General features: G+C 50.8%; 86 protein-coding genes and 7 tRNA genes (1 of these 93 running past the window's edge). 58 read left to right on the top strand and 35 right to left on the bottom strand.

All coding sequences use genetic code 11. The features are described 5' to 3' along the window. The 8 genes from BQ5453_RS01870 to BQ5453_RS01835 all read left to right on the top strand — a co-directional run. Positions 1–459, top strand: the 3' portion of a protein-coding gene (locus tag BQ5453_RS01870; RefSeq protein WP_071121893.1) for a L,D-transpeptidase. The gene continues 408 nt to the left of window position 1, outside the view; the window shows 459 of its 867 coding nt (coding positions 409–867); its start codon lies off the left edge, out of view; it ends in the stop codon at positions 457–459. Positions 460–976: 517 nt separating this feature from the next. Further along, positions 977–1,492: a C40 family peptidase gene (locus BQ5453_RS01865; RefSeq protein ID WP_071121909.1), complete on the top strand. Its 516-nt coding sequence runs from the start codon at positions 977–979 to the stop codon at positions 1,490–1,492. A gap of 126 nt (positions 1,493–1,618) precedes the next feature. After that, entirely contained in the window at positions 1,619–2,509 is an 891-nt protein-coding gene (locus BQ5453_RS01860; RefSeq protein ID WP_071121892.1) for a mechanosensitive ion channel family protein, read from the top strand. Positions 2,510–2,764: 255 nt separating this feature from the next. After that, positions 2,765–2,956 (top strand): 30S ribosomal protein S21, encoded by a 192-nt coding sequence (gene rpsU, locus BQ5453_RS01855; protein WP_022101190.1) that lies wholly within the window; start codon positions 2,765–2,767, stop codon positions 2,954–2,956. A 275-nt stretch (positions 2,957–3,231) separates the two neighbouring features. Continuing rightward, the gene (locus BQ5453_RS01850; RefSeq protein ID WP_071121891.1) at positions 3,232–4,119 is read left to right on the top strand and encodes a tyrosine-type recombinase/integrase; all 888 of its coding nucleotides are present in this window, start codon (positions 3,232–3,234) and stop codon (positions 4,117–4,119) included. Positions 4,120–4,138: 19 nt separating this feature from the next. Next, positions 4,139–4,435: a ribosome hibernation-promoting factor, HPF/YfiA family gene (gene hpf, locus BQ5453_RS01845; RefSeq protein WP_022101192.1), complete on the top strand. Its 297-nt coding sequence runs from the start codon at positions 4,139–4,141 to the stop codon at positions 4,433–4,435. A gap of 436 nt (positions 4,436–4,871) precedes the next feature. Further along, positions 4,872–4,945, top strand: a tRNA-Asp gene (locus BQ5453_RS01840). A gap of 38 nt (positions 4,946–4,983) precedes the next feature. Beyond that, positions 4,984–5,057 (top strand) — tRNA-Asp (locus BQ5453_RS01835). A gap of 218 nt (positions 5,058–5,275) precedes the next feature. On the opposite strand, the gene BQ5453_RS01830 is transcribed toward BQ5453_RS01835, so the two are convergent. Continuing rightward, positions 5,276–6,001 (bottom strand): class I SAM-dependent methyltransferase, encoded by a 726-nt coding sequence (locus tag BQ5453_RS01830; protein WP_071121890.1) that lies wholly within the window; start codon positions 5,999–6,001, stop codon positions 5,276–5,278. 251 nt (positions 6,002–6,252) lie between these two features. On the opposite strand from BQ5453_RS01830, the gene BQ5453_RS01825 reads away from it, so the two are divergent. After that, a complete protein-coding gene (locus BQ5453_RS01825; protein ID WP_071121889.1) occupies positions 6,253–9,051 on the top strand; it encodes a TonB-dependent receptor in 2,799 nt (932 codons plus the stop codon). A 437-nt stretch (positions 9,052–9,488) separates the two neighbouring features. Further along, positions 9,489–11,015, top strand: a complete 1,527-nt coding sequence (locus tag BQ5453_RS01820) for a hypothetical protein (RefSeq protein WP_071121888.1) — start codon at positions 9,489–9,491, stop codon at positions 11,013–11,015. An 820-nt stretch (positions 11,016–11,835) separates the two neighbouring features. Here BQ5453_RS01820 and BQ5453_RS01810 read toward each other — a convergent pair. Both BQ5453_RS01810 and BQ5453_RS01805 read right to left on the bottom strand, forming a co-directional pair. Then, positions 11,836–16,263, bottom strand: coding sequence for a glycoside hydrolase family 2 TIM barrel-domain containing protein (locus tag BQ5453_RS01810; RefSeq protein ID WP_071121886.1), 4,428 nt, complete (start codon positions 16,261–16,263; stop codon positions 11,836–11,838). A gap of 292 nt (positions 16,264–16,555) precedes the next feature. Then, on the bottom strand, positions 16,556–17,695 hold the full coding sequence (locus BQ5453_RS01805; protein ID WP_071121885.1) for an OmpA family protein: 1,140 nt from the start codon (positions 17,693–17,695) through the stop codon (positions 16,556–16,558). Positions 17,696–18,027: 332 nt separating this feature from the next. Here BQ5453_RS01805 and BQ5453_RS01800 point away from each other — a divergent pair, with 332 nt between their 5' ends. From BQ5453_RS01800 to BQ5453_RS14270, 24 genes are all read left to right on the top strand, one after another. After that, the gene (locus BQ5453_RS01800; protein WP_022101855.1) at positions 18,028–18,360 is read left to right on the top strand and encodes a DUF3467 domain-containing protein; all 333 of its coding nucleotides are present in this window, start codon (positions 18,028–18,030) and stop codon (positions 18,358–18,360) included. 215 nt (positions 18,361–18,575) lie between these two features. Next, on the top strand, positions 18,576–19,943 hold the full coding sequence (locus BQ5453_RS01795; RefSeq protein WP_071121884.1) for a hypothetical protein: 1,368 nt from the start codon (positions 18,576–18,578) through the stop codon (positions 19,941–19,943). Between the two features lie 171 nt (positions 19,944–20,114). Further along, complete coding sequence (locus tag BQ5453_RS14360; protein WP_071121883.1) at positions 20,115–22,196, top strand: TonB-dependent receptor plug domain-containing protein; 2,082 nt, start codon at positions 20,115–20,117, stop codon at positions 22,194–22,196. Positions 22,197–22,200: 4 nt separating this feature from the next. Continuing rightward, positions 22,201–23,076, top strand: a complete 876-nt coding sequence (locus BQ5453_RS01785; RefSeq protein WP_071121882.1) for a DUF4249 family protein — start codon at positions 22,201–22,203, stop codon at positions 23,074–23,076. A gap of 427 nt (positions 23,077–23,503) precedes the next feature. After that, positions 23,504–23,725, top strand: coding sequence for a hypothetical protein (locus BQ5453_RS14005; RefSeq protein ID WP_143033258.1), 222 nt, complete (start codon positions 23,504–23,506; stop codon positions 23,723–23,725). Between the two features lie 246 nt (positions 23,726–23,971). Then, positions 23,972–24,097, top strand: a complete 126-nt coding sequence (locus tag BQ5453_RS14655) for a hypothetical protein (protein ID WP_262503118.1) — start codon at positions 23,972–23,974, stop codon at positions 24,095–24,097. Between the two features lie 12 nt (positions 24,098–24,109). Next, entirely contained in the window at positions 24,110–24,511 is a 402-nt protein-coding gene (locus BQ5453_RS01780; RefSeq protein ID WP_071121881.1) for a hypothetical protein, read from the top strand. Positions 24,512–24,517: 6 nt separating this feature from the next. Beyond that, on the top strand, positions 24,518–24,667 hold the full coding sequence (locus BQ5453_RS14275; RefSeq protein WP_154668728.1) for a hypothetical protein: 150 nt from the start codon (positions 24,518–24,520) through the stop codon (positions 24,665–24,667). A gap of 36 nt (positions 24,668–24,703) precedes the next feature. Next, a tRNA-Tyr gene (locus BQ5453_RS01775) sits at positions 24,704–24,786 on the top strand. A gap of 17 nt (positions 24,787–24,803) precedes the next feature. Then, positions 24,804–24,876: transfer RNA gene (locus BQ5453_RS01770), tRNA-Gly, on the top strand. 14 nt (positions 24,877–24,890) lie between these two features. After that, positions 24,891–24,962, top strand: a tRNA-Thr gene (locus tag BQ5453_RS01765). Positions 24,963–25,032: 70 nt separating this feature from the next. Further along, positions 25,033–26,220: an elongation factor Tu gene (gene tuf, locus BQ5453_RS01760; RefSeq protein WP_022101594.1), complete on the top strand. Its 1,188-nt coding sequence runs from the start codon at positions 25,033–25,035 to the stop codon at positions 26,218–26,220. 69 nt (positions 26,221–26,289) lie between these two features. Then, positions 26,290–26,362 (top strand) — tRNA-Trp (locus tag BQ5453_RS01755). A 15-nt stretch (positions 26,363–26,377) separates the two neighbouring features. Further along, the gene (secE, locus tag BQ5453_RS13670) at positions 26,378–26,572 is read left to right on the top strand and encodes a preprotein translocase subunit SecE (protein WP_022101595.1); all 195 of its coding nucleotides are present in this window, start codon (positions 26,378–26,380) and stop codon (positions 26,570–26,572) included. Positions 26,573–26,578: 6 nt separating this feature from the next. Further along, positions 26,579–27,118 carry a transcription termination/antitermination protein NusG gene (nusG, locus tag BQ5453_RS01750; protein WP_022101596.1) on the top strand — a complete coding sequence of 180 codons (540 nt, stop codon included), beginning with the start codon at positions 26,579–26,581 and terminating at the stop codon, positions 27,116–27,118. Between the two features lie 69 nt (positions 27,119–27,187). Beyond that, complete coding sequence (rplK, locus tag BQ5453_RS01745; RefSeq protein WP_022101597.1) at positions 27,188–27,628, top strand: 50S ribosomal protein L11; 441 nt, start codon at positions 27,188–27,190, stop codon at positions 27,626–27,628. Positions 27,629–27,648: 20 nt separating this feature from the next. Next, the gene (gene rplA / locus BQ5453_RS01740) at positions 27,649–28,347 is read left to right on the top strand and encodes a 50S ribosomal protein L1 (protein WP_071121880.1); all 699 of its coding nucleotides are present in this window, start codon (positions 27,649–27,651) and stop codon (positions 28,345–28,347) included. Between the two features lie 14 nt (positions 28,348–28,361). Further along, positions 28,362–28,880, top strand: coding sequence for a 50S ribosomal protein L10 (rplJ, locus tag BQ5453_RS01735; RefSeq protein ID WP_022101599.1), 519 nt, complete (start codon positions 28,362–28,364; stop codon positions 28,878–28,880). A gap of 76 nt (positions 28,881–28,956) precedes the next feature. Then, positions 28,957–29,331, top strand: coding sequence for a 50S ribosomal protein L7/L12 (gene rplL, locus BQ5453_RS01730; RefSeq protein ID WP_022101600.1), 375 nt, complete (start codon positions 28,957–28,959; stop codon positions 29,329–29,331). 253 nt (positions 29,332–29,584) lie between these two features. After that, a complete protein-coding gene (gene rpoB, locus BQ5453_RS01725; RefSeq protein ID WP_071121879.1) occupies positions 29,585–33,397 on the top strand; it encodes a DNA-directed RNA polymerase subunit beta in 3,813 nt (1,270 codons plus the stop codon). A 164-nt stretch (positions 33,398–33,561) separates the two neighbouring features. Beyond that, the gene (gene rpoC, locus BQ5453_RS01720; RefSeq protein WP_071121878.1) at positions 33,562–37,839 is read left to right on the top strand and encodes a DNA-directed RNA polymerase subunit beta'; all 4,278 of its coding nucleotides are present in this window, start codon (positions 33,562–33,564) and stop codon (positions 37,837–37,839) included. A gap of 181 nt (positions 37,840–38,020) precedes the next feature. After that, complete coding sequence (locus tag BQ5453_RS01715) at positions 38,021–38,953, top strand: PD-(D/E)XK nuclease family transposase (protein WP_071121877.1); 933 nt, start codon at positions 38,021–38,023, stop codon at positions 38,951–38,953. Further along, complete coding sequence (locus BQ5453_RS01710; protein ID WP_071121876.1) at positions 38,950–39,435, top strand: GNAT family N-acetyltransferase; 486 nt, start codon at positions 38,950–38,952, stop codon at positions 39,433–39,435. The genes BQ5453_RS01715 and BQ5453_RS01710 overlap by 4 nt, the downstream gene beginning before the upstream one ends. 181 nt (positions 39,436–39,616) lie before the next feature. Continuing rightward, positions 39,617–39,793, top strand: a complete 177-nt coding sequence (locus tag BQ5453_RS14270) for a hypothetical protein (RefSeq protein WP_154668727.1) — start codon at positions 39,617–39,619, stop codon at positions 39,791–39,793. A gap of 206 nt (positions 39,794–39,999) precedes the next feature. Here BQ5453_RS14270 and BQ5453_RS01705 read toward each other — a convergent pair whose 3' ends face one another. The 5 genes from BQ5453_RS01705 to BQ5453_RS01685 form a co-directional block, all read right to left on the bottom strand. Then, on the bottom strand, positions 40,000–40,248 hold the full coding sequence (locus BQ5453_RS01705) for a DUF6078 family protein (RefSeq protein ID WP_022101606.1): 249 nt from the start codon (positions 40,246–40,248) through the stop codon (positions 40,000–40,002). 158 nt (positions 40,249–40,406) lie between these two features. Then, positions 40,407–41,663, bottom strand: a complete 1,257-nt coding sequence (locus BQ5453_RS01700) for a hypothetical protein (RefSeq protein WP_071121875.1) — start codon at positions 41,661–41,663, stop codon at positions 40,407–40,409. A gap of 86 nt (positions 41,664–41,749) precedes the next feature. Beyond that, positions 41,750–43,099 (bottom strand): MATE family efflux transporter, encoded by a 1,350-nt coding sequence (locus tag BQ5453_RS01695; RefSeq protein ID WP_071121908.1) that lies wholly within the window; start codon positions 43,097–43,099, stop codon positions 41,750–41,752. Between the two features lie 289 nt (positions 43,100–43,388). After that, positions 43,389–44,174 (bottom strand): EFR1 family ferrodoxin, encoded by a 786-nt coding sequence (locus tag BQ5453_RS01690; RefSeq protein ID WP_083361089.1) that lies wholly within the window; start codon positions 44,172–44,174, stop codon positions 43,389–43,391. A 2-nt stretch (positions 44,175–44,176) separates the two neighbouring features. Beyond that, complete coding sequence (locus BQ5453_RS01685) at positions 44,177–45,811, bottom strand: ABC-F family ATP-binding cassette domain-containing protein (RefSeq protein WP_071121874.1); 1,635 nt, start codon at positions 45,809–45,811, stop codon at positions 44,177–44,179. Between the two features lie 375 nt (positions 45,812–46,186). Between BQ5453_RS01685 and recJ the strand changes: the two genes are divergently transcribed. From recJ to BQ5453_RS01670, 3 genes are all read left to right on the top strand, one after another. Continuing rightward, positions 46,187–47,905, top strand: a complete 1,719-nt coding sequence (gene recJ, locus BQ5453_RS01680) for a single-stranded-DNA-specific exonuclease RecJ (protein WP_071121873.1) — start codon at positions 46,187–46,189, stop codon at positions 47,903–47,905. A 51-nt stretch (positions 47,906–47,956) separates the two neighbouring features. After that, a complete protein-coding gene (locus BQ5453_RS01675; RefSeq protein WP_083361088.1) occupies positions 47,957–49,915 on the top strand; it encodes a RecQ family ATP-dependent DNA helicase in 1,959 nt (652 codons plus the stop codon). Positions 49,916–50,057: 142 nt separating this feature from the next. Then, entirely contained in the window at positions 50,058–50,957 is a 900-nt protein-coding gene (locus BQ5453_RS01670) for a diaminopimelate dehydrogenase (protein ID WP_022101614.1), read from the top strand. 317 nt (positions 50,958–51,274) lie between these two features. Here the strand turns inward: BQ5453_RS01670 and BQ5453_RS01665 are convergent, their stop codons facing one another. The 4 genes from BQ5453_RS01665 to BQ5453_RS01650 form a co-directional block, all read right to left on the bottom strand. Then, a complete protein-coding gene (locus tag BQ5453_RS01665; protein WP_074027632.1) occupies positions 51,275–52,318 on the bottom strand; it encodes a transposase in 1,044 nt (347 codons plus the stop codon). Positions 52,319–52,352: 34 nt separating this feature from the next. Then, a complete protein-coding gene (locus tag BQ5453_RS01660) occupies positions 52,353–52,730 on the bottom strand; it encodes an ISAon1 family transposase N-terminal region protein (protein ID WP_143033257.1) in 378 nt (125 codons plus the stop codon). A 168-nt stretch (positions 52,731–52,898) separates the two neighbouring features. Beyond that, on the bottom strand, positions 52,899–53,942 hold the full coding sequence (locus tag BQ5453_RS01655; RefSeq protein WP_074027632.1) for a transposase: 1,044 nt from the start codon (positions 53,940–53,942) through the stop codon (positions 52,899–52,901). Positions 53,943–53,976: 34 nt separating this feature from the next. Then, positions 53,977–54,354, bottom strand: a complete 378-nt coding sequence (locus BQ5453_RS01650; protein WP_143033257.1) for an ISAon1 family transposase N-terminal region protein — start codon at positions 54,352–54,354, stop codon at positions 53,977–53,979. Between the two features lie 419 nt (positions 54,355–54,773). On the opposite strand from BQ5453_RS01650, the gene BQ5453_RS14000 reads away from it, so the two are divergent. Together BQ5453_RS14000 and BQ5453_RS01645 are read left to right on the top strand one after the other, a co-directional pair. Next, positions 54,774–55,055 carry a hypothetical protein gene (locus BQ5453_RS14000; RefSeq protein ID WP_143033256.1) on the top strand — a complete coding sequence of 94 codons (282 nt, stop codon included), beginning with the start codon at positions 54,774–54,776 and terminating at the stop codon, positions 55,053–55,055. Between the two features lie 216 nt (positions 55,056–55,271). Then, positions 55,272–55,697 (top strand): hypothetical protein, encoded by a 426-nt coding sequence (locus tag BQ5453_RS01645; protein ID WP_071121870.1) that lies wholly within the window; start codon positions 55,272–55,274, stop codon positions 55,695–55,697. A 91-nt stretch (positions 55,698–55,788) separates the two neighbouring features. Here BQ5453_RS01645 and BQ5453_RS01640 read toward each other — a convergent pair whose 3' ends face one another. The 4 genes from BQ5453_RS01640 to BQ5453_RS01625 form a co-directional block, all read right to left on the bottom strand. Next, positions 55,789–59,310: a beta-N-acetylhexosaminidase gene (locus BQ5453_RS01640; RefSeq protein WP_071121869.1), complete on the bottom strand. Its 3,522-nt coding sequence runs from the start codon at positions 59,308–59,310 to the stop codon at positions 55,789–55,791. 392 nt (positions 59,311–59,702) lie between these two features. Then, a complete protein-coding gene (locus tag BQ5453_RS01635) occupies positions 59,703–61,916 on the bottom strand; it encodes a fasciclin domain-containing protein (protein ID WP_071121868.1) in 2,214 nt (737 codons plus the stop codon). A 352-nt stretch (positions 61,917–62,268) separates the two neighbouring features. Further along, positions 62,269–63,186 carry a Ppx/GppA phosphatase family protein gene (locus BQ5453_RS01630; RefSeq protein ID WP_071121905.1) on the bottom strand — a complete coding sequence of 306 codons (918 nt, stop codon included), beginning with the start codon at positions 63,184–63,186 and terminating at the stop codon, positions 62,269–62,271. A 159-nt stretch (positions 63,187–63,345) separates the two neighbouring features. Next, the gene (locus BQ5453_RS01625) at positions 63,346–65,424 is read right to left on the bottom strand and encodes an RNA degradosome polyphosphate kinase (RefSeq protein ID WP_071121904.1); all 2,079 of its coding nucleotides are present in this window, start codon (positions 65,422–65,424) and stop codon (positions 63,346–63,348) included. Between the two features lie 592 nt (positions 65,425–66,016). Between BQ5453_RS01625 and BQ5453_RS01620 the strand changes: the two genes are divergently transcribed. Next, positions 66,017–67,201, top strand: coding sequence for an AAA family ATPase (locus BQ5453_RS01620; protein WP_071121867.1), 1,185 nt, complete (start codon positions 66,017–66,019; stop codon positions 67,199–67,201). Between the two features lie 323 nt (positions 67,202–67,524). After that, positions 67,525–71,085 carry a pyruvate:ferredoxin (flavodoxin) oxidoreductase gene (gene nifJ / locus BQ5453_RS01615; protein ID WP_143033255.1) on the top strand — a complete coding sequence of 1,187 codons (3,561 nt, stop codon included), beginning with the start codon at positions 67,525–67,527 and terminating at the stop codon, positions 71,083–71,085. A 370-nt stretch (positions 71,086–71,455) separates the two neighbouring features. On the opposite strand, the gene BQ5453_RS01605 is transcribed toward nifJ, so the two are convergent. Beyond that, positions 71,456–71,887 (bottom strand): Fur family transcriptional regulator, encoded by a 432-nt coding sequence (locus BQ5453_RS01605; protein ID WP_022103043.1) that lies wholly within the window; start codon positions 71,885–71,887, stop codon positions 71,456–71,458. A 130-nt stretch (positions 71,888–72,017) separates the two neighbouring features. After that, a tRNA-Pro gene (locus tag BQ5453_RS01600) sits at positions 72,018–72,092 on the bottom strand. Positions 72,093–72,220: 128 nt separating this feature from the next. Between BQ5453_RS01600 and BQ5453_RS01595 the strand changes: the two genes are divergently transcribed. From BQ5453_RS01595 to BQ5453_RS01570, 6 genes are all read left to right on the top strand, one after another. Continuing rightward, positions 72,221–73,165, top strand: coding sequence for a DMT family transporter (locus tag BQ5453_RS01595; protein WP_071121903.1), 945 nt, complete (start codon positions 72,221–72,223; stop codon positions 73,163–73,165). A gap of 258 nt (positions 73,166–73,423) precedes the next feature. Then, entirely contained in the window at positions 73,424–74,017 is a 594-nt protein-coding gene (gene cysC / locus BQ5453_RS01590; RefSeq protein ID WP_071121864.1) for an adenylyl-sulfate kinase, read from the top strand. 209 nt (positions 74,018–74,226) lie between these two features. Beyond that, positions 74,227–74,640 (top strand): tRNA (adenosine(37)-N6)-threonylcarbamoyltransferase complex ATPase subunit type 1 TsaE, encoded by a 414-nt coding sequence (gene tsaE, locus BQ5453_RS01585; RefSeq protein ID WP_071121863.1) that lies wholly within the window; start codon positions 74,227–74,229, stop codon positions 74,638–74,640. A gap of 36 nt (positions 74,641–74,676) precedes the next feature. After that, on the top strand, positions 74,677–76,848 hold the full coding sequence (locus tag BQ5453_RS01580; RefSeq protein WP_083361087.1) for a family 20 glycosylhydrolase: 2,172 nt from the start codon (positions 74,677–74,679) through the stop codon (positions 76,846–76,848). Positions 76,849–77,188: 340 nt separating this feature from the next. Then, positions 77,189–77,839 (top strand): hypothetical protein, encoded by a 651-nt coding sequence (locus tag BQ5453_RS01575; RefSeq protein ID WP_143033254.1) that lies wholly within the window; start codon positions 77,189–77,191, stop codon positions 77,837–77,839. Positions 77,840–77,941: 102 nt separating this feature from the next. Then, positions 77,942–78,691 (top strand): hypothetical protein, encoded by a 750-nt coding sequence (locus BQ5453_RS01570; RefSeq protein WP_071121861.1) that lies wholly within the window; start codon positions 77,942–77,944, stop codon positions 78,689–78,691. A 356-nt stretch (positions 78,692–79,047) separates the two neighbouring features. Here BQ5453_RS01570 and dxs read toward each other — a convergent pair whose 3' ends face one another. Further along, positions 79,048–80,955, bottom strand: coding sequence for a 1-deoxy-D-xylulose-5-phosphate synthase (gene dxs / locus BQ5453_RS01565; protein WP_071121901.1), 1,908 nt, complete (start codon positions 80,953–80,955; stop codon positions 79,048–79,050). Between the two features lie 438 nt (positions 80,956–81,393). Between dxs and uvrA the strand changes: the two genes are divergently transcribed. Beyond that, complete coding sequence (gene uvrA / locus BQ5453_RS01560; protein ID WP_071121900.1) at positions 81,394–84,312, top strand: excinuclease ABC subunit UvrA; 2,919 nt, start codon at positions 81,394–81,396, stop codon at positions 84,310–84,312. 980 nt (positions 84,313–85,292) lie between these two features. Then, positions 85,293–86,663: a VapE domain-containing protein gene (locus tag BQ5453_RS01555; protein ID WP_161942388.1), complete on the top strand. Its 1,371-nt coding sequence runs from the start codon at positions 85,293–85,295 to the stop codon at positions 86,661–86,663. A 365-nt stretch (positions 86,664–87,028) separates the two neighbouring features. Here the strand turns inward: BQ5453_RS01555 and BQ5453_RS01550 are convergent, their stop codons facing one another. From BQ5453_RS01550 to BQ5453_RS01515, 8 genes are all read right to left on the bottom strand, one after another. Beyond that, positions 87,029–87,592 (bottom strand): hypothetical protein, encoded by a 564-nt coding sequence (locus tag BQ5453_RS01550; protein ID WP_071121859.1) that lies wholly within the window; start codon positions 87,590–87,592, stop codon positions 87,029–87,031. Positions 87,593–87,743: 151 nt separating this feature from the next. Further along, positions 87,744–88,049 (bottom strand): 30S ribosomal protein S10, encoded by a 306-nt coding sequence (gene rpsJ, locus BQ5453_RS01545; protein WP_022101258.1) that lies wholly within the window; start codon positions 88,047–88,049, stop codon positions 87,744–87,746. A 111-nt stretch (positions 88,050–88,160) separates the two neighbouring features. Beyond that, positions 88,161–90,281 (bottom strand): elongation factor G, encoded by a 2,121-nt coding sequence (gene fusA, locus BQ5453_RS01540; RefSeq protein ID WP_071121858.1) that lies wholly within the window; start codon positions 90,279–90,281, stop codon positions 88,161–88,163. Between the two features lie 24 nt (positions 90,282–90,305). Then, a complete protein-coding gene (gene rpsG, locus BQ5453_RS01535) occupies positions 90,306–90,782 on the bottom strand; it encodes a 30S ribosomal protein S7 (RefSeq protein ID WP_022101247.1) in 477 nt (158 codons plus the stop codon). A 296-nt stretch (positions 90,783–91,078) separates the two neighbouring features. Beyond that, complete coding sequence (gene rpsL / locus BQ5453_RS01530) at positions 91,079–91,462, bottom strand: 30S ribosomal protein S12 (protein ID WP_022101246.1); 384 nt, start codon at positions 91,460–91,462, stop codon at positions 91,079–91,081. A gap of 246 nt (positions 91,463–91,708) precedes the next feature. Next, positions 91,709–94,330 carry a mechanosensitive ion channel family protein gene (locus tag BQ5453_RS01525; protein WP_235860007.1) on the bottom strand — a complete coding sequence of 874 codons (2,622 nt, stop codon included), beginning with the start codon at positions 94,328–94,330 and terminating at the stop codon, positions 91,709–91,711. A 154-nt stretch (positions 94,331–94,484) separates the two neighbouring features. Continuing rightward, positions 94,485–95,987, bottom strand: a complete 1,503-nt coding sequence (locus BQ5453_RS01520) for a TolB family protein (RefSeq protein ID WP_071121898.1) — start codon at positions 95,985–95,987, stop codon at positions 94,485–94,487. A gap of 32 nt (positions 95,988–96,019) precedes the next feature. Continuing rightward, entirely contained in the window at positions 96,020–97,618 is a 1,599-nt protein-coding gene (locus BQ5453_RS01515; RefSeq protein ID WP_143033253.1) for a DUF6057 family protein, read from the bottom strand. Between the two features lie 91 nt (positions 97,619–97,709). Here BQ5453_RS01515 and ffh point away from each other — a divergent pair, with 91 nt between their 5' ends. The 8 genes from ffh (at position 97,710) to BQ5453_RS01475 (ending at position 105,714) form a co-directional block, all read left to right on the top strand. After that, entirely contained in the window at positions 97,710–99,059 is a 1,350-nt protein-coding gene (ffh, locus tag BQ5453_RS01510) for a signal recognition particle protein (protein ID WP_071121856.1), read from the top strand. A 224-nt stretch (positions 99,060–99,283) separates the two neighbouring features. After that, positions 99,284–100,159 (top strand): bifunctional methylenetetrahydrofolate dehydrogenase/methenyltetrahydrofolate cyclohydrolase FolD, encoded by an 876-nt coding sequence (gene folD, locus BQ5453_RS01505; RefSeq protein ID WP_071121855.1) that lies wholly within the window; start codon positions 99,284–99,286, stop codon positions 100,157–100,159. Positions 100,160–100,523: 364 nt separating this feature from the next. After that, positions 100,524–101,279: a 4-hydroxy-tetrahydrodipicolinate reductase gene (gene dapB, locus BQ5453_RS01500; RefSeq protein WP_071121854.1), complete on the top strand. Its 756-nt coding sequence runs from the start codon at positions 100,524–100,526 to the stop codon at positions 101,277–101,279. Positions 101,280–101,353: 74 nt separating this feature from the next. After that, positions 101,354–102,829: a S26 family signal peptidase gene (locus BQ5453_RS01495; protein ID WP_071121897.1), complete on the top strand. Its 1,476-nt coding sequence runs from the start codon at positions 101,354–101,356 to the stop codon at positions 102,827–102,829. Positions 102,830–102,859: 30 nt separating this feature from the next. Further along, a complete protein-coding gene (locus tag BQ5453_RS01490; RefSeq protein WP_071121853.1) occupies positions 102,860–103,510 on the top strand; it encodes a hypothetical protein in 651 nt (216 codons plus the stop codon). A 307-nt stretch (positions 103,511–103,817) separates the two neighbouring features. Beyond that, positions 103,818–104,444: a WbqC family protein gene (locus BQ5453_RS01485; RefSeq protein ID WP_235860006.1), complete on the top strand. Its 627-nt coding sequence runs from the start codon at positions 103,818–103,820 to the stop codon at positions 104,442–104,444. Position 104,445: 1 nt separating this feature from the next. Further along, positions 104,446–104,991: a TatD family hydrolase gene (locus tag BQ5453_RS01480; protein ID WP_235860005.1), complete on the top strand. Its 546-nt coding sequence runs from the start codon at positions 104,446–104,448 to the stop codon at positions 104,989–104,991. Between the two features lie 186 nt (positions 104,992–105,177). Further along, positions 105,178–105,714 (top strand): hypothetical protein, encoded by a 537-nt coding sequence (locus BQ5453_RS01475; protein ID WP_143033252.1) that lies wholly within the window; start codon positions 105,178–105,180, stop codon positions 105,712–105,714. Positions 105,715–105,957: 243 nt separating this feature from the next. Here BQ5453_RS01475 and BQ5453_RS01470 read toward each other — a convergent pair whose 3' ends face one another. Together BQ5453_RS01470 and BQ5453_RS01465 are read right to left on the bottom strand one after the other, a co-directional pair. Next, a complete protein-coding gene (locus BQ5453_RS01470; protein ID WP_071121850.1) occupies positions 105,958–106,371 on the bottom strand; it encodes a DUF2442 domain-containing protein in 414 nt (137 codons plus the stop codon). 19 nt (positions 106,372–106,390) lie between these two features. Next, on the bottom strand, positions 106,391–106,624 hold the full coding sequence (locus BQ5453_RS01465) for a DUF4160 domain-containing protein (protein ID WP_071121849.1): 234 nt from the start codon (positions 106,622–106,624) through the stop codon (positions 106,391–106,393). Positions 106,625–107,206: 582 nt separating this feature from the next. Between BQ5453_RS01465 and BQ5453_RS13995 the strand changes: the two genes are divergently transcribed. After that, a complete protein-coding gene (locus BQ5453_RS13995) occupies positions 107,207–107,389 on the top strand; it encodes a hypothetical protein (RefSeq protein ID WP_143033251.1) in 183 nt (60 codons plus the stop codon). Between the two features lie 602 nt (positions 107,390–107,991). Here the strand turns inward: BQ5453_RS13995 and BQ5453_RS01460 are convergent. The 6 genes from BQ5453_RS01460 to BQ5453_RS01435 all read right to left on the bottom strand — a co-directional run bounded on the left by BQ5453_RS01460 (position 107,992) and on the right by BQ5453_RS01435 (position 115,072). Further along, the gene (locus BQ5453_RS01460; protein WP_206340447.1) at positions 107,992–108,900 is read right to left on the bottom strand and encodes an MUN family extended-spectrum class A beta-lactamase MUN-1; all 909 of its coding nucleotides are present in this window, start codon (positions 108,898–108,900) and stop codon (positions 107,992–107,994) included. 312 nt (positions 108,901–109,212) lie between these two features. Continuing rightward, positions 109,213–110,517, bottom strand: a complete 1,305-nt coding sequence (gene mobV, locus BQ5453_RS01455; RefSeq protein WP_048927168.1) for a MobV family relaxase — start codon at positions 110,515–110,517, stop codon at positions 109,213–109,215. 216 nt (positions 110,518–110,733) lie between these two features. Beyond that, a complete protein-coding gene (locus BQ5453_RS01450) occupies positions 110,734–111,711 on the bottom strand; it encodes a toprim domain-containing protein (RefSeq protein WP_048927169.1) in 978 nt (325 codons plus the stop codon). A 274-nt stretch (positions 111,712–111,985) separates the two neighbouring features. Further along, positions 111,986–113,227, bottom strand: coding sequence for a primase-helicase family protein (locus tag BQ5453_RS01445; RefSeq protein ID WP_071121848.1), 1,242 nt, complete (start codon positions 113,225–113,227; stop codon positions 111,986–111,988). Positions 113,228–113,427: 200 nt separating this feature from the next. After that, positions 113,428–113,817 carry a virulence RhuM family protein gene (locus tag BQ5453_RS01440; RefSeq protein ID WP_048927171.1) on the bottom strand — a complete coding sequence of 130 codons (390 nt, stop codon included), beginning with the start codon at positions 113,815–113,817 and terminating at the stop codon, positions 113,428–113,430. Positions 113,818–113,839: 22 nt separating this feature from the next. Beyond that, the gene (locus tag BQ5453_RS01435; RefSeq protein ID WP_071121847.1) at positions 113,840–115,072 is read right to left on the bottom strand and encodes a site-specific integrase; all 1,233 of its coding nucleotides are present in this window, start codon (positions 115,070–115,072) and stop codon (positions 113,840–113,842) included. Positions 115,073–115,343 lie beyond the last annotated feature (271 nt).

The raw sequence follows: 115,343 nt of genomic DNA, 5'->3' as shown, positions 1-115,343 counted from the left end.
CATCGCACTCGCGACGGGCGAGCGGTCAAGGGGTGCTACGGGCCGCACTTTCTGCGGTTGGCCACGGGACGCCTTGGAGGCATAGGCATACATGGCACCAATTCGCCTCGAAGCATTGGCAAGCGTGCGTCAGAGGGCTGCATACGTGTGAACAGTGCCAATATTATTACCTTGTTTAATGAATACGCCTATTCGGGCATGCCAGTCGAGGTGTCGGCCGAAGGTGCACCATTGCCCGCGTTCAAGGGACTTGCAGCCCCCAAAAAGGACGAGGACGAGTCTGTAAGAAACGAACCAGTTAAGCACGAAAAAGACTCGCTGCACCGAAAAGAAGCGTCACACAGTGGTGCGGCAGACAACACGGAACGCCATCATGAGCACCATAAGTCTGCCGATGAAAACAAGCACAAGCAAGAAGAAATGCAACGCGAGGCCGAGGCAGAATCCTTTTTTGAATAGACAAAGGGGTGGTCCTAAAAATTCTGTTTTAGAGTTCTGTTATTCTGAAATGTGATTTGCACGCTCTCGGAAGTGTATTTTTGAAAGGTTGTGAGGGAGTATAGCCCGCTATGCTCCCTCACAACCTTTCAAAAATACACTTCCGATAGCGCACAAATCCCTATTTCAGAATTATTATAACCACCCCAAAATGCCTTATTGTGCGCTTTGGCTTGTCGCACACATTAAATATATCTGTGCGAAATAGGGGTTGGCATGCTTATTGTATTCGCAAAAGTTCTTAAAACACTTGCATTTTGCTCCGAAATGTAGTAACTTTGCGAATGTTGATTTTGAAGAGCATTATTGCTGCTCGCTTGCCGTCGCGCAATCAGGGGAGATTGCATGGCATGGGCGGTGGTTCTTCAAAATGTGATGTAGAACCCATTAAACCATTAAGATAGTGCACATAAAGAAATATGCTGCGTGTGTGGCTATGGGCGTCATGTCATTTTTTACGGCAAATGCCCAGGACATTATGCCTGAAGCACTCCCGACACGTCCCACCGCAGAGAAAATCGTGAAAGAAGTAGCACCCGTAGGTGCAGTGCAGCAAGTTGCTGCTGAAGTAAAAGAGGCCTCAGTGCCTTATAATGCCAACTTTGGCGAAAGTGTAGTACAAACAGCTTTGCAATACCTTGGCGCAAGTTATCGCTCAGGCATGTCAGGCCCCTATGCTTTCGACTGCTCAGGCTTTACCAGCTATGTTTACCGCAAACAGAATGTGTCGATCTTGCGCTCTTCGCGCTCGCAGTACACACAAGGCACCCCCATCGCCCGAATTTCTGACCTTAAGAAGGGCGATCTCGTGTTCTTTGGCGGTCGTGGCAATTCCCGTTCGGTAGGCCATGTGGGCATTGTAATGGACGTTGATCCCTCGGGCAACAACTTCTCGTTTGTTCATGCTGCGAGCGGTGGTGTCAAGGTGTCAGACTCCAGCGAGGCATACTACAGCCGCCGCTACATTGGTGCACGTCGCATTGTCGAAAACTAACGACAGAACAATCCATCGTACATTAGATACGAATATGAGGCAGATGCAGATGCTGCCCAACGCAGTTGCCGTTCCTTGCATAAGGGTGGCAACTGCGTTGTTTTTATAACCTCCCATAACTCTGATATGAATAGATTGATATTATTGCAATCGCTGCCCGGTGTTGTCAACCAGGCCGTAAACGAGGTGAGCATATCGCGAATAGACATGCTACTCGACAAGTTGTTAGCCCTTTCGCTCACAGCCGGCAAGCGCATATTAGTGGCAGCCCTCATTTACATAGCAGGCCGTTTTATCATCAAGATCATCAACCGCGTTGTGTCAGCCATGCTCAGTCGCCGCCATGTAGATGTGGGCGTACAGAGTTTTCTGCGCAGTTTGGTGCACATATTGCTCACCATATTGCTCGTTATCAGCGTAATCAGTGCCTTGGGCATCAACACCACGTCATTTGCAGCCCTGCTGGCATCAGCCGGTGTAGCAGTAGGCATGGCCCTGTCGGGTAACCTGCAAAATTTTGCGGGCGGTTTGGTCATACTGTTGTTCAAGCCCTATCGCGTGGGCGACCTCATCGAGGCACAAGGCACCCTTGGCCATGTGCGTGAGATACAGATATTTCACACCATACTCACCACCTACGACAACAAGGTAGTGTACATACCCAACGGCTCGCTCAGCACCTCGGTAGTGGTCAACCACTCGCGTGAGGACACCCGCCGTGTGCAGTGGCTCATAGGCGTTGATTATGGGCAGGACATAGACGCTGTGCGCCAAAAGGTGCTCGCACTCTTTGCCTCCGACCCGCGCATACTTCAGTCGCCCGATGCCCACAAGCCTTTTGTGGGAGTAGAAGCCCTGGCCGACAGCAGCGTTAACCTCGTGGTGCGCGTATGGGTCAATACCGACGACTATTGGCCCGTGTTTTACCAGGGGCAGCAGCAGCTTTACGACATGTTCAACCGCGAGGGCATCAACATACCCTATCCGCAGCAGGTTGTGCATGTGGCAAAAACTTGAAAAGTCGAAGCCCGTGCGCCGCTTTATCCAAATGCTTTGTACAACAATCACTGCGAAAGCGTTCTGCAAAGGCTTCGTAAATTCACATTGTTGCAGAAAATCAACACAAAAGTTTGTGCGTAATAAAATAAATGCGTAATTTTGCACCTCGCATAGAGTATGCAAAAACGCGTTGTTCAGCGCGCACAAAAGTATGGCTCTTGCACCAAAAATCACGCAATAAAGTAATAACAAAATAAAATCTAAACTCACAAAATGATCGTAGTACAGGTTAAAGAGGGCGAAAACATTGAACGCGCCCTGAAGAAGTTCAAGAGAAAGTTCGAAAGGACCGGTGTTGTAAAGGAACTCCGTGCCCGTCAGCAGTTTGACAAGCCCAGCGTATTGAAGCGTTTGGCCAAGGAGCACGCTGTTTACGTACAGCAGCTTCACCGCGACGAGGACTAATACAACAATATTAGCTCCTTGTAATCGCAACGCTTTTGAGACACAGTGCGGCCCACCATGTAGCCGCCGTCTTAGCACAAGATAATACATAAATGTTCGTATAGACCGCTGCACTGCCACACGCTGTGCAGCGGTTTTGCATTTACAACCCCAAGCCCGTTGCGGTGCGTGGCAGCCGTTTTATCCGATAGAGTAATGCGGTTGTAACAAATTTCAGTGCGAAAATTTGGCGCATTCAAAAAAAGTTGCGATATTCGCTTTCGTAAAGAGAGACAATGATGAACGAGATAGATGATTTCATAAACTATCTGTTAGCCGACAAGGGTTACTCCAAGCTGACAGCCAAAGAGTACCGCAGCGCTTTGCAGTCGTTACAAATCTTCTATCGTTCGCTCGACAACCAACTCACCTGGTACACGCTCGATGCCGATGTCGTCAGACAATGGATGGCACGTGAGATGGCGCGTGGTGAGAATGCCCGCACCATATCAAAGCAACTGAGCGGTGTGCGCAGCTTCTACAAGTATATGCGCAGAGTAGGGCGTATGGACCACAGTCCGGTGACAGCGGTTAAATCGCCCAAGATACACCCAAAGTTGCCTTCCTTCCTGCGTAACAGTGAGGTTAACCAGTTGTTCGACGACATTGACTACCCCAGCGGCTACGAGGGCATGCGCGACCGCACTATACTCCTCACCTTCTACCACACAGGCATCCGCCTTGCCGAGCTTATCGGCCTTGATGTGGAGAACATCGACCTGAACCAACGTGAGTTGAAAGTGACGGGCAAGCGCAACAAGCAGCGCATAGTGCCATTCTCCGCAGAGCTGGCCAACGCGTTCAGAGCCTATTTGCCAGTACGCCAGGCGTATGTCAGCACCGATGCAGGCGCCCTGTTTTTCAACCGCCGCAAGTTGCGCATCGACCGCCGCAGGGTGGGGCTCATAGTCAAGCATTATCTGTCTTTAGTTACCACACAACGCAAAAAAAGCCCGCACGTGCTGCGTCACACCTTTGCTTCGGCCATGCTCAATAATGGCGCCGACCTTGAGGCCATCAAGGAGTTGCTCGGCCACGAAAGCGTAGCCACAACCGAGGTGTACACGCATACCACGTTTGCCGACCTTAAAAAACAATACAAACTTGCCCACCCCAGGGCGTAAACTAACAAAGGAGGTTACTATGGAACTCAAAATTCAAGCAATTCACTTCGACGCTACTGAGAAACTCAATGCCTTTATCGCTAAAAAGGCTGCAAAACTCGAAAAAACGTGTGACAATATAATCAAAGCAGAGTTTATACTGAAGGTTGTTAAACCTGAAACAGCCAAGAACAAGGAAACCGCACTCAACGTGTCACTTCCCGGCACCGACCTTCATGCAGAAAAGGTGTGCGACACCTTTGAGGAAGGCGTAGACCTCTGCGTTGACACATTGCTTCGCCAGATTGACAAGTACAAGGAACGTCAAGGCAAATAAGCGCATAGAATAATAATAGCAAATACAAACAGGTAAAACTGATAGCGGCCCGGCACATTACGTGTGCCGGGCCTTTTTTCGTATCAAGTCCCCTTCCATTCCCACCGTGACAAGCAGTCGCGGCCATATACATTTTGCCAGGCAGTAGTCCTCACTGCCAAGCGTGTTATCGGCCAAAGTTTGCCGATGATGAGGCGCCCGCAAGCGTGTTTTGCCCAGTCCGTGCCACTTCACGCCTGTGCGCAAAGCCTGCGATTTGCCGAAGCGTGCCCTCCGTTTGAGCGTATTTCAAGGCCATTTACAGCGCAGTCGGAGCGTTCAGACGGGTAAAAAGCACGCAATATATGCGATTTTTAGTCGAAAAGTTTGTGGGAAATGAAAATAATAGTACCTTTGCACTCGCAAAAACGAAAAACCTTACAGAGTTTTGCTTACTGGTGTGTTAGTTCAGCTGGTTAGAATACATGCCTGTCACGCATGGGGTCACGGGTTCGAGTCCCGTACACACCGCTCAGTCAGCAGCGCTCAAAGGTATATTTTGCATAACTGGTGTGTTAGTTCAGCTGGTTAGAATACATGCCTGTCACGCATGGGGTCACGGGTTCGAGTCCCGTACACACCGCAAACGCTTCCGAAAGTTCAATGCTTTCGGAAGCGTTTTGCGTTATACGTCATTTATATTTTAGCAATCTGTCAAAGCATACATGCTTTGGTAGATTGCAGACTGCTAAAACTCAAACATACGAATAGACTCAAGCACCAAACGTCCCCCATTCGAGGTAGTGTTTGGTGCTTGAGTCCGTTCGTATGTTTACGTTTTGCCAGACGGCAAAAGTCCTTTTATAAAGCCTTCAGTTCGGCAAGGTAGTCGTAGTGCTCGCCATCAGTCACCTTGCGTGCCACAAGGCCGCATTGCTGGGCCGTGTGCTGCAGCGTGTCAAAGTCCACGTAAAGCCAGTCAAAAGGCCGACCCTTGCATTGCTTGTAAACCATCTGATAGTCCACCTCGCCATAATACCCCTCTGCCGCGTCCCAGTCAAAGTTTCCATCTTCGTCCTCAAACACATAGCGCAAGTCCGACGAGTCGGCCAGCACTCGTCCGCCCGCGGCCAGCAGCGCCTTGCAGCGGTTGAGCAGCGAGGGCAGACGGTGGAGTGTGCCAGCAATGCCAAGCCCGTTCATCAGCAGTACGATGGTGTCAAACCGCATGCCGTCCAGTTCCTGTCCAAAAAAGTCGGCGCAGCGTGCGTCCCTCACGCCGCGCAAAGTGCGTGCACGTGTCGAGAGTGGCGAAATGTCGATAGAGCACACCTCGAGCCCCCTGTCCTGCAGCGCCAGCGAGTGGCAGCCAGCACCGGCCCCCACGTCAAGCACATGGTCGCGGCACAGGTTGAGTGCCATACGTTCAAGCGGAGGCATTTGCAGTTCGGTGCGAAACAAAGTAGCCACGGGTATCTCGTCATCGTCAAACATCGATGACAACACCCGCAGCGTGCCGGCATGTCCGGTCGAGGCATAGTCCCAAATGGCTTGCCCCATGGGGTCGAGGGTGGGGGATAGGAGCATGATGATAAGTAGGTATTCAGAATTATTTGATGCAAGCAGCAGGTGACATATTCACATTGAACACCGTGCCTGGTAAAACGCCTTTGATTGAAAAGCACAAACCGTGCGGTATGCAGTTGGCACGGCGGTGCAAAGTTAGTTAATTAACTGCGAAGCCACTGCCCAAATCTTCACATTATCGAAATACACAAGTCACATCAACGAAATATGCCATTCAGAACTTTGCAACCGGTAAATAATATTGCAAAGAAATGAAACAAAAAACAATCGTGTTGGTGCTCATGGTGCTGCTTTGCACCCTGGCCAACACTGCGCGCGCCGGCATCGATGCCACACTCAAAGGGCGCGTGATTGATGCCCGTACGGGCGAGGCCCTTGTAGGAGCCACACTGCAAATAGTGCAGGCCGGCCAAACCGCCGTCAGCAATGAAAATGGCGAGTTCGTGTTCCGCACACTCGGCCAGCGCAGCTACACCCTTGTAGCCACCTACCTTGGCTATCACCGAGTGAGCATGACCATCAACCCCGCACGCGCAGACACAGCCCTGGTGGTGCGCATGAGCGAACTCGAGAGCAGCCTTGGCACGGCCACTGTTACAGCCACCGTAAAGCGCAACACCGAGGCGTCGCAGGTGGCCGCCCAACGCAACAGTTTGGTGGTGCAAAGCGGCATATCGGCCCAGCAGATAGCCAAATCGCAGGACAAGGACGCCTCCGAGGTCATACGCCGTGTGTCAGGCATTTCCATCATCGACCAAAAGTTTGTCATGGTGCGCGGTCTCTCGCAGCGCTACAACAATGTGTGGATAAATGGTGCCGCCGTGCCGTCGAGCGAGGCCGACTCGCGCGCCTTCTCCTTTGACATCATCCCCTCGTCGCAGGTTGACAACATGCAGATAATCAAGTCGCCCGCCCCTCAATATCCCGCCGACTTTACCGGAGGCTTTATCATGATAGACACCAAGGAGGTGCCGCACAAAAATTCGGCCAGCATTTCGGTGGGAGCCTCTGTCAACGACCAGACCCACTTTCAGCGCTTCATGGCAGCCGAAGGGGGGAAAACCGACTGGCTTGGGTTCGACAATTTCCGCCGTTTGCAGGGCGGTGTGCATGCCCCCTTGCAGCAAACGCCCGGCGGCAGTGGCATCAGCCTGACCGACAACCACTTTAACAACAACTGGCAGCTGCACACCCGCCACCCCTGGGCCGACCTGTCGCTCTCTGCCAATGTCAACCGCTCAAAGGAATTTGACAACGGCGCCGTGTTCGCCCTGCTTGGTGCCATCAACTACAGCAACAATTACAAAACGTACAGCCCCATGCGCAACGCCTTTTTTGGCGCGTACGACCTCACCCACGACCAAAGCGTATATTTGCGCAACACCACCGACCGCCAATATGCCCACAATGCCCGCCTTGGAGCCATGCTCAACCTGACCTTTGTGCCGGGCAAGGGAGCGGGGCGCTATGAGTGGAAAAACATATTCAACCAGCTCGGCACCGACCGCTACACCTCACGCACCGGCTTTAATGCGCAGAGCAATCAAGTGGACGAGGCCGAATATTACTACTCGAGCCGCACCACCTACAACACCCAGCTGACGGGCAAATATGCCTGGGAAGTGTCAAAGTTCGACTGGAGCGCGGGCTATGCCTATGCCAACCGCCTGCTGCCTGATCGCCGTCGTTATGCACTCGACAACTCAGTCGACATCGACCGCATAGGACTGTCAACCGGCAATGACATCAACCGCGAGTTCACCCGCCTCGATGAGCACATAGCCTCGGCCGCCGTCAACTACCGCTACACCTTTGACAAACCTCAGCACGTAAAGCCCGAACTCCTGGCCGGGGGCTATGCTGAGTACCGCACACGCCAGTACAACACCCGCAGCTTCATCTACCAGTGGCACCCGTCGGGCAACACCCTGCCTGCTGGCTTCCAGTATCTCGACCTGCCCACGCAGCTGCTCACAACAGCCAACTATGGCGACCAGGGGCTCTACCTCATTGATGACACCAAAATGCGCAACGACTATCAAGGCCACCATCTCGTCACCTCAGCCTACGCCGCCGTCAATCTGCCCGCAGGAGCCTTCGACGTGCTGGCCGGCGTGCGCTTTGAACACTCGCGCATGGAACTCGTAAGCAACACCCGCGACTACGAAAAGAGCACCATGAGCCGCTACTACAACAACAACGACTTCTTCCCCTCTGTCAACGCCACTTGGCATCTGGCCGATGCCCACCAGCTGCGTGCGTCGTATGGCCGCTCGGTCAACCGTCCTGAGTTTCGCGAGGTCAGCCCCTCGGTGTTCTACGACTTCGATCTCTCCTCATCAGTACAGGGCAACACTGCTCTCAAGTCGTGTTACATCGACAATGTCGACCTGCGTTATGAGTGGTACCCCGCCAAGGGCGACCAAGTGAGCCTTGCCGCCTTCTACAAGCACTTTGACAGTCCGATAGAGTGGACCTACACCGTTACGGGTGGTACCGACCAAGTGTACTCGTATGTAAATGCCAAGAGCGCCACAAGCTATGGCCTTGAGCTTGACATACGCAAGAACCTTGCCTTCATGCACCTGCCCGACTTCACCCTCGTGTTCAATGGTTCGCTCATCAGGAGCCGTGTACACTTTCCGGCGGGCAGCCGCCAAAAGAGCCGCCCCATGCAGGGCCAGTCGCCCTATCTTGTCAACCTTGGGCTGTTTTACAGCCACAACGCCTGGGGCGCCTCGTTGCAGTACAACCGCATAGGCAAGCGCTTGATAGGTGTGGGCCGCAGCCTTGGCTCCACGGGCGACCAAACGGTCAACATACCCGACTCTTACGAAATGCCGCGCAATGTGCTCGACCTGTCACTCTCGCGCACCTTGGGCCATTTCGAGTTCAAACTCGGCTTGAAGGACATCATAGGCCAGAAGGTGGTGTTCAAGCAACTCAGCGACGTAACCCTTGCCAACGGCAGTCAGCGCTATGTGCAGGAGGTGACGCGCAGCTACCGCCCGGGCCGCAATTTCAGTTTGAATGTCACATACAAGTTCTGACGTCTGTCTAACGCATAGTTTTAGAATATAGTCATGCCTCCCAAAGCGGTTCGCCGCAGTTTGGGAGGCATGAAACGTTTTACGCTCGTGCTGCGTGCAGGTGGGGCATTTACGGCATAGGCACCGGCATTTTACGGTATAGGGAGAGCGGAAAACGTGTATAGGGGGAGCGGATTTTCTGTTGCTCCGATCGAAAATCCGCCCTCCCGTAACAGAAATGAGTGTGTGGCATGGTATGCGCCTTGCTCCGGCAGAGTTTGTTTGTCAGAAAGAGGTAAAATCTGAAAATCAGAGGGCCAACCCGAAATTCGCTAATTCCGCCAACGCGCTGGTTTATCACAAATGTAACTGCCAGGCAACGCTCTTGTAACCTTGTGTGCCGACCTTTGCAACGTGATTAAAAGACAAACCATTTCTTTTTACACATTAAAAGTTTTATGTGCAAACACACATTATCAGTTTTGGCCCTTATGATGGGCATTGCCGCTACAACGACTTTCACGGCGTGCAGCGATGACAACACTCCCGAAAAATCTACCCCCAGCTACAACTGGAGCGAGGACGGCGGACTCAAGGCTTGCGACAATCTGCTGTTTGAAAACGGCACGCAGATTGGCAATGGCGACAACGAGTTTGTGTTCAAAGGCAAGCAAACGCTCAAAAAGGGCACTTATCTGCTCAAGGGTTGGGTGTACGTGGCAGCTGGCTCAGAACTTACCATTGAGCCTGGTACCATTATCAAGGGCGACAAGCAAACCATGGCTGCTCTCATTGTAGAGCGTGGCGGCAAACTCATTGCTCAGGGCACCGAAACGGCACCTATTGTGTTTACATCTGAAGAGGCCAAAGGCCAGCGCCGTCCTGGCGACTGGGGTGGCTTGATACTCTGTGGCAAAGCTCCGCACAATGCCGGCGAGGCGCAAATCGAGGGTGGCCCGCGCACCAAGCATGGTGGCAACGATGCCCACGACAACTCGGGCGTGCTGAGCTATGTGCGTGTAGAATTTGCTGGCTATCCGTTTGAAAAGGATAAGGAAATCAATGGCGTGACATTAGGCTCAGTGGGCGATGGCACGAAGATTGACCACGTGCAGGTATCTTACTCTAACGACGACTCCTTCGAGTGGTTTGGCGGTACTGTCAACTGTAAGAATTTGATAGCTTATCGTGGTTGGGACGACGATTTTGATACAGACAACGGCTTCTCTGGCCATGTGCAGTACGGCCTGTCAGTGCGCGACTCGCGCATAGCCGACGGCAGCCAGAGCAACGGTTTTGAGAGCGACAACGACGCCAGTGGTTCAACCGCATCACCTTACACCTCGGCCGTGTTCAGCAACATGACCTTTGTGGGTCCGAAGGCTACGGACGCCAACTTTGCCAATACCAGCAGCTACATCAATGCCGGCGACCTCTTCCCCAGCAATGGCTCGGCCCTTGGTTTGTTCCAGTCGGCCATGCAGATACGTCGCGGCTCGCGTCTTAACTGCATTAACTCTGTGGCCATGGGCTGGCCCATCGGCGTCATAATCGATGGCGAAAAGGGTGACACGCAGCAGCAGGCCCGCAATGGTGGTTTCAAATTGCAGAATGTGTGGTTTGCCGATATGACCATCACGGGTTCTGATGCCAACAAACTGTACAAGGACAATCTCGTAACGGGTTACGACGCCAACAAAAAGCCTATTGTGGACGAGAGCAAACCTTCATTCTCAAGCACATGGTTCTTGCAGCAAACGGGCAACCGTGCCGATGCCACCACCGACAGCTGGCTGTTGCAACCTTTGGCAGGCTTGACCGGATTGAACATTCTGCCAACTGCTGCATCGCCTTTGATGACTGCCGGCTCATTTAACGGCATTACCTCAACGTGGTTTGACAAAGTGAACTTTATCGGTGCCTTTGGTGCTGACAACTGGACGGCCGGTTGGACCAACTTCGACCCTGAGAATACGGATTATTGATAAGTAAAACAGCCGTTTGGTGCCTTGCATGGTGCACATTATATTGTCAGGAGGATATGTAGTTGAATAGTCAGGCATTTTAATGTGTACGCTTGTACGGCATGAAGTAATGGGGAACACGTCACCGCTTTCATGCACCAGCTCCTTATAACACGGCTTAACAACAGCCCTTGGCCATGCACCAGGGTTATATATAATTAAGGCAGGCAATTACCTACGTGGGTAATTGCCTGCCTTAGTTATGCGTTATGGTTTTAGCTAACGCTTATGATGTGCCTATTGGGCTTATGCCCTTTCGGGTAGGGCGTATTCATAATAGACTTGATAGAGAGACCGTTATGGGGGACTTTAAGTTGTTTGAAACGCTAACACTAAACGCTAACACCACACGCAAGCACCAAACGCTACCTCTAATGGGGGCGACGCGTCTCGCGTCGGGAAAAATGCAATGTTCATACACGAAATAAAGGCTCGTAGACACTGCCAATTACACTACTGTTTGTGAGCCTTTGCCTTGATCCCGACGCGGGACGCGTCGCCCCCATTAGAGGTAGCGTTTAGTGTTAGCGTTTGGTATTAGCGTTTAGTGCTTTCGTTTAGAGGTAGCGTTTTGTGTTTGGTATTAGCGTTTAGTGCTTGCGTTTAGTGCTTGCGTTTGGTATTAGCGTTTGGTGTTAGCGTATGGTGCTTGGGGCTATTGCAGAATGGCGTAATTAAAAAACGCACCCCACTCGTCCGCAGTGGGACGGGTGGGATGCGTTGGATATGTAAGGCTCAGAGTTGAGCCTGATGGTTCAGAGTTTGCAGGCAGCCAGGCTGCTTACTGCGCCACGTGGAACAACTTGTGTACGCGGTGGCCGTTGGGGGCGTCAATCTGCAGCAGGTATGAGCCAGTGGGCTGGCCAGCAATGCTTAGGCTGAGCTGTGTGGCAGGTGCTGAGGCCTTGACGGTGCCGAGGCTGATGCCGCCTATGTTGTAGAGGGTGGCAGTGGTGCCGGCCTCGATGCTGCCGCTGATGCTGACGGTTTGAGCATTGTGGCTTACCTTCAGTGCATCGGTGCTTTGAACTGCAGGGCTGATGGCCGTGATAGAAGCATCAGCAGTGGTGAAACGCAGTATGCAGCTCTGTGTGCCTCTGGTGGGCGCACAATATTTGCTGAGCACGTCGGGACCGCAGCTGCCAGAACCAACACCACGCTGTGCACAGTCGAAGTGGGCGTAGATGGTGCGGTTGGCGGGTTCGTCGTCGATGGTGAGTTCCCAGTTGTGGCTCTTGGCCTTGAGTTCCTGGTCTGTCCAGTAGAGGGTAGAGAAGGCCACGTTGCCCTCGGTCTCAACATAAATGGTGTTGCCCTTGTCGTCGGCCAGTGCCAGCTTACGCAAATCCATGCGGTTGCCCATTGACTGCGGACGCAGATAGTACTCGTTCATGTCCCACACGGTGGTGGTGTACTGTCCGAGGTACGAACCTGTGCAGCGGTCGTTGTAGTTTTCGAGCGGACCGCGGGCGTAGTAAGTCACATTGCCAAATTCGCCAGAGAAGGGTATCTGTACACCAAGACGGCGAATGGCGCGTTCAAGAGCGGTAGAGGGCTGTGTAGGCTCATATTGTGTGTTGAGGTCAACTGTACCATCGGCATAGATGGTGTATGTGTAGGTAAAGTTGGCCAGTGTGCCCTTGGCGCTTACAGTGGCTGTAGCGCTCATGCCATCGTTAGCAATGGCAAAGGCAGCGGAGCGTGATGTGACGCAGTTGCCCTGAGTGTATACTGGGTCGCTACCATAGGGCGCGTCATTCTCAATCCAACGGTAATTTTCGTAGTCGGGGAACTTGGCGTCTTTCTTAACCTTGATGCCGTTCTGTATCCATTCGGCCACATTGCCGTTGTTGTTGTAGAAGGTCATTGTCACCTTGTCATTGCTGATGGTGGTGCTGCCGTTCTTGCTGGCAAGTGTGAGCTTGCTGGCACCCGTAGTGCTGACTGCGGGCAGCGCGGCACGTTCGGCCAAGGTGAATTGTGCAGAGGCGATGGCGTAGCCGGCGTCGGCATAGTCAGTAGCGGCATCGCGTGTTACCTCAATGTTGAGCAGAACCTCCTTGCCTTGTGCCTTGGCTTCAGCCAAGTCGTAGTTGACAGGTACGGCCACCTCGAGTGATTTGGCAGGTGCAATGGTGGGCAGAGTGGTTGAACCCTTGGCCACTTGTTTGCCATCAACCAATATCTGAGCGTTAAGGGTATAACCGCTGCCGAGTGTGGTAAAGTCATAGCAGTTGTTAAGTGCTACAGAGTTGTTGCCGGCATTGTAAGTGAACTTGATGTACTGGTACACCTTTTTCAGTTCGTCGAGCTTGGCGCTCCATGCGCGGTCGGCACCGATAATACCATTGTTTACGAAATTGCCTTGGTGGGGTGCGTCGGGCCAGTCGTAGCCTGTGCGGTACTTGTTGAAACCATTTTGGGTGAGGTTGCCTGCCTTGATGTCGTCGGCTGAGACGATAGCCTGGTCAACCCAGTCCCAAACGCAGCCACCGATACCGTATTTGCTTGATTCAATCACGTTCCAGTACTCCTGGAGGTTGCCCAAAGAGTTGCCCATGGCGTGGTCGTACTCGCACATGAAGTAGGGCTGTGCAGCCCAGTTGCTGTTAGCTTCGCTTTTGATGGGTTTTGATGCGCCTTCGATAGAAGGGTACATCTGGCTCCAGAGTTCTGTTACGTCGTTCTTGCCGGCGTTAGTGGCACCTTCGTAATGAATGATGCGGTTGTCGAGTCGCTTCATGAGTTTGAACTCAGCCACATGGTTGCTGCCGTAGCCGCTCTCGTTGCCGAGGCTCCAGAAGATGACAGAGGGGAAGTTGCGGTCGCGCAATACCATGCGGCCCGCGCGGTCGAGGTAGGCAGCTTTCCAGCTGTCGTCAGCCGAAATGCCAGTTGATGTGCCACTGTTGTAGCCTGTGCCGTGGTCGCTCCAGTTCTTGTGACACTCGATGTCGGCCTCGTCCATGACGTAGATGCCATAGTAGTCGAACATGGCGTTCATTTTGGCCTGACGGGGGTAGTGGCTGGTGCGTACGGTGTTGACATTGGCCTGCTTCATCAAGGTGATGTCCTTAATCATAGTGGGCACGTCGATGCTGCGGCCGCGGGTGGGGTGGGTGTCTTGGGTGTTGACACCCTTGAAGTATACTTGCTGACCGTTGATGTAGACGCGGTGGTCGTTGTCGGGAATTTCGATGTGGCGGAAGCCGTACTTGGTGGCAAAGGCTTCTTCTTCGGTGCCATCAGCATTGAGCTGTGCCAACTCTACGGTGTAGAGGTTGGGGGTTTCGGCCGACCAAAGTTGCAGGTCGGTAAGGCCGTCGAGGGTAACATTTTTTACCATGGTGCTGTCGCCATTGGCTGTGAAGGCAAAGTCGACACTCTTTTCGGCTATTTGTGTGCCTGCCGGATTGATAAGGCGCACGCGTACCTGCTTGTTGGTGGCTTCACGCTCCTTGTTGGTCATGGTCAGCTCCACATTCATGCTGCCGCTCTTGTAGTTGCTGCCAGCATCGAGTGTGCTGGTGATGTAGTGGTCGCGCAGGTAGGTCTTGGGCGTGGCAAAGAGGTAAACATCGCGGTGAATGCCGCTCATGTGCCAGCAGTCTTGGCCTTCGAGGTATGAGCCGTCGGTGAAACGGAACACCTGTACGCTGAGGTTGTTGTCGCCCTCATGTACGTATGAGGTGATGTCAAATTCGGCATCGTTGTTAGAGCCTTGGGTGTAGCCAACCTTTTGGCCGTTAACCCATACGTAGGCTCCGCTGTAGATACCATCGAAGTGGAGGAAGATGCGCTTGTTGTTCCAACCCTCAGGCAGGGTGAAATTGCGACGGAGTGAACTTACAGAGTTGTAGAGGTTGCCCTTCATTTCGATGTAAGGCGGGTTGTCGAAGAATGGATATTCAACGTTAACGTACCAGGGGTCGCCGTAGCCCTTCATTTCAACGCATGAGGGCACTTCGATATTGTCCCATGCCGACACGTCTACGCTGTTGCCATAGAAGTCGGTTTCGCCCGGTCGGTCGGCGGGGTTCTTTACAAAGTTAATCTTCCATGTGCCGTTGAGCGAGAGCCAGCGACTGTTGTCTGCAGGGTCGAGCCAAGGCTTGTCGTAACGTGCTTTGTCGGCACGCAGTGCCTCGGTGTTGGCATATGGCAGGTAGGCGGCGTGACCTTCTTCCTTGTTGACTGCAAACACCTTGGGGTTTTCCCAATCGTTGTAGACGGGCACGTAGGCGTCGGTGTATTCGAGCGTGAAGTAGGTAGTTTCGTCGTTGGCGTCCTCCACCATTTTGGTGTCGCCTTTGCTGTTGGCCGCCATGTAGTAGGTTGTGTTATTGGCGGTGTAAGCTATGCGGTATACACCCTCCTGACCCTCGACGGGTACGAAACTAACTTGCTGGTTGGGGTTGCTGCCATTGAGAGCATATTGCAGAGGAACCTTTGTGGTGTTAATGGCTGCATCAATGGCATATTTGTATTTCTCGTTGTATAACACAGCGGCGTATTTGGTGTCCTTGCCACTTTTGTATTCTACATTACGATATTGCCAGTGTTGTCCGTACTGCCCCTCTTTGTAGGGCTCGGTGCAGATGGGATCTGTAGAGTTGCGGCTCTCATTGTTGCTGAGCACCCAGCCTGTTTTTTTGTTGCGGAGCAGGTAGGTGTAGCCCTTGATGGGGGTGTTGATGACCTTGTCGGTGGCTTGCAGCGTGAAGTAGCTGTTGGCCGCGGTGAGGTCCTCGTCCATGTAGATGTCGCCGTTGTCGCGGCGCGTCATAACACGCGTGCCGTTGGTGTTGAGGAATTGGAACTCGTCGGTGCCCACCTCCTTGATAAGGAACTGCTGGTTGGCGTCTGTAAACTTGGCGTCCCATTGCAGCACGCGCCAATGAATTGTAGCACTCGGTGCCATGTCAATACCCATGTCGCAGTGTGGATTGTAGAAGGCATAGATGCCGTCGGCTGCGGATACGGGTACAATCATCCAATCCTGTCCTTCAGAATTGTTGTCGATAGCAGCGGTGCTGAGGTAAGTGTCGTGTGCACTTTGATTGCCATTGGTCACGGCCTGGCCGTTAGACTTGTTGACAATGCGGTACACAACACCGGGCTTGTTGATGTCGATGGCATGGGCAAAGCCTGCCAACAGGCTGAACAAGCATACGAGCCATACGCTGCGCTTGAAGTGTAAGTGATTCATTGTTGATTTGTAGTTTTATGATTTATATGTTAGGTGTTACATGGTTTAGATAATGTTAGTGCAAATATACTTACATTCTGCTAATGGCACAACTTTTGTTGCTTGTTCTGTGCGTAAAGAAGGCTTTTTGTGTGAAATATAACAGTTTTAGTAGGTTATATTGCTCTTTTGGCTTGTGTATGGGGTGTTGCAAAACAACAACAAAAAACAGGAGGTAAACACCATGAGGCATGGTGTTCATCTCCTGTTAGTTTGTAATTGAAAGTCCGTTATGTAGGACTTAGGTATTTACTTACTTAGACTCGTTGATGGTGCAGATGCTTACGCGGTTCCAATCGTCCTCTGAGAACATGTTGCCTACACCCTGGCCTTCGGCGTTGATGCGGCTGGCAGCAATCTTGTACTTGTTAACGAGGATAGACTTAACAGCTTCGGCACGGGCCTTGGCAATCTTGGCGTTGATTTCGGCGCTACCTTCGGGTGAAGCGTAACCCTTGATGTCAACGGTGCTGTTCTTGTGGTTCTTCAAGAATGTAGCAACGCGCTCAACGTTGGGGAGCTGAGAAGCGTCGACAGTGCTCTTGCCCTGACGGAATGTAACGGTTTGCTCGAGTGAAGCAGAGTTCTTAGTTATAGTCTGAACAGCGGGCTTCTGGTTGCGGCAATCATTGAGCTTCTGCTGGAGGTCGCGGTTGTCGGCAGCGAGTTTGGCAAGCTGAGCGTCCTTGTCGTTAACCTGAGCGCGGAGGTCGTTAACCTTTGCGTTCAAACCGTCAACTTCGGCCTGGTCGTATGCCTTAACGAGGGTCATGTAGTTCTTGCCGTTGTTCTTGTTCTTGAAGTGGTAAGTTACACCGGCGAGGAGCTCGATGGCACTGTTGTTAACGTTGTAAGCGTTGTAGCTCTGCTTGCGGTCAGCCTCCATGTTGTAAACGATAGAGGGCTTGATAGCGATGGTCCAAGCCTTCTTCTCGCCAACGTTGAAGTTGAAGTTGAAGCCGAACTTAGAAGTGAAGTAGTTGGCGTCATCGCCATAGCTCTTGTTGATGTAGTCGTGACCCCAACCTGCGCCTACAACACCTTCAACCTCGAACAAGCGGGGCTGGCCGTTGTAACCACAGAAAAGGTTTGAGAAGTTAACCTTGCCGAGGAGGCTGAGATTAGACTGGTCAAACACTGTGCGGCTGGCGGTTGTGTTGTTGTTGGCAAGGAACTGGCCACCGAGAGCGAACACTGGAGTGATTTGCTTTGTGAGTTCAACACCATAAGTGGCGCGGAACTTGTCGAATGAGGTGTGAGTGGTGGGGAGAATGCCGCCGCCAACGAGACCTACTGACCAATTGTCAAAGAAACCTGCACCTTGTACAGATTTCTGAGCACCAGCTGTAAGTACAGTTGCGCCCAAAGCGATGATAGTAAAAAACTTTTTCATTTTGTTGTATTATAAATGAATTGATAAATAGTTTACAAAGTCTATTTGTGGCAACCATAATTGTGACAACCGCAGGACTTGTTGGTTGTTAGGGATTTTGTCACTCTTTGTTTTTCTGTGTGCAAAATTAAGTATTCTTTTAACAAATTGCTAATGATTGCAATGATAAAACGCGCAAATGGCATGATAAAACGGAAAAAACGCCCATTTTCTTTGGTTAATCCGATGGTTGGGCCTATATTTGTGCTGCGAAAGAGGTTTGCAGGGCATCTTGCAGACTTGATATACGCATATAATAAATATATAATAACACCATAAACGAATTATTCCCCATGGAAAATCAAGAACAGAACGACGGACAGTTGAAGATTGAGCTCACTCCCGAAGTGGCTGAAGGCATTTATGCAAACCTGGCAATTATCACTCATTCGAGCGCTGAGGTTGTAATGGATTTCATTCGCGTATTGCCTGGCGTGCCCAAGGCAAACGTAAAGAGCCGCATCATTTTGGCTCCCGAACACGCAAAGCGCTTGCTCTTTGCTCTTCAGGACAATATCCAGAAGTATGAGAAGGCTTTTGGCCCTATTAACCTTCCTGGTGCAGCTGAGGCTCCCCAGGGTGGCCGCACAGCCACTCCGTTTGGTGTGCCCGAGGGTAACGCATAATAGCCCCGATATCTTCAGTTTGAAGTTATCTCAATAACAAGGTCTGCAGAAAGTGATTTCTGCAGACCTTAAATTTTGCCACTTATGCACTGTTTTGTGCCACTTATGCATTCGTGCGCAGAAAGAGGGTTGCGTGCGTCAAAAAAGATGTTTAACTTTGCGAATAAAGTGTGCAAATAATGCCGCGATTAGAACAACCCCTAACAATATTAGCTATGAAGAAGCATTTTATTTACATGTTGGCAGCAAGCCTGGTATTGGCTGCGCCAGCCGTGACCTTTACCTCGTGTGGAGATGATGACCCTGAAGAAATTCCTGGAGGCGGTGGTGATGACGCAGATGTGCCCCACGAACCGTCGGCCCAAAACCCGTTGACGAGCCATGAACAGAAGCAAAAGCTTGAGGCGATAGCTAAAGGCTTTATGGCACAGGTTCCCTCAAGTGACTTTAATGGCTTGGCAGACCTGTCGAGCTATATCTACAATCATTATGTGGATAATGACCGTTTTGACCATAGCGTTGTAACGAACTGGTTTGACACGGTGCTTAAGGGTATGACGAAGTTTGTGACCCAAAAAAAAGTAAGGGATGAATATGGGTGGTTGCAGGACTGTAAATACTACAACCGACTGATTGTACTTTCAGACTTTAAGGGACATTTTACTGCGGGTGCAAATAAGTGGACTCGCGCAGAGGCCAATGACTTGCAGTTTATATTTACGGACCAAGACGGTAAGCAATGTGTGCTGTCGGTAAAACAGGAGGGCAGCGTTAAGAAGGCCTATATTACGGACGACGAAGATTACAAAGACTATGTTTACGATAGCAGTACGGGTACTGGCACAGAGTACGTGGATAAGTATAAATACTATGTAAATGTGCCAGAGCGCGTGATAGTAACGCTAACGCAAGATGGTGTGACCCGTGTGAACTCTGTGACAAAAATAGACCACAGCAAGTTTAACGGCCCGGAATATGACCTGAGCCGCGATGGCGTAGATGTAAGCACAACAACCAGTGTGAACGACTACTCTTGGATAATAGACCGTGCGGGCTACTCTGCACAAGAGGGTAAGGTGGCTGTAAAAGGCTGCATGAAAAAAGGCAATGTGACACTCATTTCGTTTGAAGCCAGTGGCGCAGGCCTTAAACTGACTAATGATGATGTGCAGAAAGTGGGCTCGGTGAATGTCAGCGTAGACGTGATGGGCAAAATGCAGATAAAGGCCACTTGTGCAAACGCTATGGATTTTAATCGCTGGATAGAAGAAGCTTACGATAACTGCGAGAACCAGCGTAAATTTGAAAGTTGTATAGCACAGGCTAACAGCTTGTTAGATTGCAAGGTGTACTACGACGGAACCAAGGTGGAACAGGCCTCTGTCAAGTTGGAAGTGTTTAAGGAATCGGATTATTACGAAGACTATTGGGACTTTGAGCCAGCTATCTATTTCAATGATAACAGTTCGTATGGCATAAGTTTTGAGGACTATTTCGATGAAACATCTTTCAGATCTGTGATAGATACCTTTGAGAGCCTGCTCAGAGGTTACGAGAAACTGGGCAAGAAGTTCGAATATTAAATGAGTATCTGATATAAATAGCAGGAACTGGTTTGGCCAGAGTGCGAAATCGGTTCCTGCTTTTTGTTATCTAAGGGTGTAGTGGCTGATGGGTTTGCCCATAAAGCCAATGACAAACCGTCAACCATCAAGTTGACAACGCTGCTAAGTGTGTGGCTTGGCTAAAGTGCTATGTTGAAGTTTATACCTTATTATATATATGTGCTGTTGTTGGGCGTGCATACAAGTATGGTTGTGCATGCTCAGCATGTTGACTCGCTACGTCAGGTAGATATAGCGGGAGAGGCGTCGGTGACGGCATGGAGAAACCGTTCGCCTTTGCGTGGAAGCTCGGCGGGACGCATACATTGGGAGATGAAGCGGTTGCAAACTTTGCCCCAAATTTTAGGTAATGCAGACCCCTTGCGGTATGTGCAGAGCCTGCCTACGGTGCAAACTTCGACAGAGTATGATGCCGGATTGCATGTGCAAGGTTGCGATATGGGGCAAAATGCTTTTATGATGGGAGGTGCCACAGTGTTTAACCCCTCGCATCTGTTGGGCATATTCTCTGCGTTCAATGCGAGTCATTTTGAGACGCTGGATTTTACGGCACTTGCTGGCGCTGCCCAACCTAACAGACTGGGTGGGGTGGTGCAGATGCGTCCATTTGCAATAAAAGATGGTGGCGTGGACAGCCTGGCGCAACGCGAAAGGAAAGTGGAGGGGGCAGAGTTGAATGTAGGTCCGATGTCGTCGCAAGGCACGATACGTGTGCGGCCTAATGGCAAATTGCTGTTTGTGGCTTCGGCCCGTCAGGCGTACATGAACTTGCTTTATGGCAAGTGGCTTGATTTTGACGGCTCGCCACTGCGGTACAGTTTTGGCGATTATAATGTAACGCTGAGTTACAGGCCTTCGATGCGGCACAGGTTTGACTTAAATGCTTATTTCGGGCAAGACAGAGCCTCGTATACAGAAGGTGCACATCTTATGCACGTGCGACTAAACTGGTTGAATTATGCTGCTGAGGCCTCTTGGAGGGTGATGGACAAATCGTGGCAACTGACGCAGAGACTGGTGGCCTCGGGGTATCAGAATGATTTCAGATTGCGTCAAGCAGGCCAGAAGATGTCTTTGCCCTCGCATATTCGTCAGTATGGCTATCAAGCAGAGTGGAACTGTAACTCATGGCAAATAGGAGGCTCGTACAGCTTGTATCAAATACTGCCGCAGTCGCCGCAAATAGAAAGTACCTACACGCAGATAGAGACAGACAGACAGGAAAAAGGCGTGGCTCATGAGGCAAACGTCTATGCAGGTTGGCAATATGGCTGGCATGATGGGCAATGGGTGCTGAAACCAGAGGGACGCGTGACTTACTATCGTGATGTAGACCAAAAGAGCTGGTTCTCAATTTCGCCTATGCTGACGCTGTCGTGGCAGGCGGCTCCGCAGCATCGCTTGGGCGTGCAGCTGTCGGTGGTCAATCAGTATGTGCAGCAAACAGGGTTTACGTCGTTAGGATTGCCCACAGAATTTTGGTTTTCGGCGTCGCGCGAACTGAAACCGCAGCGTGCAGAGGGGCTGTCTCTGTTGTATGATGGACAGACACCAAATAATGCGTGGGCATTTACAGCGAATGCCTATGTAAAACGATTGCATCATCAAAAGGAATATAAGGATAATGTGCTTGACTTGATAAATGAGGCATATTCTCTTAACACGTCCTTGTTGCAGGGTCGGGGCCTAAATTATGGCTTCGGTGTGCAACTAACACGTCAAAGTGGTCCTGTAACCGGTTGGGTGGGATATGCTTTTGGCCGCTCTTTACGAAAATTCCCAGAGTTGCGGGAAAGAAGTTCTTATCCTGCAAATCATGAAAGAGTACATGAGTTTAACCTTGTGGCCACCTGGCAGGCACTGAAGCGTGTGACCTTTACGTGCTCGGCAGTGTTTGCTTCGGGCACCCCCTTTACGTCAGCTAACGAATTCTATTTAATGAATGGCTATGTGGTAGCACAATATGGTAAACATAATGGGTGCCATCTGCCGTGGTACAAGCGTGTGGATATGGCTGTAAATGTGGATCTTAAGCAGAAAAGACAGAGGCACTTTAGGCATGGCTTTAACGTGTCGCTGTTTAATGCCTTCGGCTTTAATAACCCATTGTTCTATCGGCTGCGAATACGCAGAGATGGTAATTTTAGGTTCGCTCCAGTGTGTTTCCTCAAATATCCGTTGCCTTCGTTCAGTTATTATATTAAATATTAGCCGTATGGTAGTGTTGTGTAAAAAGACGTTGCCCCTGCTGGTGGCAGCGATAGCTTTAGTCTCGTGTGTGGAAGATCCTTACAGTCAGGCTCAACCCCAGCTCGTGGTAGAGGGCTGGATTGATGATGGCGATTTTCCGACGGTATTCGTAACCACCAGTCTGCCGTTTACGACCAGTGACACTACTGATGTCGATCTTGTGCAACATGTGCTAAAGTGGGCTACGGTGACTGTGAGCGACGAGGAGAAGTCTGTGGTGCTGACGGGGCGCGTGATGAAACATCAAACACCTCCGTATGGCTTTACCACAACGCGTATTATGGGCCGTAGCGGACACACTTATAAATTGACAGTAGACTGTCCGCCCTATCATGCTGAGGCTGTAACTACTATTCCGCCTAAGGCAGTGGTAGATTCCTTTACTGTGACACCATGCTTAGAAAATGATACGCTCTACCAGGTGATGGCGCATGTGTCGCAGCAGCTGGATTTGCCGCAGGGTGGGGGATATAAGTTTTTCGGCATCAGCAAGTGTCGTGATGTGAATTACAAGTCGTGCTATATGGGGTTGTATAAGCCCGAGAATATCAGCCCGCATTCGGCGCTTCCGGTTTATAATCTGCATCGGCCTGATAATAGGCATTTCTCGCCGTTTTTCTCGTATTCAGATACACTGAAGATAAAGTTCGCCACGTTAGATGGCCCCTCCTATGCTTTTTGGGATAGCTTTGAGGACGATGTGTCGCTGTCGGGCAGTCCGTTCTTCTCAACCAATAGCAATCTGCGTGGAAATGTCAGTGGAGGCCTTGGCTATTGGTGTGGTTATGGCTCTTCGGTATATTATTTACAGCCACCTAAAAAGCCGTGTGTAGAGAATTAACTACTCGAGTTTCGAATTTAGCGAGTGCGGGCTGAACGCCCAATGTAATGAACGGACTCAAGCATCAAACGCTATCACTAAACGCTACCACCAAACGCCACCACCAAACGCTACCTCTAATGGGGGCGACGCGTCTCGCGTCGGAAAAATAAATAAAGACTTACAAATAGCACTAATTACATTTCAGACTGTGAGCCTTTGTCTCAAATCCCGACGCGAGACGCGTCGCCCCCATTAGAGGTAGCGTTTGATGCTTGCGTTTGGTACTTGCGTTTGATGCTTGAGTCCGTTCGCGTGTTTACGTTTCACCGAACTGCATAATTTATAAAAGATGCAAGACGAAAAAGTTGTACTTGGACCCCTTACCATACTACAAAAACTTTACATACCGAGTATCTTGCATCTTACACTAACACGTTGCAACTCATTGACTATCAACACTTTACTTAGTGTAAGATACTGCCAACGCCACCTACACTCAACCTACACAACCTGCACACAGCCACACGGCACAAGCACGGGAGGAGAATATTACGGCATAGGGGAGCAGAAATGTCTGTTGCTCCGACTGATTTTTCTACGTCCCTATGGCGTATTATCTACTGCATACGTCCAAACCGACTGCGCGACGGTGGGGTGGGGTGTGTAAGATGTATGCAGGGGAGTGTAAGATACTTTGAAATTATCTTACACTCATGAAACCTCTGTATATCAACTCGTTACGCACAAAAAGTGTAAGATGGCAGTAAAAACACACGCACTCTTTTACTAGTAGGCAGACGGGAAGGGAGCAAATATTTGTGTACAAATTGTACACTTTTTTGTTGGGTGCAATGCCTTGGTGTTACCTTTGCAGCACTTTAATTTTATATCAAACCAAATTGTATTGACTACCATGAAACGAATGCTTAACAGAATGCTGCGCTATGCCGATGCCATTGTGAAACGTGGCGTGGACAAACTGATAGACGTTATCGCGCATAGCCAGAAATCACAAAGTAAAAACACTGAAACACCCTAACCGCAAAAACGCATGCGCAATGACACTGACTGCGCACCACAAACAACTGGCCACATCACGAACTGCAGTCTAACGGCACAAGCCAACACCCTTATGGACGAGATGTGCGACATTCGCTATAATGTACTTGACCGCACGCCCGAAGTGCAACGGCGCGACCAGGCGGACAAAGGGTTTGTGCCTGTGAGCAAACTGGTGCGCAACACCATGGTAATTGACCTACACAAACGGGGCTGCATGGTGTGGAACAATGACTTGGACCGCATTGTGGGGTTAAATAATGCGTGCAGTGCGCGGTATTGGACAGAAGTGCAGCTGCAAGTGCCGCGCCGGCACAACAGCAAGACTATATTATACTGCGTGAGGCGCAAGCATGATAAGGGCTTTGATTTTTCAATACGCACCATCACATAGCGTATAATGAAAAACGACGAATTCTGTCATTTAATTGGGCAACGCATTGGCAAAATCAGGAAAAAGTACGTTTTTGAGAAAAAAAACGGGGAAAAGTTTGGAGAGAAAGAAATAATGCCTAACTTTGCACCCGTTTCCGAGAGACATCTGCTCTAATGCTTGCGGGCATGGTGCTGATAGAAAAGGGAATACGGGCAAATACCAGAGTGGCCAAATGGGGCAGACTGTAAATCTGCTGGCTTACGCCTTCGGTGGTTCGAATCCATCTTTGCCCACAACCTTAAACGGGTATGCGGAAGTAGCTCAGTTGATAGAGCACTAGCCTTCCAAGCTGGGGGTCGCGGGTTTGAGCCCCGTCTTCCGCTCACAATTTTTTATTGCTGTTATAGCTCAGCGGTAGAGCACTTCCTTGGTAAGGAAGAGGTCGCGAGTTCAAGTCTCGCTAACAGCTCACTTATTGTACAGATCTTTTTTCTTAAAGATTGAAGAACAAGAATTTCATTCAAATAAAATAAACAGCTATGGCTAAAGAGAAATTTGAACGTACCAAACCGCATGTTAACATCGGTACAATTGGTCACGTTGACCACGGTAAGACTACTTTGACTGCCGCTATTTCTAAGGTTCTCCACGAGAAGCTTGGTACTGGCGAAGATGTTAAGTCATTCGATCAGATTGATAACGCTCCTGAAGAAAAGGAACGTGGTATTACTATCAATACTGCTCACATCGAGTATGAAACAGAAAAGCGTCACTATGCTCACGTAGACTGCCCGGGTCACGCCGACTACGTAAAGAACATGGTAACTGGTGCTGCTCAGATGGACGGTGCTATCATCGTAGTTGCTGCTACTGATGGTCCTATGCCTCAGACTCGTGAGCACATCCTTCTCGCTCGTCAGGTAAACGTTCCCCGCCTCGTTGTGTTCTTGAACAAGTGCGATATGGTTGAGGACGAAGAAATGCTCGAGCTCGTAGAAATGGAAATGCGCGAACTCCTCGAACAGTATGACTTCGAAGAGGATACTCCTATCATCCGCGGTTCTGCACTCGGTGCTTTGAACGGTGTTGCTAAGTGGGAAGATTCTGTAATGGAGCTCATGAATGCTGTTGATAACTGGATTCAGGAACCTGTTCGTGACGTAGAAAAGCCTTTCTTGATGCCTGTTGAGGACGTATTCTCAATCACTGGTCGTGGTACTGTTGCTACTGGTCGTGTTGAAACTGGTGTCGTAAAGGTTGGTGACGAAGTTCAGATCCTTGGCCTTGGCGAAGATAAGAAGTCAGTTGTAACTGGCGTTGAGATGTTCCGTAAGATCCTCGACGAAGGTGAAGCTGGTGATAACGTAGGTCTTCTCCTCCGTGGTATCGATAAGTCTGAAATCAAGCGTGGTATGGTTATCACTCACCCGGGTGTAATCACTCCGCACAAGAAGTTCAAGGCTTCTATCTACGTATTGAAGAAGGAAGAAGGTGGCCGTCACACTCCGTTCGGCAACAAGTATCGTCCTCAGTTCTACCTCCGTACCATGGACTGCACCGGTGAGATCCACCTCCCCGAAGGCACTGAAATGGTAATGCCTGGTGATAACGTAGAAATCTCTGTAGAACTCATCTACGCTGTAGCTATCAACGTAGGTCTCCGCTTCGCTATCCGTGAAGGTGGTCGTACAGTAGGTTCAGGTCAGATCACTGAAATCCTTGACTAATCTTCTTGTAGATTAATCATTACAATATAATAGGTTCTTGCCTTGCGCAAGTGAGGCAAGGCCTATTCTACGGGAATAGCTCAGTTGGTAGAGCACTGGTCTCCAAAACCAGGTGTCGGGAGTTCGAGCCTCTCTTCCCGTGCTAAACGACACATATATGTTCCAGAAAGTAATTGCATATTGCAAAGATTCATACGACGAGTTATCTCATAAGACCACTTGGCCTACGAGAAAGGAGTTGACTCACAGCGCAATTGTTGTGCTAACAGCTTCCATCATCATAGCAATTGTGGTGTATCTCATGGATACGGTATTTGAGTCAATCATGCAACTTATCTATCCTCAAATTTAATTCGAAATGGCAGCAGAAATGGCTTGGTACGTTTTGCGTGCTGTAAGCGGAAAAGAAATGAAGGTAAAGGAGTACATTGATGCCGAAATTAAGAATGGCCGCCTTGGCGGTCATGTTTCGCAAGTACTCATTCCAACCGAGAAGGTTAAAGCACTCCGCGGTAACAAACAGGTTATCAAGGAACGTCTGTATCTTCCCGGCTATGTTCTTGTAGAGGCAAGATTGGTTGGTGAAACCGTACACGAGTTGCGTAACACGCCTAATGTGTTGGGCTTCCTCGGTGGTATGGATAATCCCACTCCTCTTCGTGAGAGTGAGGTTAACCGTATTCTCGGTAAGGTTGACGAACTCGAGAGCGAACCTCAAGAGGTTGAAATACCTTACATCGTGGGTGAAAGTGTAAAGGTTGTCGATGGACCGTTTAGCGGATTCTCTGGCGTGATTGAAAAGATCGACGAAGAGAAGAAGAAGGTGACTGTCACTGTTAAGGTGTTCGGTCGCAGTACGGGCCTGGACCTCGGTTTTATGCAGATTGAGAAGGAATAATCTGGGAGTGATGTTACGTACTCTCTCTTAATGAATTCCTCGTCACTTTTTAATTTTTAATAAACAACAATGGCTAAAGAAGTTGCTGGATTAATCAAATTACAGATTAAGGGCGGCGCTGCAAATCCATCACCTCCCGTTGGCCCTGCTTTGGGTTCAAAGGGTATCAACATCATGGATTTCTGCAAGCAGTTCAACGCCAGAACTCAGGACAAGGCTGGTAAGGTATTGCCAGTTGTCATTACTTATTTTAATGACAAGTCTTTCTCTTTCGTAGTTAAGACTCCTCCTGTAGCAATTCAATTGCTGGAAGCAGCCAAGAAGAAGAGCGGTTCTGCAGCTCCTAACCGTACCAAGATCGCTGAGATTACTTGGGATCAGGTTAAGGCAATCGCAGAAGACAAGATGCCCGACTTAAACTGCTTCACAGTTGAAAGTGCAATGCGTATGGTAGCTGGTACTGCCCGCAGCATGGGTATCACAGTTAAGGGTGACTTCCCTGGTGAATAATTTAACTTCAAATTTGAACAATGAGTAAACTGACAAAAAATCAGAAGTTAGTCGCTGACAAAGTTGAAGCAGGGAAGGCTTACACATTGAAAGAAGCTGCATCTTTGGTAAAGGAAATCACTACTACCAAGTTTGATGCTTCAATCGATATTGACGTACGTTTGGGCGTTGACCCTCGTAAGGCTAACCAAATGGTTCGCGGTGTTGTTTCACTGCCGAATGGTACTGGTAAGACTGTACGTGTGCTCTGCCTCTGTACGCCTGATGCTGAAGCTGCTGCTAAAGAAGCTGGCGCTGACTATGTAGGTCTCGATGAATATATCGAGAAAATCAAGGGTGGCTGGACAGACATCGATGTTATCATCACTATGCCTGCCATCATGGGTAAAATTGGTGCCCTGGGCCGTGTACTCGGTCCGCGTGGCTTGATGCCTAACCCCAAGAGTGGTACGGTTACCATGGATGTAGCCAAGGCTATCCGCGAGGTTAAGCAGGGTAAGATTGACTTTAAGGTTGACAAGAGTGGTATCGTACACACTTCAATCGGTAAGGCTTCTTTCTCTCCCGAGCAGATTTTTGGTAACGCCAAGGAATTTATGGCTACTATTATCAAGCTGAAGCCCGCAAGTGCTAAGGGTACTTATGTGAAGAGTATTTATCTTTCTTCTACCATGAGTAAGGGTATCAAGATTGATCCTAAATCTGTAGAAGAAATCTAAACTGAATTACAATCATGAAGAAGGAAGATAAAGCTATTATCATCGAGAAGCTCGGTGAACAGATTAAAGAATATGCACACTTCTACCTCGTTGATGTGACTGGCATGAATGCTGAAGCTACTTCAGCTCTCCGCCGCAAGGCTTTTGGTGCTGGCATCAAGATGGTAGTTGTAAAGAATACTCTTTTGCACAAGGCTTTTGAAGCATCTGACGTAGATTACTCTGCGCTTTATGGTTGCTTGAAAGGTACTACTGCAGTGTTCTTCTGCGATACAGCTAACGTTCCTGCCAAGTTGATTAAGGAAACTGGCAAGGAAGGTGTGCCTACGCTGAAGGGTGCTTACGCTGAGGAAGGTTTCTATGTTGGTGCAGACCAGCTCGAAACACTCTGCGCTATCAAGAGCAAGAACGAGGTTATTGCCGAGGTTGTTGCTTTGCTGCAGTCACCTGCCAAGAATGTTATCTCTGCACTTTCGGGTGCCGGACAGACCATTCACGGTGTGCTTAAGACTTTGGGCGAACGCCCCGAATAAAATCCCGGCGTAAACTTAAACTGGCTGGGTAACCCCAATTAACTAAGAAAACAAACAAAAAAATACATTTAAGAAAATGGCAGATATCAAAGCTATCGCTGAAGAATTGGTAAATTTGACAGTGAAGGAAGTAAATGAGTTGGCAACTATCCTGAAGGACGAGTATGGAATCGAACCCGCTGCTGCAGCTGTTGCTGTTGCTGCCGGTCCCGCAGCTGGTGGTGCTGCTGCTGAAGAGAAGACTTCTTTCGACGTTGTTCTCAAGAGCGCAGGTTCAGCTAAGCTTCAGGTTGTTAAGGCTGTTAAGGAACACTGCGGCCTCGGCTTGAAGGAAGCAAAGGATCTCGTTGACGGCGCTCCTTCAAAGGTTAAGGAAGGCGTTGCTAAGGAAGAAGCTGAAGCACTCAAGAAGGCTCTCGAAGAAGCTGGTGCTGAGGTTGAACTCGCTTAATAAGAAATTTCCCTTCAAGGGTTATGGTTATGAATCTTCTGGTAGAGGGTTCATAACCTTTTTGTGTCTATACATTTCGAAATGTGACACGTCTCTTGGCTTATGAGGCTGAGGGGTAGTTGGTTATTGGCTTAGCGAGTTAATGCGTCGGGGCTTTACGCTTTGCTAAAATTTTTTGATGCATCAACTCCCTAACCCTTTGACCTCCTAACCCAATCTCGTAACATTTCTTTCATCTCAACATTTTCGACGAATGTCTTCTACCGTAATAAATAACCGTGTAAACTTTGCGTCCGTAAAGAATCCGATGCCTTATCCTGATTTCTTGGACGTTCAGTTAAAGTCTTTCAAAGATTTCTTGCAGCTCGACACACCAAGTGAATTGCGTAAGAACGACGGCCTGTACAAAGTTTTTGCTGAGAATTTCCCTATCGCTGATACTCGCAACAACTTTGTATTGGAGTTTATCGATTATTATATCGATGAACCACGTTATAGCATTCAGGAGTGTCTGGAGCGCGGACTGACTTACAGTGTGCCTCTTAAGGCTAAACTGAAACTTTACTGTACCGACCCCGACCACGAGGATTTTGATACTGTTGTTCAAGACGTGTTCTTGGGTTCTATACCTTACATGTCTGACAATGGCACATTCATTATCAATGGTGCAGAGCGTGTGGTTGTGTCGCAGCTTCACCGTTCACCGGGTGTGTTCTTTGGCTCGAGTGTGCATGCTAATGGTACGCAACTTTATTCTGCACGTATCATTCCGTTCAAGGGTTCTTGGATCGAATTCGCTACGGATATCAACAATGTGATGTATGCTTACATCGACCGTAAAAAGAAGTTGCCCGTAACGACTTTGCTCCGTGCCATAGGTTTTGAGAGTGATAAGGATATCCTCCAGATTTTCAATCTTGCAGAGGAGTATAAGGTCAACAAGACCAACTTGAAGAAGTTGCTCGGTCGCAAATTGGCTGCACGTGTTAACTCTACAACACTTGAGGACTTTGTTGATCCTGATACTGGTGAGGTGATGTCGATGGAGCGTACAAAGGTGTTGCTTGATCGTGAGAGTGAAATTACGCCTGAGAACGCTGACATCATTCTCGATTCGGGCGAACAAACTATTTGGGTACACCCCGAACAGGGCTCTTCAACTGATTATTCTATCATTTTCAACACACTTCAGAAGGACCCTGCCAACTCTGAACAGGAGGCTGTTAATTATATCTACCGCCAGTTGCGTAATGCCGACCCTGCAGATGATGCATCGGCACGTGAGGTTATCAACAACCTTTTCTTCTCTGAGAAACGCTACGACTTGGGTGAGGTTGGACGTTATCGTATAAACAAGAAACTGAATCTTGATACAGACATGGACGTGCGTGTGCTGACACGTGAGGACATTATCGAGATTATCAAGTATCTTGTGGAGTTGATTAACTCAAAGGCTACGGTAGATGATATTGACCACTTGAGTAATCGTCGCGTGCGTACCGTCGGTGAACAGCTCTCAAACCAGTTCGCTATTGGTTTGGCCCGTATGAGCCGCACTATTCGTGAGCGTATGAATGTGCGTGATAATGAGGTGTTCACACCGACTGATTTGATTAACGCCAAGACTATTTCGAGCGTTATCAATTCATTCTTCGGCACCAATGCCTTGTCACAGTTTATGGATCAGACCAATCCTTTGGCTGAGGTTACGCACAAGCGCCGTTTGTCGGCCCTTGGTCCTGGTGGTCTGTCTCGTGAGCGTGCCGGTTTCGAGGTTCGTGACGTACACTATACACACTATGGTCGTCTTTGTCCTATTGAATCGCCTGAAGGTCCGAACATTGGTCTTATATCTTCACTCTGTGTATATGCTAAGATTGATGACCTCGGATTTATTGAGACTCCTTACCGCAAGGTGGAGAACTCAATGGTTGACCTTGACAATAATGACATTGTATATCTCTCTGCTGAGGAGGAGGAAGGAAAAATTATCGGCCAGGGTAATGCTCCGTTGAATGACGATGGTTCATTTATTCGCGATAAAGTTAAGTGCCGTCAGGATGCCGATTATCCTGTCGTGCCACCCTCACAGGTTGAATTGATGGACGTTTCGCCGCAGCAGATCGCTTCAATCGCTGCATCTCTCATTCCGTTCTTGGAACACGATGATGCGCACCGTGCGTTGATGGGATCGAACATGATGCGCCAGGCAGTGCCCCTTATTCGCAGCGAGGCTCCTATTGTAGGTACAGGCATCGAAAAGCAGGTATGTGAGGATTCGCGTACGATGATTACTGCCGAAGGCGATGGCGTGATCGAATATGTTGATGCAGATGTTATCCGCATTGCCTATGAACGTACCGAAGATGAGGAATTTGTAAGTTTCGAATCCAATGTAAAGGAATATAGAATTCCGAAGTTCCGCCGTACCAACCAAAATATGACCATTGACCTCCGTCCTATTTGCAACAAGGGACAGAAGGTGCAGAAGGGCGATATCCTTACTGAAGGCTATGCCACAGAAAATGGTGAATTGGCTCTTGGTCGTAACTTGCTTGTGGCTTACATGCCTTGGAAGGGTTACAACTACGAGGATGCCATTGTGCTTAACGAACGTATGGTTCGTGAAGACATACTTACTTCTGTTCATGTAGACGAGTATTCACTCGAAGTACGTGAGACGAAGCGTGGTATGGAAGAGTTTACCAATGATATTCCTAATGTAAGTGAGGACGCAACCAAGGATTTGGATGACACTGGTATTATACGTATTGGTGCGCGTGTAGCTCCTGGCGACATACTTATTGGTAAGATTACGCCGAAGGGTGAGAGCGATCCTACTCCTGAGGAGAAATTGCTCCGTGCCATCTTTGGTGACAAGGCTGGTGATGTGAAGGACGCTTCGCTTAAGGCTAATCCTTCGTTGGCTGGTGTTGTCATTAACAAGCGTCTTTTTGCCCGTGTGCAGAAGTCTCGCACAGAAAAGGCTGCCGACAAGGTTACGCTTCAGAAGCTTGACGACGACTTCCAGAAGGACACCAACGACTTGAAGGCTTTGATGGTTGACAAGTTGCTCTCTCTTATCAGCGATAAGGAATCGCAGGGCGTTAAGGATAACGTAGGTTCTGAGGTTATTGCTAAGGGTATCAAGTTCAACAAGGCTGTGCTCAGTGCGCTTGATTATGCTTCTGTCGAACTTCATGAGTGGACTGATGACGAACACGCCAACAAACTGATCCGTCAGTTGGTTATCAACTATTTGAAGAAGTACAATCAGCTCGACGCTATCTTGAAGCGCAAGAAGTTTGCCATTACCATTGGCGATGATCTGCCCTCAGGAATTATACAGCAAGCCAAGGTTTACATTGCCAAGAAACGTAAGATTGGTGTTGGTGACAAGATGGCCGGTCGTCACGGTAACAAGGGTATCGTGTCAAAGGTGGTGCGTCAGGAGGATATGCCGTTCCTCGCAGATGGTACTCCCGTCGACATCGTGCTGAACCCGTTGGGTGTGCCTTCGCGTATGAATATCGGACAGATTTTCGAGGCTGTACTCGGTGCTGCCGGACGTAAACTCGGTGTCAAGTTTGCAACTCCTATCTTTGATGGTGCCAAGCTTGAGGACCTTTGCGAATGGACTGACAAGGCTGGTCTGCCCCGCTACTGCTCAACGCAGCTCTATGATGGTGCTACGGGTGAGGCTTTTGACCAGAAGGCTACAGTTGGTGTTACCTACATGTTGAAACTTGGTCACATGGTTGAGGACAAGATGCACGCCCGTTCAATCGGTCCGTACTCACTCATCACGCAACAGCCGCTTGGTGGTAAAGCCCAATTCGGTGGTCAGCGTTTTGGTGAGATGGAGGTTTGGGCCATCGAGGCATTCGGTGCTTCGCATGTGCTTCAGGAAATCCTCACCATCAAGTCTGATGATGTTACAGGTCGTGCTAAGGCGTACGAGGCCATTGTCAAGGGTGATCCGATGCCAACTCCGGGTATCCCCGAATCACTCAACGTGTTGCTTCACGAGCTCCGCGGCTTGGGCTTGAGCATTACGCTCGACTAAGGTTTTTAAGTTATAGGGTTATAAGGTTATAAAGTAATCCCGTCGTGCTAAGCCTGATGGTTTTCAGGCAGAGGTGCGGGACCATTATGATATAAACTTCTTAGCCTTATAACCTATAAACTAAAAACTACACAACATTCCCACTCTCAATCATTTCTACAAAAATGGCATTCAAAAGAGATAATAAGATAAAGAGCAACTTTACGAAGATTACCATCGGTCTGGCTTCGCCTGAGGAGATCATGGCAAATTCGTATGGTGAGGTGCTTAAGCCTGAAACCATCAACTACCGTACATATAAGCCAGAACGTGACGGCTTGTTCTGCGAGCGCATTTTTGGTCCTACAAAGGATTACGAGTGCCACTGCGGCAAATACAAGCGCATTCGTTACAAGGGCATCGTGTGTGACCGTTGTGGTGTTGAGGTGACAGAGAAGAAAGTGCGCCGTGAGCGTGCAGGCCACATTCAGTTGGTCGTTCCAGTGGCTCACATCTGGTACTTCCGCTCACTTCCTAACAAGATTGGTTACTTGTTGGGCATACCTACCAAAAAACTTGACTCTATCATCTACTACGAGCGCTATGTGGTTATCCAGCCGGGTGTGCTCGCTGATGATGTGGCCGAGAACGACCTTTTGACCGAAGACGAGTACTTGGATCTTGTAAAGAAGTTGCCGAAGGAAAATCAGTACCTTGAGGATACAGACCCCAACAAGTTCATTGCAAAGATGGGTGCCGAGGCCGTATACGACCTGCTCAAACGCATTGATCTTGACAGTCTCTCATACGAGTTGCGCGACCGTGCTAACTCTGACTCGTCGATGCAACGTAAAAACGAAGCGTTGAAGCGTCTGCAGGTCGTAGAGTCTTTCCGTACAAGCCGTGACCGCAACAAACCCGAGTGGATGATAATGAAGGTTATCCCTGTCACTCCACCCGATTTGCGTCCGCTCGTACCGCTCGATGGTGGCCGTTTTGCCACTTCCGACCTTAACGACCTCTATCGTCGCGTGTTAATACGCAACAATCGTCTGAAGCGCTTGCTCGAAATCAAGGCCCCCGAGGTTATTTTGCGTAACGAAAAGCGTATGTTGCAGGAGTCGGTTGACAGCCTCTTCGACAACTCGCGCAAGTCATCGGCCGTGAAGAGCGACAGCAACCGTCCTCTCAAGTCACTCTCAGACTCGCTTAAGGGTAAGGCTGGCCGCTTCCGTCAGAATTTGCTTGGTAAACGTGTCGACTATTCTGCACGTTCAGTAATTGTTGTAGGTCCTGAACTCAAAATGGGCGAGTGCGGTCTGCCTAAATTGATGGCCGCCGAACTTTACAAGCCTTTCATCATACGTAAGCTCATAGAGCGTGGTATTGTAAAGACTGTAAAGAGCGCCAAGAAGATCGTTGACCGTCGCGAACCTATCATTTGGGATATCCTCGAACACGTTATGAAGGGACACCCCGTCCTACTCAACCGTGCGCCGACACTTCACCGTCTCGGTATTCAGGCTTTCCAACCCAAGATGATTGAAGGCAAGGCCATACAGTTGCACCCGTTGGCATGTACCGCATTCAACGCCGACTTCGATGGTGACCAGATGGCTGTTCACCTTCCCTTGAGCAATGAAGCTGTGCTCGAAGCACAGATGCTCATGCTCCAAAGCCACAACATCTTGAACCCCGCTAATGGTGCGCCTATCACAGTGCCCTCGCAGGATATGGTGCTTGGTCTTTACTACATTACCAAGTTGCGTCCAGGCGCAAAGGGTTCGGGCCTTACATTCTATGGTCCTGAAGAGGCAATCATCGCCTTCAACGAGCGTCGTGTTGACGTGCACGCTCCTGTCAAGGTGATGGTAGACGACATCGACGAGCGTGGTGCAAAAATCAAGCATCTTGTCGAGACTTCAGTCGGTCGTGTCATTGTAAATGGCATCATTCCCGATGAATGTGGCTTCATCAACTGCGTTGTAGCCAAGAAGTCGCTTCGCGACATAATTTCAAAGGTTATCAAGACCGTAGGTATGGCACGTGCTTGCGACTTCCTCGATGGTATCAAGAATCTTGGTTATCGCAAGGCATACGAAGGCGGACTTTCGTTCAACTTGGGTGATATCATCATACCTGACGAAAAGGCCGACATCGTAAAGCGTGGTAACGAGGAGGTTGAACAAATCACCATGAACTACAACATGGGTTTCATCACCGACAAAGAACGTTACAACCAAGTTGTTGATACATGGACACACGTAAACACCGACATCAAGAAGACATTGATGAAGCAGATGACCGAGGCCGACCAAGGTTTCAACGCTGTGTTCATGATGCTTGACTCTGGTGCCCGTGGTTCTGCCGACCAGATTGCACAGCTTGCCGGTATGCGTGGTTTGATGGCCAAGCCTCAGAAGGCAGGTGCCGAAGGCGCACAGATTATTGAAAACCCGATCCTTTCAAACTTTAAGGAGGGTATGTCAGTGCTTGAGTACTTTATCTCAACCCACGGTGCCCGTAAGGGTTTGGCCGATACCGCTTTGAAGACGGCCGACGCCGGTTACCTCACACGTCGTTTGGTCGACGTATCTCACGATGTGATTATCACCGAAGAGGACTGCGGCACATTGCGTGGCCTCGTTTGCACAGCCCTCAAGGATGGCGACGAAGTAATATCTTCACTTTCAGAGCGTATCCTCGGTCGTGTGTCTGTACACGATATAATCAACCCCACAACAGGCAAGCTCATCGTAGCAGCCGGTGAGGAAATAACCGAACCCATCGCAGCCGAAATTGAGGCATCACCAATCGAGAGCGTTGAAATACGTTCAGTGCTCACTTGCGAGAGCAAGCACGGTGTCTGCATGAAGTGTTACGGACGCAACCTTGCCACCAGCCGCATGGTACAAAAGGGCGAGGCCGTCGGCGTCATCGCAGCACAGTCAATCGGTGAGCCGGGTACCCAGCTTACACTCCGTACCTTCCACGCTGGTGGTATCGCTTCGAACGCTGCTGCCAATGCCACAATCAAGGCCAAGAGCGACTGCCGCGTAGAGTTCGATGAACTCCGCACAGTAGAGTCGCACGACGAGGAAGGCAAGGCATGCAAGATTGTTGTCGGACGTTTGGCCGAAGTACGTTTCGTCGACGAAAATACAGGCATCGTACTTTCAAACCAGAACGTGCCTTATGGTTCAGAACTCTTCGTTGATGAAGGCCAGCACGTTGACAAGGATACCGTCGTTGCCAAGTGGGACCCCTTCAACGCTGTAATCGTAACCGAAACAGCTGGTAAGATACAGTTCGAAAACGTGACAGAAGGTATCAGCTACCGTGTCGAAGAAGATGAGGCAACTGGTTTGCGTGAGCGCATTGTGATTGAGTCAAAAGACAAGACACATGTGCCAAACTGTAACATACTCGACGAAAATGGCGATATAATCCGCACCTACAGTTTCCCCATCAACGGTCACATCGTGGTTGAGGACGGCCAGTCACTCAAGGCTGGTGACATCTTGGTCAAGATTCCGCGTGTTGTAGGTAAGGCTGGTGATATTACCGGTGGTCTGCCCCGTGTAACCGAGCTCTTCGAAGCCCGCAACCCGAGCAACCCTGCTGTGGTGAGCGAAATCGATGGCGAGATCAGCATGGGCAATGTAAAGCGTGGCCACCGCGAGATCATCGTAACCTCAAAGCTTGGCGAGGTGAAGAAGTATCTTGTGCCCCTGTCAAAGCAGATACTTGTACAGGAGAACGACTTCGTGCGTGCTGGAACCAAACTTTCAGATGGTTCAATCACCCCGAGCGACATTCTCGCTATCATGGGCCCCACGGCAGTACAAGAGTACATTGTTAACGAGGTACAAGACGTTTACCGTCTGCAAGGTGTGAAGATCAACGACAAGCACTTCGAGGTAATTGTGCGTCAGATGATGCGCAAGGTACAGATAAACGAACCTGGCGATACCCGTTTCCTTGAGCAGCAGATCGTAGACAAGCTCGATTTTGCCGAGGAGAACGACCGCATCTGGGGCAAGAAGGTAGTCGTTGACGCTGGCGACAGCGAAACGATGAAGAAGGGTATGATTGTAACAGCCCGCAAGCTCCGCGACGAGAACTCACAGCTCAAGCGCCGTGACCTCAAGCTCGTCAAGGTACGCGATGCCGAGGCCGCCACTTCAACCCAAATCTTGCAAGGTATCACCCGTGCAGCCCTCCAGACCAAGAGCTTCATGTCGGCAGCTTCCTTCCAGGAGACTACCAAGGTGCTCAACGAGGCTGCAATCAGTGGCAAGACCGACTACCTCGAAGGTATGAAGGAGAACGTTATCTGCGGTCACCTCATTCCGGCCGGTACAGGTCTGCGCGAGTTCAGCAAGATTGTCGTTGCCGACAAGGAAGAATACGAGCGCGCTCAAGCAGCCAAAGCCGCTGCCGACGAAGAAGAGCAAGCTTAAGTTCGGTGCTTTGATGCACACCTGTTAGCATAACATATAATGTAAAACGCCCGCAAGCGTTCCATTCGAGGAGCGCATGCGGGCGTTTTTTTGTGTGCATACGTCACAAGCAAGGTGTTATGATTTGCGCAAGAACGGCAAAATACGTACATTTGTGCAATAAAATGTAAGACAACACGTTATGACAAACTACATACGTTTTGATTGGGCCATGAAGCGCTTGCTGCGTGACAAAGCCAATCATTCAGTGATCGAAGGCTTGCTCACCTCGTTGTTTGGTGAGAAAGTTACGATCGTCAAGTTTCTTGAGAGCGAATCGAATCAAGACGCTGGGGACGACAAATTTAACCGTGTCGACATATTGGCCGAGAACGACAAGCAAGAACTCATAATAGTAGAAATACAGAACACACGTGAGTTGGCTTATTTCCATCGCATGCTATATGGCGTGTCAAAGGCCATCACCGATTACATAGGTTTAGGCGACGACTATGACAAGGTGCGCAAGGTCTACTCCGTGAACATTGTCTATTTCGACCTTGGACAGGGCAACGACTATGTGTACCATGGTAAAACAACATTCCATGGTTTGCATGAGCCGCATGATGTGCTAAAACTTTCGGTGCGTCAAAGCCAGGCCTTCTTTGGCCAGGACGAGGGTGAAAGGTTCGAGCGCAAAGAGGCTGGCGACCTCTTCCCCGAATATTATGTGTTGCGTGTTAACGATTTCGACAAAGTGGCCAAGACACCTTTGGACGAGTGGATAGCCTACTTGAAGACGGGCGAAATATCCGAAAGTACAACAGCCCCCGGACTTCAGCGTGCGCGTGAGTGTATGCGTTTCGACGGCCTGTCGGCAAACGATCGCAGTGCCTACTTGCGCCACATGGAGGCTGTGCGTACCCAACGCAGTCTGCTCGAAACGAGTCGTTTTGACGGTTATCAAGTTGGTCGAGCCGAGGGCCTTGCCGAAGGCATAGCCCAAGGGCGCGAAGCGCAGCACCTTGAGGACATGTTGCAAATGGCTGCCAAGCTAAAGCAAGCCGGCATGGACACACAAAGCATAATGAAAATAACCAATCTGACCGAAGCTCAAATAGCATCAGTACAATGATACGTAAAGTAACCCCCGATGATGCCCAGGCCATTACCGACATCTACACCCCCTTCATAACCCACACCACCATCACCTTCGAAACAGAGCCCGTGAGTGTTGACGAGATGCGCCGCCGCATCGTCACCCTTTCGGCCGATTATCCCTACTACGTTTACGAGCACCAGGGCCAAGTGCTTGGCTACTGCTACTTGCACGCCTGGAAACCCCGTGCCGCCTATGCCCGCACCCTCGAGGTCACCATCTACCTGGCCCCCGAGGCACAAGGTCATGATGTAGGCCGCAGCATGATATCGCGCCTTGTGGCCGATGCCCGCCAGCTTGGTGTCCAAGCCCTCATAGCCTGCATTACCGAGGAAAACACCCACAGCATGGCCTTCCATCGCGCCATGGGCTTCAAGCAAGTATCCCATTTCGAAAGCGTAGGCTACAAGTTTGGCCGCATGCTCGATGTGGTAGACTTTGAGCTGCTGCTCGTGTAAGGGTACACACTTTGTATGCCCGATTTGTAGGTGGCGTGCGATAAATAACGCTTTTATGGTTATCAATCAGGAATAATTGGGCGAGTAAGAAGTATATTATTAGTTTTGCATCGCAATAAGAGTGTAAATAGGGGAAATTGGAAAAATTAAAAAGGCTCTAGCTAAGCCTTACAGAAGTCAAATGAAAAAGAAGTATCTCACTCCCGCGACGAATGCCATTCGTTTTGAAATGGGAAGCAACATTCTCAACAATATCTCACCAAGGTTGACTTTTGAAAATACAAAGTCAGACAAGCCCCAACTCTCGAACTCGAAAGCATGGTGTAGCGACAACTGGTCAAACACTGATGGGGAATAGTTTGTCCTTTTGCAAGCTTCCCATACAGACCGTATAGTTTTATATTTGTGTCCGCCCAAACGTAAACATGCGTCCGGACAGCTGTAAATATAATTTATGACGAGATAATGCAAAGCGTCCCGGCTCGCATAAGTGTGAGCCGAGACGCTTTGCATCATTGTGATATAGTGTGTAGGGGGTGATGTATAGTGTGTTGAGTGTTGTCGTTACAGCATCTTGTCGTAAACGGGCGAGGTTGTCACACCGTGCTTGGCAAATGTTTCGGCTATGTAAGCCTGCTGCTCGGCGTTGATGGGCTTTTCGCCATTTTTGAGGTGGTAGTAAAGTCCCTTGCCAAAGTGTTCAACTAAGTCTTGTTTGATGGCTGAGGCAACCGATGTGCTAACTTCGTCGTAAATGTTAGACATGCCTTGGGCCAGTCCCTCGTGTGTTTTGTTTGTATTATTTGCGTCCATTTCTGTGTTTGTTAATATAAAAGTCGTCATACCCTGGCATTTTGCTACAGCGGTTAGTTTCGTATCGTGTGCAGTAGCCGTATGTCGAAATCAGTGCGAAAGTAATAAAAACTTTTGAGTCTGCGGCACTTGTCATGCCGTTTTTTTAGAACGTGCTTTTAGTGTGATTGCTCCGTCTTGAACTTTTTGATAAGGAAACTTGGCGACAGTCGCAAGTATATGCCCGCTGCAAAGTCGGTGGTGCGGCGTCCCGTTTCAATCATATTCTCCGTTTTGCGGGTGATACTGCTTGCGTTGTGCACATTATAGTCGAGGCGCACGCCCCAAGCAAATCCGCGCCCCAGCTGTTGGGCGTATTCGGCCCGCAGCATGAGCATGCGCGGGTCGTGCAGTGTCACCCCCTCGGCGCTTGTGCTCATGGCGCTGAATAGCGGACTGCCATACACCGGAATATACTTGTGCGCCCACCAGTAGCCGGCCGACAGTCCGAAGTGCCACACGCGGGCTTGCACGCGTCCGAGCAAGCCCTGACCACTGTTGTATGGCAACACCGTGCCGCTCTGCTGGCTGAAGTATGCGCCCAACACCTCGCCACCCAGGGTTACGGGCAGTTTGGTGCGCAGAGGCACATTCAGTCCTACGCCAGCTGCGGCGTTGAGCCATGTCTTAATCATGCGGTCAGGTGCCTCGGTGTTCACCTCGCCGCCAATGTGCTGCATGAGCAGTTGTACGGGCAAGTACCATTGGCAGCGTGCAGCCTTGCGCGATGGGTTGAAGCGGGCCGACAAACCATAGACAAAGCGCTCCTGATTGTCGTCATTCTTAAATATAAAGTCCTGCCAGTTAACCCACGTGTCAAAGTGCAGCCACGAGTTGTGCCATAGCACCTGCACCCCCGTTTCGGGGTCGGAACTGATGTTCATCTCGTCGTTGTAGAGCGGTTCGGCCAGCCCGTGTGCCGTTTTGCCATACAGTGAGCCAAGCACGACGTTGACATTTGGCGTAAGCTGCATGTTGGCTCTGAACACCGGCACACAGTGAAAGGCTTTGGTAGTGTTTTGTGCCTCGGCGCGTTCAAGGTTGGTATAGTTGGCGTTAGGGTAGCGGTTGGCTCCCCAAAAGTGTATCATGTAGGCCCCCAGCTCCAGTTTGAGGTTGCGCAGGGGCTGGTAGCTCACGCTGGGCTGCAGCCACACGCCCGGCAGCGTGTAGCCCTTCACCGCGTCCTTGGTGTTATATTCGTTGTCGCGGAAAAAGGCCATGCCGTCTACGTTGATGCGCAGTTCGTTCCGATCGTCAGCCACGATGGTCGGGTAGTCGGTGTTGTAAATAAGCGAGTCGGTTTGTGCCGTGGCCTTTAGTGTTGTGGCAAAGGTTATGGCCGTTATGAGCAATAAGCGGGTCAGATAATTCATTTTTGTGTTGTTGTCTGCGCAAATGTACAAAAAAGATGTGATAAAGCGGCTCCAATGTGGTGCGCCAGTATGTAGTTGGTGTCGGCTCAGCGTTGCGCCAGTTCGCGTTTCATCTCTCCGAAGGCAGTCCATGCTATGGGCACGCAGATGGCAAATGAGCACACGTCGCTGCACGCCTGGCACATTTCAACCCCCATCAGCCCGAAGTAGCGTGGCAAAACGATGACAAGGGGAATAAAGAAAAGTCCGCTGCGTGCTGCAGCCACCAGGTTGGCGCGTATGGGCTTGCGTATGGTTTGCATCAGCATGTTGGTCAGGCCGATGGTGGGCAGTAGCACAAAGGTGACCATTTGCCACCGCATGGCCGCTGAGCCCACTGCCACCACCTCGGGGTCGTGGCGGAACATGGCCACAATGTCGGGGGCAAAGGCAAAGCCCGCAATGGCGCACATGGCAAGAAAGCATGTGCCGATTTTGATGCAGTAGGTAAAGCCCTCCTTGACGCGGGCGTAGAGCTTGGCGCCATAGCAAAAGCCGCACAGGGGCTGAAAGCCCTGGCCCAGACCGATGATAATGGCAAAGATGAAGAAACAGAACCTTGTGACAATGCTCATGCCGGCAATGGCGGCATCGCCATACACACCGGCCGAAAGGTTGAGCGCGATGGTAGAAAGGGCGGCCAGGCCCTGGCGTGAGAGTGAGGGCGTGCCGCCAAAAATTATCTCCTTGACGTATGAAAGCTTTGGAGTGAAATGTCGCAGGTTGATGCGTATGCCGCCATTTTTGCGTGTCATGTACAGCAGTATGCCAAAGCTGCAACCTTGGCTGATGACGGTGGCCCATGCAGCTCCGGCAATGCCCATGCCGAAACCAAATATCAGCAGAGCGTCGAGTGCCACATTCAGCACGGCGCCAGTCAGTATGCCGTACATGGCATAGGCCGCATTGCCCTGAAAGCGCATTTGATTGTTCATGGTGAGCGATGCTGTCATAAAGGGCGCTCCGAGCAGCACAATGCCCAAATATTGCTTGGCATACGGCAGAATGGTGGGTGTGGAGCCCAGCCATACGGCCAGGTCGGTGAGCAGCAGATGGCCTGCGATGGCTATGAGCACACCAAACGACAGACTGTAGGTGAACCCGGTGGCCGACATGGTGCGTGCCTCGGCAAGCTGGCGTGCCCCCAGTTTGCGCGACATGAAGTTGCCCGAGCCGTGACCAAAGAAGAAGCCTATCGCCTGAATTACCGACATGATGGAGAACACAATGCCCACTGCTGCGGTGCATTGTGTGTTGATTTTGCTCACAAAGAAGGTGTCGGCCATGTTGTAGAAACTTGTCACCAACATCGATATGATGGTGGGCACGGCCATGGTGAGTATCACTTTGTGAACGGGGGCTTGTGTCAGGAATATGTAATTGTCGCGCTGCTTCATGTTGATGTGGTTCGAAGGCGGAATTGTTGGTTGACGGGTTGACAGGGTGATGAGGCTGCTGAAAAAACCGACGCGTCCCGAGGCTGCTGAAAAAACCGACGCGGGACGCGTCGCCCCCATTAGTGCTTGCGTTTCTTCAAGCACCAAATACTACCGCCAAATGCTATCTCTAATGGGGGCGACGCGTCTCGCGTCGGGGCATTTTTCAGCAGCTTCGTCTCGCGTCGGGCTAATTTTCTGCAGCCCCGTCACCCCGTCAACTTGTTTTACTAATTCTAATGTGTCGCCATCACACATTGTATATTTCGGACGGGTGTACAAACTGCCCGTGTGTGGCGGTGTGTTTGCCATATTGTATGGCAAAGTGGGGGCAGTGGTGCAGACACCGCAGACAAGCTGCGCATTCGCTCTTTTGCCAAAATGGGCGTTTGTGGCTGTTCATGGCTATCGCCTTGGTAGGGCATTTGCGCGCACACAAGCCACAGCCCGTGCAGCGGTCGTCCATCACACTAAAGTGGCGCGTCTGGCGTGCCTTGGGGTAGAGGCGGTATTCAAGCTGTGCCAGCAGATGCGGCAACTCTGTCCAGTGGCGTGAGCCAGCTTCGTGGTGCTCTATCTGCAGAGCCACCTTGTCAATTTGTGCCTCGGCCTTTTGTGTGCGTTTAAGGCATTTGTCGTGGTCCGACACATCAAACATGGGCGTCCACACATCTACCATGCGCACCCCGAAGAGTCCGTCGAGCGCCATGCCCTTCAGCCCGAGAGCCTTGCGCAGTTGGTGGCGCACCTCGCCCATCGAGGTGCCGTAGGTAGTCACACCATAGGTATATTGCGGTGTGCCGTCGAGTTGCAGGGCTGCTATAAAATCAGCCACGATGGTGGGCAGTCCCCAAAAGTAGACGGGGAAAACAAAGCCCACGCTGCACGCTTCGTCCACGCTGAATTTGTGCTGCCCCTCAAGCAAGCAGGTGTCCATCGGCACCAGTATGCCGCCGTTGGCCATTTGCAGGCATTGGGCCACGTGGCGGCTGTTGCCCGTGGCCGAAAAGTAAAATATCAGGTTGTTGCCAGTCATTGTCACTTGCGTTCCAGGTCGGCCAGTTCGGCCATTTTCTTCTTCTCCAAAAACTCGTAAATGCCGCACAAATGCTCGCGCACTTGTCCGCCGCCAAACTCATATACGCGTGTGATCAGTACGTCGAGGAAGTCGCGGTCGTGGCTCACACAGATGAGCGTGCCGTCAAAGTCGGCCAAAGCCTGTTTCAGCACGTCCTTGGTGCGCAGGTCGAGGTGGTTGGTAGGTTCGTCAAGAATGAGCAAGTTGACGGGTTCGAGCAGCAGTTTGAGCAACGCCAGTCGGGTGCGTTCGCCGCCCGACAGCACCTTCACCTTTTTGGTGCTTGCCTCGCCGCCAAACATAAAGGCGCCGAGCAGGTCGCGTATTTTGTTGCGCACCTCGCCCTTGGCCACATCGTCGATGGTTTGGAACACGGTGAGCTCGCCATCGAGCAGCGAAGCCTGGTTCTGTGCAAAGTAGCCAATCTGCACGTTGTGCCCCAGGGTGAGTGTGCCCTCGTGTTCGAGTTGTCCCATGATGCACTTGACCATGGTAGACTTTCCCTCGCCGTTGCGGCCCACAAAGGCCACTTTGTCGCCGCGCTTGATGGTGAACGAGGCATTCTTGAATATTTGTTTACCGTCGAAAGCCTTGCCCACCATGTCGGCCGTCACGGGATACTGGCCGCTGCGCGGGGCGGGCGGAAATTTGAGGCGCAGGGCCGAGGTGTCCATTTCGTCCACCTCAACCAGTTCGAGCTTTTCAAGCATTTTGACGCGGCTCTGCACCTGGAAAGTCTTTGAATACGTGCCTTTGAAGCGTTCAATAAAGTCCTTGGTCTCCTGTATCATCTTTTGCTGCTCCTCGTACTGTTTCATTTGCTGCTCGCGCCGTTCGGCACGCAGCTGCAAGTAGTGCGAGTAGTTCACCTTGTAGTCGTAGATGCGTCCCATGGTCACCTCGATGGTGCGTGTGGTGATGTTGTCCACAAACTTGCGGTCGTGGCTGATTACCACCACCGCCTTGCCGTTGTTGATAAGGAAGTCCTCGAGCCAGCCGATCGACTCGATGTCGAGGTGGTTGGTAGGCTCGTCGAGCAGCAGCACGTCGGGGTTTTGCAGCAACATCTTGGCCAGCTCGATACGCATGCGCCAGCCGCCCGAAAATTCGCTTGTTTGTCTGTCGAAGTCAGTGCGCTCAAAGCCCAGGCCGAGCAGTGTCTTTTCCACGTCCTCCTCAAAGTGCGTCATGTCAATGGCATAGAACTTTTCGCTCAGCGTAGCCACCTCCTCAATCAGTGCCATGTAGTCCTCACTCTCATAGTCAGTGCGTTCGGTCAGTTGGCGGTTAAGGTCGTCAAGGTGAGCCTGCATTTCGTGCAGGTGGGCAAAGGCCTGGCTTGCCTCTTCAAACACGGTGCGCCCGTCCTCGGTCATGAGGTGCTGCGGCAGGTAGGCTATCACAGTGTCTTTGGGGGCCGACACCGAGCCACGTGTGGGTTTGCGCACACCGGCCAAAATCTTGAGCAAGGTGCTTTTGCCCGCACCGTTTTTGCCCATCAGGGCTATGCGGTCGTTGTCGTTGATAACGAATGATATGTCACTGAACAGGGTGGTGCCGCCAAACTCTACGGCAAGTCCATCAACTGAAACCATTGGCTTTATTTTGAATTGAGAGTGAATGATGTGCGTTGGCGGTGACGCTTTTGTTCGGTCGTGTCAGCCTGGCAAGAGAATGGTTGGCCGGCTGACGGTCCCTCCAACGGGTATTTAGGTGCAAAATTACACATAATTGAACGTCTGCCCAACATCTTGGCCCAATCTTGCTCCGTATGTCACATTTTCTTATTACCTTAGCTTGCTAATTTGGACAAGTAGGGGCCAATGGCCCGTGGCCGAACACCACGGCGTGCGCCCCCGCATCAACATATAGCACGTGCCAAGCAGCCGGACAGGGCAATTTAGCCGGGCTGCAGCAAGTGGCGCGTGCCACGTTTCTACACTCAGCAAAATAAAAAATGACATATAAGCATGAACTACAAATGGAACTACGAGGCTCCCGACCCGGCCACTGCGGCTGCCGAGGAAGAGCTTGCCCGCCAGGTGGGCATTCACCCGGCCTTGGGCAAACTGCTCTTCGATCGCGGCATACGCACCGAGGCGGAGGCACGCCACTTTTTCCGGCCGCAGCTCACCGAATTGCACGACCCATTTATGATGGACGACATGCAGGTGGCGGTGGACCGCTTAAATTTGGCTATGGGGCGCAAGGAGCGCATACTCGTGTATGGCGACTACGATGTGGACGGCTGTACGGCTGTGGCGCTTGTGTATAAGTTTTTGCAACAATACTACTCTAACATCGACTACTACATACCCGACCGCTACGAGGAGGGGTATGGCATATCAAAGAAAGGCATCGACTTTGCCGCCCAAACGGGGGTGGGGCTGATTGTGGTGCTCGACTGTGGCATCAAGGCTATTGACGAGATAGCTTATGCCAAGAGCCTGGGCATCGACTTTATCATTTGCGACCACCATGTGCCCGACGCCCAGCTGCCGTGCGCGGTGGCCATACTCAACCCCAAGCGCACCGACAATCACTATCCCGACACACACCTTTCGGGGTGTGGCGTGGGCTTCAAATTCATGCAGGCCTTTGCTGCCAGCAATGGCATAGAGTTTAACAAACTTATGGCCTTGCTCGACCTTTGCGCCGTGAGCATCGCATCGGACATTGTGCCGGTGATGGGCGAAAACCGTGTGTTGGCTTATCATGGGCTGCGGTGTCTGAACTCTAACCCCAGCATTGGCCTGCAGGCCATTATCGAGGTGTGCGGACTGGCTGACCGCGAGCTGACGATGAATGACATCATCTTTAAGATAGGGCCGCGCATCAATGCTTCGGGACGTATGCAGAACGGCAAGGAGGCTGTGGAACTGCTCGTGGAAAAGGACTTTCAGGCTGCACTCGAAAAGGCTGGACGCATCAACCTGTACAACGAGGCTCGCAAGGACCTTGACAAGCAGATGACAGAGGAGGCCGTGGAGCAGGTGAAGGACCTGCCCGGACTTGACAACCGCCGCAGCATAGTTATCTACAACGAGGCATGGCACAAGGGCGTGATAGGCATTGTGGCCTCGCGCCTGACGGAACAATACTATCGTCCGGCCGTGGTGCTGACGCGCTCTGAGGGCATGGCCACGGGCTCGGCCCGCTCGGTGTCAGGATTTGATGTGTACAAGGCTGTGCAGAGTTGCGAGGATTTGCTCGAAAACTTTGGCGGCCACACCTATGCTGCCGGACTCACCTTGCCCGTTGAACACGTTGAGGAGTTCAGCCGGCGCTTTGAGGCGTACGTGGCAGCACACATACTCGATGAGCAGACTGAGGCGAGCCTCGACATTGATGCCGTGCTCGACTTTAAGGATGTCACCTTCCGCTTTTACCAGCAGTTGCGCAAGTTTGCGCCCTTCGGGCCGGGCAATGCCAAGCCCATCTTTTGCACCAAGCGTGTTTACGATTATGGCACAAGCAAGGTGGTGGGCCGCGGACAAGAACACATCAAACTTGAATTGGTGGACAACAAGAGCAACAATGTAATGAATGGCATAGCCTTCGGACAGAGTTCGCAAGCGCGCTATATTAAGACCAAACGTGCTTTCGATATTTGCTATACGATTGAGGAGAATACCCACAAGCGCGGCGAGGTGCAACTGCAGATAGACGATATCAGGCCCTGTCAATGATGCGCTCGCTTTGCTCGCAGACGCGTCATATTAACACATTGCCACATTATCATGACAACAAGTAACAAACAATCCACTCCCGTAACGCCCACTGCAGAGGGGCGCGGCGCGGAGTGGATTGCCATTTTACGCCAATATTGGGGCTACGACAGTTTCCGTGGCATACAACTCGACATCATCAACAGCATAGCTTCGGGTCACGACACATTGGGGCTCATGCCCACAGGGGGCGGCAAGAGCATTACCTTTCAGGTGCCAACCATGGCCATGGAGGGGCTGTGCCTGGTGGTAACCCCGCTCATTGCCTTGATGAAGGACCAGGTGCAGAACCTGCGGCAGCGCGGCATTATGGCTGCTGCCATCTATTCGGGACAGACGCGCAGCGAGGTAGTGCAGCATCTTGACAATGCCATATTTGGCGCTTACAAGTTTTTGTACGTCTCACCCGAACGCCTGTCCACCGAAATATTCATGAACAAGGTGCGTCGCATGAAGGTGTGCCTTATTACGGTGGACGAGGCACACTGTATATCGCAGTGGGGCTACGACTTTCGTCCGCATTATTTGCGCATAGCCGAGGTGCGCAAGCTGTTACCCGGAGTGCCCGTGCTGGCTCTGACTGCCACAGCCACCCGCATGGTGGTGGACGACATTCAGCAAAAGTTGGCTTTCGTGGACGGGCAGGTGTATAAAATGAGTTTTGCACGTCCCAACCTGCACTACATTGTGCGCCCCACGGGCGACAAGTTTGCCGAATTGCTGCACATCTTGCAGTGTGTAGACGGGTCGGCCATTGTGTACACCCGCTCGCGCAACGGCACCCGCGAGGTGGCCGACAAACTCAACGAGGCTGGCATTACGGCCCTGCACTATCATGCCGGACTCACCTCGCTTGACAAGGACACGCGCCAGCAGGCGTGGCAGCGCGACCAGGTGAGGGTGATGGTGGCCACCAACGCCTTTGGCATGGGCATTGACAAGCCCGATGTGCGGTTGGTGGTGCACATGGACGTGCCCGACTCGCTCGAGGCTTACTTTCAGGAGGCCGGACGCGGCGGACGCGACGGACAAGTGGCCTACGGCGTGCTGCTGACCGATGGCGAAGATGCCAAACGCCTGTCAATGCACTTGACACAGGCATTTCCCGACCGCACATACATACGGCGCGTGTATGCTGATTTGGCCTCGTTTTTCCAAATAGCCGAAGGCGAGGCCGAGGGGCGCACTTTCGACTTCAACATGGAACGCTTTTGCCACGTGTTCAAACATTTCCCCGTGTTGCTGGTCAGTGCGCTTAATCTGCTCACACAGGCCGGGTACATACATTTCAGTCTGGAGGACGAAAACTCCTCGCGCGTCATCTTCCTTGTGCGGCGCGACGAACTTTATGGCATCGATTACCTCAATTCTGCCGAGGAGCGCGTGCTCAATATTATCATGCGCAATACCTGTGGCATTTTTGCCGACTATGTGCCCGTTGACGAGGAACGCCTGGCCGAAAAGTGTGACATGACGCGTGAGCAGGTGTACAACCACTTGCGCCACCTCACCCAACTGCGCGTGCTGAACTATGTGCCACACAAGGACACACCGCAAATAACCTACACTTGCCGCCGCATCGATGCTGACCAGGTGCAAATTATGCCCGACATCTATGAGCTGCGCCGCGACCAGTACCGCACGCGAATTGATGCCATGATACGCTACTTTACCGAGACCGACATGTGCCGCAGCCGCTTCCTGCTCCACTACTTTGATGACGACGGGCCCGACTGCGGCTATTGTGATGTGTGCATAGCGCGCGAGGAGGAGACGGCCTCCATGCCGCAGTCGCAACAGGTGGACGAGGCTGCGCATCATGTCATGACCGTGGTTGAGGCTGGACGCACCTATCCGCTGGCCTATTTCAAGGAGTCGGGCTTTGCGCATGGCGTGTTGCTTCAGGCCCTTGCCCGTTTGCAGCACGAAGGTAAGATAACTTTCGACGGCGTGAATATTGCGGTGGGGTAGCGCGCTCGCCGGTGTGCACAAATGGCGAAGTGTGCAATTTGCTAACAATAAGCCAAAAAAAAGACTGTTGCCGTGGCATTACTCTAAAAAACACGTATCTTTGTGGCGCTTTTTACAAATACAAAACATAATAACTGACAAAATGAAGAAAATACGTGCAGCCGTAGTAGGCTATGGCAATATTGGCCACTACACTCTGCAGGCCCTTGAGGCTGCTCCCGATTTTGAAGTGGCAGGTATCGTTCGCCGCAAAGGTGCTGAGAATTGTCCTGAGGAGTTGAAGAAATATGATGTGGTAAAGGACATTCGCGAACTCAAGGATGTGGACGTGGCTGTGCTTGCCACTCCCACACGCAGCGTTGAGGCTTACGCCAAGGATATTCTTTCGCTCGGCATCAACACTGTCGACAGTTTCGACATTCACACACAGATTGTTGACCTCCGCCGTTCGCTCGACGCTGTGGCCAAGGAGCATGGTGCAGTGAGCATCATCTCGGCAGGTTGGGACCCGGGTTCTGACTCGGTAGTACGCACACTGTTGCAGGCCATTGCCCCCAAGGGCATCACCTACACCAATTTTGGTCCGGGCATGTCGATGGGCCACACCGTGGCTGTCAAGGCTGTTGAGGGTGTGAAAAAGGCGCTTTCAATGACCATTCCTACGGGCCAGGGCATTCACCGCCGTATGGTGTACATCGAAATTGAGGACGGTTACGACTTTGACAAGGTGGCTGCTGCCATCAAGGCCGACCCCTATTTCGCATCAGACGAGACTCATGTCAACCTTGTGCCTTCGGTTGACGATGTAATCGACATGGGCCATGGTGTGCACCTCACCCGCAAGGGTGTGAGCGGCACCACGCAGAACCAACTCTTCGACTTTGTGATGCGCATCAACAATCCCGCCCTTACGGGTCAGGTGCTCGTGTGTGTGGCCCGTGCCACCATGCAGCAGCGTCCTGGTTGCTACACCATGGTTGAGGTGCCGGTGATTGACTTGCTGCCTGGCGACCGCGAAGAGAATATCAAGCATTTGGTATAAGACTTGTTGCTGTCCGGCAAGACGTGAACACGTGAACGGACTCAAGCACCAAACGCTACCACGAGACGCAAGCACGAGACGCTACCACAAAACGCTACCACTAATGTGGGCGACGCGTCTCGCGTCGGAATTTAAGACAAAGGCTCACAGACAGGCGTGTAATTAGCGCTGTCTGTGAGTCTTTATTTTGTGTATGAGCAATTGCATTTCTCCGCGGGACGAGGCCGCTGAAAAATGCCCGCGAGACGCGTCGCCCCCATTAGTGGTAGCGTTTCCTGGCGCACCCGACAAACCCTGTGGAGTAGGCCGTGCAGATGCTAACCCAAAACTGTTGCTAAACGATACATGAAGAATGGTATGTCTATGACTCCTTTTACTTGTGCACGAAAGCATTTGATCTTTGAGTTCAACGATTCAGCTGAAGCGTTAGTCTTACGTCCGTCAAAGTAGTTCAGGATTTCATCCTCATAGAATCTGATGGTATCGCGTACGGACTTGATTTCACGCAGAGTGCAGGAAGCCACTTTCTCATACCACCCCTTGAAATTCTGTTTGGCAGTCTCCTTTGTGAGTTTCTTGTTTCTGAATATGGCTCTAAGGGAGTTGATCAGATTGTATGCTTCTTCAAGTTTTGGGTAGAGTGCGAAAAGTATCTTCGCACGCTTTTTCTGCGTTGCGCTCCACTTCTCTCGGCTCATGGACAATTGCTTGCGACATCGTGTCTGTGCCTCTACAAGAGTCTCGCCATTTTCAAGCCTTTTGGGTTCAAAGCGAGTGTTCAGCCTCATAGGCTTTCTTCCGCGCTTGCTCTTCTTCCAGTTCTTCCCATGCCTTTTCCTCATTCGCTCGCGGTAAGCCTTTCTCTGCGCTGCCAGATTTTCGAGGTATTTGCGAAACTCTGCCTTCTGTCTGTTCGCCTCCTTTACGGCTTTTCGTTTCAGGCGCAGGCGTATCTCTTCGCAGCCCTCTCCACCGCGTTTTACGACATGGAAGCAGTCACGTATGACTGTGGCTTTAGGGAATGCCTCTCGGGCTATGACACGCATGCAATCTGAGAGATCCATCGTGATATTCTCAACCATTTCACGCTTATCTGCAGGTAGTTGCATGAGAACCTTCAGTACGTCAGCAGGATTCGTTCCCTTGACTACTGCTATGATTGCACCCTTGCGACCATGGGCATCCTTGTTGTGAACGATAGTGTACAGTTCGCCCTGGAGGGAGGTCTCGTCTATGCCTTGCTCCTTACCTACGTTTTGCGGAATAAGAATCCACTTGGATGCGTGATCCTTCTGCTCCCACGTCTCGAAGTTACTCAGGGCGTCCTTGTATCTTTTGGCAAACGTGGAGCTGTTAATCATGTACGTATAACCAATCTGACGAGCGGTTATCGTCTCAGAGTCCATTCGCCCTCTTTAAAAAAAGCGCGAAGTCCTTCGCGTATCGAGTGCCCTTATGCTTCAGTTCAAACTCCTTGTCAAGGTCAACACTTCTTGTTGTGCCATCCGGCATTGTCCAACGCCTTCTTCGTATGTGAAGTACCGCCTTCTTGTCTCGGGCTGGATAGTCAAGTAAACATGATTCTTCCCCAAAACCATTGCTCACGGAATCCTTCATGTCTGGTGTGCGATTGTCGCGCTCATCCAGATAGATGTGAAGCTCTGTTGTGTAAAGAACATCCTTGTCCAGAGTACGCTGTGTTGCAAAGTCTGTCACCTCGAAATATTTAAGAACTCCTTCGGGGAGGAAATATGAGGCGAGGCCCTCATACATATTTTTATTGCCATTCTGATTCATAGTGCAAAGGTACTACTTTTGGGCAATCATGTATCGTTTGGCAACTCAGTTTTTGGGTTAGCATCTGCACAGCCCTCCACAGGGTTTGTCGGGTGCGCCANNNNGGCGCACCCGACAAACCCTGTGGAGTAGGCCGTGCAGATGCTAACCCAAAACTGTTGCTAAACGATACATGAAGAATGGTATGTCTATGACTCCTTTTACTTGTGCACGAAAGCATTTGATCTTTGAGTTCAACGATTCAGCTGAAGCGTTAGTCTTACGTCCGTCAAAGTAGTTCAGGATTTCATCCTCATAGAATCTGATGGTATCGCGTACGGACTTGATTTCACGCAGAGTGCAGGAAGCCACTTTCTCATACCACCCCTTGAAATTCTGTTTGGCAGTCTCCTTTGTGAGTTTCTTGTTTCTGAATATGGCTCTAAGGGAGTTGATCAGATTGTATGCTTCTTCAAGTTTTGGGTAGAGTGCGAAAAGTATCTTCGCACGCTTTTTCTGCGTTGCGCTCCACTTCTCTCGGCTCATGGACAATTGCTTGCGACATCGTGTCTGTGCCTCTACAAGAGTCTCGCCATTTTCAAGCCTTTTGGGTTCAAAGCGAGTGTTCAGCCTCATAGGCTTTCTTCCGCGCTTGCTCTTCTTCCAGTTCTTCCCATGCCTTTTCCTCATTCGCTCGCGGTAAGCCTTTCTCTGCGCTGCCAGATTTTCGAGGTATTTGCGAAACTCTGCCTTCTGTCTGTTCGCCTCCTTTACGGCTTTTCGTTTCAGGCGCAGGCGTATCTCTTCGCAGCCCTCTCCACCGCGTTTTACGACATGGAAGCAGTCACGTATGACTGTGGCTTTAGGGAATGCCTCTCGGGCTATGACACGCATGCAATCTGAGAGATCCATCGTGATATTCTCAACCATTTCACGCTTATCTGCAGGTAGTTGCATGAGAACCTTCAGTACGTCAGCAGGATTCGTTCCCTTGACTACTGCTATGATTGCACCCTTGCGACCATGGGCATCCTTGTTGTGAACGATAGTGTACAGTTCGCCCTGGAGGGAGGTCTCGTCTATGCCTTGCTCCTTACCTACGTTTTGCGGAATAAGAATCCACTTGGATGCGTGATCCTTCTGCTCCCACGTCTCGAAGTTACTCAGGGCGTCCTTGTATCTTTTGGCAAACGTGGAGCTGTTAATCATGTACGTATAACCAATCTGACGAGCGGTTATCGTCTCAGAGTCCATTCGCCCTCTTTAAAAAAAGCGCGAAGTCCTTCGCGTATCGAGTGCCCTTATGCTTCAGTTCAAACTCCTTGTCAAGGTCAACACTTCTTGTTGTGCCATCCGGCATTGTCCAACGCCTTCTTCGTATGTGAAGTACCGCCTTCTTGTCTCGGGCTGGATAGTCAAGTAAACATGATTCTTCCCCAAAACCATTGCTCACGGAATCCTTCATGTCTGGTGTGCGATTGTCGCGCTCATCCAGATAGATGTGAAGCTCTGTTGTGTAAAGAACATCCTTGTCCAGAGTACGCTGTGTTGCAAAGTCTGTCACCTCGAAATATTTAAGAACTCCTTCGGGGAGGAAATATGAGGCGAGGCCCTCATACATATTTTTATTGCCATTCTGATTCATAGTGCAAAGGTACTACTTTTGGGCAATCATGTATCGTTTGGCAACTCAGTTTTTGGGTTAGCATCTGCACAGCCCTCCACAGGGTTTGTCGGGTGCGCCCGTTTCCTATCAAATTTACAAGCTAAAAAGCAAATTTGAAGCCATGTAAAGGACAGTTGTGCCAGGGCATTGCGCTCTAATGGGGGCGACGCGTCTCGCGTCGGTGATAGTGCAGCAGTTATTTAGTGGGGGTGCCTTTCCTTTTTATTTTCCCGACGCGAGACGCGTCGCCCCCATTAGTGGTAGCGTTTAGTGCTTGCGTTTCACCGAAAAGCAATAAATTACAAAAGGTCCACGACGAAAAAGTGGTACTTGGTACCTTTTACCACACTACAATAACTTACACACCGAGTATCTTGCATCTTACACTAATACGCTACAACTCACTGATTATCAACAATTTGCTTAGTGTAAGATGCTGCCAATTTTACCTACACGCAACCTACACAACCTGCATACTGCCACACGGCACAAGCACGGGAGGAGGATATTACGGCATAGGGGAGCAGAAAAGTCTGTTGCTCCGACAGATTCTTCTACGTCCCTGTGGCGTAAAACCCACCGCATACGACAAAATCAACTGCGAGGCAGCGGGGTGGGGGTGTAAGATGTATGCAGGGGTGTGTAAGATACTTTGAAATCATCTTACACTCTTGAAATCTCTGTGTATCAATATGTTACGCATAAAAAGTGTAAGATGGCAGTAAAAGCACACACTCTCTTTTATATGTAGGCAGACGAGGAGGAAACAAATATTTGTGTACAAATTGTACACTTTTTTTGATGGGTGCAATGTCTTGGTATTACCTTTGCAGCACTTTACTTTTGTACTAAACCAAATTGCATAGACAACCATGAAACGAATGCTTAACAGAATGCTGCGCTTCTACAAAATAAAAGCTGCATCTTTTTTCCGACGCGTGACGAGGCTGCTGAAAAAACCGACGCGTCTCGAGGCTGCTGAAAAATGCCCCGACGCGGGACGCGTCGCCCCCATTAGCGCTTGCGTTTCCTATCAGATTGACAGGTTAAAAAGCGGATTTGAAGCCCTGGGAAGAACTGTTATGCCAGGAATTTGCGCTCTAATGGGGGCGACGCGTCTCGCGTCGGGATTTTTTCAGCAGCCACATCTCGCGTCGCCTTCATTAGTGCTTGCGTTTTTTCTTGATTTCATCACTTTCCTGCACCATTTGATTGGGTGGCGCATTGACGAAGCCAGGGTGTACGTCCCCCGTTGTTTAGTACACGTGCCGCAGTCTGCCATTTACAGCAGACTTTAGCGGCCGTAGCCAACAAGGGGCATACATCAACATAATGATTGATGTATGCCCCTTGGTCGGCATATAACAAATAATATGTGTATCTTAGTGATTACTTAATCACCTTGCGGCCCGTGTTGGTAACGTATACACCATGTGAGGGCTGGCTCACGCGGCGGCCTTGCAAGTCGTAGTAGCTTGTGGGCACGATTGCGGGGGCCGTAGTGGCGTGTACACCTGTGGCAACGTTTGAAACTTCAAATGTCCAAATTGCAGCACCGTAAGTTTTGGGCTTCAATATGACATTGTTCTTCCAGGCGTTAGGATTGGTATACCAGCTGAATTCGCCATTGGCAGTGATAATCTGAATACCTGTTTTGCCTTCGTCGCAAGTGTATTCGTTCAAGCCCCATTCGTAGGGCGAACCAGTCTTCAAGTTCGTACCATCGGCTTCGGTGTCGATGTAGGCAGGTTTGCCTGTCAACTTGCTGATGATGCTCACCTTGTCGCCTTTCTTAACAAACTGCCACAAAAAGCTGTCGCCCTCGCCCTTAGTGCGCGGTGCAATGGTGCCATCGGCCTGTGCTTCGGCATAATAGGTGTCGAAGAAGGCATTGCGAATGTAGTAGTAATATGATTCGTCAATTCCACTGATGGGCGATACGCGTGGCATAGCTAAGTATTGTGCGTAAACCTCCTGATATTGCTTGTAAGCAGCTTCGCTCACGCTGCCGGCAGCTACAGCTGCAGTGGCAGGTGCGATAAGGTCGTTTGAAAGCAGGGCAATGGCTTCTTCAGTAGGTTCGCCCATTGCGCCAGGGTTGCTCTCGGCCACAATGCGGTTAGCCTTCTTTACCAAGCCGTTGAGTTGTGCTGTAAAGTCAGTCACCTCTTCAAGGTACCAGGTGCCCTGGTAGCAGAGTGCAGTGTTAGTGCCAGCCTTGACAAGACCTGTGCAGTCGGCTGAGAGGTACTTGCCGTTGGTACCAATATTCAGCGCACCGGCCACATAGCTGTACTTGCCAGAGGCTACCGTAGCTTGAGCAATGGTGAGTGTGGTGCCAGCGTCGGCCAGTGTGATATTGGCGTTGTTGTTGGCGGGCATCACAACCTGCTTGCCAGTGAGTGCGTTTGTCATGACATAGCCACCGTCCTTGGCCGTGAACTGCCAGAGCTCTTCGGGTTCAACCTGCGGTGTGTAGTGGAAACGGATTTGCGAACCATCAACATAGGCTGTTGAGCCAACATATTTAGCCTTGTAGTAAGTAGAGGCTGAAACGAGTTTGTATGTTTTACCCTCAACAGGCATGGTCACAGCAGCCGTTTTGTAAGCTGCAATGGCAGCCTTGAGAGCAGCTACGTCGCCAGTTGCGCCGTTGTCGGCAATGAAGGGAGCGTAAGCTGAGCTCAACTTGTCGTATTCCGTTTGTGAGGGATAGCCCACCTTGCCAGGCTTGGCGTTCTCAAGCAAGCTTGCAGCTTCTGCTACGGCAGCCTCTTGTTCGGTCAAGTCGGGCTCGTCAAAATAGTGCGTAGCGTAAGTAAGCCCCTTGGCATCGAGAATGTCGCGGTTCTTTTGCAGACGCATGTAGAAAGAAGCAAAGTCCTTCTTGGCAGCAGGCAGCCAGCCCGTTTCAGAGAGGGCAAGCATACGCGGCAGCAGCTGGTATTCAACCTCTACGCTGTCGTTGCAGGTTTCAGTCCACATGTTGCCTTGTACACCAAGGCAGAAGTCCTCCTTGCCGCTGAGGCTTGCCACAGGGTTAACACCATATACAGTTTCAACGCTGTTGACCCAGTTGTCGCCCCAACCGCCTTGGTACTTTTCGTTAACATCTACTTCGCTCAAGGGTACCTGCATCATGTCGAGGTAAAGCGACTGGTAGGGCACTACAATGCTCTTAAAGCCCTTGTCGGCAGCCTCCTTGCTCTTGTTGATGTGGTTCCAAGCCATGATAACAGGCTTCACGGTGTTGTCAGACTTCCAGTGAGCCAAGAGTTCGTCCCAGCAGATGATGTCCTTGTTATACTTCTCTTTGAGGTAGAGGCCGAGTTTTTCAACCAGCCACGATTGCAGTTCGTTCACACCGGCCAAGCCCTCGTCCTTTACACGCTTCAGGCAGTCGGCATTGTGGCTCCATTGGTCGGTGGGGCACTCGTCGCCACCAAGGTGAATATACTTGTAGGGGAATATTTCGGCCATGTGGCCGAGCACACACTTCAAAAAGTCGATTGTCTCGTCCTTGCCAATGTTCAGCACGTCCTTTGATATGCCGCCGTCAATGCGCACTTCGTACTTCTTGGTGGGGTCGCAGCTGAATTCGGGGTATGCTGCCACAGCAGCTACCATGTGGCCCGGCAGGTCAATTTCGGGAATAATCTCGATGTTGAGGCTCTTGGCGTAGGCCACGATCTCGCGCAGGTCGTCGAGTGTATAGTACATGCCGCGGCCATATTCGGTATCGTCAAAGAACTTTGACGAGCCGCCGGCGTTAACAAATGAGCCTTTGCGCACAGCACCCACCTGGGCCAGTTTCGGATATTCGGGAATGTCGATACGCCAGCCCTGGTCGTCTGTCAAGTGCCAGTGGAAGCGGTTCATCTTGTAAGTGGCCATGATGTCGAGAATACGCTTAACTTCGGTCTTCGAGAAGAAGTGGCGTGCCACGTCGAGCATGTAACCACGGTGGCCGAGCTGCGGTTGGTCAGCTATTTCCACACAGGGCACAGTCCAGTCAATGGCGGTGCTGGCGCTATTGCGGTAGTAGATAGCGTGCGGCATGAGCTGCTTCAGCGTCTGAATGGCGTAGAAGAAACCTGTAGAATCGGCAGCTGCAATGTTGATGCCTGCTTCATTCACTGTGAGTTTGTATGCCTCGTGTGCCAAAGTAGCGTCCTTGGTCATAACCAGACTGGTGGCAGCCGTTGTAGGATTAACGAGTACCTTGATGCCGCTTGTCTTTTCGAGCTGTGTGGCAAACTCCTGTGCATAGCGTGCCACGGCTTCATCGCCAGCAGGGGTGGTGATAGCAGTGAGCTGCTTGAGGTTGAATGTGCCCTCGTTGCGCGTAAGGTTGGCGGGGTAGGGTATGAGGGGAAGCATGTTTTCAGCTTCGCCGAGCAAATCCTCAGCCTTTACAAAGGCAAGAGGTTGGTCTGCGCTTGCCTTGTCGTTCCACAAGCCAAGCGATTTGCCAGCGCCGGCACCGCCCCATTGGTTCATGTATACGAGCGTGTTGGCCTTAGGCGAAAGTACCCAGCCATCGGCATAGGTTGTGTTGGTTGTGGCCTGCCACACAAAGTGGGTGTTCTCGTTAGGTGTGTTACCTGCCATGAACTTACCTTCCTTTGCAGTTGTGGTGGTATAGAGCTTCATGCCGTTCTTACAGGTCAGCGTGTAACCTGTAGTGGCATTGCCTTCAATTTTCCACAATTGGTTCTTGTTGCCTTTGAAACCGGCAGTTTTAACTTCGGCACCATCGCCTTTAGCTTCGAGTACATTGTTCTGGTTCAAGAATTTGAGCACGTACCAATGCACTTGATTGCCCGAGCTCACTTGTGGCTCGACGGGTGCTGCATTGAGATGCAGCACGGTCATCACCAGCGTGAGCAGTGTCAGTAATCTTAGTTTCATAGATGTGTAGTGTTAAAGTGATATATAATATTTACTTGTTGGTTAACGGGTTGATGGGCTGGCAGGTTAACGGGTTGACGGGTTAACGAGGCTGCTGAAAAATGCCCCGACGCGGGACGCGTCGCCCCCATTAGAGCGCAATTTCTTGGCATAACAGTTCTTCCCATGGCTTCAAATCCGCTTTTTAACCTGTCAATCTGATAGAAAACGCAAGCACTAATGGGGGCGACGCGTCCCGCGTCGGTTTTTTCAGCGGCCTTGTTAACAGGTTGCCCCTAATTCCCTCCGATGCTTTGTCGTAAGCGGATGTTAGTAAAAAGAAGAGGGTAGAAGAGCGGGGCACATCATGTTTGTGTTCCAGTCTCCTAACCTCTTGCTTTATTCTTTATTTATTACCAAATGTCCTCACCAGTAGGAGAGTCGTAGACTTCGCTCGGGCAGAACTCGAAGTAGTCGAGGAAGAACTGCGAGTTGGGGTTGTCCACAGCGCATTTGAAACGTATGTAATATGTCTTGTCCTTGTCAAAGTATTGACGCTTGACAATGTAGCGCATGTTCGGACCATAGGCACCGCCAGTGTAGTGATCGCGCACGGTAGTCTTGCCCTTGCTGCCATTTAAGCACCAGTAGTTCGGGCCTTTGAGGTAGCCCATGTTGCGCAGGTTGCGGTCGCACTCGCGGCACATGGCCTCGTCAAAGTTGTTGTCCTCGTCCTTCACCCATATTTTGCCGGGCCAGTCGGTAGCGGCATTTTCACGCTGGTCGATAGGCAGCGAGGTCGGTGTGACAGGGTAGCTGTTGCCCTCGTCAAGGTAGCACTGCACCATTGAACGAAGGAGGTTGTTAACCACACCCATGCGCAGCTCGTAGCTGCCGCTCTTGGGCACGGGGGGCAGTTTCATTACAAAGTTGTACGCGCCAGTCACCAGGAACTCGTCGCCTTGTGCGTCCTTCCAGCCCGATCCGCCGGTCGATTTAGAACTCAGATAGAATATTCTAGTACTCTGTCCCTCATTCAGAATGTTGCTGAAATAGCCCTTCGGGAAGTATTGGTAACCATCGCTGATGCGCAAGTCGTTCGACAGCATTTCGGGCAGCATGGTAGTTACATCAAATCGAATGCGCTCCGAGCCCAGTGCCGTGTACGTCTCCTTGCTGTTGACAAGAATGTGGTTGATGGTGTAGAAGTAGCCGTTCAATGCGTTGTTGGGGTACACCTTGGTGTCGCCATTCTCGTCGGCCACCTCGTTCTGCTCCATGATGCGCACATTCAAGCCGTTTGCCACCGAGTTAGGCGTATGGCCAAGTTCCTCGTAGGTGCCATTAAAAGAGTCGTCGTATCGGCTGATACGGTTTATAAAGTAGTGTGTGGCATCTTCGCCAGCAGCCATGTTGTAATCCGCGCCGCCCACTTGCGTCACCTTGAGCAGTGCGCGGTGTTTGCCAATGGTTGTGTAGTAGTCCCAAATGTTGACGGCAAGCTTCTTGGTTTGCGGGTTTTTGGTGTCAGAGCCAAGGTCGTAGCCAAATTCGTTGTAGTGCTGTACGATGCCATTGAGCGGCATGCCGCCTTCAAGAATGTGGTAAGCCACAAAACGGTTGAGCGTATTGTCCTCGTTGGTGTAGTCACCCTTTGCGGTTTCGCCCATCACAGCCTCACACTTGCTCTCCAGCGCCTGCAGTATGGCGTCCCAGTTCTTTATCTTGTTGTCGCTGTTAGCGTTCTCGTCATATTCGGGCAATGGAATACCCCACTCGTCGTGCAGCACCTGGTCGGGCTCAACAAAGGCCGTGTAGCGCACGCGGCGTTTTGACATGAAGGGGTATTTGCCACCTTCGCCCTCAAAGTACTCTTTAGTACCAATGCGGCCGGCGTAGTCCTTCAAGTACTTATCTTCAGCGTTAGTACTGATTTTGGTGTCGAGCTTGTCCTTCCAACCGGTCAAGGCCATGAGTTGGCCCATGATGCGGGTGTTGGGGGTGCTGGCCACGATGTCGGCCACGCTCTGTGTAGAGGGGAATATTACGTGGTCAACCGTGTGCAACATACCATTGCTGGCTTCCGCGTTCGATTTGATGATTTTGGCATCAGCGTTGATGTAGTAGTCACCGCTGGCCTTTTGTTCGCTGGTCAGTCGACGGTCGTCGAGTGTGGCAAAGCCAAATGTCGTACCGTTAGCCGGGAAATCGGCCAGTTCATAGGCGGCATTGTCGCCGTTGTCGATGACGCAGTTGTAGGCAATCATCTTCTTTTGCTCGTCGCTCAGTTCGTTGATGCTGTTGAGCTTGAGCTTGTCATGCAAGAAGGTTTTGAACGCCTCGTTGGTAGGTGCGAACACGGTGTAGTTGCCGCGCGACGACAATACGCTGATAAGCTTAGAGGCATTGTCGGAGGTGCCCAACTTGACGTCGGACAGTATTTTGATAAAGTCCGAATACTGTGCAGTGTCGCTCTCAAGAAGTTCTACAATCTGCTTCTTCTCGGCGATGGCATAAGCACTTTCGTCGATGTTCTCTTTGCAACTGTAAAACGTGATAGGCGAGAAAAGTGTGGCCATTGCAACAGCTGTGCTGCATAACCATTTTGCTGTTTTCACTGTTTCCATATGTTGTATTGTCTTGTATATTCATAGTACAACTTGCCGGCCCTTATATTATATCGACCCTCAAGTTAGCACTTTCGGAAAAGTGTGTTATTCAGCGCAAAGGTACTTATTTTTTGAGATAACCGAAAGGAATGCAATGCTTTTGTAACAAAAAGGTGTATTAGCGGGTGAAAACGGGGGGGATGGGATTAGTGGGTTAGGGGGTTAGGAGGTTAAAAAGTTAGTGAAGGTTAGGAGGGGGGAGGGTTAGTGGGTTAATGGGTTAGGGGGTTAAAAAGTCTCCTTTGTGAGTTGAACAAGCAATGGTAATCTTTTAACCCCCTAACCCATTAACCCCCTAACCCCCTCCTGCCTACACCTTTTGCGGTTGTCGTGTGAGGCGTTGGGCGTATAGCTCGTCGATGATGCCGTCGGCCAGTCCGATAACAGGCACATGTATATATTCGGCATGCACGGTGCGGGCAATGCGCAGAAATATCTCCGCTGCGGGTATGATAACGTCTGCACGATCGTTTTTAAGTGCAAACTTCTCCATGCGCTCCTCCACGCTCAAGGGTTTGAGTTCGTCGTAAATGGCCTGTACCGAGTAGATGGGCATGCGTTGCAGTGCGCGGTCCTTGACAGCCGTCATGCGGTAAATCTTGTTGATGTTGCCGCCCGACCCAATGATGTTGATGTGGTCGATGCCGTTCTGCATCATCATGTCAAGGTCATGTTCAAGTCGCAACCATTCGTCGTCGCGCACATTGCCGGTGAGCAGTCGCACCGTGCCAATGTTGTATGAAGCAGAGCTGAGCAACTGTCCGTTGCACAGGTGGTTCACCTCGGTAGAGCCACCGCCCACGTCAACGTAAATGTAGTTGCCCGTGCGGTCGGCCATGCACTCAAGGTGGTTGCTATATACAATGTGTGCCTCCTCCTTGCCATCGATAATCTCGATGTTGAGTCCGGTGTCCTTCAGTATGTGTGCTATTACTTCGGGCCCGTTCACGGCATCGCGCATGGCTGATGTGGCACAGGCGCGGTAATCGTCCACGTCGTAGATCTTCATCAGCTGGCGGTAAGCCTTCATGAGCCGGCGCAACTTGTCGGCCTTCTTGTCCGACAACTCGCCGTTGGCAAAGATGTCGAAGCCCAGGCGCAGCGGCACACGCAGCAACATGATTTTCTTGAATTTGCTTTTGTCGTCAGCCTTGCTGTCAATGCTTTTGATGAGCAGTCGCACGGCGTTGGAGCCAATGTCGATTGCGGCGTAATTGAGTCGTGCCAAAATGTATGGTGGTTTTAAGTTGATGAGTTGATGAGTTGAAAAGTTGACGGGTTGACAAGTTAACGGGTTGACAAGTAAATATGCCATACTCTTTAGGTGAAAGTAAAAATGTCAGGAAACTTAAACAACTTGGCAAACTTACCTGTTACCCCGTCAACCTTATTGTGCAGCCTCTTCGGCCTCCATGTCGCGGTAATGCTCATACAGCGCCTCTTGCGAGCGGAACGGAGCGGTTTCGTCCCCGGTGTGCCAAGGCAGATTGCGGCCAGTGCCGTCGACAACACGTCCCTGCTGGTTGTCGCGCAGCGCATAGTCAATCACCCGCTTGAGGTCGTCCTTGATAGCAGGGTCGTAAACCGGTGTCACCACCTCGATGCGGCTGTTGAGGTTGCGCGGCATCCAGTCGGCCGAACCAATAAACATCTTGTCCTCGCCTGCTGCACAGAACTGGAAGATGCGCGCATGCTCAAGGTAGCGGTCGATAATGCCCACAATACGTATGTTGTCGCTCTTGCCCGCAATGCCCGTAACCAGTGAGCAGTTGCCGCGCACCACCAAGTCAATCTTTACCCCGTTGGCCGATGCCTCGTAAAGTTTTTTCACCATCACGGGGTCGGTTATGTGATTGATTTTGATGCGTATATAGGCCGGCTTGCCCGTATTGTGATTCTTAATCTCGTCGTTGATAAGCTTGACAAAGCGGTTGCGCATCTCGTTGGGCGACACAAGCAACTCCTTGTATTTGGCGGGCAGATAGGGCTGCTTGATAAAGTCGAACACTTGGGCCACATCGCGCACAATGTTGCGGTTGGCCGTCATGAGCATATAGTCGGTGTAGCAGCGGGCATTACCCTCGTGAAAGTTGCCGGTGCTCACCACGCAGATGTCCGCGCCCTTGCGCATGCCGATGTGTGTGATTTTGGAGTGCACCTTCAGTCCTTCAACACCAAATATGACGTTGATGCCCACCTCCTGCATCTTTTTCGACCAGTTAATGTTCGACGCCTCGTCAAAGCGGGCCAACAGCTCAATCACCACCGTCACTTGTTTGCCGTTTTGGGCAGCGTTGATGAGCGCCTTGACAACCTTCGACTCGCGTGCCAAACGGTATAGCGTGGTTTCGATACTCTTCACCTCCTTGTGCACGGCAGCCTCTTGCAGCAAGCGTATGTACGAGGCAAAGTCGTGGTAAGGCACATGAATGTAGCGGTCGCGCTGGCGCACGGCGGCCAGCAGCGAGCCCTCGCCCATCAGCTCTTGCTTGAGCACGGACGTCCACTTGGGATATTTAAGGTCCTTGCGTCCGCAGTCGGGGAACGACATCAGGTCGCGGTGGTTCTGGTAGCGTCCGGCGGCCAGTATGGTGTCGAGCTTGTCGATGTTGAGTTTGCCCAGCACGCGTTTGAGCACATCGCGCGGCATTGATGCGTCGTAGATGACGCGCAGCGCCTGACCCTTTTTGCGGCTCTTCACGCCTTTTGAAATTTTCTGCATCAGGCCGGTGCGCAGGTCGTTGTCAATCTCCATCTCGGCGTCCTTGGTAAACTTGAAAGCGTAGGCCTCGAACACCGAATAGTTGAGTCCGGCAAAAATCAGCGGCAGTGCGCAGCGCACCACGTCGTCAATGTACATGATGTAGGCGTTGCCGTCCTTGTCGGGCAGTTGCACAAAGCGCCCCACAAGGTTGACGGGCAGTTGCAGCATGGCATATTCGGGGTGAGTCTTGTCGCTCTTCTTGCGCATTTTTACGGCCAGATAGATGCTGTCGTCGGGAGCGGTAGACAAGTCCTTGACAGCCGAAAGCCATACGGGGGCTATAAAGCCGTCGAGCTTTTGGTAGTAATATTGTTGAATGTACTTGCGCTGCTCATCGTCAAGCTCGGTGTCGTTGACCATGCAGATGTGTTCCTGCCGCAAGCCGTCCTCCACCTGCCTTATGGCCTGTTCGTACTCTTTGGCATAGTGTGCGTTGAGCTTGTTGATGACCTTCAGCGTCTGTACGGCCTCGTGGCGTTCGTCGCGCGTTTCCTTGTCGTTGCACTCGGCAATGCGGTTGAGCAGGGCCACGCGCACACGGAAAAACTCGTCGAGGTTGTTGGAGTAAATGCCCAGAAAACTCAGGCGCTCGAGCAGCGGAATGTCTTTGCGTTCAGCCTCCTGCAAAATGCGGCGGTTAAAGTACATCCAGCTAATGTCGCGTGGCACATAGTCCTTGTTGGTGGTGACGTTCTTTGTCATGTTGGTAATTGTATGTTTTTGGTTCGTTTGCACGATGGCGTTTGTGCAGAACGTTGCAGCCTCATTCGTTGGCATGTAGCCTGGCAAGTAGGATGCTCTGTTCTGTCAGCATGTGCTTTATGCGGTATGCTTGTTTCTGACTGCAAAGGTAGGGGAGTGGTATGTCAGTGATGTTACAGCCGCATTACAAAGGAGTTAAGGGTATACGTTGGCGAAGTTTGAGGTGACAGGTTAACTTGCTCACTAATTCAGCCAAAACTTCAAGTTTGTATGCAGACGTGTTATAGTAATTGTTCGCACGCACGCGTCAGGCGTTTTACACCTTTTTGCCTGCACTCTGTACAAATCGTCTGCACTACGCTGATTATCAGTGTTTTCGGTGTCGTAGAGGTAGGCGTGCTTTTAGTGTGCACTGGTGTATTCGTCAGCACGCGTGGTCTTGGCACATGGTCGGACCAATGTACAATGATGGGCCAGAGAGGTAAAAATAATATTTTTGCGCACGAGCTTAACCAAAAAATGCCAAGTTAGCTTTGCAAGTTTCGGTACAACTTTGTACCTTTGCCTTGAATTTTCAGAAATCAAGTTACAAATGGAGACGTTTTTCAAATCACACGCCTATCTGATGGAACATTTCAACGCACCGGTGCGGCGCTCGTTGATGGACACCATCGACTGGAGTTACCGTTTGATAGGTATTAAAGGCCCGAGGGGCGTGGGACGTACTTCCTTCCTGTTGCAGTATGCCAAAGAAAACTTTGACGTACGGCTTCGTCAGTGCCTGTACATCAACCTCAATAGCTTTTACTTTCAAGCGCACGGCATGGTCGACTTTGCCGGACGTTTTATGGCTGAGGGCGGCCAGGTGTTGCTCATCGACCAGGCTTTTAAGTTGCCCGATTGGCGTGAGCAGTTGTGCGAGTGCTACCACAAGTACCCCTATCTGCGCATTGTGTACACCACCTCGTCGGTGAACATGGGCGATGGGGAGGACAAAACAGAATTGTCTTCGATTAGCCGCACCTACGTGTTGCATGGTTTCTCGTTCCGCGAATATATCAATCTTGAAACGAACGAGAACTTTGACGCTTATACATTTGACCAACTGCTCTCAGACAGCGAACAGATACTTAAAACCATACTGCCTAAAGTACACCCCTGGCATTATTTCCAGGATTACTTGCAGCATGGCTATTACCCGTTCTTCCTCGAGAACCACAACTTTACCGAGGCTCTGCTCAAGGCTATGAACAATATGATTGAGGTGGACTTGCTGCTTAACAAGCAGATAGAGTTGAAGTATCTGTCGCGTATCAAGAAGTTGCTCTATCTGTTGGCCATTGGCGACCCTACTGCGCCTAACGTGAGCAAATTGGCTCAGGAGATTGGTACATCACGCGCTACGGTGATGAACTATCTGAAGTATCTTGAGGAGACGCGCCTTATCAACATGGTGCACCACCCGGGTGAGACTTTCCCAAAGAAACCTGCTGCCATTTATTTGCACGATGCCAACTTGATGTATGCGCTCTACGAGAACTGCATGACGGAGCAGACTATTATGGAAACTTACTTTGTAAACTGCCTGTGGCGCCACCACACTGTGAACAAGGGCAAGCGTCTTGGCATGTTCCGCATCAACAACGCCACAAACATTTGTGTGTGCGATCGCGCCCGCCGTATCCGCACCGCCGCCGATACTATATATGTGAAGTATAATACTGATGTCGGACGCGAAAATGAAATACCGCTTTGGCTCTTTGGCTTCCTTTACTAAGCCGGTGTGCTAATGTGTTGATGTGACGCTCGCTTCGTAAGCTAATGTGCTAATGCGCATTATAACGTTTGCCAGCTGAAACTAAAGCAAATCAAGAACGATAAAACTGGACTAAATAAAGCAACATAACATCATTTCTATTTAATAAGTAGTGTTTTGACTATGCTGATAATGCAAGTGGGTTGATACTGCGTATAGTTAGGGTGCGATGACGTCAATGAATTGGCTATGAAGTATGACTCCGATAGCTTAATGATGGCGTCAGCTCATTAGCATATTGACACATTGGCATATTAGCATATTAAGAACCTCGCAAAATTACAATTATGGCTAACAAGAAGTTTATTACTTGTGACGGTAACCAGGCTGCTGCGCACATTGCGTACATGTTCTCAGAGGTTGCTGCCATTTATCCCATCACGCCGTCATCACCTATGGCAGAGCACGTTGACGAATGGTCAGCACAGGGTCGCATCAACCTCTTTGGCGACACTGTAAAGGTGCAGGAAATGCAAAGCGAAGGTGGTGCCGCAGGTGCCGTGCATGGCTCACTGCAGGCAGGTGCACTTACCACTACATTCACAGCTTCACAGGGCTTGCTCCTGATGATCCCTAATATGTACAAAATTGCTGGCGAACTGCTTCCTTGCGTGTTCCATGTGTCAGCTCGTACATTGGCCACTCACTCACTCTGTATCTTCGGCGACCACTCTGACGTGATGGCTTGCCGCCAAACTGGTTTCGCCATGTTGTGCGAAGGCTCAGTGCAGGAGGTTATGGACCTCTCGGCTGTGGCTCACCTTGCCGCACTCGACACACGCGTGCCTTTCATCAACTTCTTCGACGGTTTCCGCACTTCACACGAGTATCAGAAGATTGAGGTGATTGACCAAGAGGAAATCCGTCCGCTCGTGCCTATGGACAAGGTGGCCGAATTCCGCAGCCGTGCCCTCACTCCCGAGCACCCCGTGGCACGCGGTATGGCCGAGAACCCCGAAACATTCTTCGCTCACCGCGAAGTGTGCAACCCCTACTACGACTCAGTGCCCGCAGCTGTTGAAAAGTATATGGCCGAAATCAGCAAGATTACCGGTCGTGAGTACAAGCTCTTCAGCTACTATGGTGCCGATGATGCTGAACGCGTGATTATCTGCATGGGTTCAGTAACCGAGGCTGCCCGCGAAGCCATCGACTACCTCAACGCCAAGGGCGAAAAGGTGGGTATGGTCAGCGTACACCTCTACCGTCCGTTCTCGGTTAAGCACCTCCTTGCAGCTGTGCCCAAGACTTGCAAGCGCATCGCTGTGCTCGACCGCACTAAGGAACCCGGCGCCAACGGCGAACCTCTCTACCTCGACGTGAAGGACGCCTTCTACGACGTAGAGAACCGTCCCCTCATCGTAGGCGGACGCTATGGTTTGGGCTCTTGCGACACGACTCCGACCATGATTATCTCGGTTTACGACAACCTAGCGTTGCCCGAACCCAAGGATCACTTCACACTCGGCATCGTGGACGACGTGACCTTCCACTCACTCCCCTTGGAGAAGGAAATGGCTCTCGGCGGCGAAGGCATATTCGAGGCCAAGTTCTATGGCCTTGGTGCTGATGGTACGGTAGGTGCCAACAAGAACTCTATCAAGATTATTGGTGACAACACCGACAAGTACTGCCAGGCTTACTTCTCATACGACTCTAAGAAGTCGGGTGGCTTTACTTGCTCACACCTCCGCTTTGGCGATCACCCCATTCGCTCTACATACCAGATTAAGACTCCTAACTTCGTGGCTTGCCACGTACAGGCTTATCTGCACATGTATGACGTGCTCCGCGGTTTGCGCGACAATGGTACCTTCCTGCTGAACACCATTTGGGAGGGTGACGAACTGGCAAACAACCTGCCTAACAATGTGAAGCGCTACTTTGCCGAGCACAACATCACTGTTTACTATATCAACGCTACCAAGATTGCACAGGAAATAGGTCTTGGCAACCGTACCAACACCATTCTGCAGTCAGCCTTCTTCCGCATCACAGGCGTAATTCCTGTTGACCTCGCCGTAGAGCAGATGAAGAAGTTCATCGTTAAGTCGTACAGCAAGAAGGGTCAGGACATCGTTGACAAGAACTACCAGGCCGTTGACCGTGGTGGCGAATATAAGCAACTCACAGTTGACCCCGCATGGGCCAACCTGCCCGAGGACGAGAAGGTGGTTCGCGACGAACCCGCTTTCATCTCAGACATGGTACGCCCCATCAATGCACAGAACGGCGACCTTCTGCCCGTGAGCGCATTCAAGGTGTCGGAAGATGGTACTTGGCAGCAGGGCACTGCCGCTTACGAAAAGCGCGGTGTGGCAGCCTTCGTGCCCGTATGGCACAAGGAGAACTGTATACAGTGTAACAAGTGCGACTTTGTTTGTCCTCACGCTGCTATCCGTCCCTTCGTATTGACCGACGACGAACTCAAGGGCTTCAAGGGCGAGACCATCGACATGAAGGCACCCGCCGCCATGAAGGGCATGCACTTTGTACAGCAGGTTGACGTGATGGACTGCCTCGGTTGCGGCAACTGTGTTGACGTATGTCCGGGCTTGAAGGGCAACAAGGCTCTCGAAATGGTGCCGCTCGAAGGCCAGGAGGCTGAAGCCGAAAACTGGACTTACTGCACCAAGAACGTGACCAGCAAGCAGCACTTGGTTGACATCAAGCTCAACCCCAAGAACTCTCAGTTTGCTACTCCGCTCTTCGAGTTCTCAGGCGCTTGCTCTGGTTGTGGTGAAACACCGTACGTCAAACTCGTCAGCCAACTCTTTGGCGACCGTCAGATGATTGCCAACGCTACGGGTTGTTCATCAATCTACTCAGGTTCTATCCCCTCAACACCTTATACTACCAACGAGAAGGGCGAAGGTCCTGCATGGGCTAACTCACTCTTCGAGGACTTCTGCGAGTTTGGTATGGGTATGATCCTTGCCAATAAGAAGATGCGTGCACGCATTCAGAAGTTGTTGCAAGACATTATTGCCACTGCTGAGGCTCCTGCCGAATACAAGGCCGCTGCTCAGGAATGGATTGACGGTCAGAACGATGCTGAAGCAAGCCGCGCTGCCGCTATTAAGCTCGAGCCTATGATTAAGGCTGGTGCCGAGAAGGGTTGCGACACTTGCAAGCAGCTGGCCGAACTCAGCCACTTCCTTACTAAGCGCAGCCAGTGGATTATTGGTGGTGACGGTGCCTCTTACGATATCGGTTACGGTGGTCTCGACCACGTGCTCGCCAGCGGTGAGGACGTTAACATTCTCGTGCTCGATACTGAGGTTTACTCTAACACTGGTGGTCAGGCTTCGAAGGCTACTCCTGTTGGTGCCATCGCACAGTTTGCCGCAGCCGGTAAGCGCGTGACCAAGAAGGATCTTGGCCTTATGCAGACTACTTATGGCTACATCTACGTGGCCCAGGTGGCTATGGGTGCCGACCAGGCTCAGTGCCTCAAGGCCATCAAGGAAGCTGAGGCTTACCATGGTCCTTCGCTCATCATTGCTTATGCACCTTGTATCAACCACGGTTTGAAGATCAAGGGCGGTATGGGTCGCAGCCAGGCTGAGGAAGGCCGCGCAGTAGCTTGTGGTTACTGGCACTTGTGGCGCTTCAACCCCGAACTCGCCGACCAGGGCAAGAACCCCTTCACTCTCGACTCTAAGGAGCCCGATTGGGACAAGTTCCAGGATTACCTCGACCACGAGGTGCGTTTCCTCTCGCTTAAGAAGGCTATGCCCGAACAAGCTCAGGAACTTTACGACGAGACTAAGCGTGCTGCACAACGTCGTTACGCCTCTTACGTGCGCAAGACTAAGGAAGACTGGTCTCTGCCTCAGGAGTAAACGTTTGATACATAAATTTCAAGTCGCACCCACGTGTGGCGTGTGACTTGAAATTGCAAAATAAAAAGCGCATTCCGCATGCTCGAACGAGCATTTTTGGAATGCGCTTTTTTTGTTGTGGCGATGGGGTAGCCAATCTCTAATGGGGGCGACGCGTCCCGCGTCGGTGGAAATGAGGCATTTGATTAGTAGAGTGTAGGGCTCAACTCTTTATTCCTTCTTTCCCCGACGCGAGACGCGTCGCCCCCATTAGTGCTTGAGTTTTGTGCTTGAGCTTTGTGCTTGAGCTTTGTGCTTGAGTTTTGTGCTTGAACTTTGTGCTTGAGTTCTGCGCTTGAGTCTTGCGCTTGAGTTTCGTGCTTGAGTGTATTCAGCCTTTGTGCTGCCTCTTGGCACATTGGGGACACAGACCTTTGATGACGAATGAAAAGTCGTGGGCACAGAAGCCTTCGGGCAGGTTGAAGTCGGACAGTTGCACGTTGTCAAGGCAAAAGGAGCGTTGGCAGTGTTCGCAATAAAAGTGCAGGTGGCTGTCGTGGTGGTCGCAAGTCCCTTGTTCGTTGCACAGTTCGTAGTTTATGATGCCTCGTCCGTCCTCAAAGGCGTGCACCACGTCGTGTTGTAAAAAGAGCGATAGCACTCTGAATATGCTCGACTTGTCCATGGTTGGCATCATCGCCTCTAAGTTGGTAAGGCTTAGGGGCGATGCTTTTTGGCAAAGTGTGCGGTATACCAATATGCGGTTGGCGGTAGGCTTGATGCCTTTATGCTGCAATCTTAAAATGGTCTCTTCGCTGTTCATGTAGCGTGCTGTGGTAAAGATGGAAATATTTTGTTGCAAACTTACGCAAAAACTGCCGTTGGCAAGCTGTGTGCGTAACAAAAAAAGCAGTCAACCAACAAGTGTTGATTGACTGTCTTACACAATTCAGTCGGGGTGACTGGATTCGAACCAGCGACCACACGCCCCCCAGACGCGTACTCTAACCGGGCTGAGCTACACCCCGAATTGCGAGTGCAAAATTACGTCTTTTTATTTTACTTGCAAACAAAACGCGGCTTTTTTTGCATCGATATGGCTTTTTTCTTGCATTTCGGCGTAACTTTGCGCCCGTTAAATGTATAATTTATGAATATGAGCCAACATCTTAAGGGCTACCTGTACGGTTGCATAGCTGCTGTGAGCTATGGCGTGAACCCCATTTGTGCCAAGTATTTGTATCAAGACGGTTACAACTCCAACAGCGTGTTGTTTTACCGTTTCTTGTTCGGGTCGGTCATGCTTGGCCTGCTCATGCTGGTGCAGCGCAAGCGTTTTGCCATCACACGCAGGGAGGGCAAGGTGTTGAGCTTGTTAGGTGCGGTGTTTGCCGTGTCGTCGCTCACCTACTTTCTGAGCTTTCATTACATGTCGGCAGGTGTGGCCGCCACCCTGGTGTTTGCCTACCCAGTGTTTACGGCCATGCTGATGGCCTTCTTTTTCAAGGAACGGCTCAAATGGCCTTCGCTGCTTGCCATGCTGCTTACGGTGGGTGGCATAGCCTTGCTCTACAAGGACGACAGCGGGCGCGCCATAGCGCTGATGGGCATTGTGCTCATACTCGTTTCGGCCCTCAGCTATGCCATTTACATCATTGTGGTAAACCGCAGCGGCATTGTGATGTCGAGTGTCAAACTCACCTTTTATGCCATGTCGAGCTGTTTGGTGTGCCTCACCCTCTACGCCCTGCTAACCCCCACGGGCGAACTGCAAATGCTGCACACGCCCATGCAATGGGGCATGGCCCTCACCCTCGGTTTGGTGCCAACGGTCATATCGCTCGTGTTTATGGCTATGGCCATACGTTGCATAGGCTCCACCCCAACGGCCATAATGGGTGCGCTCGAGCCGGTAACTGCCGCGGTGCTGGGCATAATGCTGTTTGGCGAGGTGATGACCCTGCGCATAGCTTGTGGCATAATGCTCATATTGCTTTCGGTTATCATGATTATACTCGACGACAAGTTGCGCCGTGCCCTGGCCAATGTGAGGGTGGTAAGGCGCGGAAGGCTCATTATAAAGAAAATAAGGTGGCGCTAACGCCCTAATTGACATATATATCACTACCTTTGCAACATAAAGTAGGTGTTCAAAATTATTTTTACATTGAAAGTGCATTATCGGGGCGCAGATGTTCCCTTCGGGTGAGGGTTTCTGTCCCCCGATAACGGGGGAACCGAAGGGGGTCATAGCGGGCTATGTGACCGAGGCCGAAGGGGACAGATGCGTCTTGAGAATGTGCTTTCAATGTGAAAATGGCACCTGCTGATTGTATAAAATAATTTTGAACACCTACTTATGAGTACACAAGATAACATATATCCCATATTCGACCGCATGCTGTCGCGCCACGACAAAGAGCAACTGCTCGGGCAAAAAGGCGTGATGCTGTGGTTTACCGGGCTTAGCGGCAGTGGCAAGAGCACTGTGGCCATAGCCCTGGAGCGCGAGTTACAAAAGCGCGGTCTGCTGTGCCGCATACTCGATGGCGACAACATACGCACCGGCATCAATGCCAACTTGGGTTTCTCGGCCGACGACCGTCGTGAAAATATACGTCGTGTGGCCGAGGTGGCCAAACTCTTTGTCGACACCGGCATCATTACCATAGCGGCCTTTGTGAGTCCGACAGAGGACTTGCGAAATTTAGCGCAGCACATCATTGGCAAGGACGACTTTAAGGAAATATTCATATCCACCCCGATAGAGGAGTGTGAGCGTCGTGATGTGAAGGGCCTTTATGCGCGTGCACGCCGTGGCGAGGTAAAGAACTTTACGGGCATATCGGCACCCTTCGAGGCCCCGCAGCACCCGGCACTGAGCCTCGACACCTCAAAACTTTCGCTCGAGGAGAGCGTGGCGCAGTTGCTGCAACTATTGAACATAAAATAAGTAGGTGTTCAAAATTATTTTTACATTGAAAGTGCATTATCGGGGTGCAGATGTTCCCTTCGGGTGAGGGAGCATAGCGGGCTATGTGACCGAGGCCGAAGGAAACAGATGTACCTCGAGAATGTGCTTTCAATGTGAAAATGACACCTACTGATTATATAAAATAATTTTGAACACCTACTTAAGTAGTGTAAATAACATAAGGAACTATGGAAATTAAAATAACGTCGCTCAACGACATTGACAACGCGGCCAAGGCTTTTGTCGAGGCCATGGATCAGAATACGGTGTTTGCTTTTTACGGCAAAATGGGTGCTGGTAAAACCACATTTATAAAGGCAGTGTGCGAGGCTCTCGGGGTGACCGAAGTGGTAAATTCGCCCACCTTTAGCATCGTCAACGAATACCGTTCAGAAACTACTGGCGAACTCATTTATCACTTCGACTTTTACCGCATCAAGAAACTTGATGAGGTGTACGACATGGGTTATGAGGACTACTTCTATTCAGGAGCAGTGTGCTTTATAGAATGGCCCGAACTCATTGAAGAACTCCTGCCAGGTGATGCCCTGAAAGTGGAGATTGCCGAACAAGAGGACGGCAGCCGCATTGTAAAATTCTGATATTGAAAACCTGCTAACCCCACATACCATTTGCTTATGAAACGATTACTCACACTGGCCATGTCGCTGCTGTCGCTCTCGGTGGCGGCTCAAACTGTGGCCAGCATGAACGAACTCAATGCTGTGCAAAAGGCAGCTGCCACCAATGTCAAGTTGACTGGCAAACTGTCGACAGGTGGCAACTCCGACTTTCGCCAGTTACGCGACTTGTGCTATCAATTACGCAGCATCGACCTCGGTTCGGCCGATTGCGAGGCCATACCCAATAATGCCTTTCACTCGCGTCATGTGCTCGAACAGGTTGTGCTGCCCGAAAATGTGCGCAGTATCGGTTCGCAGGCTTTCTTTGCCTGTACTGCACTCAACAGCATCGAACTGCCCAAAACGCTAACCCGTGTGGGCGATGCAGCCTTTTCGGGTTGCACCAAGCTGCGCGACATCACAATTAACGGCACCCCCACGTTGGGCGAGTTCGCCTTTGCCCGGTTGAGCGGACTGCGCACGCTGCGTGTCAACTCGGCTGTGCCCCCTGTAGCTTCGGCCTCCACCTTTGAAGGCATAGACCGTAAAAAGGTGAAGCTCGTTGTGCCGCGTGGCAGCGAAATGAAATACCGGCGCGCTGAGGGTTGGAACCGTTTCTTCGGCACACCCGACAATGACAACCGCTTGTGCAACCCTGCCGAAGCACTTGTGCCAGTGCCCGCCCATCTTGAAATGACTGGCGGCAACCCCCTCAGCGTGAACCGCCTGTGGGAGGTGATGGCAGCCGATGGGTTGGCCAACGAATGCGTGCAGGCCGAGCGCTTGCTGCGCGAACGCTTGCCAAAGGTTAAGAACCCTGTTATAGCCGGCAAGGCCACCCTCACACTGGGTATAGACACAAGTTTGGCAGACGATGAGGCTTACACGCTTGTAGTCAGCGAAAAGGGAGTGACTATTCAAGGGCGCACGGCGCGTGGCGTGTTCTATGGTCTGATGACCTTCGACCAGCTGCTGCGTGGCAACGGCACATCGGCCTGCTGCGAGAGCATTCCGCAGTTGCGCATAGCCGACCAGCCGCGCACCCACATACGCGAGCTGATGCTCGACCCATGCCGCACCTTCATACCCTTTGATGAGTTGAAGGCATTCGTGCCCGAGATGGCCCGTTACAAGTACAATACCATTCACCTTCACCTGACAGATGACCAGGCATGGCGCATCGAAATAAAGAAATATCCCGAACTCACGGCGCAGGCTTCGGCCCGTGTGGGCATGGACGACATGATGGTGCCCATATCGGGATACTATACGCAGAAGCAGATGCGCGAGTTTGTAGATTACGCCGCGCAATACCACATACAGGTAGTGCCCGAAATCGAAATGCCCGGCCACGAGGTGGCAGCCATTCACGTGTTTCCAGAGCTCACCTGTGGCGCCAAGCAAGTGCCCATACGCACCACTTGTGGCGTGTCGAACGAATTGCTATGCCCAGGCAGCGAATTTACTTTCGAGTTCCTTGGCAATGTGTTCAAGGAGCTGGCCGACATCTTCCCGTCGCCCTACATACACCTTGGGGGTGACGAGGCAGGCAATCCCGCACTCAACTGCTGGACAGACTGCCCCAAGTGCCAGGCTCTGAAACGCCAGCTCGGCATAACCACTACCGACCGCTCTGAAAATTGGCGCTTGCAGGAGTACATGTTTAACCGCGTGATTGACACCCTGCGCACCAAGTATGGCAAGACACCCATGTTCTGGTACGAAACCGATTTCAAGAAGATACAACCCGGCTGCGTCACCTTTGCTTGGCGTCACGGGCTGACCAAGCGCGCGCTCGAGGCTGCGGTGGCAAATAATGCCAAAATCATGCTTTGCCCCGGCGAGCATTGCTACTTCGACTATCCCATGGCGCCGGGCGATATGCCCGAGGTAAATTGGGGCATGCCCATCATTCCGCTCAAGCGCACCTACGAGCTCGACCCGGCCTGGGGTATGGGCTCTGACTTCGAGCAGAACAACCTGTTTGGTGTGGCCGGCACATTGTGGAGCGAGTGCATCAACACCCCCGAGCGCATTTACTACCAGGCCTACCCACGTGCTTTGGCGCTTGCCGAGGTGGGTTGGAGCCCTGTTGCATCACGCTCGTGGGAGGGTTTCCTCAAGCGCCTCTCGCCTGTACTCAAGGACATGATGCGCCGTGGCATCACCTTCTCTATGCAGTATTGATCAGCTGCCTCTGCAGCATTAGTTGATAAGATATACCCCGTTCTCCCCTCATATCACCCCCTTGCTGGGTGCTATGAGGGGATTTTCATTACCCATTGCTTGCGGCCAGCACCCCCATACGGGTAGATGCCACTTGCACACGCGTTCGTCAAAAAATACTGCGTTTGTTCGTATTTCCCCTTGCTCTTATTAAATGTCTGATTATCAACGTAGTACGACATAACGTGCAAAGCGCGTACGCCAAGAATAGCAGCGCAAATGAAAAATATTACAGCGTTTTTTGAAATACGCAAGACAAAGTACTATATAGAGTTGTGAGCAAAAACAAAATTAATCGTTTATGACAAGAATTCCTGTGAACTACGAATTGTTTAGAAGAAGCATGTATGTTTCAAAAGCGTGGCAAGCGCATTCAACTTTTACCCCCGAGGAGGTGGCCCATGTAACCAAGCTTAACAAGCGGGTGGCGGAACTTACGGAATGTTCGCTCGAATATGCTGTGGCTGAGGCATTGCGTGCGAGACGAAGATACCAAGAGCGGAAATCTGCCGTTCTACGCCGATACATTATAAAGGGCACTGTAAGTTTGGGATTGGGTATAAAAGACTGGTTAAAGTCCTGTCCCGAACCCGAACATAGCTGCCACTATCCCGACGAAGCGTGCAAACTTTGCCGCACAGGTGGCAAATATTGCTTGGACGAGATGTTAAGAACCTGGCGCCATGCCACAACCGTCATTCTGCACGACTATCACTTCCGCAAGTGCGAGGATCAACTGCGTAGCGAAGCTGCTGATTGGGGACACACCATGTTAAAGTCCGATGACGACTTGAATGATGAGTGGAAAGAACTGCGTCAGCAGTACCACCTGCCAATCTGTTGGTCATTCATTAACTTGATGGAAGATTTCACAATGGACGAAATTATGCACATCACGCCAGACCTGTTTAGGATGAACGTTGATGCCGATCCGTGGCATTCATTAACTTGATGAAAGATTTCACAATGAACGAAATTATGCACATCACGCCAGATCTGTTTAGGATGAACGTTGATCATGCGTACTAATACTTACTTAACACAATCAAATAACATGACAAACAACAATCCAGTAGTGTTCGACCCCCAAAATCAGTGGGCAAAGGAGTTAGGAGCCTCATTTATAGGCAGTATGGCAGTAATCTATTTCCGCGATCATTGGCATTCTCCACAACTCGATTACTTGAAGCGAGAAGAGGCCATTCAGAATTGTAAAGACTATTGTTGCTTGATGCGCAGTATGGGCTACGTGGCATTTGTAGGCTATTCGAGCGACGATGACGAGCCACAAACGGTTATTGTATGTAATGTGCCGATAGATTTGTTGTTTAGCACCTGTACGGTATTCGATGGCTATGTGATAGCGTATCATACCCCGTGCAATAAAAGCGTCAAAGTCGTGTCATGGTCGTTGAGGCTTAAAACGGTGCCCAATGAACCTTTGCCGCAGAGATCGTATGAGCATTTGGAAACGAAATATGAATACGAGGATTGGGACATTGACGAATTCCTTTCTTTGTCAAGAGATTTATCGCAGTGCACTATACGTGGCTGTGAGTTCTGCATAAACGATATTGCAATTCTTTCGGGGCGTATAAAAGAGGTGGTGCAACAGCATTGGCCCGATAAGGACGAAGATGCGTTGAAGTCGCTTTATGCCCAAGCACTCAATAACTTGCAGTCGCATCGCGATGAGCTGCGCCGTAGTCTGAGTAAGCCAATCAACGACTTGATAGACGAGGGGTTGATTGACCCTGAACCAAAAACAGGGGGAGATGAGGACGAAATGGAAGATTGGGACTAAATGCACGAATTAACGCGGGTTACATGGATTTAATTATCCGTGTAACCCGCGTTACAAATTTAGGGTGGGGCGACGCGTCTCTTCAAGCACCAAGCGCCCAAACGCAACCTCAAAACGCAATCTCTAATGGGGGCGACGCGTCTCGCGTCGGTGATAGTGCAGCAGTTATTTAGTGGGGGGCGCCTTTCCTTTTTATTTTCCCGACGCGGGACGCGTCGCCCCCATTAGAGCTTGCGTCTCTTCAAGCACCAAGCGCTACCACCAGGCGCATGCACAAAACACTACCTCAAAACGCAATCTCTAATGGGGGCGACGCGTCTCGCGTCGGGAAAATATGCAGTGATGCCTTACAACTATCAGTGCTCGTTGAGCAAAACCTTGCAGATGCTGTCGGCATCGAGTCCTACGATGTGACGCAATTCTCCCACGCTGCCATGCTCAACAAACTCATCGGGCAATCCCAAACGGACGATAGTGGGGGAGTAGCCGTGGTCGGCAAACCACTCCATCACGGCCGAACCCATGCCCCCCATGCGCACCCCGTCCTCAATGGTAATCACGCGTTTGAATTGGCGTCCTACCTCGTGCAGCAGTTCCTCGTCCAGCGGTTTAAGAAAACGCAAGTCGTAGTGCGCTATGCTCAGTCCCGGCCGGGCAGCTTCGGCCATGCTGATGGCTTTAGCCGCCTCGGTGCCAATGGGGCCCAGGGTGATGACGGCAGCATCGGTGCCTTGCTTGAGCTGGCGGCCCCGGCCTACGGCAATCTCCTTGAGCGGACAGTGCCAGTCAACCATTGAGCCGCGTCCGCGCGGATAGCGTATGACAAAGGTACCCTTGCCGGGCAGTTGTGCCGTGTACATGAGGCAGCGCAGTTCAGCCTCGTTGTAGGGCGAGGCAATGGTCAGGTTGGGCACGGGGCGCAAGGCCGCCAGGTCGAAGGCCCCGTGGTGTGTGGGGCCGTCCTCGCCCACAAGGCCGGCGCGGTCAAGGCACAGTACTACTGGCAGGTTGAGCAAGGCAGCGTCGTGTATCACATTGTCGTAGGCACGTTGTGCAAAGGCCGAATAAATGTTGCAGAAAGGCTGAATGCCCTCTTTGGCCATACCTGCCGAAAATGTGACAGCGTGGCCCTCGGCTATGCCCACATCAAAGGCACGGTCGGGCATGGCCTTCATCAAGATGTTCATAGAGCAGCCTGTGGGCATGGCCGGCGTAACGCCTACAATGCGCGGATTTTGCTCTGCCAGTTCGAGCAGCGTCTGCCCGAACACGTCCTGAAACTTTGGCGGTTGTGGCTTTGAGGGCTTCTCGATAATGCGTTGCCCGCTTTCAACACAGAACTTGCCCGGGGCGTGCCACACGGTGGCATTCTCCATGGCCGGCTTGTAGCCCATGCCCTTGTGCGTGTGAATGTGCAGCAACTTAGGCCCCTTCATGTCCTTAATTTCGCGCAGAATGCGCACCAATTCTATTACATCATGCCCATCGGTGGGGCCAAAATAGCGAATGTTAAGCCCTTCGAAGATGTTCTGCTGGTTGGCCAGCAGCGACTTGATAGAGTTGTTAAAGCGTATCACTGCCCGGCGCCGGCTCTCGTTGAGCAGCCCCCACTGTGTGAGTTTGCGTGATATGCAAAAACGCATACGGTTGTACCAGTTGCTTGTGTGCAAGTGCAGCAAATACTCCTTCATGCCGCCCACAGCACGGTCGATGCTCATGTGGTTGTCGTTAAGTATGATGAGCATGTTGTTGGGTGTGTCCGACACATTGTTAAGGCCCTCAAAGGCCAGTCCGCCACTCATCGAACCATCGCCAATGAGCGCCACCACATGGCGGTTGGCCTCCCCCTTTTTAACGGCCGCGAGCGACATGCCCAAGGCAGCCGAAATAGAGTTTGAGGCGTGGCCGCAGGCAAAGGTGTCATATTCGCTCTCTTGGGGCGAGGGAAATGGGCGTATGCCGTGCAGCTTGCGGTTGGTGTGGAATGCGTCGCGTCGTCCGGTGAGTATTTTGTGCCCGTAAGCTTGGTGCCCCACGTCCCACACAATGCGGTCGTAGGGCGTGTCGTACACATAGTGCATGGCCACAGTTATTTCAACTGTGCCCAGGCTCGATGCAAAGTGGCCGGGGTTGTCGGCCAACTCGTTGATGATGTCGCGCCGCAACTCATCGCAAACGGCAGGCAGCTCGTCAACGCGCAGCTTGCGCAAGTCGGCGGGCGAGTTGATGTGTTGCAGATATTTGAAGGGTTTGTCTTGTTCCATGCTATCAGTGCTGAGGCCATGCGCGGTGCGGCTTCCCTTTCGCAGAGAGTGGCCATGTGGGCGCATATCAAAGCAAAATTAGCATATTTTTTGGTAACCGCATATATTTCGCTACGAAAAACTTGTTTTGGAGTGTTAGCCCAAAACATTTCTGTAATTTTGCATACTTACTTCACTCGAGTTTCGGATTTAGCAAGTGCGGGCTGAAAGCCCAATGTAATCCATAGCCCGGGGCAACGCCCTGGGTCGCCCGCAAGAAGAAACGTTACGCCCTGTAAGGGCAAAAGTATGATGAAGTGGCTTTACTTCTGCCCTTACAGGGCGTCACTTCCTTGTTCAATTCCCCCCAGGGCGATGCCCTGGGCTAAGTAAATACTTGGGCTTTCAGCCCGCATTTGCTAAATCCGAAATTTGACTTACTTGATACATGACAGCATAATGGACAATATAATACAGGTAAAGGGTGCAAGGGTGAATAACCTGAAGAATATAAGCCTTGATATACCGCGCGACAAACTGATAGTGGTGACCGGCCTTTCGGGGTCGGGCAAATCGTCGTTGGCCTTCGACACACTGTATGCCGAGGGACAGCGACGCTATGTCGAAAGTTTGTCGGCCTATGCGCGCCAGTTTCTTGGACGCATGAACAAGCCTGAGTGTGACTACATCAAGGGTCTGCCGCCCGCCATAGCCATTGAGCAGAAAGTGACGAGCCGCAATCCGCGTTCAACGGTTGGCACAAGCACCGAGATATACGAATATTTGCGCTTGCTCTTTGCCCGCGTGGGTCACACCTTTTCGCCCATCAGCGGGGCAGAGGTAAAGCGCAATACGGTGCAGGACGTGGTAGACTGCATGCTGTCGTACTCTGAGGGTACGCGCTTCACGGTGACAGCCCCCATGCGTGTGCGTCATGGGCGCAGTCTGGCAGCACAGTTGCAGGTTGACTTGCAGCAAGGCCTGTCACGCCTCGATGTCGATGGCGAGATGGTGCGCATTGAGGACTTTCTCAACGACCTGCAGCAAGGCAAACTGGTGGTAGACGATGCACCGGTGGACAGCGACGAGGCTGGCAGTGTGGCCGCGCAGCCCGACGCACAACATTACACCATGAGCCAGGTGGCGTTGCTCATCGACCGTCTGGCGGTGAGCAAGCAGCACGATGTGCAGTCGCGTTTGGCTGACTCGGCCGAAACGGCCTTCTTCGAGGGCGACGGCACCTGTATGTTGCGCTTTTATCCGGCCCGCATATTGCACACCTTCTCCACACGTTTCGAAGCCGATGGCATGAAGTTTCGCGAGCCCGACGACAACATGTTCTCGTTCAACTCGCCCATTGGCGCTTGCGAGCGTTGCGAGGGGTTTGGCAAGATAATGGGCATCAGCGAGCATCTGGTAGTGCCCGACACATCGCTCAGCCTGATGCAGGGCGCTGTAATGTGCTGGCGTGGTGAAAAGATGCAAGAATGGTTGCACGAGTTTGCGCGCCGTTGCTCGCAAAAGGGGCTTGATTTCCCTATATTCGAGCCTTATTTCAAACTCACACGCAAGCAAAAGGACATATTGTGGCACGGCGACAAGGCCGAGCAGGCTTTGCCCGAGGAGCAGCGAGTGAGCATTGACGCTTTCTTCCGCATGCTGGAGCGCAACCAATACAAAATACAGTATCGCGTGATGTTGGCGCGTTATCGTGGCAAAACGGAGTGCCCCGACTGTCATGGCTCGCGCCTGAAGCCCGATGCCGAATACGTCAAGGTGGGCGGGCGCAGCATAACCGAACTGGTGAGAATGCCGGTGAAGGAATTGCTCCCGTTCTTTGAACACCTCGAACTCTCTGAGCACGATGCCGCAGTAGGCAAACGCTTGCTCAACGAAATACGCAGCCGCTTGAAATTCTTGTCGGAGGTGGGACTTGACTACCTGACGCTCGACCGCGTGTCGAACACCCTGTCGGGTGGCGAAAGTCAGCGCATTAACCTGGCCACCTCGCTCGGTTCGTCATTGGTAGGCTCGCTTTACATACTCGACGAGCCAAGCATCGGACTCCACCCGCGCGATACTGCCCGCCTGATACGTGTGCTCAAGGAGTTGCGCGACTTGGGCAATACGGTGATTGTGGTGGAGCACGATGAGGAAATCATGCGTGCGGCCGACTACATTATCGACATAGGGCCGGAGGCCGGACGCCTTGGCGGACAGGTTGTATATAATGGCCCCTATGTGGCCGACGAAAAGGCCTTGCGCGCCACATCGGCTGTATACGATGCCGACAAACAACTGTACACCTCGCACACGCTCAATTACTTGTATGGCCTTGAGCACATACCCATGCCGCTGTCGCGCCGCTCGTGGAACCGCGCCATCAGGGTGGAGGGCGCACGGGCCAACAACTTGAAAGGCATTGATGTGGACTTTCCGCTCAACGTCATGACGGTGGTGACGGGGGTAAGCGGTTCGGGCAAGTCGACACTGGTGCGCGACATATTTTACCGCGCTTTGAAACGGGCTAAGGACGAGGTGACCGAAAGGCCCGGGGAGTTTACAAAACTTTCGGGCGACATTGATGCCGTGCAGGCCATAGAATTTGTCGATCAGAACCCGATAGGTCGCTCATCGCGCTCAAATGCTGTGACGTATGTCAAGGCTTACGACGAGATACGCAAACTCATGGCTGCCCAACCCCTGGCCAAGCAAATGGAGTTTACACCAGCCTATTTCTCATTCAATGCCGATGGCGGCCGTTGCGAGGAATGCAAGGGCGAGGGCACGGTAAAGGTGGAGATGCAATTCATGGCCGACCTCGTGCTGGAGTGTGAGAGTTGCCACGGCAAGCGCTTCAAAAGCGACATACTCGAGGTGAAATATGAGGGAAAGAACATTTACGACATTCTCGAAATGACCGTAAATCAGGCAATGGAGTTCTTCAGCGAACACAATCAGACTAAGATTGTCAACCGCTTGCGTCCGTTGCAGGAGGTTGGTCTGGGCTACATCAAGCTTGGCCAGTCAAGTTCTACTCTGTCGGGTGGCGAAAACCAGCGCGTCAAACTGGCCTACTACCTTGGGCAGGAACGCTCTGTGCCCACGCTCTTTATATTCGACGAACCCACCACGGGCCTTCACTTTCACGACATCAACCGCTTGCTAAAAGCTTTCAACGCTTTGATTGAGCGTGGTCATACCATCGTTATCATTGAGCATAACCTTGATGTGATAAAGTGTGCCGACTACATGATAGACCTCGGTCCGGAAGGCGGACGTGAGGGAGGTCAGCTTGTGGCTTGTGGCACCCCCGAGGAGGTGATGGCACAGGGTAAGGGTTACACGGCCAAATATCTGAAGGAGGCTTTGTCGTAGCACTTAGTGATAGCGTTTGTCGCTTGAAGAAACTCTACCACTAATGGGGGCGACGCGTCCCGCGTCGGGCATTAAGGCAAGGCTCACAGACAGGCATGTAATTAGTGCTGTCTGTGAGTCTTTGTTTGGTAGTGTATTAACCTTTGCTTTAATGCCCGACGCGGGACGCGTCGCCCCCATTAGTGCTTGCGTTTGGTGATAGCGCTTAGTGATAGCGTTTGTCGCTTGAAGAAACGCTACCACTAATGGGGGCGACGCGTCCCGCGTCGGGATCAAGGCAAAGGCTCACAGACAAGTGTGTAATTACCACTGTCTATGAGCCTTTATTAAGTGCATAAACCTTTGCTTTAATGCCCGACGCGGGACGCGTCGCCCCCATTAGAGCTTGCGTTTGGTGGTAGTGTTTAGTGCTTACGTTTAGTGGTAGCGGGACCTTTTACCATACTACAACAACTTACACACCGAGTATCTTGCATCTTACACTAACACATTGCAACTCATTGATTATCAATACCTTACTCAGTGTAAGATATTACATATTTCACTTGCACGCAACCTACACAACCCACACGCTGCCACACGGCACAAGCACGGGTAGATAATATCACGGCATAGGGGAGCAGAAAAGCCTGTTGCTCCGACAGATTTTTCTACGTCCCTGTGGCGTATTATTTACTGCATACGACAAAACCAACTGCGGGGCAGTGGGGTGGGGACTGTAAGATGTATGTAGGGGTGTGTAAGATATTTTGGAATCATCTTACACTCTTGAAATCTCTGTATATCAACTTGTTACGCACAAAAAGTGTAAGATGGCAGTAAAAACACACGCACTCTTTTACTAGTAGGCAGACGGGAAGGGAGCAATTATTTGTGTACAAATTGTACACTTTTTTTGTTGGGTGCAATGCCTTGGTGTTACCTTTGCAGCACTTTACTTTTGTACTAAACCAAATTCTAAACCAAATTGTATGACTACCATGAAACAAATGCTTAACAGAATGTTGCGCTATGCCGATGCCATTGTGAAACGTGGCGTTGACAAACTGATAGACGTTATCGCGCATAGCGCGGAACCACAAACTAAAAACACTGTAAAGCCCCAGCGAAAAAAACGCATGCGCAACGACACTGACTGCGCACCACAAACAACTGGCAGCACCACGAACTGCGGTCTGACCGAACAAGCCATCAGTCTTATGGACGAGCTGTACGACATTCGCTACAATGTGCTTGACCGCACGCCTGAAGTGCAACGGCGCGACCAGGCGGACAAAGGGTTTGTACCCGCGAGCAAACTGGTGCGCAACACGATGGTGATTGACCTGCACAAACGGGGCTGCATGGTGTGGAACAATGATGTGGACCGCATTGTGGAGTCGGCCTACATGCCGCAGTATCACCCCTTCAGCGCTTATTTGCAGTCACTGCCGCAATGGGACGGCATCGACCGCGTGGGTCCACTGGCTGAACGGGTGAGCACCGATGCGCTGTGGCGCATGGTGTTCGGACGCTGGTTGCGCTGCATGGTGGCTGGTTGGGTGCAGGCCACAGCGGGCGGCGCAAGCACCTGCGGCAATGCCATGATACCGCTGTTGGTGAGCGAGGAGCAGGGTGTGCGCAAAAGTACGTTTTGCCGCATGTTGCTGCCTCCCGAACTGCGCAATTACTACACCGACAAGTTTGAGCTGGCCGGCGACGAGCGTCTTGAACTGGCGCTGTCGCGCTTTGCGCTTGTCAACCTTGACGAGTTTGACCGCTACAACAAGTTGCACAACGCCAAACTTAAAAATTTGGTTCAGCTTGGCACCATGCAGGCGCGCCGCCCCTATGCTGCCGGATTTAGCAAAATGGCGCGTGTGGCCTCGTTTATAGGTACCAGCAACAGGTTCGACCTCTTGACCGACCCCACGGGCAGCCGTCGTTTTTATTGTCAGGAGGTGAAGCGCGTCATAGACTGTGACACGCCGCTCGACTATGCGCAACTTTATGCACAGTTGCTGCACGAGGTGAAAAACGGCGAGATTACATACTTTACGCATACCGAGGAGGAGCTGATACAGCAGCACAACCGTTTGTATTACCAGGCGTCGCCCCTGCGCGAGTGTTTTGCAAGGTTGTTTGAGTTTGCGCCCGTTGGCAACGGGCATGAGGTGTCGGACATAGAGGGTAGTGAATGGTTGACGGCCACTGCCATTTTGCTCGAAATAAAGCGTGCCATGCGTGGTATGGGACAGAAGTTCACGGCCGTGGCATTAGGGCGTGAACTGGTGCAGCTGCAAGTGCCGCGCCGGCGCAGCAGCAAGGCTACATTATACTATGTGAGGCGCAAGCATGACGAGGTGTGCTGAAGGCGCAGAAAGTGACAATGTCAGGGGAATGTGGTGCTTCTGCTTCATTGTTTGTGCTTTGTGAGATTAGCCGCTAACGCGGAGAACATAAGAACATAAGGACATAAGAACAAAAGATATTACGTTGTCCATGACAGGTTTTAATGCTTTTGCCCTTTCAGATAGGGTGTTCGAAATAGGCATCAAAAGCGCGACCGTTTTTGTTGCATTTTAAGTAGCGTAAAACGTGCTGCAAAAAACGCAAGCACTAATGGGGGCGACGCGTCTCGCGTCGGGATAATTAAAAGGAAAGAAGCAAACTATACTAAATAATTGCTGGTTCTTTTCCCGACGCGAGACGCGTCGCCCCCATTAGTGCTCGTGTTCTAACACGCTCTCATTCCCTTAACCATACGATGAAGTTTTTCAGCATCTGCCTGCTTAAACTCAAAAGAGTCGATATCGCCATAGCATGAGCAATAACCCAATAGATGTTTGGTCACTCGATAGAGTCTGTAAAACACGTTTCCCGGTTTCATCGACACGCATATTGACAACTCGGAATGTGTCTGTATGCTCCCATCATAGCACGTTTTTTTATGGGTATCATAGTTCACGTTATAGACATTGTCCTTACTGCAGAAAGTGAATAGCGATGGAGTGGTGTCCTTGTTGTCAGTCGAGGTATTGGCATTCAAGTAATTGGCGAATTGTTCAAGTTTGCCAGCGTCCTCTGGGCGTAACAGCATCGCATCAAAATCGCCGTCCTCGCGTTTTATGCCAAAGATATATTTTGTTGCACTTTTCAATTTATCCCAAAAGTCGAGATGAACAAGGTGAAAGTTTCCATAAACGATACGCTCCTCGTTTTCTTCCGTTTCAAGAGTTTGTAATATTAACTGATGACTGACATCAAAACATTGGCATATAAAAAGCTCTGTTCTCTCCATAAATTCTTCTTTGGTTAAATTCCTGGTATAAGGTTATTCTTTGTTGTTGCATATAAAATGCGAAGTCCCCCATTGACAAGAGAGTATTTCTATTGTCGATGAGGGACTTTTGCATTCCTTAGTTTGAAAGAATGATGTAGTAGTCAGGGTACTATACCTTGATTTCTACTTCAACGCCACAAGGCAACTCAAGCTTCATCAAAGCGTCAACAGTCTTGGCAGTTGAGCTGTAGATGTCGATAAGACGCTTGTAAGTTGAGATCTCAAACTGTTCGCGGCTCTTCTTGTTAACGAAGGTAGAGCGGTTAACAGTGATGATGCGCTTGCGAGTAGGGAGGGGGATAGGACCGCTCACTACGGCACCAGTGGCCTTAACATTCTTCACGATCTTCTCAGCTGACTTTTCAACGAGAGTGTGATCGAAGCTTTTCAGCTTAATACGGATTTTCTGACTCATTGTGTATTATAATTGTTTGTAATGAAACACTTTGTTGGGCGGGCGGGATAAGAGTCATTCGTTATCCCGCTCCCAATCAAAGTAAAATGTTGTTTGCTAAGTGTTGGCTAATTACTTAACCAAGTCAACGCGACCGTTGATTTCCTCGAGCACGCTCTTGGCGATGCTTGAAGATACAGGTGCGTGGTGGTCGTACTGCATAGAGCTTGATGCACGACCTGAAGTGATGGTACGGAGGGCAGTTACATAACCGAACATTTCGGCCAGAGGAACCATTGCCTTAACGATACGTGCACCGCTACGGCTGCTTTCCATACCTTCAACCTGGCCACGACGCTTGTTCAAGTCACCGATAACGTCACCCATGTTCTCCTCAGGTGTTACAACCTCAAGCTTCATGATAGGCTCCATGAGCACGGGGCCAGCCTGTGAGCAAGCGTTCTTGTAAGCCTGGAGGGCAGCGATTTCGAATGACAACTGGTCAGAGTCAACGGGGTGGAATGAACCATCGAGCAACTCAACCTTCAAGCTGTCCAAGGGGAAGCCACCGAGCACACCGCTCTTCATGGCGTTCTCAAAGCCCTTCTGTACTGAGGGGATGAATTCCTTAGGAATGTTACCGCCAGTCACCTTGTTGATGAACTGCAGGCCGCCTTCCTTGAAGTCTTCGTCTACAGGACCAACGTTAACGATGATGTCGGCGAACTTACCACGACCACCCGACTGCTTCTTGTACACCTCGCGGAGGTTAACAGTCTTGGTGATAGCCTCCTTGTAGTTAACCTGAGGCTTACCCTGGTTACATTCAACCTTGAACTCACGCTTCAGACGGTCGATGATGATATCCAAGTGGAGCTCACCCATACCTGAGATTACGGTCTGGCCGCTCTGCTCGTCAGTCTTAACGGTGAAGGTAGGATCCTCTTCAGCCAACTTGGCCAAGCCCTGTGAGAGCTTGTCGAGGTCCTTCTGAGTCTTAGGCTCAACAGCGATACCGATAACGGGATCGGGGAAGTCCATAGATTCGAGTACGATAGGTGCGTCCTCGTCGCAGAGTGTATCACCAGTGTGGATATCCTTGAAACCTACACCTGCACCGATATCACCGGCTGAGATAACCTCAACGGGGTTCTGGTGGTTAGAGTGCATCTGGAACAGACGTGAAACGCGTTCCTTCTTGCGTGAACGGGTGTTGTAGATGTAAGAACCAGCTTCAATCTTACCAGAGTAAACGCGGAAGAATGTCAGACGGCCTACATAGGGGTCGGTAGCAATCTTGAATGCGAGAGCTGCAGTGTGTTCCTCTTCGCTCGGCTTGCGGTCTTCCTCTTCGCCAGTTTCGGGGTTTGTACCCACGATGTTGGGAGTGTCGAGGGGTGAGGGCAAGAACATACATACGTAGTCGAGCAGAGTCTGTACACCCTTGTTCTTGAATGAAGAACCCTGAGTCATAGGAACGATGTCCATGGCGAGGGTACCCTTGCGGATAGCGGCCACAATTTCCTCTTCAGTGATAGAAGAAGGATCGTCGAAGAACTTCTCCATCAAGGCTTCGTCGCACTCAGCGGCAGTTTCTACCATCTTGTCGTGCCATTCCTGAGCCTCGTCTTTGAGTTCGGCAGGAATTTCGTCTACTTCGTATTCAGCGCCCATTGTCTCATCGTGCCAGAAGATAGCCTTCATCTTGATGAGGTCAACGATACCCTTGAAGTTTTCTTCGGCACCGATAGGAATTGAGATTACACAAGGATTAGCGCCAAGAATGGCCTTCATCTGGCGTACAACTTCAAAGAAGTCGGCACCTGAGCGGTCCATCTTGTTTACATAACCGATACGTGGTACGTTATACTTGTCAGCCTGACGCCATACAGTTTCAGACTGGGGTTCAACGCCACCTACTGCACAGTAAGTTGCTACAGCGCCATCGAGCACGCGGAGTGAACGTTCTACCTCGGCAGTAAAGTCAACGTGTCCCGGAGTATCAATCAAGTTGATCTTGTAGATCTGGTTGTTCCAGTGCCATTGGCAGGTAGTGGCAGCTGAGGTGATAGTGATACCGCGCTCCTGCTCCTGGGCCATCCAGTCCATGGTAGCGCCACCATCGTGTACCTCGCCAATCTTGTGAGTTTTACCTGTGTAGAACAGGATACGCTCAGAAGTTGTAGTCTTACCGGCATCGATGTGAGCCATGATACCGATGTTACGAGTCAAATGTAAATCGTGCTTTGCCATCGTTTAATGTATTCTCAATTGAAATTAGAATCTGAAATGAGCGAATGCGCGGTTGGCCTCGGCCATACGGTGCATATCTTCCTTACGCTTGAAGGCACCACCCTGTTCATTGAAAGCGTCCATGATTTCGGCAGAGAGCTTGTCAGCCATAGTCTTGCCACCACGCTTGCGGGCGAAGGCAATCATATTCTTCATGGCTACTGACTCCTTGCGGTCGGGGCGGATTTCAGTAGGAACCTGGAATGTGGCACCACCGATACGGCGGCTCTTAACCTCTACCTGGGGAGTGATCTTGTCGAGGGCTGCCTTCCAGATTTCGAGGGCGCTCTTTTCCTGATCCTTCATCTTCTCGCCTACGATGTTGAGGGCGTTGTAGAAGATTTCGTAAGAGATAGACTTCTTGCCGTCGTACATCAGGTGGTTAACGAACTTTGAAACTTTTACGTCGCCGAATACGGGATCGGGAAGGATGACGCGCTTCTTTGGTTTAGCTTTTCTCATTTTGAGTAAAATTGGTTTTAGTAGGGCTGCAATTCAGTTCTTCAACTCCCCGTCGGGAGTTTACTCAACCGCTGCAAACCAAGTGTGAATAAATAAAATGTGTATATGCAGACGCACCTTGGTGGCGCATGCTGTCATCGTTTTGTTTAGGGGGGGGGGCTTGAAACGGCAAATATGCAAATATGGAATGGTGTGTTACACGTTATACGCTTGCAGCGCCAAATCACTGTCAAGCTTTCAACATTTGCACATTCTCACATTTGCACATTTGCACTGTTCAAGATAGTGTAGAAGAATTACTTCTTAGCGGCCTTGGGACGCTTTGCGCCGTACTTAGAACGGCGCTGTGTACGGTTGGCAACACCGGCAGTATCGAGTGTACCGCGAACGATGTGGTAACGTACACCAGGGAGGTCCTTAACACGACCACCGCGTACGAGCACGATGCTGTGCTCCTGCAGGTTGTGACCTTCGCCAGGGATGTAAGAGTTAACTTCCTTAGAGTTAGTCAAGCGCACACGGGCTACCTTACGCATAGCTGAGTTAGGCTTCTTAGGTGTGGTGGTGTACACACGCACGCAAACGCCACGACGCTGGGGGCATGAGTCGAGTGCCGGAGACTTGCTCTTTTCGGCTGCTACGCTTCTGCCCTTTCTTACCAATTGTTGAATAGTAGGCATTTCTTTGTTTTTTTATTGTTATATATTGTTTTATTATTTGCTGTAGTAAGAGGTGTAGGTGTACACTACACCATTCGGGCTGCAAAGGTAGCAACTTTTATCGGAATAACCAACGAAAAGCGTGCCTTTGTCAGCAACTTTTTCGTATTTTCTCGGCAACGGCCCCTCCGTTTGGCGCAGCGCAACTGTTTGCATTGGCTGTACCGGTGCGGAGGGACTGTTGTGTTGTTGTGCCGTTGGGCGGCGTTATTGTTTGTTGCTGATGGGCAGCACGGTTTCGACGGAGCGTATGTGCAAGTCGCGTTGCGGGAAGGGTATCTCAATGTTGTGGGCATTGAGTGTGTTGTAGATGGCCTCTTTTATGCGCCCTGTCATGACAAACTTTTGTTCGACGAGCACCCAGTAGGTTACGAACAGGTTGACACTGTTGTCGCCAAACTCGTCAAACACCACGCTGATGGGCTGCTTGGAGCTGATGATGTCGCGGCCGTCGGCCTGCTTGCCTTGCAGCTGTTTTACTGCGTCAATGAGCATTGTGCGCACTTCGTCCACGTTTACGCCATAAGCCACGCCAACGGGCACTTTCACCATTTCGTAAGAGTGGTTTTTGGTGATGTTCTTAAAGTTCTTGCTAAAGAGCGAACTGTTGAGAAACGCTATTACGCAGCCGTCGGCGGTGACAATTTGTGTGCTTTGGTAGGTGATGCTGTCCACCTTGCCGCGTATGCCGTCACATTCTATAAAGTCGCCCACGCGCACACGTCCGGTCATGAGTGAAATGCCGTAGAAGAAGTTTTCGAGCAAATCCTTCATGGCAAAGCCGACACCTGTGGCCAAACCTGCCGAAATGACTGAGATGGCGGTTGAAGGTATTTTGAGCAAGCGGATAGATATGATGGCGTAGAGTCCCCACACGCAGATGCCAATGATGTTGTTGGCCAGCGTAAAGTTGGGCTTTCCGTTGACCACCACTTTGCTTTTGTGGTATTTGTGGTAGAGTGCCTTGATAAGATAGTTGAGGTAGCGGAAAACGAAGTATTGTGATGCTACCGCTACTATTTTGGCCAGTGAGAGTTGCACCACATCGGGCACGTTCAAGAAATTGAACATGAAGATGCTTGTCACGGTGGCGGTGAGATCGAACACGTTTGCAGCCCACCAGATAGAGAGCAGAATAGACAACACCCCCATAACAGGCACCACCGACATGGCTACAAAGTCGTACAGCCAAGTTTGGTTGATATGCTTTTCGTGCCGTTTGCGTATAGCCTCCAATATGTTGAGGCGTGCCACCTTGTTGTTAGCAATCTCGCCAATGTGTTTGGCCAGATAGCGCTCTTCGTACACGGCCAGCAAGTCGTAGATGCAGGTAACCGTCTGTATGCAAGCCAGCTGGAACATCCACCATATCAATATTTGTACCGAGAGCAGCGTGTAGCCGTACCATGCGGCAAAGGTCGATGCCACCATGATGGTGAGCGACACCCAGGTGTAGAATATGTCGCTGCGCGGAATATTGTTGTTGTGTCGTCTGATAACGCTCCATTGCCACAGGGTGAACACCAGCAGTATGGGCGGGAAAATCAGTTGCACCAAGTTGTTGGGTATGAAGATGATGCGGAAACTGATGACTACGAAAGACATCAGCATAATGGGCGTGTAAATGCGGAAACCGCTCTTGATTTGGTCGCCTTTGATGCGAATAAGCAGCGATACAAAGATGACACATAGCAGCCATGCGTACTCAATGAGCAGTTTCGACGCCATGAGGAAGAAGTTGTGGTACATAAATGTGCGGCACACCATGATAGATATGGCAAAGATAATCATGGCGGCAGCCAGAATGAGGCACACCTTTTTCTTCATAAACTCTTCGGTGCGGAAACGTTTTGGTACAAGCCAACGCACCAGCACATTGCTCAATAGCGAGGCTACGAAAATGTAGAACAGTACAAAGATGCTCAAACCCACCACGATAGGTCCGCGCCATTGCGACTCTACGTTGTGCTGCTTGTTCTTGTCCTGCACTTTCTCTACGTCGTACTTTTCGTTGGCATCGGCCTTGGCCATTTGCAGATAGCGCGAAAACTGGCCCAAAATCTCAAGGTAGTTGGCATCGCCGTTAATGAAAATGTTGTGCTGAATGGCAGTATAGCGTTGCAAGGCATAGTCGTTGAGTTTGCTCAGCTTGCCCGCTGTCATTTTGTAGTGCTGGTTGTCCTGCACCACGCTCTGCTTCATGCGGTCGAGGTTGTCGCGCAGGGCGGTGGCATACTTCAGGCACGAGTCGCGGTCGGCCTGTCCTTGCTTGCTGAGCATGAAGGGTTGCGTAGCGCCGTTGGGGGCGGGCTTGCCGCCAATAGGCCCTACCAGCATCGGCGTGGGCTGTTTGCCCTTGACGGGCACTTGCGGGTGCGCGTTGTTGCCGGCCACAGCGGGCGGAATGGTCTGGAGCGAACTGATAAGCGCGTTGTAACGGTTCAGTTCCGTATTGATGCGGTCCAAAATCTTTTGGTACGGCATGCTGCGCTTGTTAAACTCGTGGTAGAGCGATGTGGCCTCGTGGCAGGCATACGTCATGTCAAACGTAAAGTCCTGTTTCTGCGAGTACAGCATCAGCCCTATTTGGTCGCTGCGCTGCATGAGCGATATCATCTGCTTGTGCTGCATCTGCGCTATCACATTGTAGCGTGCGATGTTCTGTTTCTGTTCGTTATATGTGTTGGCCAGCTCTGCTCGCAGCACAGCCAGTGTGGCGGCCAGGTCCTTCTCCTTCAGCACTGCGTGCGATGCCAGGGGCAGGCAGCAAGCTATTGCCAGCAACCACACCTTGAGCATGACGTCAAGTCGTTTGCGTAATATGTTCATGTACAAATAGTTTGTTGTAGTCTTTGGCGGGAGCGGGTTGACGGGTTGACAAGTTGACAGGGTAAGTATGTCGACCTGTGCAAATCCTCGTGCTAAAGCAAACAAGACAGGTGGCGCGAAAGCAGTCCATTAATCTTGCCACCCGATGCGGGCATCAGTCCTTGTAAATAGCCTCCTTTATGCCCTTTGTGTTGACAGCGTCCTTGGTCAGTTCGGGCACATTGTAGCTCTTTGGCAGCAATATGTTCTGTACAGGGTTGAGCTGCGGCAGCAAAAAGGCCTTGTGTCCCTGGCCGTTGCGGTCGAAATAAGCAATGTAGGGGCGGGTGTACGACCCGTCGTCACGACGCGAGGCCACCACTATCCAGCGTCCGTTAGAGCTCCATGTGTGGTAACTGTCAGCGTCCTTGCTGTTGGTGGCGGTGAGCGGGTAAACCTTGCCCGTTTGCAAGTCCTTCACATACAGGTCGGCAGCCTTGTGCCAAATGTGAAATTGCCCGTAGTCCGCCAACGTAAACAGCAAATAGCGTCCGTCAGGACTCACGCGTGTTACGGCGGCACTCTTGCCCATGGCGGCGCAATCCACCTCTACCTGGGGTGTGCCAAATTGGCGGGTGGCTGGGTCGAAAGTCATGCTCATCACGTTGTAGCGCACGTCCTTATATATGTGTGTGATAATTTCGCGTCGCACGCTGTCGTTTTTGCCGGCAAACGCCTCGACGTGTGCCGATGTATAGTAAAGTTTGCGTCCGTCGGGTGCCCAGCACGGAAAGGTCTCCATGTCGGCGTCCGTCTTCAGAATGTTCGACACCTCGCCCTTGTCCACATCGTAAAACACGAGGTCCGAACCATAGTCCACCACCTCAATCTTTTGGTGGTTGCGTATGTGGAAAGCCTGTCCCGTCTGGTTTGACGAGAACACCACCCAGTTCTGCGTAGGGTGCCAGGTGGGGTAGGTGGCGCCGGCCAGTATGGAGTCGCTCTTGATGGTGCGTTTCTCCACCTTGCCATTCTCAATAAACACTGTGCCGCCATGCTTGGCGCGTACATGGAACAGCATGCGCTTCGTGCTGTAATTTTGGTAGTTATGACAGTTTACGCAATGGTTGTCTTTGTCGTCGTATTTGTCATTGTTTTCGTAGACAGTTTGCACGTCAAAGCCCTGCAAATCGCGCTGATACAATCCCATTTGGCGGTACAACTCATACGACGGCTCAATCAGTCGGTACGACAGGTAACGGTCAATGTCCTCCTGTGCCACACTGATTTTGTACGACGGAAACTTTACCCATTCGCCCTCGCGCTTGGCGTAGAGTGTCACGTCAAGGTCCTTTCCGCGGGCAGCGTTGAGCATCTGTTTCCATTCGAGCGAGTCGAATTGCAACACACCGTCTTTGCCGGCAGCGGCCAGCACCTGGCGTCCTGCACCCTCGATGCAGCCCACATATTCGTCGCCTGCCGACTTTACCTGCACATTAAGCGGCGCAATGTTGGGCGGCACCACAATGTCGCGGTAGTCGGGGTATATTTTAGCAGTTTCGTTCACGCTTGTGGCCTCAGTTGGCACCACTGCCGTCGGTTTGCAAGCGTTGAACATGACCATGCAGCCCATCACAAGGCCCGTGGCCACACATTTATATATATGATGTATATTCATTGTGTTCTTTTGAAAGCATGCCAAGTGACACATCAGTTCACCTGCGATTGGTTCTGTTTAGGTTTGACCACCTGGTCGGGGTCGTTATTCTCGGTGTAGTAATAATACACATACGTGCCCAGCCAGCGCTCACGCAGCTCGTGACGCAGCTTCAAGCGGTTCTTCTTGCCCATGTAGGGTTTGGCGTCCATATAGAACGAGCTGATTTCGCCGGGCACAAACTGTCCCACTTGTGGGAACTGTTGCAGCAAGCCATGGTTCTTGACATTCAGTATGGCCAGAGCCTGTTGCATGGCACTGGGGAAGGACGCCCCCTTCTGCGCCAAAATTTGTGCACGTGCCAGGAACGATTGCAAATCCTTGCTGTAAAGGCAGGCCGCTGCCGATGTAATGAGTGTGGCATCGGTGCCCGAGTTTAGTCCTATGTTGTAGCCAAGGAACAAGGGCTGTTGGTAGTTCTGCTCAAAACGCTCTTCTCTCGGGTCGAGCGACAGCACATGTTGCAGTTCGGCATCGTCCTTCACCAAAGCCGGGTTGTCAAGCATGGCCCAATATTTTTCAACAAAAGCCCCCTCAAGTGGCATTTGGTCAATCAAGGTGAGGTATTTGCGGCAAAGTGCCTTCTCGCCCATCAGCAGAGCGCACACCGCCATGCGCTTGTAGTAAAACAGGCGCGGTCCGCCCATCACTACCTTGTCCATGGCGCAGCGGTAACCTGCATTGAGCAGACCAGCGTGGTAGTTGCAGTCCGACTCAAACAAGCCATACTCCTCGTTGCCGTCAAGGCTGTCAAGCTTAAGTTTCGGAAAATCATAGGGAATGTCGTATTGCCCCTCAAGCAGTTGGTCGCTCTCCTCAAGTGCCGCAGCATAGTAGGCAGCCACCGCCCGTGTGGGTTGTTTGGCCGAGCGTCCGGCGGCAATCATGCCGTCCCAGTCGGCGTCCCATTGCATCAGCTGCATTTTAGCCGTAAGCAGCGTGTTCTGCCCGGCAGTACGTGCCACAGCGGTAGCTCCGGCACAGAGCACCAATGCTACCAGCATGCCCCATGGTTGCACCCGTGCGGGTAATTCGGCTTTAGCCTGTTTGCGTGTAATCAGCCAGCTCACAAGAGCCAGCACAGCCACTACGGCCAGCACAGCCAGGGCTATTATGATGAACAGCGACGGCTCGTTTTTGTAGTACAGGTTTACCCCGCGCCACATAATCCAGCCCAGTTGGGCCACGGGCAGCACAAAACCTATGCCGTCCCACTGGCGTGGCAAGCGCATGGCGCGGTCGGTCAGCCAAGCCGTCAGCGTGTACACCGCAGCCATGCAGAGCGCACCGCTCCACACCCATTTGTAGACGAGCAAGGCCCAGCGCCCCACCCAATAAATGCCGCCCATGGGCAAGCGCAGCAAGCCGTGCATGGTGTCGGCTGAGGCTGATATGTAACTCTCTTGTTCAGCTCGGGCCAGCACATCGCCGTAGCCCCATGTTAAAAACAAAAAAAGTGCTGCAAATCCCACAATGTATGTAGCCCACCGCGCCACACAAGGTTTTAAGGCTCCAAAGTGTTTCGAAGCCTTTCGTGGTGCAGCGGTTGTGCTTTGTGGTGCAGCAGACTGCCTATTACGTATTTTATTCACAGTGTTACAGTATTAAAAATTAGTGCAAAGATACTGCAACGAAAGAGAAAAGCACTATCTTTGCAGCGAAAATATAACAGGAAATCCCCAAATGTTTGAAAATCTAAGCGAAAGACTCGAGCGGTCTTTCAAAATATTGAAAGGCGAAGGCCAGATAACTGAGATAAATGTGGCCGAAACCTTGAAAGATGTGCGTCGCGCTTTGCTCGATGCCGATGTCAACTATAAGGTAGCCAAGTCGTTCACCGACACGGTCAAGCAAAAGGCTTTGGGACAGAACGTGCTCACGAGTGTCAAGCCAGGTCAGCTCATGGTCAAAATCGTGCACGACGAACTGGCAGCGCTTATGGGCGGAAAGGCTTGCGAACTCAAGCTTAGCGGCCGTCCGTCGGTTATACTGATGGCCGGTTTGAACGGTGCTGGTAAGACCACCTTGTCGGGCAAACTTGCCCTCTACCTCAAGTCGAAAAAGAGCCGCAAACCCCTGCTCGTGGCCTGCGACGTTTACCGTCCGGCTGCCGTTGAGCAGCTGCGTGTGTTGGCTGAGCAGATTGAGGTGCCCATCTACATGGACCTCAACGAGAAAGACCCCGTCAAGATTGCACGCGATGGTGTGCAGGAGGCCAAAGCCAAAGGTTACGACACCGTGATAGTCGATACTGCCGGTCGTTTGGCTGTAGACGAAGAACTCATGAAAGAGATTGCCGCCATCAAGCAGGCCATCACCCCCGACGACACCCTCTTTGTAGTAGATGCCATGACGGGTCAGGACGCTGTCAACACGGCCAAGGAGTTTAATGACCGACTCGACTACGAGGGCGTGGTGCTCACCAAACTCGATGGCGATACCCGCGGTGGTGCAGCCTTGTCAATCCGCACCGTGGTTGACAAGCCCATCATGTTTGTGGGTATGGGCGAAAAGATGGAGGCACTCGACGTGTTCCACCCCGAGCGTATGGCCGACCGCATACTCGGCATGGGTGACATCGTCAGCTTGGTTGAACGTGCGCAGGAGCAGTTCGACGAGAAAGAGGCACTCAAGCTGCAACGCAAAATTCAGAAGAACCAGTTCGACTTCAACGACTTCCTTGCCCAAATTCAGCAAATCAAGAAGATGGGTAACCTCAAGGACCTCGCATCGATGATACCAGGTGTGGGCAAGGCATTGAAGGACGTTGAGATTGACGATAATGCCTTTAAGGGTATCGAAGCCATCATTCTGTCAATGACACCCAAGGAGCGCCAACACCCCGAGGTGCTCAACCAAAGTCGCAAAAACCGCATTGCCAAGGGTTCCGGCACAACCATTCAGGAGGTTAACCGCCTTGTCAAGCAGTTCGACCAAACTCGCAAGATGATGAAAATGGTCACTGGTTCAAAAATGGGCCGCATGATGGCTCACATGCCCAAAATGCCCGGTATGCCGGGAATGCCACGTTAAAGAATTGACCGGTTAATGGGTTAACGGGTTGACCTGTTGACGGGTTAACGAGTAGAGACGGGTTAACGGGTTAACAAGTTATTTTGCTCATCAAGGCTCTGTTGTCGACAAGCCGAATGTAGAAGCATGCTTACTTGTCAACCCGTTAGCCCGTCAACCCGTTAACCGATCTTCTGCTTCGCCCCGCTAACCGTACACTTGTAATCAAACACATTAAAAATACTATGACACCACAAATTATTGACGGAAAGGCCACAGCGGCTATCATCAAGGCAGAGATTGCCGAAGAGGTAAAGCGCATTGTGGCAAATGGCGGCAAGCGTCCGCATCTGGCCGCAGTGCTTGTTGGGCACGATGGCGGCAGCGAAACTTATGTAAAGAACAAAGTGCTGGCCTGTGAAGCCTGTGGTTTCCAATCGTCACTCATTCGCTACGAGGACGATGTGACGGAGGCAGAACTACTGGCCTGTGTAGACCGGCTCAACCAGGACCCAACGGTTGACGGCTTCATTGTGCAGTTGCCCTTGCCCGCACACATCGATGCGCAAAAGGTAACAGAACGTATCGACCCGCGCAAGGACGTTGATGGTTTCACCCCCGTCAATGTGGGGCGCATGGTCATAGGTTTGCCATGCTATGTGCCGGCCACGCCCAAGGGTATCATCGAATTGTTGCGACGCTACCACATCGAAACAAGCGGCAAACGTTGTGTGGTGCTCGGACGCTCAAACATTGTGGGCAAACCCATGGCCATGCTCATGATGCAGAAGGCTTATGGCGATGCCACAGTAACTGTGTGTCACAGCCACAGTGCCACGCTGAAGGAGGAGTGCCGCCAGGCCGACATCATAGTAGCAGCCATAGGCCGCCCGGGCTTTGTCACGGCCGACATGGTCAAGCCTGGTGCTGTCGTTATTGACGTGGGCACCACCCGTGTGCCCGATGCTACACGTCCCAAGGGCTTCCGCTTGAGTGGTGACGTCGACTTTGAGCACGTGGCGCCCTTGTGCTCCGCCATCACCCCCGTGCCGGGTGGGGTAGGTCCTATGACCATCTGCATGCTCATGCTCAACACCCTGCAGGCGGCTAAGGGAGAGTAGCGGGTGAATGCCGCTAATGTGTGGCCGCATTTGCACACGTAAGCCCGTCCGCAGTTGTTTTACATAGTCCGTTGGCGGAATTGGTTGACCAAGCAATGTGTCAACCAATTCCGCCAACGGCTTTTTATATGTAGATTTTACCTTGTAGGAATAGTCCCTTACCAGCAGTTGCCGTATGGAGCCGCTGCGGTGGCACAGAAGCGGGTGGGGCGCACGTTTGATGCAAAAAGTGCGGGGCGTAAATGATATGCCGCAAAGCCGCACAAGGAGGGGAGGAAAAGTCAAATAAATAAAGCTAAACTTGTGAGTGCCACAATAAAACATTATTTTTGCCTTAAAATAAAAACGACAAACACAAAACGAAATGAAAATTGCATTGATTGGCTACGGCAAAATGGGCCACATGATAGAAAATATAGCGCGTCAGCGCGGACACGAAATAGTGTGCATCATCGACATAAACAATATGGACGACATAGAGAGCGACGCATTCCGCAGCGCCGATGTGGCCATAGAGTTTACCAATCCTACCGCAGCCTATGGCAATTATCTGCGTGCCTGGAAGCAGGGCGTGAAGGTGGTGAGCGGCAGCACAGGCTGGCTTAAAGACCATGAGGCCGATGTGCGCAAGGCTTGTACCGAAGAGGGCCACACCCTGTTTTGGGCCTCAAACTTTTCGTTGGGCGTAGCCATCTTCTCTGCTGTCAACAAATATTTGGCCCGTATCATGAATGCTTACCCCACTTACGACGTGAGCGAGGTAGAGACACACCACATTCACAAGCTCGACGCCCCAAGCGGCACCGCCATCACGCTGGCAGAGCAGGTGTGTGCCGAGCTTGACCGCAAGGACGATTGGGTGAAGGGCGAGGTGCACAATGCCGATGGCACCATCACGGGCAGCAAGGATCAGCCTGAAAATCTGCTTCGCATCGATGCCATACGCGAGGGCGAGGTGCCGGGCATACACACCCTGACTTACGACTCGCCTGCCGACATGATACAGATAACCCATTCGGCACACAACCGCAGCGGCTTTGCCCTTGGTGCCGTGCTGGCAGCCGAATTTACGGCCACACACGAGGGACTGCTCACTACCGACGATTTGTTCAAGTTCTAACCACACGCTAATTCAGTATGCAATATACCAAAGATGACGGTGCAGACAATCGTTCTGCACAAGACACTACCGTAATGAACAAAGCCGGGCGCAAGGACAAAAAGCCCTCGTGGGTGATGTTCGGCATAACCACTGCGCTGTATCTGGCCTTCCTCTATTGGGTAGGTTCGTGGTGGGGGCTCATCGTGTTGCCCCTTATATACGACCTCTACATATCACGTAAGATAAATTGGGGTTGGTGGCGCGAGCCCGAGGTAGGTCCCGTCACACGCTTCGTTATGAGTTGGGTAGACGCCATTGTGTTTGCACTCGTGGCCATCTACTTCCTCAACCAATTCTTCTTCCAGAACTTTGTCATTCCCTCGTCGTCACTCGAAAAGACTTTGCTCACTGGCGACTATCTGTTAGTGTCAAAGTTGTCGTACGGGCCGCGCATTCCGCAAACACCGCTTTACATGCCGCTCACGCAGCACACATTGCCCATATTCAACTGTAAGAGCTATCTCGATCACCCGCATTGGGACTACCGTCGTGTTGAGGGACTTGGTCACGTGCAGCTCAACGACATCGTGGTGTTCAATTATCCTGCTGGCGACACCGTGGCCCTCAACCAGCAGAACCAGGACTACTACCGCCTGGCCTACCAAATAGGCGACCAAATGCTGGGACAGCCTGCTGCCACACCCGATGCACAGCCCACGCTGGCTACAAGTACCATGCGCCAGGGCATGAGTTACGACGAGCAACAAGCCTTCTACCATCGCCTCTATGCTGCCGGAACCGCCTACATGCGCAGCCAACCCGAACAGTTTGGCCAGATTGTGGCGCGTCCGACCGACCGCCGCGAGAACTATGTAAAGCGCTGTGTGGGATTGCCTGGACAGACGTTGCAAATTCGCAATAATGTGATTTACCTTGACGGCAAGCCCAACCCGCAGCCCGCCAATGTGCAATTTGCCTATGAGGTGACTTTCAAGCAAGATATGCCTGTCGAACTGAAGAAGGAGCTTGGCATCACCGACGAGGATCTGTACACCATGCGCAACGGGCAGACGGTGTGGATGCCCCTGACTAATGCGGTGAAAAACGAACTGGCCCGCCACCCCGAACTGGTGAGCAGCATCAAGCCCGCTGCCCCAACGGCCGACTGGCTCTATCCGCAGAATATGCAGAAGAACTGGACAACGGCTAATTATGGACCGCTGTGGATACCGAAAAAGGGTGCCAAACTGCACCTTACCCTGCAGAATCTGCCCATTTACGAGCGTCCTATCCGCGTGTACGAGGGTAACGACCTGCAGGTGCGTGGTGGCAAAATCTACATCAATGGCAAGGTGGCAAACGATTACACCTTCAAGCTCGACTACTACTGGATGATGGGCGACAACCGCGACAACTCTGCCGACTCACGTTTTTGGGGCTTCGTGCCCGAGGATCACATTGTGGGCAAGCCGCTCTTTGTATGGCTCTCGCTCGATCCCGACTACGGCTGGTTTGACGGCCATGTGCGCTGGAACCGCATCTTCAAGCGCGTGTGGGACATTAAGTAATAGCCTTTATCTGGTTAGTAAATATAGTACATGAAAGCACCATCAGCACGACATACTGCCATACGTACCGCCTCAACCCTGCGCAAGGGGTGGGTGTGGTTGAGGCCCTATGTCGTGCTGGCTTTGTTGTTACTCGTAGTGCGTTTTTGCTTGTTAGGTCATGCGCGTATGGTTGGCGGCCAACACGCGTTGGTGAGCCTTACCTACTATGGACTGCGTGTACCGGGCGAGGGCTTGTGGGGCTACCACCGTTGGGGCTACCGCGTGCCCGCCGAGGGCGATCCGCTCGTGTTTACCGTCGACGATGGGCATCACACCCCAATGACCATGGCGGGCGTGTGTCGTGCATTGCCCGGCCAAACGGTTTGGATTGACCCCGTAAGGCGTATCGTGATACCCGGACGCACTTCGCCTGACGCACAACCCATTGTGATACCCGGCCAAAACCATAGTGTGCGTGTCACACCCTACAATGCCCGTCTGTTGGCTTACATCATGCGCCAGTATGAGCACTGCACCAGCGTGGAAGTTGACACCTTGGGCCACTTGCTGCTTGGCGGACAACCGCTGACTAAGGTGCGCTTGATGCGCGACTATTATTGGGTGGAGACGTGTCCCGACTCGTTCATACTTGTGCCACACGATGCTTTGGTGGGCAAGGTGGTTTACTACAAACCTTGAATGTGCCTTTTTGGGGGGGACAGAAGCCGCAAACACTAATGGGGGGGCGACGCGTCCCGAGGCTGCTGAAAAAAAACCGACGCGAGACGCGTCGCCCCCATTAGTGTTTGCGTATCTTCAAGCACAAAATGCTACCACCAAACGCTATCTCTAATGGGGGCGACGCGTCTCGCGTCGGGCTAATTTTCTGCAGCCTCGCCCCGCGTTAATTTTCAACAGCCTCGCCCCGCGTTATATAAAACTGCTGCACAAGCGGAAGCCCCGAGGCTGTACGCCCCCCTCTCTTTCCATTAAACATTATACTGTCGTGATAATTCTCTCATCAGCCTATCTCGCTCCTATACAATATTACGCCCACCTTTATGCCGCCGACCATGCGTTGGTAGACCTTGGCGAACATTATGTAAAGCAGACCTACCGCAACCGTTGTTACATAGCCACCCCCTCGGGAGCGCAACCGCTCACCCTGCCCGTAGTGCGCGATGGGGTGGGGCATACCCCTATGGGCAAGGTACGCCTGTCAGACCATGGCGACTGGCGCCATTTACACTGGAACGCCTTGGCGTCGGCGTATGAGGGAAGTCCTTATTTTGAATACTATGCCGACGATTTCCGTCCGCTCTATGAACACCCCTTTGAGTATTTAGCCGACTTCAATGCCGCGCTCCACAACGTTGTGCTGTCGCTCTTGTCGCTCACGCCAAGCGTTGAAGTGAGCCGTGACTATGTGGCAGAGGTGCCAGCCGGTGCTGCCGACCTGCGCATTTTGGTTTCGCCCAAAGTGCCGATTGAGCACGACGCGCAGTTTAGAGTGCAACCTTATTATCAGGTGTTTAAGGAGCGTACGGGCTTTCTGCCAAATCTCAGCATTGTTGATTTGCTGTTTAATATGGGACCCGAGAGCCGCATGGTGCTCAAACAAAGCTTGATATGACATGATGCCGATGCCTGACATCACAGACTTTCACACACACAACCTTGAGGCCGACAACGCCATTATCAGCGTGCCAGAGGATTGGGTGCGCCACCCCGCGAATTTCGCACCGCGCAACGGCGCATGGTATGCTGTGGGCATACACCCGTGGTGGACGGCCGACGCCGAAGGTTGCAGGCACATGTTGGCCAATATGCCACTGCTGCTGCAACACCCGCAGGTCATTATGTTGGGCGAGTGTGGACTTGATGCCTTGCGCGGTGCCCCACTTGCCGAACAGGAACGCCTGTTTGTGGCACAAATAGCTCTGGCCGAGTCACAGCAGTTGCCCGTCACACTGCACATTGTGCGCACCTACGACCGTTTGCTGCGTCTGCACAAACAGTTGCGCCCCACCACACAATGGACCGTCCATGGCTTCAGGGGCAAGCCCGCCTTGGCACGTCAACTGCTTGATGCTGGCATAGACTTGAGTTTTGGCCAGCTGCACAATGCTGCCAGTTGGGAGGTAACGCCTCCCCAGCGCCGTCATACCGAAAGCGATTGACACAGATATGCTGTCTCCGTTTTTACAACAAATTGTACGATATGCGCGTCGCTTGAAACATTGTTAACCCTTTTGTTGTGATTAACACGCACTTTGTTGTATATTTGCAGAAGTCCTGTACTTGAACACCCGGTGAAAGAACAATAACTTGACAACAACCTAACAATAACCTAATAACTATAACGCATGAAGAAATTATCTCTATTGCTCATGGTCGTGCTGCTATCGGTGGCCACATGGGCGCAATCTAATGTAATTCTGCCGCTCAATCGCGCTATTTTCTCAACAACATACGGCGAGAAGTGGCTGCGTTTAAGCTGCTGCGACAACACCGATTATGTGTGGAGCGCCACCAGTAGCAAAGAGGCAAAAACGGCCCTGCTCGACACGAACCAGGACAGCCAGTTGTTCTGCTTTGTGGGTAATGAGACCGATGGCTTTGCCATCTATAACAAGGCGCTTGGCGAAGCCTACAAGTTGACCGCATTGTGTCCTTGTTCGCATGGCGAGGCCGCATCATGGACCCAAGATGAGGCTGCCACCTGGTATTTAGACACGCGTTTTACCGAAGTAGGTGACAAGCCAGGTTTTGGCATTACCACCAATAAGGTGAACCAAGGCATGTCGCTCAATATGTGGGGAGGCAATGGTGGCGACTTGAAATTCTATTCGATGTCGGGCGCCGGTTCGCGATGGATAGTTACACAAGTTGACCAACAATAGTAAACAAATTGTCTGAAACGCGCTGCAAAGAAACGCAAGCACTAAACGCAAGCTCTAATGGGGGCGACGCGTCCCGCGTCGGGCATTATAAAGCAAAGGCTCACAGACCGGCGCGTAATTAGCGCAGTCTGTGAGCCTTTATTGGGTGTATGAGCTTATGTCTTAATGGTGGTGTGAGAAGTTGGTGAACACGAAAGTAGGAGATAAACACCTATGATTAGTGTTTATCTCCTACTCGATAGCTTAGAAATTTACATTCATAAGAGATTGCCCTATTGAGTGGATGGCATTCAGTATCTGTGTTTTTCGTTCATTTGATGGCTTTTTCGTTCCTTTGATGTAACTTGCCAACAGGCTTTGCCTTATTCCTATTCTGCGTGCGACGGCAGACACGTTCAATTCGGGGTTAGTGAGGAATGCAGCCTGCAAGCCCGTAGCAGGTTCTTTGGTTTCGGGATAGCGGAAACTTTCAAAACTCACGTCTTCGTCCAATGCCTCCCAATGAATGCCGTCGTCCCACAATTCGCAATCGGCAAGTTGCTCTGGGGTGGCGTGTAGCAGACGCGGGTAGAAATAGAGAGACTGATAAAGTTCCTCTCCCTCTGTTGTTTGGATATAGATGCGGTTGTTCGCAAACCAAAGTTTTCTGATGTTCATGACAAATCCTCCATTATTTTTATTCACCGTGAATATTGTACCACTCTTGTAGAAACTCCTCACGCTTTTCTTGCATTACCTCTTTGGCTCTTTTAAGGTCTTTGGCTTTCAATGTGCTTTCCTCCATCATTGTACCGTCAAGCAGATTGAACTTTGCCTTTCCGTCCGCACTGCGTACATGTATGTGTGGAGGCTTGTGCTCGTTGGTGAAGAAAAAAAACCTCAAGCCGAAATAGAAAAATATTGTTGGCATATATTCTTGTTGTTTCTTGTTACAAAGTTAGGTAATAAAGTTATATCCTCAAAATATAGGTGGGATAAATGTCATCATGCAGTAATCGCGGTTTGCGGTTCGGTTTGAAGGTTACCACCCTTATAGCTATCCGCTAACGCGCGAACATAAGAACATAAGCTACACAAGAAACATAATTTACGTCTGGGAAAACGAAAACATGCGAACGGACTCAAACACCAAACGCTACCACAAAACGCAAGCTCTAATGGGGGCGACGCGTCTCGCGTCGGGGAAAATGCAATGCTTATACACTAAACAAAGGCTCACAGACATCACTAATTACACTCAAGTCTGTGAGCCTTTGCTTTGATGCCCGATGCGGACGCGTCGCCCCCATTAGTGCTTGCGTTTGGTGCTTGCGTTTTGTGGTAGCGTTTTGTGCTTGAGTTTAGTGGTTGCGGGACCTTTACAATACTACAAAAGCTTTACTTGTCGAGTATCTTGCATCTTACACTAATACGCTGCAACTCATTGACCTTCAACACTTTACGCAGTGTAAGATACTGCCAAATCCACCTACACACATCCTACACAACCTACATGCTACAACACAGCACAAGCACGGGAGAGCAATACCACGGCATAGGGGAGCAGAAAAGTCTGTCGCTCCGACAGAATCTTCTACGTCCCTGTGCCGTAAAATCCACCGCATACGACAAAACCGACTGCGAGGCGGCGGGTGTGATGTGTAAGATGTATGCGGGGGTGTGTAAGATGTTTTGAAATCATCTTACACTCTTGAAACCTCTGTGTTTCAGCTTGTTGCGCACAAAAAGTGTAAGATGGCAGTAAAAGCACACACATTCTTTTACAAGAGGACTGACGGGACCATGGCGTCAGCCTTATGTTACTTATGTAGCTTATGTTCTTATGTCTACGCGGTAAGCGGCACAAGGGCGACAGCTCTTAAAGCGCAGAACAAAGTTTGTTACTCTATATGCCAGATAAGATATATATTCCCTATCAGTCCGACGCGAGACGCGTCGCCTCCATTAGTGCTTGCGCCTTTTTTGCAGCGCGGACTAAATTCGAAGCTCGAATGATGCGATTTATTAGTATAAGTAGGTGTTCAAAATTATTTTAGATTTTCAACGGTTTAATATAACCGTTTGAAGAATAAACATTTAACTGAGTATTTGAGAAACAGTGGTAACGAGTTAGCAACTGTGCTATTTTCAGCGTTTTGCGGTGCTATACTGTCAAATAACTCTTTCATTTGCAAAGTTATTACTTTTTATTGAAACGCACACTTTTCCGATATGAAATTTAACAAAAAGTCTCCAACAAATATATGTTAGAGACTTTGATTCATTACAATTGGATTTTTATTTATTCAAATGACGATAAACTATATTTGATATATCTGCCATTATTTTGGCGTTATCATCATCAGACTCACGAGAATCCTTTATCAAAACGACAATGTAGCACTTCTCACCGTTGGGAAGATATATCACTCCTGCATCTCCCTCGCTTATCTGTATGCCATCAGCAGTTCGGTTAGAACGTCCCGTTTTATGCCCAAATTTTATATCGGTAGGCAACCCCGCTATTAGTTTGTTCTTGCCAGACACACAATCAAGCATGGCTGTCTCTAAAAACGCAAAATGCTCTTTTGTCAAAATATTTTCTGTATGAAGTTTCTTGAGCAATTGCGCAATAGCTAATGGTGTGCTCCAATTGTTGTAGCATAACATAATGTCCGTATGCATGCTTTCCTCTGTCTCCGTGAAATTCATATCCTTTATCCCAAGAGATTTTATGTAGGAGTCCACTTTATCAATACCACCAACAAACCTTATTAACCAATCGCATGTGTTGTTGTCGCTAATCGATACTGTGTATTTGATTATATCCCTATAAGATATACGAATCCCTTGGTCGGGATATTTATCCCTTAACGGGCTATACGTGTTTTTCAGCATTTCTTTCTGTTTGATATACACCATTTTGTCCAGCGGAATATTCTCTGCTTCCATTTTTTTCAGAGCTGTCACTGCTATATGGAATTTGAATACACTCATAGTGGGATATTTGTCCTCGTTGGCAATGGCAATTATATCGTCATTATGGATAATTGCTACCCCGACAGACGCTTGCTTCCCTTTGATAATCTTTTCAATTTCTTGGGTCATGTTCTGCCCGAAAGCCATAATGCTGCAACAGCAACAAAGCATAACTGATAATAGCGTTTTTGTCATGTTCATTTTTGATAGTGGAACTTTTTGTTTCATATAGTTTTCTTTTTTGCTTCTTAGCCCAAAGAAGCGGATGCTCAAATGCAGAAACGTGGACTACCAATGCAACATTCTAAGTCGAAGGTCGTAGGAAACCTAAATGCACGAATGTAGTATAGCAGCCCACGCTATATGCGTGAGAACCACTATGCCATCCTTGTGCAGTGTCTTGAATTTCCTACGTTCTCGACTTACAAGAAAGCATAACGCTTCTTTTTCTTATGTCTTGGATAGAGTTGCCTCAATCCGAGTGCAAAAGTACAAAAAATCCGTGATATGTCATTCAACAATCACGGACTTTATTTTGATTTACAGTTGCATACCTCTGTTTTGTCTTGGTTTCGGTATTCCGATAGCTTCCCTAAACTCGTTCATCTTCTTTCTGAACCAGCTTATATGTGATACTCCATCAATCTTGAAATCGAACTTTCCATTTTCATCCTCTTTAATGGAGCAGACGGCACGTTGGGTTTCAAAGCCTTGGTTGAACTCGGAAGAATGTAGCTTGCCTTTTATGGGAACGTCCTTGAATGTGCATAATCTTCGGATAATATCGTCATTGAAGCCCAAGCGTTCACGCAGGAAATTTATTGTCGGTATCAGCTTCTCCACATATGGGAAGTAGCGTTTCACAAAGTCTGTAAACTCGGACAATTTGCGGTGTCGCAGCTCGTAAGCGTCTGTTATCTCCTGTATGTGTTTCGCCTGTTGCTGTTCCCTTTGTCGGGCTTCTTCTTGAAGTTCTGATACACGCTCATGCAGATTCTTGTTCTCCCTCTCCAGCGTCTTGACCTTGTTGCTGCCGAAAAAAGAACCGACACTCTCGGCTATGTTGGTCGCTGCGGTCGTGGCTGCGCCTTTCAGTTTCTCAGTCTGCACCTCTTTCTTGGCTTGGCGGAGTTCCTGCCGTGCCGCTTCTTTCCGCTCCTGCAAATCTACCACTTCCGCTTTGAGGCTATCGACAAGTTTCTGTGTGTCCCGATAATACTGCTGCGTGGACTTGTGCCGTGCCGTTGAACCGTCTATGCCACGCTGCAATCCGTACTTTGCCATCGCAATGGCGTAGGTATCTTGGTAGGTCTTCAATTTCAGCCGTGTCATAATGTCATCGGCACACAGTCTTACGGTGTCGGTCGGCTTCTTGCGGTAGCGTTTCTTTGTCTGTTCCTCCCGTTTCCTGCGCTTACGTTCCCCCTTTACGATTGGAACAAGGGTGATGTGTATGTGTGGCGTTTCCTCGTCCCGATGAAGGTGCGCAGCCACAATATTCTCCTTACCGAACATGAAGGCAAAGTAGCTCATGTTGTCGGCACACCACTCGTCCAATCTGCCTTCTTTTTCGATACGCTCCATGTCCTCATGCGTTCCCGACACGATGATGCGGATTGCCTGTACTTGGTTGTTACCGATTTTGCGTGTCAACCCTGCGTTTTCCAAACGGTGTTGGATGGCTGCTGTTCGGTCTTTCACTCCATCGGGATAGTCGATGAGTTTTCGGTTAAGATGCGTGCGAGTTGGATCGGCGTTCTTCGGTATGATAAAACGCTCGATGTGGGCGGTCGTTCCGCTGTCGGAACCGTGCGCCTTTTCCATATGTAATACGACAAATCCCATATATGGTTTTCCTTTCTTTTTTAGCTTGTGAAACAATGGTTGATTATTCTCCTGTACGGCTTCTGCCGTTGGCTTGGGAGAGTCCAGAGAGGTGCAACCTCTTTGGCTTATTGGGGAATTTTCAGCGTTGCTTGCAATGCGGCTCGGAAAATTCCCTAATAAGCTATGGTATTTTCCGCTTGTAAATATCCGCACGGCTGCAAGCGTTCTCACTCCCTACATCTTCAGCCCTCGCTTTTTCGGTGGCTGCATCATCCGCCTTGCGGATTGGACTTGCCTCTCCTGCTTCATCGGCTCTGCCGATTGGGACAAGGGCTTACCGCACAGGTAGTCGTTCAAGTCCTTATACTCACTATAGTGTATGGACTTGTCGGAAAGGCGTTCCCCGAACCTTGCTTGCAGATGCTCACAGGCTGTCCGTCCTGCCGTATCGTTGTCAAGGAAACAGCCGATTTGGGAATAGTCAGCCAATATGCCCTCCGCCTTTGCGAGATTGGAAACGGAGTTCAAGATGATATAATCCTGCGTGGTCAGTCGGGGGCATTGCGGATTGTTCCTCACACGGATGGAAAGGAACGAGAGGTAATCCATGAAGCCCTCGAAAAGATAACAGGTTGTCGGCTGTTCTCCACTTTGTCGGATATGGGTGATGTCCTTTGGAGCGACACAACCTTTGAAATAGCGGTTGCGCACCTCATAACCACCTGCCATATTCGGGAAACCGATGGCGAAGTATGGTCTGCCCTTGTTTTCAAAATGCAGTTCCTTACATTCCCTCTTGGCGAGTTCGGTGCTTATTCCTCGCTCCTGCAAATAGGATAATAGTACAGGAGAGGATAACTCCGAAACTTGCAGATGTCGGTACATCGGTTCTGAAACGGATTGCCGACCAAAAGAAAATGGTACATGGATGGCGGTGTGCAGATGCGGTGTCTGTTTGGCGATGCACTCCAACAGATACGGCACGTTGTCGGAGCGGTAGAGTTCCGAAGCCAATGCGATGATATTGCCACCCTTGCCGATGCCGAAGTCATACCATTGGTTGAGTTCGGTGTTTACCTTGAACGAGGCTTCGGCTTCCTCTCTCAGCGGTGACTTGTACCAAAGGCTGCTATCTTGTCGCTTGACGGGTGTGTACCCCAGACTTTGCAGATAGTCTGCTATTCTGATTTGTTTTGCTTCCTGTATTGTCATAATGTATATTCCTACGGATTTGATGATGGTTGATAAAGCGATGATTTGATGAACATATGGTTTAACACATTGATTTATATCTATATATCATCTCATCATTTATTCATCAAACCACTCACGAAAAGAGAAATTCATCGTTTACGGTGTCGGGCATGGTCTGTCCGTCCTGTTTTCTCCTTTCATCAGTGAGATACTTTTGATGAATGTTTGATGAGAATGTAAATATCTATATTTCAATATATTTATATACTTATTCATCATTTCATCAAAATAATCATAGTGTTTCCAAAAACGATTTTGTCACGGTGTAGAACCGTCCTGTCTTCCGCATGGGCGAATAGTGACAGTCACGGGTATAGTCCAACTGATAGGTGGTATAGGTAAGCGTGTTGGGTGCAGGATTAAGTTTCCAACACTCTTTCAATACCCTGCGTACTTGATGTTTCTCCACTTTTGCCTGTGAATACCGCAACAAAAGAAAAATATCGTTGCAGTCAAAAGAGAAAGTGTCCGTGCCTACACTTTCCATAATGTCAAGGATAAGCTCGTGCATCTCTATCTCCAATCTGTTGCGGTTGCTGCGGATAATCTTCTGCAAGGCTTCGGTATGCAGTAGTGAGGGCGTGAACCACATACGGCTTTTCTTTTCGGTGGATAGCTGCCTATGCTGTAAATGGTGGAGAAAAGCAGGTATCTCCGCTTTCAGTTTTTGCAGGAAGTCGGTATCATCCGACTGCAAGCGGTCTATCTTGCGCACCCAATAACGGGTTTCACCTGCATCAATGATGACAGGCAGGTACTCGTTGTTTGAACACAGCACGAATTTGGCGAAGAACGCAATTTCGTCACGGTCTTTGCCTTTGGCTTCCACCTTGTAGGATAGTGCCGTGCTCAGGTTCTTCAACCGCTCGCTGTCCTCCCGGCGGCTCAGCAATACTTCGTCCACCACGATAAGGAGTTTCCCAGCCCAGTCGGAATTGAACTGGCTGCGGAAATCCTCGTTGGTGTTGAATGTCACGTTATTCTGAAACAGGGCTTTCAGAAAATTGAGGAATGTACTTTTGCCTGTGTTGCGCTCCTCCGACACCAACAGCAGGATGGGCAACTTCTGAATGGGTTGCAGGTAGAGCAGTTGAAGATAGTCCATTCCCAACTCGTATTGCTCCCCGAAGATATGTTCCACCAATGAGCGGACAGAGGGGAAATCACCCTCTTGCGGTTGGTGGGGTATCGGCTCGTAGAGGGTAAGGAACTTGCCGATTACAGGCTGATAGCTGACGTGTTCGGGTACGGTGCAGAAGCCGTCATACTTGGGTACGCTGCCGATGTAGTCCTTGCCATAGTCTTGGCGCAGGGTCTCGTTGTTCCATGCGATGCGCTTCCTTACATACCCTCCGTTCAGTCTTGGCTGCTCCACAATCTTGTAGAGCGTTGTGCCGACACGGATAAACTCTTCCTTTGCCATGCCGCCATCTGTGGGCGGTCGGTGGCTGTCATTTACTTTGTTTGCTTCCATATTCCAATGATTTAAGTTTGAAAAAATGTCAGCTACAAAAGTATAATCAACTGTCGGATAAGTTGATACGCAAATCACAGCAGAACGCAGCAAAAAATACTTCGGGGCTGTTCGGGGCTGTAAAAACAAAAAATCCGAAGAAACAGAGCTGAAAACAGATGCTTCTTCGGGTGCGTGAGTATGTGTGAATGGCAATACGCCTATGCAAAGTATTTCGGATTTGCCGTATCAGTGATGTTCAGCGAAAAGAAGATGCCTGTTTTTTCTTTTCGCAAGTACAGTCTTTCAAGTATGGCTCTGCGAACCTGTTCCGCTCCGAATGTGTTGATGCGGAAAGCAAGGGCGATGATGGCTTCAAGACTGTAAACCTCCATGCTGCGTTTGTCCGACAGTTTGATGGTATGCTTTGTCTCATATTCCCTCAAAACACCGCTTTTACAAAGAGCCTTTATCCCTGCTCGGATTGTTGGGGCGATAACCCCGAACAACTCGCAGAGTTCCCACTCGGTCATGGCAATGGAGACTGTATCGGTCGGCAGGGCGATGTTGCCCTGTCCGTCCATCGTGATGATGCTTCGTTTCTCTTTCATCTGTATTCTTCTTTATGGGTTATCAAATGGCACTGCAAATGCTTTTCTCCATATCCCCCAACTTGTCGGACAACAGTTCCAAGTCCTGACTTATCTTTTGGGCGGTTATCTTCGCGTAGATTTGAGTGGTCTTTATGTTGGTATGCCCCAACAGGCGGCTGACGGTTTCAATGGGTACTCCGTTGGATAACAGTATGGTAGTTGCTGCCGAATGTCTTGCGACATGATATGTTAAATGTGTCTTTATACCGCACAAATCGGCTATGGCTTTCAGCTTTTTGTTGCAGGTCGTATTACTTGGCATGGGGAAAACCTTATTGTCCTTTGCCATCCCCTTATACTTCTCTATAATCTTTCGGGGAACGTCCAACAGACGGATATTCGATTCGGTGTTGGTCTTCTTTCTTCGGGTGATAATCCATAAGTTACCGTCAAAGAAAGTTTGCAGGTTGTCGGTGGTGAGGTTCTTGACATCGGAATATGCCAACCCCGTGAACACCGAAAACAGAAACAGGTCCCTCACAAGCTCGTGGGTCTTGTCGGGCATCTCGGTATTCATCATGGTGTGTATCTCCTCTTTCGTGATATACCCCCTGTCCACGCTTTCGGGAGAGTTGATATACCCTGCAAAGGGATTGAACGGCAGACGACCGTCATTTCTCGCTATGGAAATGATGTGCTTCAACACAATCATATAGCCCCAAATGGTATTAGTGCGGCATTTCTTCACCGTGCGCAGGAAATACTCGAAGTCGTTGATGAACGTGAGGTTTAACTCTTTGAGGGGAATATCCTCACGCTTGTATGTATGGGGCAGGAACTCCCGAATATGCTTGCAGACGGTTATGTACCGTTGGAATGTTCCTTTGGCACGGCTGTGTCCGACTTTCTTTGCAAACTCCGCATTGTGCTGCTCAAAGAGTTTCAGCAAGGTTTCCTGCTTGATACCGATACCGAGATAGGCATCTTTCAGTTTGGCAGCGGTCACATATCCGTCTGTCTGCATCAGTTCTTGGTAGCGGCGGTTCACCTCCCCCCGAATCTTGTCAACCGCACGGTTGATTCTCTGCGCTTCGGCACTCTTGCCCGAAGCACGGTTGTTCTTCACATCCCACAAATGGGGTGGAACTTCCATTTTGCAACTGAACTGCTTAATCTCTCCGTCCACCGTAAGGCGGCACATCAGTGGCAGGTTGCCGTTGGGCTTTGCACTGCCTTTCTTCACGTAGAATAAGACCTTGAATGTACTTCGCATAACTCACTTCTTTTTTGGTGACAAAATTAGTTTACCGTGAGTTACCAACAGCTACGCAAAATTACGCAAATCGCAGAAAAACAGATGCTTATTCTGGAAGTTCACACATTACGGCAGTAATGATGTGGTAACTGAACTCTTGCGTTGTGTGGCTTTTGGATGTCTGCAAACGACCTTTTCCACATCAAAAGCAAAAGCGTAACGACCACTCTTTCAGTTGAATCGCTACGCTTTTCTCAAATTTACTTTTTAGCTATCTGTTTATTTTATA

It is taken from the genome of Prevotellamassilia timonensis, assembly GCF_900106785.1.
Classification (GTDB): Bacteria; Bacteroidota; Bacteroidia; order Bacteroidales; family Bacteroidaceae; genus Alloprevotella; species Alloprevotella timonensis.
Note: the sequence above shows the minus strand (reverse complement) of the source record. Positions and strands in the feature narration are given on the sequence as shown.

Excerpts from the sequence above, each read along its gene's own strand:
- BQ5453_RS14360 (WP_071121883.1), top strand. The coding sequence starts at position 20,115 with ATGTTGAAGTTTATACCTTATTATATATATGTGCTGTTGTTGGGCGTG.
- BQ5453_RS01860 (WP_071121892.1), top strand. The coding sequence starts at position 1,619 with ATGAATAGATTGATATTATTGCAATCGCTGCCCGGTGTTGTCAACCAG.
- fusA (WP_071121858.1), bottom strand. The coding sequence starts at position 90,281 with ATGGCAAAGCACGATTTACATTTGACTCGTAACATCGGTATCATGGCT.
- BQ5453_RS01780 (WP_071121881.1), top strand. The coding sequence starts at position 24,110 with ATGCGCAATGACACTGACTGCGCACCACAAACAACTGGCCACATCACG.
- BQ5453_RS01580 (WP_083361087.1), top strand. The coding sequence starts at position 74,677 with ATGAAACGATTACTCACACTGGCCATGTCGCTGCTGTCGCTCTCGGTG.
- rpoC (WP_071121878.1), top strand. The coding sequence starts at position 33,562 with ATGGCATTCAAAAGAGATAATAAGATAAAGAGCAACTTTACGAAGATT.
- BQ5453_RS01800 (WP_022101855.1), top strand. The coding sequence starts at position 18,028 with ATGGAAAATCAAGAACAGAACGACGGACAGTTGAAGATTGAGCTCACT.
- BQ5453_RS01795 (WP_071121884.1), top strand. The coding sequence starts at position 18,576 with ATGAAGAAGCATTTTATTTACATGTTGGCAGCAAGCCTGGTATTGGCT.
- BQ5453_RS01665 (WP_074027632.1), bottom strand. The coding sequence starts at position 52,318 with ATGATTAACAGCTCCACGTTTGCCAAAAGATACAAGGACGCCCTGAGT.
- BQ5453_RS01480 (WP_235860005.1), top strand. The coding sequence starts at position 104,446 with ATGATGCCGATGCCTGACATCACAGACTTTCACACACACAACCTTGAG.
- BQ5453_RS01475 (WP_143033252.1), top strand. The coding sequence starts at position 105,178 with ATGAAGAAATTATCTCTATTGCTCATGGTCGTGCTGCTATCGGTGGCC.
- BQ5453_RS01705 (WP_022101606.1), bottom strand. The coding sequence starts at position 40,248 with ATGGACGCAAATAATACAAACAAAACACACGAGGGACTGGCCCAAGGC.
- dapB (WP_071121854.1), top strand. The coding sequence starts at position 100,524 with ATGAAAATTGCATTGATTGGCTACGGCAAAATGGGCCACATGATAGAA.
- BQ5453_RS01550 (WP_071121859.1), bottom strand. The coding sequence starts at position 87,592 with ATGGAGAGAACAGAGCTTTTTATATGCCAATGTTTTGATGTCAGTCAT.
- BQ5453_RS01460 (WP_206340447.1), bottom strand. The coding sequence starts at position 108,900 with ATGAAACAAAAAGTTCCACTATCAAAAATGAACATGACAAAAACGCTA.
- BQ5453_RS14275 (WP_154668728.1), top strand. The coding sequence starts at position 24,518 with ATGAAAAACGACGAATTCTGTCATTTAATTGGGCAACGCATTGGCAAA.
- BQ5453_RS01450 (WP_048927169.1), bottom strand. The coding sequence starts at position 111,711 with ATGACAATACAGGAAGCAAAACAAATCAGAATAGCAGACTATCTGCAA.
- BQ5453_RS01525 (WP_235860007.1), bottom strand. The coding sequence starts at position 94,330 with ATGAACATATTACGCAAACGACTTGACGTCATGCTCAAGGTGTGGTTG.
- BQ5453_RS01715 (WP_071121877.1), top strand. The coding sequence starts at position 38,021 with ATGACAAACTACATACGTTTTGATTGGGCCATGAAGCGCTTGCTGCGT.
- BQ5453_RS01520 (WP_071121898.1), bottom strand. The coding sequence starts at position 95,987 with ATGAATATACATCATATATATAAATGTGTGGCCACGGGCCTTGTGATG.
- BQ5453_RS01690 (WP_083361089.1), bottom strand. The coding sequence starts at position 44,174 with ATGACTGGCAACAACCTGATATTTTACTTTTCGGCCACGGGCAACAGC.
- uvrA (WP_071121900.1), top strand. The coding sequence starts at position 81,394 with ATGGACAATATAATACAGGTAAAGGGTGCAAGGGTGAATAACCTGAAG.
- BQ5453_RS01575 (WP_143033254.1), top strand. The coding sequence starts at position 77,189 with ATGACAAGAATTCCTGTGAACTACGAATTGTTTAGAAGAAGCATGTAT.
- BQ5453_RS01825 (WP_071121889.1), top strand. The coding sequence starts at position 6,253 with ATGAAACAAAAAACAATCGTGTTGGTGCTCATGGTGCTGCTTTGCACC.
- BQ5453_RS01495 (WP_071121897.1), top strand. The coding sequence starts at position 101,354 with ATGAACAAAGCCGGGCGCAAGGACAAAAAGCCCTCGTGGGTGATGTTC.
- BQ5453_RS01435 (WP_071121847.1), bottom strand. The coding sequence starts at position 115,072 with ATGCGAAGTACATTCAAGGTCTTATTCTACGTGAAGAAAGGCAGTGCA.
- nusG (WP_022101596.1), top strand. The coding sequence starts at position 26,579 with ATGGCAGCAGAAATGGCTTGGTACGTTTTGCGTGCTGTAAGCGGAAAA.
- rpsL (WP_022101246.1), bottom strand. The coding sequence starts at position 91,462 with ATGCCTACTATTCAACAATTGGTAAGAAAGGGCAGAAGCGTAGCAGCC.
- BQ5453_RS14655 (WP_262503118.1), top strand. The coding sequence starts at position 23,972 with ATGAAACGAATGCTTAACAGAATGCTGCGCTATGCCGATGCCATTGTG.
- mobV (WP_048927168.1), bottom strand. The coding sequence starts at position 110,517 with ATGGGATTTGTCGTATTACATATGGAAAAGGCGCACGGTTCCGACAGC.
- BQ5453_RS01465 (WP_071121849.1), bottom strand. The coding sequence starts at position 106,624 with ATGCCAACAATATTTTTCTATTTCGGCTTGAGGTTTTTTTTCTTCACC.
- rplK (WP_022101597.1), top strand. The coding sequence starts at position 27,188 with ATGGCTAAAGAAGTTGCTGGATTAATCAAATTACAGATTAAGGGCGGC.
- BQ5453_RS14270 (WP_154668727.1), top strand. The coding sequence starts at position 39,617 with ATGAAAAAGAAGTATCTCACTCCCGCGACGAATGCCATTCGTTTTGAA.
- BQ5453_RS01605 (WP_022103043.1), bottom strand. The coding sequence starts at position 71,887 with ATGAACAGCGAAGAGACCATTTTAAGATTGCAGCATAAAGGCATCAAG.
- BQ5453_RS01625 (WP_071121904.1), bottom strand. The coding sequence starts at position 65,424 with ATGACAAAGAACGTCACCACCAACAAGGACTATGTGCCACGCGACATT.
- BQ5453_RS01570 (WP_071121861.1), top strand. The coding sequence starts at position 77,942 with ATGACAAACAACAATCCAGTAGTGTTCGACCCCCAAAATCAGTGGGCA.
- BQ5453_RS01820 (WP_071121888.1), top strand. The coding sequence starts at position 9,489 with ATGTGCAAACACACATTATCAGTTTTGGCCCTTATGATGGGCATTGCC.
- BQ5453_RS01440 (WP_048927171.1), bottom strand. The coding sequence starts at position 113,817 with ATGAAAGAGAAACGAAGCATCATCACGATGGACGGACAGGGCAACATC.
- BQ5453_RS01445 (WP_071121848.1), bottom strand. The coding sequence starts at position 113,227 with ATGGAAGCAAACAAAGTAAATGACAGCCACCGACCGCCCACAGATGGC.
- BQ5453_RS01710 (WP_071121876.1), top strand. The coding sequence starts at position 38,950 with ATGATACGTAAAGTAACCCCCGATGATGCCCAGGCCATTACCGACATC.
- hpf (WP_022101192.1), top strand. The coding sequence starts at position 4,139 with ATGGAACTCAAAATTCAAGCAATTCACTTCGACGCTACTGAGAAACTC.
- rplJ (WP_022101599.1), top strand. The coding sequence starts at position 28,362 with ATGAAGAAGGAAGATAAAGCTATTATCATCGAGAAGCTCGGTGAACAG.
- BQ5453_RS01685 (WP_071121874.1), bottom strand. The coding sequence starts at position 45,811 with ATGGTTTCAGTTGATGGACTTGCCGTAGAGTTTGGCGGCACCACCCTG.
- BQ5453_RS01620 (WP_071121867.1), top strand. The coding sequence starts at position 66,017 with ATGGAGACGTTTTTCAAATCACACGCCTATCTGATGGAACATTTCAAC.
- secE (WP_022101595.1), top strand. The coding sequence starts at position 26,378 with ATGTTCCAGAAAGTAATTGCATATTGCAAAGATTCATACGACGAGTTA.
- BQ5453_RS01805 (WP_071121885.1), bottom strand. The coding sequence starts at position 17,695 with ATGAAAAAGTTTTTTACTATCATCGCTTTGGGCGCAACTGTACTTACA.
- BQ5453_RS01555 (WP_161942388.1), top strand. The coding sequence starts at position 85,293 with ATGAAACAAATGCTTAACAGAATGTTGCGCTATGCCGATGCCATTGTG.
- recJ (WP_071121873.1), top strand. The coding sequence starts at position 46,187 with ATGAACTACAAATGGAACTACGAGGCTCCCGACCCGGCCACTGCGGCT.
- tuf (WP_022101594.1), top strand. The coding sequence starts at position 25,033 with ATGGCTAAAGAGAAATTTGAACGTACCAAACCGCATGTTAACATCGGT.
- BQ5453_RS01655 (WP_074027632.1), bottom strand. The coding sequence starts at position 53,942 with ATGATTAACAGCTCCACGTTTGCCAAAAGATACAAGGACGCCCTGAGT.
- BQ5453_RS13995 (WP_143033251.1), top strand. The coding sequence starts at position 107,207 with ATGCTACAACACAGCACAAGCACGGGAGAGCAATACCACGGCATAGGG.
- BQ5453_RS01785 (WP_071121882.1), top strand. The coding sequence starts at position 22,201 with ATGGTAGTGTTGTGTAAAAAGACGTTGCCCCTGCTGGTGGCAGCGATA.
- BQ5453_RS01595 (WP_071121903.1), top strand. The coding sequence starts at position 72,221 with ATGAGCCAACATCTTAAGGGCTACCTGTACGGTTGCATAGCTGCTGTG.
- BQ5453_RS01640 (WP_071121869.1), bottom strand. The coding sequence starts at position 59,310 with ATGAAACTAAGATTACTGACACTGCTCACGCTGGTGATGACCGTGCTG.
- BQ5453_RS01695 (WP_071121908.1), bottom strand. The coding sequence starts at position 43,099 with ATGAAGCAGCGCGACAATTACATATTCCTGACACAAGCCCCCGTTCAC.
- tsaE (WP_071121863.1), top strand. The coding sequence starts at position 74,227 with ATGGAAATTAAAATAACGTCGCTCAACGACATTGACAACGCGGCCAAG.
- folD (WP_071121855.1), top strand. The coding sequence starts at position 99,284 with ATGACACCACAAATTATTGACGGAAAGGCCACAGCGGCTATCATCAAG.
- rplL (WP_022101600.1), top strand. The coding sequence starts at position 28,957 with ATGGCAGATATCAAAGCTATCGCTGAAGAATTGGTAAATTTGACAGTG.
- rplA (WP_071121880.1), top strand. The coding sequence starts at position 27,649 with ATGAGTAAACTGACAAAAAATCAGAAGTTAGTCGCTGACAAAGTTGAA.
- BQ5453_RS01645 (WP_071121870.1), top strand. The coding sequence starts at position 55,272 with ATGAAACGAATGCTTAACAGAATGCTGCGCTTCTACAAAATAAAAGCT.
- BQ5453_RS01650 (WP_143033257.1), bottom strand. The coding sequence starts at position 54,354 with ATGTATGAGGGCCTCGCCTCATATTTCCTCCCCGAAGGAGTTCTTAAA.
- rpsU (WP_022101190.1), top strand. The coding sequence starts at position 2,765 with ATGATCGTAGTACAGGTTAAAGAGGGCGAAAACATTGAACGCGCCCTG.
- rpoB (WP_071121879.1), top strand. The coding sequence starts at position 29,585 with ATGTCTTCTACCGTAATAAATAACCGTGTAAACTTTGCGTCCGTAAAG.
- BQ5453_RS01850 (WP_071121891.1), top strand. The coding sequence starts at position 3,232 with ATGATGAACGAGATAGATGATTTCATAAACTATCTGTTAGCCGACAAG.
- BQ5453_RS01635 (WP_071121868.1), bottom strand. The coding sequence starts at position 61,916 with ATGGAAACAGTGAAAACAGCAAAATGGTTATGCAGCACAGCTGTTGCA.
- cysC (WP_071121864.1), top strand. The coding sequence starts at position 73,424 with ATGAGTACACAAGATAACATATATCCCATATTCGACCGCATGCTGTCG.
- rpsG (WP_022101247.1), bottom strand. The coding sequence starts at position 90,782 with ATGAGAAAAGCTAAACCAAAGAAGCGCGTCATCCTTCCCGATCCCGTA.
- BQ5453_RS01490 (WP_071121853.1), top strand. The coding sequence starts at position 102,860 with ATGAAAGCACCATCAGCACGACATACTGCCATACGTACCGCCTCAACC.
- BQ5453_RS01810 (WP_071121886.1), bottom strand. The coding sequence starts at position 16,263 with ATGAATCACTTACACTTCAAGCGCAGCGTATGGCTCGTATGCTTGTTC.
- ffh (WP_071121856.1), top strand. The coding sequence starts at position 97,710 with ATGTTTGAAAATCTAAGCGAAAGACTCGAGCGGTCTTTCAAAATATTG.
- BQ5453_RS01675 (WP_083361088.1), top strand. The coding sequence starts at position 47,957 with ATGACAACAAGTAACAAACAATCCACTCCCGTAACGCCCACTGCAGAG.
- BQ5453_RS01470 (WP_071121850.1), bottom strand. The coding sequence starts at position 106,371 with ATGAACATCAGAAAACTTTGGTTTGCGAACAACCGCATCTATATCCAA.
- rpsJ (WP_022101258.1), bottom strand. The coding sequence starts at position 88,049 with ATGAGTCAGAAAATCCGTATTAAGCTGAAAAGCTTCGATCACACTCTC.
- BQ5453_RS01865 (WP_071121909.1), top strand. The coding sequence starts at position 977 with ATGCCTGAAGCACTCCCGACACGTCCCACCGCAGAGAAAATCGTGAAA.
- BQ5453_RS01830 (WP_071121890.1), bottom strand. The coding sequence starts at position 6,001 with ATGCTCCTATCCCCCACCCTCGACCCCATGGGGCAAGCCATTTGGGAC.
- BQ5453_RS01670 (WP_022101614.1), top strand. The coding sequence starts at position 50,058 with ATGAAGAAAATACGTGCAGCCGTAGTAGGCTATGGCAATATTGGCCAC.
- dxs (WP_071121901.1), bottom strand. The coding sequence starts at position 80,955 with ATGGAACAAGACAAACCCTTCAAATATCTGCAACACATCAACTCGCCC.
- BQ5453_RS01700 (WP_071121875.1), bottom strand. The coding sequence starts at position 41,663 with ATGAATTATCTGACCCGCTTATTGCTCATAACGGCCATAACCTTTGCC.
- BQ5453_RS01660 (WP_143033257.1), bottom strand. The coding sequence starts at position 52,730 with ATGTATGAGGGCCTCGCCTCATATTTCCTCCCCGAAGGAGTTCTTAAA.